This is a genomic window from Fusibacillus kribbianus (assembly GCF_030053595.1).
Lineage (GTDB): Bacteria > Bacillota > Clostridia > Lachnospirales > Lachnospiraceae > Lientehia > Lientehia kribbiana.
In genome coordinates this window covers 1-115,343 of the sequence record NZ_JASGBQ010000002.1, presented here as the reverse complement: position 1 = coordinate 115,343, position 115,343 = coordinate 1, and the positions used below count along the sequence as shown (strand labels likewise).

Sequence of the window (115,343 nt, the reverse complement as noted above, 5' to 3'; positions counted from 1 at the left end):
AGGAAAAGGAGGGAACCACCTTCCTGGTTGTTCTTTCGCGGGCCAGACAGTGACTTACGCTTCCGCAGGATAAGAAAGATTGTCCTTGCTTTTTACGGAGTTTTTTGCTACAGTGTTTATGAGTGGGCATAGCAGCCCAACAATGAAAAAAGAGAGGATTTTCGATTATGGCAAAAGAATTTGAAGACTGCAGCAGTGCCGGTTGTGCCAGCGACTGCAGCACCTGTGGCTGTGACTGCGGACAGGGCTTTTTGAATGATGGGGAAGACGGACACATGACTGTGACCCTGACTCTGGATGACGATTCTCAGATGGAGTGTATCGTTCTGACCACCTTTGAGGCAGCCGGACGGAACTATATCGCGCTGCTTCCCACCAACCCGCCGGAGGGAGAAGAAGGCGAGGTTTACCTGTATCGTTTTGTTACAGGACCAAACGGAGAGCCTGATCTTCAGAATATCGAGGATGACGAGGAGTATGAGGCTGTTGCCGATGCGTTCGAGGAAATTCTGGATGCGGCTGAGTTTGACGAGCTGGTTGAGGAAGAGCTGGACGAGGAGTAAAAGAATGAAAAGAATCTCCATCTGTTTGAAACGCGGGTGTTTATTTTAAAGCTGGCTTTATGATTCAAATAACCGCTGCCGCATTTTGAAAAACAGATTTCAAGCTGCCATAATTGGTTGGCATACCACGTTACCCTGGCAGGGAGGTTGTGGATTGGCAGTACGAAGTGACGGACTTAGAAAAGAAGCAACCCCGCGCGGATAACCACGCGGGAGAAGGAGAGGAAAGATGATGAAGAAACGATTTTTTAGTATTCTGCTGAGCCTGTGCATGGTGCTGATGCTCTTCCCGGCCACAGCCTTTGCGGAGGAGTCAGTGAACGTTACCTTTGAATTTGACTACGGAAATCTCCCTGAGGGTCGGAATTCCTCCGAGATGATCGTCAAGGAAAATGGAATTGAACTTCCCGACCTGAAAGATTGCGGCGAGCGCCAGTTTTTGGGGTGGCAGATCAAGAATTCTGATGATCTCTATGTTTATCAAGCCGGTGAGGAATACTGGCCTTCAGAGAGTATGACCTTCGTGGCCGTTTATGACGAGTATATCACCCTGACCGTGCCCTTCACCACCATGGTGAAGCTGGACGGCGACATCGCCCCCGGCGAGACGACGTTTGATCTCGCGATTGTGGCCGCCAATGCATCCGAGGAACGCTACGCGGATGTAGTGGTCTCTGGCTCTGTTACCACCATCGGCGCGGGCGATTATCAAGGTACCCTGACCTTCACCGGTCCAGAACAGCAGCTCTGGTCCATGCTCTCCGAAGGCGCGTTCGTCCAGCAGGTGAACGCGGGCGAGGAAAACTGGACCTATGACGACACAGTGTATGGCCTGCTCCTGTCGCAGATCGCTGCCTATGCCATGTCACCCGAGGAGGGCTTTGTCATGCTTATCCTTCCGGCAGCCTGCGAGGAGAAGGACGGCGTTTTGTACTATGATATCGACTGGGAGACAATCGACTTGGATAAAGATGTGCTGGACGAGATGCGTTTTACCAACACCTATACAAAAAACGTAACCGAATCGACGGAATCGACGGAACCGACGGAATCGGCGAAACCGACGGAATCGGCGAAACCGACCGAGCCGACGAAACCGACCGAGCCGACGGAAAACAATCCGGACACCGGGGCAGCGACGAGCCCGCAAACCGGCGATAACAGCAGTCTCATGCTGTGGCTTGCGCTGCTCATTGTATCCGCTGCCGGTGTGATCGGCGCAGGCGTATGCAGCAAACGCAGAAACTCCCGGGCAAAATAAACGGAACAAAACATAAGTGAAGATTGCAGACACCCTGCAGGACCATAAAATCCTGCGGGGTGTTTCTCTGTCTAAATGTATGAAATCCGGCAAGGCGTGGGGTGCAGTGGGGCAAATACGGCATGAATCCAGACCGCAGAGAGAAATCACAGTTACCTCTTGACAGCTAATGAATTTTAGCTTATCATATAGCTAAAATTCATTAGCTAAAAGGAGAGAGGGAATGGATACAAAACAGAAAATTCTTCTGGAAGCACTGAGGCTGTTTTCACAGAGAGGATATGATGCTGTCAGCGTGGAACAGATAGCGGCTGCAGTGGGAATCAAAGCTCCGTCTCTGTATAAGCACTATAAGAGTAAACAGGATATCTTTCATGCAATCTTTGACGAAACGGCGAGAAGATATGATGAATTTACGGATACGATATCTGTCCATGTTAATAATTCTGAAGAGGATGCAAAGACCTTCGAGGAGATCACGGAAGATGATCTGGTAGAAAAGGTAAAAGCCCTGATTTCCTATTCTCTGCATGATGAATATGTCAGCCGGTTCAGACGAATGATGACGATCGAACAGTACCGTTCCAAAGAGCTTTCTGATCTTTATTCCCAGAGATATGTTCATCAGATTCATAATTATCACACAGAGCTGTTTGGCAAAATGATTGCGGCCGGTGTGCTGGCAGAGGAGGATCCGTGTATTCTTGCAATGATGTACGATGCACCGATTCTTGTCCTGCTGGGAGAATGTGACAGACATCCGGAAAAAGAGGAAGAATGCAGGAAGAAGCTGGAGGCACATGTCAGACTGTTTTACAGAACCTTTAACAGCAGGCGGAAAGGATGAAATATGATTCAGGGCATTGTTTACACAAGCAATACGGGAAATACAGAAAAATATGCGAAGCATCTGGGAGAAAAGCTCAGTTTGCCGGTTTATACGCTGGAGGATGCGAAAAGGAGCATGGGAAAAGGAACTCCCATCATTTATCTTGGATGGATCATGGCGAGCGGGATCAAGGGATACAAGGATGCACAGAAGAATTTCTGCGTCCGTATGGTCTGTGCTGTGGGAATGGGACAAACCGGGACACAGCAAAAGGAGATCCGGGAAAAAAATCAGATCCCCGCCTCCATCGAAGTTTTTACGCTTCAGGGAGGTTTTGACATGCAAAGACTCCGGGGAATCAACCGGTTCATGATGAACATGGTGTCGAAAACAATGACAAAATCGATCGAAGAGAAGACAGACAGAACACCGGAAGATGAGGATATGCTGGATCTTTTGAAGAATGGCGGCAGCCGGGTTAGTCTGGAACACCTGGCGGAACCGATACGGTGGTATGAACAGAACGAGAGTCGGGAGAAATAAGAGAGATCAAATATGGTTCGCGCACAATGGCAGCCAGTCCGGAATTTTGTTTCGGGCCGGCTGTTTTTATCTGTGAAAGCTGTGCATGGCATGAAAAGCAGATGTGAGACAGAAACCTGTTTTGAAATAAAATTGAAATAAACAGCACATAACAGTTGACAACAGTTTAAAACTGTTATATACTGTTTACAGGATCGGAGGGAACGAGATGCAGATTATTTTGAATAACGCTTCCATGATACCAATATACGAGCAGATGGTCGATCAGATCAAAAATCAGATCATCGACGGAAAACTGAAGGAGACGGAATCACTGCCCTCTGTGAGAGCTCTCGCCGCTTCACTGAAGATCAGTGCTCTTACTGTGAAAAAAGCCTATGACAGGCTGGAGGAAGAAGGCTTCGTCGTGACGGTTCACGGAAAAGGAACTTATGTGGCGCCAACCAACCGTGCGCTCGCCGTGGAGGCACGGAGAAAGACCGTAGAGGAGGATTTTGCCAGAGCGCTGGAAAAAGCCAGGGCTGTTGGCATGGAACCTGAAGAAATTCGGCAGATTATTGAAATTTTATTGGAGGAGTAGCTATGGTATCGGAACGGAATCTTACAAAAAATTACAGAGATTTCTCTCTGAATGTCACACTGGATATTCCGGATGGGCAGATCACCGGCCTTGTCGGAAAAAACGGAGCCGGGAAGACCACCGTGATCAAGGCCATGCTGGGACTCATCCGCCCGGATGGAGGAAGCGTTACCGTATTTGGAAAGGACGCGTCGGCGCTGACCACGGAGGATAAACAAAAGATCGGCGTGGCACTTTCTGATTCCGGCTTCAGCAATTACCTGACACCGGCAGACTGTGCAAAGATCCTGGACAAAATGTACGATCACTTTGATAAACCGGCATTTTTGAAAGCATGCGCAAGGTACGGCCTTCCGGTGGATAAACAGATCCGGCAGTTTTCTACCGGTATGAAGGCAAAGTTACGTGTACTGGTTGCCATGAGCCATGACGCAAAGCTTCTGATCATGGATGAGCCGACAGCGGGGATGGATGTGGAGGCAAGAAATGAAGTGCTGGATATCATCCGCACCTATCTGACGGAACGGGAGGATTGCTCTGTTTTGATCACTTCCCACATTGCCACCGACCTGGAAGGCTTATGCGATGATATTTATCTGATCCATCAGGGAAAGATCCTGCTCCACGAGGATACGGATGTGATCCTTTCGGAATACGGGATCCTGAAAGTGGATGATCAGACATTTGACAAACTGGAACAGAACACGATCCTGAGTTGTAAAAAAGAAGCCTTTGGTTACCGTTGTCTCACCAATCAGAAACAGTTCTATCTGGAAAATTATCCCGGAATGGTGGTCGAAAACTGTGGGATCGATGACCTGATTCTTTTAATGACTGGAGGAAAATAATATGCGAGGATTGATACAGAAAGACATGTGTCTTATGTTACAGAGGAGCCGGATCATGCTTGTAATGATCGGAGTCGGTGTTTTGATGGTATTTTCCACTGATGGAACGTTTGTCATCGGTTATATTACAATGCTGTGCGCCATTCTTACTGTCAGTACCATATCTTACGATGAATATGACAACGGCTATCCGTTCCTGCTGACGCTGCCGATCACGAAAAGAACCTATGTGGCAGGAAAATATCTGTTCTGTCTGGCGGGTGGTCTGATCGGATGGGCAATTGCAGTTGCCATTTACCTCTGCTGCAGTCTGATAAAGGGAAATGTTTTACTGATTTCGGATCTGCTGGAGACTCTGGCTTTTATCCCGGTGTTTGGTCTGATAACAGTGATCATGATTCCGTTGCAGCTGAAATATGGTGCAGAAAAAAGTCGTATCGCCATCGCCGTTGTCGGGGGAGGCGCGTGGGCTCTGGGATACCTGTTTATGAGATATTTACCTGATATCGGAGAGATCCCGGCGTTTCTCTCCGGACTGAGTGATGTGACCATGATGGTGTTTCTTCTGGTGTTGTTTCTGGCGGTGCTTGCGATTTCTTATCGGATCAGTCTGCGGATCATGGAAAAGAAAGAATATTGATTTTTTTCTTGGGCGGAACGAAAAGGTTCCGCCTGATTTTCCTGCAGATATTTAAGGGAGTGTTGCATAATCCCCTTTTCAACAGTATTGGCAGAGGTATCCTGCGTTTCAAAATTCGGATTAACAAATTATTCACAATGCTCTTGACTTTACCTGCAAATGAAGGTATCATAGATATGATCAAAACTACATTTTGGTCGTTTGTAATTGAATCATACAGGATACAGTCTGCCGGCGGAAAGGCGATAATAGGGAATCCGGTTTCATCCCGGAGCCAAACGGGGAAACCCGACTGCGTGGAAAGCCCACACATACCTGCTGTTTTCTCTGATAGACATTGACAGGGAGGTGTCGATGTCTGGGGAAGTGCGCTACAGACTGAAAGAACGAGCTTCTCTATATCGGAGGAGTTTTTTTGCTTTATACGGGGAAATTCCTGTAGATACGGCAGTTGGAGCTGTCGGAGGCGATTTGGTTACAAACCTGCAATTACATATTCCGCCTGAATATGGCGGGCAGTGCTTGCCGCGGTCAGAGCAGAACTGCTCTGTTTAAAGGAAACGTTGCAAAGCGCCTCATCTTCCGAGCTGTGAATGGGGACAACGAGTGCATTTATGCCACTGGGACAGTCTGTTCTGGGAAGGCGCATTCCGCGGATGAACCAAAGTCAGAACACAAAACGTGGAACAAACGGGCACTGAAAACTTTGGAAATGTCTAAGGCAAGAGGACGTTTGTTTTTTGTACCCTTTTTTAGGATATGTTTCTTTAGACATTTCGCAGAAAAAGGAGGAATGAAAAAAAGATGAAACGAACAAGACGACTAATGTCACTACTCATGAGTTTGGTGATGATGGTAAGCCTTCTTCTGGCAACCCCGCTGGCTGCAGGGGCAACAGGCGAGGCGGAGTATGCGTTTACCGTAACCTCCAATTATCAGGAACTGTCAGGCAATGCTCTGGATCTGACTGCTTCGTCTGCAATGAAGTATGGAAAGCTTCCGACCACCTATACAGCAGGAGGCAAATTTGATTTTGAGTATTCATACAGTAAGCTGGCATATGATTCAGAGAAGTATGAAATAAGTAAAGCAGAACTGACGATCGGGGATAAAACCTATACTTATACATATGGTGATGCCAAAGCAACAGCTTCTGTGCTGATGCCATACTTCGGCACTTCTCTGATCACTGCGGCACCATCGTTCTATAATTATAATTTTATTGATAGTACCGAATTAAGCATGTCTGGAAAGGTATATGCCAATGTCAATTTCCACATTACCTTTGCAGAAAAATCCGGCGGAGGTGAAGAACCTGACCCGGAACCAGAACCGCCTGCGGCTCCGCTGTTAAAAGGAATTGTGTCAACTACGGCGCTCCCGGATTCTGAAGGAAATACGCAGTTTGACTTTACTGAAGCAAGCGACGGTTCCGTCTGCGGAGAAGCCACCATCGTAATGGAAACCACAAACGCATACACAAGGATTCTTCCGGTGGTGGATGGAGACACAACCGGTATTAAACTGGCCTACAGTTACACCCAAAATACCGGGGCAGCTTATTCCGCTGCGAACCAATCACAGACAACCACTGTAAGTCTGGGAAATGTGCAGAATACCGATGGAACTGTCAATGATATTACAATGACGGCAACTCTGGATTCAGATGGTGATGGAACTGTAGATATCAGTCAGGATTATGTGGTGCATGTACAGCAAATGACACGGCTCAGTGGTTTAAAGCTGACGAATCACAGTGATGGAAGTGCCCTCACATATACTCCGGTGTTCGCTGCCGGTACGACAGAATATAAAGCGTCTACTCTGGATCATGCAGTGGATGTTACCTTTACCAATTCAGATGCCGGCCAGACTGTGTATGTGAATGGTGAAGAGATCGAAGGCAGCACTTATGCATGGGAACTGTCAGAGGGAGAAAATACTCTGGTGTTCAAAGCTGTAAAAGGTGATGCGTTCCAGACGGAATATACACTGAAAGTGGCGAACGCGAAGAACTTTGATCTGCATGTTTCCACGGATCCTTCTGATGCGGTATTTACTTTATATGATGTACTTGGAAACAGAATCTGGCCGGATGAGAACGGTGCTTATCAGATCATGACCCTTACTGATTATAAATATAATGTATCAAAGTATGGATACGTGGGCCAGACCGGAACTCTGAACCTTGCAAAAGCCCAGGATCAGAGCTTCACTTTGGAAAAAGCGCCGGAAAGCAGCCCGCTGCCTCAGCTGTCTTCTGATTATCCCAGCTTCCGGGCAAGTGCGGACAACAATTCGGTGGTCAGCTCCAAAACAGTTAATAACCGGGATGCCATTGAAGTGAAATGGGAACAGCAGATTGGGGATTATGTCAGCCCCACCAGCGGCTGCATTCCCATCATTGTAGATGATAAGGCGTATGTCATGTCCGGCACTACTCTTTATATGTACAGCACAGAAACAGGTGAAATGCTGAAATCAGCAGAGATGGCCGATGAGCCTGGATTTAACCTGATGCCCGCTACCTATGCAGACGGCATGATTTTCCTGCCATTGAACGGCGTGATTCAGTGTATGAACGCAGAGACCCTTGAATCTCTGTGGGTATATCATGATCCCAAGCCCAATTATTCTCACAGCAGTCCCATTCGTTATGATGACGGATACATCTATGTGGGATTCATCGGAACTACTTCGACGCATGCAAACTTTGTCTGCCTGTCAGTGACCGATGAAGATCCTTCAAATCCGCTGGAGGAAAAAGTGCCTACCTGGATCAATGATACCATGGGAGGCTTTAAATGGAATGGAGCCTGGACCAACGACAACTATGTGTTTGTAACCAATTTCTATGGCCAGTATTTTTACTGTCTGGACAAGCAGACCGGTGAAACGGTGCAGCAGGTAAGCGTCCAGGGAAGTCAAAACAGCTGTTCTGCCAGCAGTATTGTTTATTATGGCGGAAGACTGTATTTCACCACTTCCTCTCATCTGTATTCCTTTAATCTGACGGAGGATGGAAAGCTGGATCTGGAGAATACCATTGAGCCGCTGGCTCTCGGTGCACAGTGTACCGGTACGCCTGTTATTTACAATAACCGGTTCTACATTGGATTGAGTTCCGGCAAGACCTTCGGCGTGGAAAGCTATGCGATTCTGGTTGGCGATATTGATCCGGACACCGGCGCTCTGTCTGGAGCCTATGCAGTCCCCACTGATGGTTATGTGCAGACTTCCGGCCTGCTTTCCAACGGCTATGAAGAAGAAACCGGTTACGTATACGTATATTTTGCCGCTAATTCAGGCAAGGGCAATATCTATATGATTAAGGATAAAGCCGGTATGACAGAGGCAGATCCGGAATCCGGCCTGTTCTATCATCCTGCACATCCCCAGTATACTCTGGGAAGTGTGGTGGCAGACAGCAAGGGAAATATGTACTTTAAGAACGATTCTGCATGGCAGTGGTGTCTGACCCGGAGCGACCTCTATATTGACAAAGCAGAGGCTGAAGGCGGAAATGCTGTGATTGATGGCGGATCCTTACAATCAGGAGAAAATCATACCATACAGGTGGATCCGGGAACAGAAAGCATTACCTTCCGGGTAACACCCAGCGCAGGTGCAGAGGTAATTCTGGACGGCGCGTATACGAAAGAAAAAGAAATCCAGCTGACGGACGGCGAGGCAGAATTCAAAGTTCGCCTGGAAAAAGGAGACAATACAAAGATTTATACCTTCCGTGTAGTATCTGGACCGGTACTGTCGAATCTGCAGTTCTCCACATCTGAGAATAAAAATATTGCCACATTTATAACACCGTCGCCTGAATTTACGCCGGGCGTTAAGACGTACACAGCCGGATATTCGACAACCGCTTCAAAAGCTTACCTGGTGCCCACAGCCAAGAACAGCACAGACACCGTAACCTGTACAGCCATCAGCGGAGTTGCGTCAAAGAGCGAAGGGGATGTCATTACAGGTACTTCCCACTGGAGTGGATGGACCTACTACCTGGTGGGCTTTGATGCAGCAGCCACCTCTGCCAGAGTGAATTTTACTGTTACATCTGAAGACGGAGGTCAGTCGTCTGAGTATGAAGTGATTCTTTACAGGGGAGATACCTTCCCGGTGATCACAGTGGATGATGGTGTCATCAGTGAACGGACTGCAGACAGTGCAAAACTGAACGCCACCGTCAATAAGGACGGCGAAATCTATTATCTGATCCGTTCTGCCGAAGAGGCTGCTCCCACTGCAGAAGAGATTTTGGCGGGCGATCATAAGTTTGCTGTGGCAGCAGGACTGAACACTGCTGATCTGACCGGTCTTGCAGCAGGAAAACAGAAGCTGTATATGGCACTGAAAGATGCAGCAGGAGAGACTTCCGTAGTATATCAGGTGGAAATTCCCACCAGCAGAAAGCTGGGAGACCTGAACGGTGACGGTAAAGTGACCAATGCGGATGTATCTCAGCTATTGGATAAAGTAACAGCCGGTGCAAGTGTGGAACTGGAAACAGGAGACCTGAACGGCGACGGTAAAATTACCAATGCGGATGTATCCCGTCTTCTGGATCTGGTAACAGCCGGACAAATTTAAGTGCAATTAAAGGAGGCTTGAATGGGCGGGAAAAGAAAATTGAAAAACAGATGGGCAGCAGCCGTTCTGGCATTGCTGACCGCCCTTTCAGCCTTTTACTGGCAGCCCCTTTCAGTCCGGGCTGAAGATGCGGCGGCAGTAGAATCCGCGGATGGGGCCGGAGAAGAAACCGTCCTGCTGGAGGGGATCGCATTAAACAAAACCAGCCTGATCATGAAGACAGGCGATCAGAAAACACTGACCGCATCTCTGCTTCCGGAAAACACCACAGAACAGCCCAAGATCACCTGGAGCTCCGATGATACGGATGTGGTACAGGTGGAGGAAGAGGGGGAATCCGTGTTGGTGACGGCTCCGGACGGCAGGGGAGGAACTGCAGTCATTACAGCGTCCGCCGGCGGTTTTTCTGCCACCTGCCGGGTGCTGGTGACTGTACAGGATCCCATGCTGGAAAGCATTCTTTTCATGCAGAACAGCTCTGGCAGCAACCGCTATGAGCTGACAGAGGGACTTCCAGGCAGCTGGGAGTATACCCTGAGGATTCCGGAGAGCACCAATGCACTCTATGTCAGACCCCAGCTGAGAGATGACGTATTTGACACAGCCGTCATCACCGCCCGGTTTACGGATGTAAGCAGCCAGGAGGAAGTGGCCGTCAATCTTCCTGTGGATGAGAGTACCTCTCTGTCCAGCAGTACCACAGGACGGATTATCAAGGCCTATGATACAGAGCCCAAAGAGCTGGTGATTGAAGTGACATACGGGGAACGGACGGAAACCTGGCGGATTCATATTGTCAGGGGAACCTATCTGGGAAACTTTACGGTGACAGATGATCACGGAGAGAGTTTAAGCTATACACCGGAATTTAAAAAAACGGTATATGATTATTCCCTCCATGTTCCCTCCTCCACCACACAGCTGCAGCTGCAGCTGACGCCGGCGGAGGCCACCAGCACCAGCCTGACCGTCAACGGCGAAACGGCAGAGGATGGGAAATATATATTGTCAGACCTGGAAGCAGGCAGGAATACAGTGGTTTTGCGGTCCGGGGACGGCCTTCAGTCCGCACCCTATGACTATACGCTGACAATTTATGTGGATCAGGTCTGTTATCTGACCGTCAGTCTGGATCCTGCTGACGCAGTATTTACCGTTTATGATGAAAGCAATGTGCAGATTGACCCAAAAGACGGGCGATATGAACTGCTGACCGGCAGCACATACACCTATACGGTTTCTGCATCAGGGTATCAGACCCAGAGCGGCAGCTTTACCATAGAAGGCGACGAAGAAAAAAGTTTTCAGCTGGAAAAAAGCATTTCGACGGAACTGGAAGAGCTGGATGCGGAATGGGGCGGATACTGGAAAAATGAGGACAATCAGAATGTGGTGGATGCGGCAGCGCCTGTTTCCCTAGCCAATACGGAAGTGCAGTGGAAACAGAAATACGGTTCAAACGCCGACTACAGCAACAGCGTCAGCGACGGCATTCTGGTGGAACAATATATCTGCTGCTTTCAGGGGAACCTGCTGATGTACCTGGACAAAGCCACGGGGGAGATAGTGAAAAGTGTTACAATGGCGGCCCAGGGCAACAGTTCTTTTACAAAGCCTCTGTATGCGGCGGGTATGATTTTCGTGCCATTAAACGACGGGCGGGTACAGGCATTCAATGCAGTCTCCCTGGAATCCATGTGGATCTATGTGGATACGGTGGGCGGAAATGCCGCAACAGCTCTTCGTTATGATTCCGGATACCTGTATGCGGGTTTTGCCGATGGAAATCTGGTATGTCTGTCTGTGGATGATGAAGATCCTGAAAAGACCAATGAGAAAAAATCGGCAGTCTGGAGAAAGTATGACAGCGGCGGTTATTACCGGACCGGTGTCTATACCGGTGAGACATATCTTTACGCATGCGGACGGTCAGGAGCTGTGTATTGTCTGGATAAAAGAACCGGCGAGACCATTCAGAAGCTGGCGTTGCCTGCTGAGACAGGGGCACCATCCACAGCGGTCTGTTATTCCGCAGGGCAGATTTATTTCGCAACAGAAAAGGGTTATCTCTGTTCCTGGGCTGTAGGGGAGGATGGAAAGCTGGAACCTGATAAAGCTGAGATCCTGAATCTGGGAGGCATCATTTATGGAACTCCCCTGGTATATCAGGGGAGGGTCTATGTGGGAAGCGCCACCGTAGATTCCTATGGCGTGGTATTGGCCCCCTATTACATCAATGTGGTGGAAGTCAGGGATGACGGCAGTCTGTCGCTGGCTTACCGGATGGAAATTCCGGGATGTCCCAAGGGAACGCCAACTCTGACCACGGCTTATGAAAGCCAGGAAGGATGTGTGTATGTGTATTTTACCACGGACACATCCAACGGCAGCATATACCTTGTGAAGGACGGTGCGGGATATACCGGGCCGGGAGCGGGCAGCGGCCTGCTCTACCAGCAGAATGAAGTGTCTGGGAATGGCGGCGGCAGCATACTGGTGGACAGCAGCGGATACCTGTATCTGCGTTATGAATCTGCCTGGCTGTATGCGCTGAAGCCCACGGATCTCTATCTGGAAGCCGTGGAATGTACCGGCGGGCATGTGCTGCTGGATGGAGGCGCGGCCTTTGACCGGCAGGCAGAAAACCATAAAATTCTGCTGGACGGGGGAACGGATGTGGTGACACTCACCCTGACGGCCAGTCCCGGTGCGGCAGTGTTCATTGACGGCCAGGAGGGCAGTGTCCGGGAGATTACTCTGACGGACGGAAAAGCACTGGTACAGGTGGATTTGAGCCTAAACGGACAGGTCAGAACCTATTGGTTTGCCATCCGACAGAGAAACTCAGAGGCAGTGCTGGAAAATCTTCAGGTCAGCTATTCACCGGTAGTGACCGTGATGGAGCTGGAGCTGGAGCCTGCCTTTGAGCCGGAGCGGACAGAATACAATTCCTCTATTTACGGAAACGGAAACATGGCTTCTTATTATGTATGGCCGAAGCTTCCGGAGGATTCAGTTTCTTCCATAAAGATAACAGTGGTCAAGGGCGTTTCAGGAAAGACGCCGGGCACGGAGCTTTCCGGCATGACTGTGTATCTTCCGGAAGGCCCAAGACTCCGGTATGAGGTGCCTCCGGCGGGTACGGATCCGGCAGTGGTGGATATTACTGTAACCGCAGAAGATGGCGTTACCCGGAAAACTTACCGTCTGTCCATGTTCCGGAACAATGATCTGCCGAAACTGAGCAATGCTTCTCTGGTCAGCCGCGAGGAAAAAAGTGTGACTATCAGGATCACTGCAGCCATCGACGGTTATCTCTATTATCTCCCGGATGCAAAGGAAGGCACGGCGGGAATGCCGCAGGCCAGCCAGATCCGGACAGAGGGGAAACGGATTGCCGTTTCAGCCGGAGAAAATACGGTAACATTGGAAGGCTTTTTCTCAGAAGAAAGCGTCGTATATCTGTATGAAATGAGTTATGCCCAGCGATGGAGCAGCGGTATGCAGATAGATATACCTGCCTTTACGGGAGAAGATCCAGAGCCGGCGGAGCCGGGCACAAAGGGGGATCTGAATGGGGATGGCCGCGTGACCAACGCAGATGTCAGCGCGCTTCTAGATGCGGTGACGTCAGGAAAGAGCCTGTCTCTGGAAACAGCCGATCTGAACGGAGACGGACGTGCGACCAACGCAGATGTCAGCGCCCTTTTGGATCTGGTGACCGGCGGCGGATGACTCTGAAACAAGAATCAGTGGACACCATGGCCTTCGGGCTGTGTTAATCCAAATAAAGAAAAAAAAAGGAGAATCAGTATGAAAGCAAAGAAAAAATGGCTGTCTTTGCTGGGCGCGGCAGTGATGGCCGCAGCCCTGGTAGTGGCGCCTGGGGCTAAAGAAGTAAAGGCAGCCGGCGCACCGGTGGTAACTTCATCTATTCAGGATGTTTCAGCCAGTGTGGGTGACGAGATTTCCATTCCCATTACCTTCACCAGTGAAAGCACTAACCTGAGCGCTATTCACGGAGAGCCCAGCGGAGGCTATGACACCTCTGTCCTGGAGTATCAGGGCGCTGAGTATGTAGGAATTCCCGCAGGTATGGAATCCACCGCAGGCGGCAACTTCGGTTATGTGACCAGCGGCAATTTCAGCAGCGGAACCATCAATGTAAAATTCAAAGTGCTGAAATGTTCTGCAGCTCCGGTAACCGTAAAGATCAGCAATATCTATTTCAGCAATCATGAATATCTGGACAGTGAAGCTACTGAACTGACTGCAAAGGTTACCATCAGCCATCCGGCAGATCAGTATCAGACCAATCAGACAGATCCCACCTGTACCGCTCCGGGACACAAAACAGTGACCTGCGGTGTCTGCGGCGCTACCATCGAAGACAAGGATCTGGATGCTCTGGGACATGATGACGGCGAATGGGTCGTAACAAAAGAGGCTACCTGCACAGAAAAAGGCGTAAAAGAGCTGCAGTGTACCAGAGACGGCGCAGTTCTGGATACACAAGAAATCCCCCTGGCAGAGCATACCTGGGATGAAGGAACTGTAACAAAAGAAGCCACCTGTACGGAGGAAGGCGTAAAAGTGTTCTATTGTACCGGATGCCAGGCGTCAAAGACAGAAGCGATTGAGAAGACACCTCACAGCTGGGATGAAGGTACAGTAACAAAAGAAGCTACCTGCACAGAAGAAGGAGAAAAGCTTTACACCTGTACGGAATGTGAGGAGATAAAGAAAGAGGTAATTCAGAAGACTCCTCACAAATGGATCGTAAATGACAAAACAGATAAAGACGGCTGGGAGGTAATTACAGAAGCCACCGCTGAGAAAGAAGGAAGCAAAGAAAGAGTCTGCGCTGTGTGCGGAGAGAAAGAGACGGCTGTAATTGCGAAACTGACTCCTGCTCCTGAGACAAAGCCGGTTGATACAGCGAATCAGACGTCCGGCAGCACGACATCGAATACCTCCGGAAGCAGCGCGAACGCTGTAAATACAGGAGATACTGCAATGGCTGCTGTTTATGTGGTAATCATTGCCGCAGCAGCATGTGCAGCCGGAGCTCTGGTAGTTGTAAGGCGCCGGAAAACCAGCCATTAAGTCCTGAAACAGTTCATTTTTAAAGAGGGATAAGCAGCAGGGCACGTTCCTGACTCCCTGTCGGGGAGTCACGGGACGTGCCTTGCAATGGTGAAAACGGACTGCAGTGAAAAAGGATAAAAGGAGCCAGAAGCAAAAATGAAAAAATCTAAAAGCAGAAAAAAATTGAAAAAAATCATACTGGAACTGGCAGGAATCTGTCTGGCAGTTCTGTTCTTTGTGCTGCTGGCGGGCTTTGGGCGCACGGCTCCTGAAAATCCCATGGAGGAGGGGAAAGCCGATGCTTCCCGTATGTATTTGACATCCTCCACACTTGCCATGGATGAGAAACAGCTGGCAGGTGTGGAGAATGCCAATATCAGCTCTGGCGGAACCGGTAATTCTGCAGAAACCCAGGAAGAGGAACAGGAGGAAGAACAGCCGGAGCAGACAGAGGAGCCTCTGGAAGAGGAACAGGAAGAAGAACAGACAGAGGAGCCTCAGCAGAACTCCGAGACCAACATTCAGAGCAGCTCTCCCACCAGAAACAGCCTGACGTCGCTGATTCAAAAGCATGAAAATACCAACTCTGAACAGATTTCTCAGGATCCTTCCGGGGAAGGAACCGGAGAAGAAGAAAATGGACAGGGAGGAGGCACCCCCACCGGTGGCAACGGAGAAATCCCCTCCGACGGAGGCGGGGAAACCACCCTGGATTCTGCCGCATCGTCACTGTTGTTTACCACGGATCTGGCAGATGATACAGTGACGGAGCCGGATTATTCTTTTCATGTTTCTCTGACAGAGGCAGGACAGAAGCTGACTCTGGTCAGCCAGAATGTGATCCTGAACGGCGCAGCCCGCCGGTGTGTGCTGGGAAAAAATCAGATTACGCTGCAGGAAGGGTACAATACCGTATCTGTTTCCATGATCTTCCGGGACAGTAAGTATAATCAGATCACTGCAAAAACAAAGGATTATGTGATTTATTATGTACCGGAAAGCCATTACCTGCTGCTGGTACAGAATGCCAGAACCGGCGGATATCTCACCAGCGGAGGAGAAACCGTCGTTTACGAAAACAATATCTGGATCCGTGTCATTGCCAAGAAAGGAAATACAGACATCGGCCTGGTGCAGGTTCGAATCAACGGCACCCAGAAAAATCCGGATTCTGACGGAGTATACCGGCTTTCTCTGAAAAACGGCAGCAACACACTGAAGGTAACGGCAGGAACCGGTGTCAACCAGCAGGTGTTCAATTGTACGGTCAATTATAAACGGGCTGACTTTGCCCTGACCTTTGAAAGCTCCGTCCTGACGGAGACCATCACCGGATATAATTTCGGCGGATACAGCAGGTGCGATTATAAATCAGATTCGCCTGCGTTTTCCTTCCGGGTCAGCTGTTCGGCTCCCACGGGAACGGAATACATCAGCAGCGTACTGGTGACGAAGCATTCCGGTTCCACCGATATGAAAAACATGATGGACGGGGGCGGATGGATTTCCCTGGAGCTGGATGCATCCCAGGAAACAGCCATCCAGGTCAGCTGTGTGGATTCCGACGGAACCGTGAAAAAATATACCTGGTATATCAGGTACATCCGCAACATTTCCCAGGAAGAAAATCAGAAAAAGGCGCCTCTGATTCAATGCCAGCTGGGGTCAGAAACGGTTTACTACAGTCCCTATGTGCTGCCGGTGTCGGCCTATAGCTGGGACGGGAATCTGCTTCATGCGGAGAAAAACTTTGTGGTGTATCTGAATGGGGTCAAACAGGAATATGATTCCATCAGTAGCCCTTATTATGAATATGATCTGTATCTGACAGAAGGTGAAAACTATGTGGTGATTCAGGCATGGGATAGTAATCAATATACTTCCACCCTGAATCTGACCATCACCTTCACCCCTGAAGAACAGAGTGCAAAAATACATTTCATCCTGTCTGCCGACGTGGTAGGTCTGGGAACCATGATTGATGAATATGTGACGGTTCCGGCAGGCTATACGGTGGCGCAGGTGGTGGAAGAACGGCTTGCAGCCTATGCCTATACCACCATTTATTCCGGAACCCCGTCAACGTCCGATTATTTCCTGCATCACATACAGAAGGCGGACATTCTGTCAGGCTGGAGTATTTCCGATGCAGAACGGGAATGGGTGGAAATGGAAGGATTTTCCATTGGGGATCCGGTCAGCCTGGACAGTCTGGGAGAACGGGATTTCACCGGAGGATCCGGCTGGATGATTACCCTGAATGATTATTTTATAGGAAGCAGCATGGGCAGCCGGGCCATCCGGGACGGCGACCAGATCCATATCCTCTATACCCTGGATGTGGGCAAAGACGTGGGCGTGGATCCTGACGCCGGGATTTATGAATAAACAGATAAATCTGAATAAGAAAATGACGGATAAAAACGAAGGAGAATCAGAACATGAGCACGAAAACCAGTACCATCATCAATGAAATCGAGAAAGTAATAGTAGGAAAACGAAGGGTTGTGGAACGGGTGTTAATGGCCCTCCTGTCCGAAGGCCATGTGCTTCTGGATGATGTGCCCGGCGTGGGCAAAACCACCCTGGCCCTGGCCTGTTCCAGGGTCATGGGTATGGACTATCACCGGATTCAGTTCACTCCTGATGTGGTGCCTTCCGACATTGTGGGATTTTCCATTTACAGCAAAGAAACGGGCCGTTTTGACTATAAACCAGGTGTGGTAATGACAAACCTGCTGCTGGCAGATGAGATCAACCGTACCTCCAGCAAAACCCAGTCTGCCCTCCTGGAAGTCATGGAAGAAGGGCAGGTGACGGTGGACGGCGTGACCCATATGCTGCCGAAGCCCTTTGTGGTAATTGCCACCCAGAACCCGGTGGGCTCCGCAGGAACCCAGCTTCTGCCTCAGGCCCAGCTGGATCGTTTTATGATCCGTCTGGAAATGGGATATCCGGATTATAAAAGTCAGGTGGAGATTCTGCGGGACCGCCAGATTTCAAATCCCATTGATGATGTCCGGGAAGTGGTGCATAAAGAAGAAATCCTGGCCATGCAGGAAGAAGTGCGGACCATTCATGTGGAGGATGTCATTCTGGAATATGTAACTTCCCTGGCCACCGCCACACGGGAGGAGGAAATGATCCGTCTGGGCATCAGTCCCAGGGGTGCACTGGCAGTGGTGAAAATGGCAAAGGCCCATGCGTATCTGTCGGGCAGGGATTACGTCATTCCGGAAGATGTACAGAAGGTCTTTGTGGATGTATGTGCGCATCGTCTGATTATGAATCCCAAGGCCAGAATTTCAGAACTGACGGCAAAGGACGTGCTGAAAAATATTATGAAAAAAGTGAAAAGCCCGGACAGCGGGCGTTAAGTCAAGGAGGCATACATGAAGAAATCCCGAGTGCTTTGGATTCTCTGGCTGATTGTCACAGCCCTGTTCTGCGCAGCGGCGGACGGAGCGGCGGGATGGCTGCTGGCGGCAGTATCCCTGATACTTCCCCTGTTGTCCGGACTTTTTACCAGGATGATCCGGAACCGGCTGCAGGCGGAGATGACCATGGCTGCTTACGGCCAGTCCGGAGAGGTAACCTGCGGGAAAATCCTCCTCCGGAACCGTTCCTTTCTTCCGGCTGACCGTCTGCTCTGCCTGGTGGGCTGTGAAAACCTGCTGACAGGTGAGAAGGAAAGGGTGAGTATTCATATGGCGGCGCCTGCCAGAATGCAGGTGGATCAGGAGATCCGGCTGAAAAGCCGCCACTGTGGGAGAGTGCGGCTGACCTTGCGTCAGGTGACTTTGTATGATCCCTTCGGTCTGTTCCGGTTTCGGATTCCCATGGGGCGGGAAACTCAGACACTGACGCTGTTTGCACCGGAGACTTTCCCCACAGAAGTACAGATCGCTTACGGGGAAAGCACCAATATGGACAGTGACGAATATTCTATGAAAAAAGCGGGTTATGACCCCTCTGAAACCTTTGCCATCCGGGAATACCGTCAGGGGGATCGGATCCGCCAGATCCACTGGAAACTGACAGAAAAATTCGGAGATCTGATGGTGAGAGATTATGGCCTTCCCATTCAGAATACGATATTGCTGCTGCTGGAAACCGGACGGCCGCAAGGGGCAGAAAGAGCGAATGCAGACTGCCTGAACGCTTTGGCTGGGGCGATTTTTTCTGTGTCCCAGGAGCTGGCCAGTCAGCAGATCGTCCATACCATCGGCTGGCAGAATCACGAAGAAAATACATTTACCTGTATGGAAGTGGAGTCGGATGAAGACCTGAATCAGGTGCTTCCGGGACTTCTGGGTGCCGTACCGGGAGAAGACGAACAGTCGGTGGCCGAGCATTATCTGGAAGGACGGGAACAGCTGGAATTTGCCCATGTGGTGCTCTTTACGGAGCAGCACAGGTCTTCTTTAAGTTTTCTGGCAGAGCAGTGTCTGCTGACAGAAGTTATCTGTGAAGAAAATGGATCAGGATATGATCAGAGGGATGGAATTGCTGTTTTGTCCTCTGATCCCGGGAATCTGGAAGAATCACTTGCTTATCTGGAAATATAAGGAGCGGCTGGCATCATGAAAAAATCTTTTAAACATAAAACAGATTCCTGGCAGCGATCATTTTTGCTGCAGCCATCGGGGATTCAGACGGACAGGAAGAACCGGGCGGCCTCCCGGATCACTGACGGAATCTTTCTGTGGCTTTATCTTGCAGGCATGCTCCTGTGGCTGATAAAAGCATTTTCTCTGCCGGCCAATCCAGGGCAGATTCTTTGGATGTGTCTGGCTCCGGCAGTCATTCTGTCGGCTTTTGGAAAAGAAAGCGGCCGGTTCCGTCTGCTTCGGGTGTTGATCTGGGTCGGCGGACTGACTGGAGCAGCTCTGATTTTCCACAATTTGTGGATCAGCGGCATGCACATAATTTATAACGGGATCACTGATACGGCAGGCATGAAATTTCCCTATCTCCTTCCGGTCTACGGCGTAACGGTTGGCGGAGAGCTGGAAACGGCCGCACTGTATCTGGCTTTGTTCTGGCTGGTCTGGCTGGCAGCCCTGCCGGGACTTTATCTGGTGCGGACAGGCAGCTCTCTGGTACTGGGAATACAGTTTCTCCTGGTACCGGCAGTGCGCGGAGTATTTGGAACGCCGGAATCCATTTTGTGGATGGTGGTTCCCCTGCTCTGCCTGTTGGCTGTCTGGATCCGTGGACACGGAAATCGAACGGCGGCGGGCAGGCAGCGATTGGCTTCCCTGGAAACCTTTGCCCTTGTGGCGGCCGGCACGGCGGCTCTGCTTTTTGTCGGCGTGCTTGTATTGAACCGGCTGGAAATTTCAGAGGGACAAGTTTTTGAAAGCTGGAAAACTGCCCTGAAAGAAACGGTCAGAGACCTCCGCTACAATGGAGACAGTGACGTACTGCCGGATGGGAACTTCACCGGTCTGGGGGATTTTCAGACAGAAGGAGAACCAGTGCTGGAGGTGACCATGACCCAGCCGGAATCCTATTATCTTCGGGGCTTTACCGGCAGCAGTTATACCGGCACAGGATGGGAAGCGGTCGACGGAACGCTGCTGTGGGAGAGCCGGGAACAGTTTTACTGGCTTCATCAGAACGGTTTTTACGGGCAGGAGGGATTAGCCACGGCAGCCGTTTCCCTGGATGAGGAAGCTGCGGCAGAAGAAAAAAATACAATTTCCATCCGGAATCTGGAAGGAAGCTCCAGGTACTATTATGTGCCCTACGAGCTGAAATCCACGCCCACGGGAGAACTGCGGGCAGCTCTGGACCGGCAGAAAATCGGAGACGGAGAGCTTCTGACAGAAGGACTTTTTGGAGAACGGGAGTACAGCTATCAGGCGCTTTCCAATCAGGTGACAAAATATCCGGCTCTGGACGCAAAACTATTGGATGAGGAAAACCTTACAGAGGAGGAAAAAGATTATCAGAAGCAGGAAGAATATTACAATGAATTTGTATACGATACATACCTGGAGATTCCGGGACAGCTGAACGCCACCCTGTACAGCCTGCTGGGTGTGAAAGAAATAGATCCCGGGGAGCAACATGTGGATTATGCCGAAGCCAAGGAAAATATTCTTTATGTGCTGACCACTGAGTTTACCAATACCGATGAAACGGAGGAAATCTGGGATGGAAGTGATTTCATCTTTGACTTCCTGAATTTTTCAAAGAAAGGATATTCGGTTCACTATGCCAGCGCTGCGGCCATGATGTTTCGGTACTATGGAATACCGGCACGCTATGTGGAGGGATACCTGATTACCCCGGAGGATGTGGAGCATATGAATCCAGGAGAGCCCTATGTGCTGGACGATACCCATGCCCATGCCTGGGTGGAATATTATCAGGACGGTGTGGGCTGGCTGCCCTTTGAAACCACTCCTTCCTATCTGAATGTGATGGGAAAGGCCGATGAATTCCAGGATATTTCCGGGCTGTCGCCCTCCGGTTCTGACGGAAATTCGGAGGAACAGGAAGAGCAGGAGGAAGAGCAGGAGGAAGAGCAGGAAGAAGAAAAAATTGACTGGTTTGAAATCCTGTGCATTCTGATGCTTGTTTTGATCGGTCTGCTGCTTCTGGCGCTGATTGGCTGTCTGATCTGGGTACTGGTTCAGAGAAGAAAAAGCAAAAAAGCCAAGGCTCTGTTTGGTTCTCCGGACAGCAGAACGGCAGTCCGCGCCATGTTTGCATACATGATGAATCTTTTTTCAGTGGCCGGGCTGGAAATCCGTAATACTTCCCTGTACAGGTACCGGAAGCCGCTGAAAGAATTGTTTGGCCGGGAGCTGGCTCTGGAATATGAAAGAGCGGTGACGGTTCGGCAGAAGGCGGTCTACAGTATGCATGAGATCACCGAAGATGACAGGGAATTACTGGAAAAGCTGAAAAATGAAGTCTGGAATCGGATTTACTGGAATGGAAGCCGGATTCAGCGCTTTCAGCTGAAATATATCTATTTTCTGTAACCGGAGGGAATCAGATGAATGAAAAAAGCTTATCATCAAACAGAAAATCGGCAGGAATGCGTTTCCTTTCCATTTTTCTGGCGCTTTTGCTGGCACTGGCGCCGGTCCCATTGATGACGCGTCCGGCAGAAGCGGCCGCAGTGACAGATCCCTGGGACGGAGAAAGCCTGTCAGTGCCGGACATGGATGAGGATGGAACCTATCTGATCCGAACGGGAGCGGAGCTGGCATGGCTTGCAGATCAGGTCAATGCAGGCCGGGGGGAGCTCAACGCCCGGCTGGAAAATTATATATATCTGAATGATTATAATACAGCCTACAACTGGACGATGATCGGCAGCACAGAGGAGCATCCTTACCGGGGCCATTTTGACGGGAACGGCCAGCGGGTGGTTTACCTGCGGGCGGAGATCAGTGAGAAAACACCGGAATATCGGTATGCAGGGCTGTTCGGCGTCATTGACGGCGGTACAGTGGAAAATGTCACGGTACTGGGAAAGGTGCTTCACAATTATGCCTCCTACGGCAGCGAAGGCAGCAGCAATCAGCTCTATACCGGAAGCGGCGGCATTGCCGGTTATCTGAAATCCGGACGGATCATCAACTGTGTCAACTATGCCAGAACCACCATGGAAGGAGATACCACCTACCGGAATGCAGGCGGCATCGTGGGCATCTGTTCCGGCATGGTCGTTCACTGTTTTAATGAAGGAAAGCTGTCTACATTAGTATATTTCGCCCAGAATCATATCGGCGGCATTGCCGGTCTGGTTTACGGTGTAAATGCCCAGGTGATGAACTGCACCAATCATGCCACCGTCCAGGGCTATTTCAGCGTGGGCGGCATTGCCGGTGCAGTGAAATCCGGCGGTGAAGTGGTATCCAGCTGCAATTACGGAGCAGTCAAGGGAAATTCTGTCATCGGCGGCGTGGTGGGACGGGTGTCCACCACAGGAATCTATAAAAACGGCAGTGAAAAGGAATGTCTGGTCAGCAACGTTTATAACCTGGGAACCATGAGCGCATACGGCACCGGCGGCGGCTCCGAGATGGGCGGTATTGCCGGTCGGGTGGGCTATGAAAACTCCAGCGAGGAAGCATTGCCTCCCATGCCGGTGATTCAGAATGCCTATACAGTGGTGGACTACCCCAGTAAAGCGTATGGACGGCGGGGAGCCGTTATCGGATACATGGTCAGCGGATGCTATGGTTCTATCTATGCCCTCAGTGTTGATCCGGGCCTGAGTCTGATCGGCTCCAAAAATGACCGGGCCATTCTGATTCTGGATGAGGCTCTGCTGGTGGACGATGCCAAACTGAAAAGCGTGGGTATCGTTGAAAAACTGGGAAGCGCCTTTACCATGTCCAGCGAATATGATACGGAAAATCTGGGTTATCCCAAGCTGGTATGGCAGGGACTGCCTTCAGCACTTCTTTCCAAAGTGGATGCGGCATGGGTAGAGCTGGACAGCTGGCTGACAGAAACCAATATGATCCGGTATGGAAAGAATTACAGCCAGATTGAAAGTCTGGTAAAAGAGTATAAAGACAGGCTGCTGGCCGTGTCGAAGGAGGATGAACTGGAGGCTGTTATAACAGAGGCCAGAGAAAAGCTGGGAGCAGTCCGCCCCAGTGTGGAAGCAGACAGTGAGCTTCAGGAGGCCATTGACAACGCCACTCTGGCATTGCTGGAATATCAAAGCAAGCTGGAAAGCCAGTATCCGGATCTGACAGAAAGCCAGCTGAAGCAGCTGGATGAAATTACAGAGGAATACAGGGAGAAACTGAATACAGTGGCTTCTGCAGATGAGATTACTCTGATCCTCAGGGACGGAAAGGATGCCCTGGAAAATCAGATTGCTGTTTTTGAAGCAGATAAGCGGCTGGAAGAGATCCGTTCTGATGCCATCCAGGAGCTGAATGCCTACCGGGCTGACGGCCAGTATGAGGATAAGTGGATGTTCCAGATCAGTCAGGTGAGGAAGCAGGCTTTGGAAGCCATCAGTAAGGCCCAGAGCTCTGCAGAGATCACTGTCCTGCTGGCCCAGGCCAGGCTGGATATTGACGCTGTTATTGACCAGATTCCCGAAGAGGGAGCCTGGGACGGCAAGACCCTGACAGAGCCGGCTCTGAATGAAAATGATGTCTATCAGATCACCAGCGGCAGTGAGCTGGCCTGGTTTGCCAAAGCGGTCAACACCGTGGACGGAGCTCAGGGCATTTCCGGAGAGCTGTGCAATGACATCAGCCTGGGATTTCAGCTTTGGACGCCCATCGGAAATACCAGTAACCGCGCCTTTACAGGAAGCTTTGACGGCAGAGGGTATACAGTCCGGGGACTTTTCATCGACTGGGCAGAGGATTATGCCGGCCTTTTCGGCTGTGTGGAAGGGGACGAATCCAGGGTGATCCAGAATCTTACTGTATCAGGCTTGATTTCTGTGGATGGAAGAGTCTGCTATACAGGAGGTATTGCCGGGCGCGTGTGTGGAAAAAGCAGCAGTAACCGGATGCGTCTGATCAACTGTCACAGTGCGGTAAACATCACTCAGGAACAGATGAAGATCATGGGCGGCGGTATAGGAGGTATTGCAGGATACACGGCGTATGTGGAGGTGTCCAATTGCTCCAATGACGGCCTGCTGAAGATTCCATCGGAAGGAAAAGGCGGCATTACCTATTATGCCGGCGGCATCATCGGAAATGCCAGCGCCTGCACCAGGCTGCAGACCAGCCGGAATTCCGGTTCTGTCTGGTGCCTCAATGCGGCAGGAGGACTGGTTGGAGGCGTGTCTGCCGGACAGTGTGAATTCTATTCCTGCTATAATTCCGGTGAAATATCAGCTGCCACCTATTCCGGCGGTCTGGGCGGTTATCTTTCGTCAGGAGGCAGCACTTTCAAATGGTGTTATTCCTCCGGTCCGGTGAATCTGGATCAGTCCGGACGATGTGTGGGAGCCTTATTTGGCATGCTCAGCTACGGTGTGGCAGAATATGATTCTGTTTATGCACTGAAGCGCAGCGATTCGCTGGGAAGAACGCTGGTGGGCGGATCTGCGGATTTCAGTGCTCCCGGAAAATATCTGGTGGAAAGCGAGCTGAAAAGCGACGATATCCTAAACAGCCTGAACGGCGGCGGCAGCTGCTTCATCCGGGATTATCTGGAATACCAGAGCGGTTATCCGATTTTGGCCTGGGAAATGACCCTGGATGACTTCAAGGCGGGGGCAATTTCTGAGATTCACCAGTATGTGTCCCTGGAAGATTATTCAGAAGAGAATTTGCCCCAGGTTCAGGCAATTCTGGCCGACGGGGAGGTGCGGATCCAGGCGGCAGCCACCATGGAAGCAGTGAATGCAGAACTGACCCTGATCAAGGGCGAGCTGGATCAGGTGGAAACCCTTGCAGGAGCAGCGGAGCGGCGGCTTCAGGAAATTCGGAGTGAAGCCATTGCCATTCTGGAAAACTATGTGGATCTGTCGGTATACAGGGAGGAAGAACAGGCGCTGATCCGCCAGTATGTGGCGGACGGCAAAAAATATATCCTGCAGGCGGAGGACGAGGAAGAAGTGGAACGCCATCTGCGGGAAACCAAAGAGAACATCGATGCACTGCCCGATGCCTGGCAGTATTACCACCAGCTGGATATGGTGGCAGCTGCCCAGGTGGACAGTTACATTATGAACATCGGTGAGGTGGTATTCACCGCCTACTGCAAAACGGCTATTCAGATTGCCCGGTCCGGTTATGAGAATCTGACCCCTTCCCAGAAAGCGATGGTGGAGATGTATCAAACCCTGCTGGATGCAGAGGCGGCCTGGGCAGCCCTGGAAGAGCAGTTTGAAGTGACAGAAGAAGATATGCAGCTGGCGGAGGTGGTAGACGGCTACATTGACGCCATCGGCGAAGTGACCCTGGACAGCGGTCCGGTCATTCAGGCGGCCCGGCTGGCCTATGACAGTCTGACCGAAAAACAGCAGGCTCTGGTCAGCAGACCCGGCGTGCTGACTGATGCGGAAGCCGCATATGATGCTTTGTGGGCAGCTCAGGTGGCGGCAGAGATTGCGGCCATCGGCGAAGTAACGCTGAATAAAAAAGAAGTGATTTTTCATGCGAAGGATTCTTATGATGCCCTGACGGAGAGCCAGAAAGCCCTGGTGTCAGATTATCCGGTGCTTGTGAATGCCATCAGCAGATATCAGAATCTGCTGGCAGCAGAGCCGGTGATCAGTCTGATTGATGAGATCGGAGACGTGACCCTGGACAGCGGTAATAAAATCCTGGCTGCCATCACCGCCTACAATGATCTGACAGCAGATCAGCAGGAGCTGGTTACCAATTATGTGGTGCTGGAAGCGGCAGCAGAGGTTTATGACTCTCTTCTGGCAGTACAGGAGGTGATCGGTCTGATTCAGACTATCGGACAGGTGAGCCAGGCCTCCGGTCCGGTCATTTCAGCGGCCCGGTCTGCTTATGACAGTCTGACCCCGGAGGAAAAGGGCCGGGTGACCAACCGGTCTGTATTGGAAAATGCAGAAGCGGCTTATGCAGCCCTTAAGAATCCCCAGATCAGCACTGGGGCTGAGACAGACCGGATTACCGGCAATCCCGCATCTGTCTCAGAACTGTATGGAGGCGGAGGATCTTCCGGAAACAATAATTCCATTGTATCCGGCCAGGGACAGCCGGATGGAATGCTTCCCGGTGAGACAGCACAGGCTGAACCGGAAGGATTGGAGAACAGCGGCGGATCTGCGGAAACCGGTTCAGACGAAGAAGCTGCAGGAGTGCTCCCGGACTGGCTGGTGGATGAGATAGAAAGTGCCAAAGAGATGGATGAACACGAGAAAAAGATCAGAGAAAGCAGAGAAGCCGAAGAACGGCGGACACAGCTTCTGATTCTGGGAATTATTCTGGGTACCTGTGCCCTGCTGGTGGGTGCAGTCGGATATGCCCTCCGGTCTGCGGCAGCCAAACGGAAACAGAAAAAAGTGTATTACTGAAAGGAAAAAGATCAGATATGAGAGGATACAGGACAGGCACAGGAAAGAAAAAGTTTAGAGTTTTACTGCTTTTGGTACTGATGCTGACCTTATGTGTTTCATCAGCAGTACCTGCAGCGGCAGAAAGCCTCAGTTCTGAACAGCCCCGGCAGCTTCAGGCGGACATTCTGGAGTGGAAACGTGCTGCGGAGGGAAATGATCAGATCCTCAGCGGTGCATTGCTGGATGGCGCCGGCGGCGCCAGCAGCGACTGGATTGCTTTTAATATATCCAGAATCGGCATAGAGGACAATCAGGCGGCCTACCTGAGCCGGCTGCGGGATGCAGTGGAAAAGATCTATCAGAACATGGAAGACAGTCTGAAACGGTACCGGGTGTCAGATATGCACCGGATTGCCATGACGGTGAAAGCCTGCGGCGGAGATCCCACAAACTTCGGGACAGATCCGGAAGGAAATCCCATCAATCTGATTCAGGATACCGTCTGGAACAGTTTATGGGGTGATCCGGGCAGCCAGGGAATCAATGGCTACATCTGGGCCCTTCTGACGGTGGACAGTATGCAGTATGAGGAGCCTGAAGGAGCGGAATGGACCCGAGAAGCGCTTGTTACCGCCATCCTGTCCCGTCAGCTGGCTGACGGAGGGTTCGGACTGATCAAAACCGACCCATCGGACGTGGATCTGACCTCCATGTCTCTGACAGCTCTGGCGCCCTATGGTAATTCCGATAAAGCCTATACTTATGAAAGCATTGTGACCGGTGAACAGGTGACAGCCACCGTGGATGAAGTGGCGGAAAAGGCCTTTGCATGCCTGACAGCCCTGCAGGCCGACGACGGCACCATGCTGACTTATCAGGAAAGAACTTCAGAAAGCACCGCCTGGGCCATGATGGCCCTGGCTTCCTGGGGCAGAGATCCCGAGGAGGATCAGCTGTTTATCAAGAACGGTAAAACCCTTCTGGACGGCATCGAAGCCTTCCGTCTGGAGGACGGCGGCATCGTCCACAGCCTGGATGGACAGGAAGAGGAAACAGTGGGCAACAACATGGCCGGCTATCAGGCCGTTTACGGACTGGAAGCCGTCTGTCGGCTGCGGGAAGACAAAGGAAGAGTATTTGACCTGACAGATGCCTCCACAGTTTCTGAAGAAGAAATAGAAGCAGCAAAGGCCTCTCTTCCGGAATTGACGGAAGAAGATGAAAAGACCGGGGAAGAGGTGCAGGAAGATACGGGACGGCGCATGGTTTACATGACTGCCGTCATTGCTGCAGCGGTGGTGCTGGTGGTGGCAATCTTCCTGATTCTGGTATTGAAAGACAGAACGAAGAAAAAGAACCTCTCGGACAAAGACGGCAGCAGTACCTCTGGCAGCAGTTCTGACGGATCCGGAGACTCTGACTGGGATGATGATGAAGACGATGAATGGTAAAGGCGGTGGTACCCCATGAAGAAGAATATTCTTCTGATCGCCATAGCAGCTGTGCTGGTGATATTTCTGGTGAAGGGAACAAAAATACAGTCCGTGGAGGATTATTATCTGACACATATGGAAGATATTACAGAGGATTCTGAGACTGTGACCATCAGCATCCGCTGTGATACCCTGCTGGAGCCCGGCAACTGGAAAAAGCTGGATCAGCAGCTTCGGGACGAAAAATATGTGCCGGAGGACGGCGTAATCCTTCCGGAAACCACCTATGTGCTGCGAAAAGGGGATACGGCTTTTGACATCCTGAAACGGGCCTGCCGTTATAATGAAATCCAGATGGATTATCAGGGGGCAGATGCCAATGTATACAGCACTGTATTTATCAAAGGCATCAATTTTCTCTATGAATTCTCCTGCGGGGAGCTGTCCGGCTGGATGTACCGGGTCAATGGAGAATTTCCCGGGGTGGGCTGCAGCGGTTATAAACTAAAGGACAAGGACACCATTGAATGGGTATACACCTGTGATCTGGGAAAAGATGTGGGAGATACCTATATGACGGAAGGGAAAGGAGGCTCGTCATGAACGGATTTGGAAGTTATCATCCGGCGGTGCTGTTTTCCTATTATGTGCTGGCAGTCTCTTTTTCCATGTTCAGCATGCATCCCGTCATTATTCTGGCATCAGTGGCCGGCGGATTTCTTCTGTTTGGAGCGCAGAACGGCATCCGGAAGCTTTTTAAAGAACTGGGCTTTTTCCTGGTGCTGTTTCTTCTGATGTCCCTGGTCAATCCGCTGTTTATACATAACGGGGAAACAGTTTTGTTTTTCATGAATGACAACCCCATTACCCTGGAAGCCATCATCTATGGAAGCATGGCGTCCCTGATGATCGTGGGGGTACTGCTCTGGTGCCGATGCTACGGGGCGATCTTAACCACAGAAAAATTTCTGTATCTGTTTGGGAAGCTGATCCCGAAGCTGGGTCTGATTTTGTCCATGGTTTTCCGGTTTATTCCCCTGTTTAAGGTACAGATTCGGAAAATCAATCAGTCCCAGAAAACCATGGGACTTTATGCCACAGACAGTGTGGCTGATAAAATCGGCGGCGGCGTCCGTGTGTTTGACAGTCTGGTGTCCTGGTCCATGGAAAATTCCATTGATACGGCGGATGCCATGAAAGCCAGAGGCTACGGGCTGCCGGGCCGGACGAATTTTACTTTGTTCCGTTTCCGGAAAAGAGACGGAATTCTCATGGCTGTCATGGGAGCCCTGGCGGCGGCAGTCTTCACAGGCTTTGCCTGGGGAAGCTATGGGTTTTACTATTACCCTTATGTGGCAGAAATAAGCCGGGATATCCAGTCTGCTGCAGCCTACCTGATTGTGCTGGCGTTCATGTGCATTCCGGGAATTCTGGAACTGAAGGAGAAAGTATCATGGAATTACTTAAAGTCGAAGATCTGACCTTTACCTATCCCCGTCAGAAAAAAGATATAGATGAAGCAGCCCCCGCCCTGGAGCATGTTTCCTTTGAAATACAGGAGGGAGAATTTATCGTGGTTTGTGGAGAGTCCGGCTGCGGAAAGACAACACTCCTGAAGCTGTTAAAGCGGGAGTTGGCCCCCTTTGGTGAAAAAAGTGGGAAAATCTGGTTCAGGGGCGTTGAACAAAATTCACTTACGGATCGGGAGGCAGCCTGCGAAATCGGATATGTCCTCCAGAATCCGGAAAACCAGACGGTGACGGATAAGGTCTGGCATGAACTGGCCTTTGGTCTGGAAAATATGGGGGTTCCCACGCCGGTAATCCGAAGGAGGGTAGCGGAAATGGCCTGCTTTTTCGGCATTGATGACTGGTTTCGGAAAAAGACCACTGAACTGTCAGGAGGACAGAAGCAGCTTCTGAATCTGGCTTCTATTATGGCTATGCAGCCAAAACTCCTGATTCTGGACGAACCCACCAGTCAGCTGGATCCTATTGCAGCCTCGGATTTTATCAATACACTGGTGAAAATTAATAAAGATCTTGGATTGACCATTCTTATGACAGAGCACCGGCTGGAGGAGGTGTTTCCTGTGGCGGATCGTGTCTTTGTCATGGATAAAGGGAAAATTCTTCTGATGGAACCGCCCAGGGAAGCGGGGCGTGACCTGAAACAGATCAATGCGAATCATAAAATGCTCCTGGGACTGCCCAGCGCCCTTCGGATTTATCATGGACTGGATGCCCCGGAGGCAGAATGCCCCCTGACAGTCCGGGATGGGCGGAATTTCCTGGAAGAAAATTACGAAAATAGAATTTGCCGTCTGGAACGGAAAAAAACCGAATCAGAAGGCACAAAAAAAGACCGCCCCATTGCCATGCGGATGAAGGATATCTGTTTCCGGTATGAGAAGGATCTGCCGGATGTGCTGGAGAGTGTGGCCCTGACAGTCTATGAGGGAGAAATTATCAGCCTGCTGGGAGGAAACGGAGCAGGAAAAACCACCCTTTTGAATGTGGTTTCCGGCGCCAATAAGCCCTATCGGGGAAAGCTGGAAATCTTTGGAAAGAGGATTCAGAAATATTCAGGAAAAGAGCTGTATGCGGGAAAGCTGGCATCTCTGCCCCAGAATCCCCAGACGGTTTTTATAAAAATGACAGTTCGGGAGGACTATCAGGAAATTCAGAAGGTGATGGGCTACAGCCAGGAGGAAATGGAGCAGAAGATCAGCGAAATTGCAGACCTTCTGGGTATCAGCCACCTGCTGAGCCGACATCCCTATGATTTAAGCGGCGGAGAGCAGCAAAAGGCAGCCCTGGGAAAGGTACTGCTGCTGCAGCCCAGGCTTTTGCTTCTGGATGAGCCCACCAAAGGCATAGATGCCTGGTCCAAGCATCAGCTGCAGCTGCTGCTGAAGGATCTGAAACGGCAGGGAATTGCCATACTGATGGTGACCCATGATGTGGAGTTTGCCGCCGGAGTATCTGACCGGTGTGGTCTGTTTTTTGATCATGAGATTACTTCCCTGGATACGCCGGAGGAATTTTTCTGCAACAACAATTATTATACGACGGCGGCCAACCGGATTTCCAGACAGCGGTATGAAAATGCTGTGACCTGTGAGGAAGTCATTGAACTGTGCAGGCAAAACAGAAAAATTAAATCCGGGGACCGGTCACAGCAAAGAAACGGACAGGGGGAAGCACATGAAGAAACAGAATGAAAAAATGGCCTGTCCGGAAGCAATGGATGCAGAAACCGCGCTGGAAAACACTGCACCTTATAATTTGAAAAGGCTGGTTGGCTGGATTGTGCTGGTGGTGGGAGTGATTCTGCTGATCCGGCTGGGCATCCGCCTGCTGGCAGACCGGAAATATAATCTGGTGTCGGTCATGATTGCCCTGTTGGCCTGCGTGCCCTTCTATTTTACTTATGAAAAGCGGGAGGGCAGCATCCGCCGGATGGTGATGATTGCGGTTATGACGGCCATTGCCGTGCTGGGGCGGCTGATTTTCGGCCCCATACCGGCCTTCAAGCCCATGGCAGCCATCATTATCCTGACGGGAATCTATATGGGGCCGGAATCCGGTTTCCTGGTGGGCTCCTTGGAAGCGGTGGTATCCAACATTTTTTTCGGCCAGGGTCCCTGGACACCCTTTCAGATGCTCACCCTGGGACTGACAGGCCTCCTGTCCGGGCTTCCGGGGCTTCGTGCATTGCTGAGGCGGCGGCTGCCCCTGGCAATCTGGGGTCTGCTGATGGGCATCATGTATTCGGGCATCATGGACATCTGGACGGTTTTGAGCCTGATTGACGGCTTTAACTGGCATCGGTACCTGCTGGCCCTCAGTACGGCGCTGCCTTACACGATCACTTATATGGTATCCAATGTGGTTTTTCTGATGCTTACAATTAAGCCCATCGGAGAGAAACTGAACCGGATTCAGATTAAGCATGGAATTTTTTAAGGAGAGGGGATGTTCAGATGGAAGTAACAATGGAGATAAAAGCAGAAAGCGACAGGGAAGAAAAGCAATCTCAACGGGTTCGTGTGTTTACGGCGGGAAGCCAGGAAGTAAGGATTGAAAAGGCTGCTATGAAAAACAACATCCGGATCCGGTCGGCCAACCTGGAAAATATCCGACAGATTGGTGAAGAAGCCTTTATGGGATGCACTTGCCTGCAGCAGGTCCGGCTTGAAAACCTGAGAAGGATTGAAAAGCGGGCCTTCCATGGGTGCAGTCGGCTGAAAACCGTTCAATTTCCTGCTTCCGTATATAAAATACTGCCGGGAGCCTTTCTGAACAACAGGCGTCTCCAGAGAGTGGAGTTCCGAAAAAGCTGTGGACTGAAAGAACTGGAAAATGAGGTGTTTTCCGGGTGCTCCAGCCTTCTGGATGTGCGTCTGCCCGGAAAACTGTTCCGGATCGGCCGAAGGGCTTTTTATAAATGTATCAGCCTGGAGGAAATAGAATTTCCCATCTCACTGAGAAGCATCGGGCAGGAAAGCTTTTACCAGTGCGGGTTCCGGGAGCTGGAGCTTCCGGAGGGGCTTCTGGAAATCGGTGAGAGCGCTTTTTTAAAATGTAAGAACCTGGAATACGTCTATGTGCCGGATACAGTCCGCAAGATCGGAAAATGGGCCTTCCATGGCTGCTCCAGACTGAAGGTGCTGGAAATCAATCATGATCCGGAAGAGATCGGTGAATGGATCACCAATAAAGTATGTATCATCCGCTGTCCCAAAGGAAGCAAAATGGAAGCTTATGCCCGGCATTACGGAATGTCAGTGGAGTATACGATTTCTGCTATTGACAATTCTTTTCCCTACCCACTATAATAGGGAAGAATCAAATATGTAATACCGCAAATTAAACCGCACAGGGTCTGCCCGGAAGAACGGGCATCAAAGGAATCAGGTGTGAAACCTGAGCGATCCGGTCACTGTGAGCAGGAGAAGCTGAATGCTTTCCTGCGAGCCAGGAACTTGCTCTGTGGGATGAAGATTAGGTTTCCAGGGAAAACTGATATCTCTACGGATGAAATATGCCGTACTTATGCCTGCTTTTTGCAGGCTTTTTTCTTTATGATACGGAAAGTACCCTGTGCAGAAATCCCAGACTGCCCGATTTTGGCGGAAAAGGATGATTTAAATCACATGTTCGAATGGATAAAGGTAGTGTCAAGTAAGTTATGAAAAAACAGAGCCAACAAAATAGGCTCAATTGAACCTTGATAATTGGTAAACGCTCCATAGGTTCTTTCCATAGTTAGTTGATTATATCTTAGTAAAGTAGTAAGATAAGTGTTTTGCCACAATAGTTTATGTAGTAAAAAAACATTTTCAGAAAACCATCATTTCGTGGATAGAAAAGGGAAGAAAACACGCAGACTGGAGAAAAATATTATTTACACATCGACACAGTTAAGTTCAGTCAATGCTTCAAAAGTATTAAAGACAAGCAATATAAATGTATGTAAAAGCAGTATATGTGAGTTGCTTAAAAAAATGCCATCCATTGTGGATAACTTCTCTGTGAAAAGGGTGTGTGTGGATGATTTTGCATTACGGAAGAGATTTTCTTACGGAACAGTGATGGTAGACCTGGATACACATAGAATTATAGACTTGATTCCATCGAGGGATACCGATGATGTCAGGAAACGGTTAAAAAGATTTCCGCACATTGAAGTTATTTCACGCGATGGTGCTCAGATATATGCGCATGCAGCTCAAAAAGCACATCCTGATGTTGTTCAGATAAGTGATAGATTTCATCTAATAAAAGGACTATCCGAAGCAGTAGATAAATACATAATAAGAACATTTCCTGCAAAACTTGAAATACCTGCAGTAACTGTTCAATCACCCGAAATAAAGCAATTATTAAACATAAACAACCGATCAAAACGGATACGGTTTGTACACGAACAAAAAGAGGTTGGCATGACTGTGTACGAGATCGCTGTAATATTACATTGTACCCCTAAGGCAGTAGAGAAATATTTGAATACAGATCCGGATACTGTGGCAGATAGGACGATTGCCAGGGAGAAGCAGCACCAGCTAGCACTTCAACAAAAGCAAAAAGATGTTGATGAAGCCAGAGAACTCGCAAAAAATGGTATTCCCATAGAACATATCGCAAAAATGTTGCATCACACATATCGGACGATTCAGAGATATCTTGATCCGGGTTATTCCGTTGTGAACGGGCACTATAATGTTAGGATACCAAATAAATTAGCTCCATTTGAAGAAAAAGTAATCATGTTACGGAGTCAAGGTATGACGTATCCTAAAATACATGAGATTATCTCTAAGGAGCTTCTGATTCTTAGTGCGGGAACACAGCAGCCCATAGTGCCTGATACGGACAAAACTCCTTGGTGGTACATGCATGAGGAATCACCGGACAAACTCCACACCGGAAATGGTCAGTTCCTTCCACTGCCCCTCATTACGGTAATCCTTTACTGAGAATGTAACGGTATCATCATCCATGCGGATAATACGGTGATTGCTGACAGCAATGCGGTGAGTATACTTGCCAAGGTAATTAATTACTGACCCGGCACCATTGAAAGTCTTTTTACAATGAGGGACCCAGTCCGTACCATAACAGGAATCCAGGAGTTCCTTGAATTCATAATGGTGTTAGCATCGGGTGATATTAACCATTTTTCATCGGGTTAAAATCGCCAATTGTCATCGGATTAAAATAACCAAAAAGTCATTGCTAAGTGCCTTTTTTGTCCTAAACTGATGTTACCCAACGCATCAGAAAAAGGAGGACAATGAATAAAGAAAACAAAAGCAATGACTTACAGGACATTTTAACACAAACCATCGAACAAATGAAGATGGAACTCGGTGGCAAGTTCAACATAGATAAAATAAATCTTGCTGAGCTTGAACGCCGCACTGGAATATCCCGTGCCAAACTCCGCCATTATAAGAAGGATGGCTTCATTATCAAACCTCATGGACGTACCGGTCAAAAGGCAGAAGTTACTGTATTAACCGGCTATACCGGTCTGCTTGATGATCTGCTCCGTAAAAATGTTACCAATGCTGCAGTCTGTTTTGAACAGCTACAGGAACACGGATATGCAGGCGGTCAGACACAGGTGAGGATGTACATCAAAAACCATCAGGAATTGATTCCCCCAAAACGTATGCTGGTCGATCCGCAGGGAAACCGTGGCAGACGTTACAGCACAGATGCCGGGGAAGCATACCAGATGGACTGGGGCTTTGTTGATGTGGAATGTTCGGACGGAAGCAGTTACCGCTGTGCCTGCTTTGCCATGATCTGTCATCATTGTGGTGAAAGATACATCGAATTCTTTCCGAATGCCAAGCAGGAAAATCTGTTTATTGGAATGATCCATGCTTTCTATCTTATGGGGATTCCAAAGTACATACTTACGGATAACATGAAGAGCGTTGTAATCGGACGGGATCCGGACAGACATCCGATCTGGCAGCACGATTACGAAGCTTTTATGAAAACAGTTGGTTTTGAAACAAAACTCTGCAAACCGCGTCATCCATTTACCAAAGGTTCCGTGGAAAGGCTTATTCGTTTTGTAAAGGACAACTTCATCCCAGGAAGGCTTTTCAGCAACATCACGGAGCTGAATTATCAGGCTCTGGCATGGTGCCGTGTACAAAATGGGCGATATCACCGCGCTGTAGACTGCGTCCCGGATGAAAAACATCAGAGGGAGTGCTGGCAGACAGCCAAAACCCTAGAAGCTACGCAGGAGCTCATGTTTTATCTGTGCCCGCCACGTTTGATTTCTTTTGACGGTTTTGTGCACTATGAAGGACAGCGTTTCGGCGTTCCCTACTGGTATCATAAGCGTATCTGCCGTGTACAGAGAAAGGAATTCGAACTGACCATTTATGATGAAGATCTTAACCGTATCCTTACTGTGCATAATGTAACATGGAGCAGAAAGGACAGCTTCTGCAGAGATCAGTATGTTTCTATACAACCTGAAGAATTCCCTTCTGTTCCTGTGAGATCAAAGATCCTACAGATCGAGGAGACCATACGGGACTCCGGCTTTTCCAAGTTTGATTTTGGGGAGGGTCTGTGGGATGAATGATGTATTTTCAAGGATCAGCGCAGACATCGACTCTCTTAAGATCAATGCTTATACCAATGGACTTATGGAACTTCTTGATTCAGAAGCAATGAGTCCGGAACAGCTGGAAGCAGTAGCGCTTGTGTTTGCCCACCTGCGCAATCAAAAGGAAGAGACAATCAGAAATACGCTTCTTAAGATGAGCAGGCTTCCGTTAAAAGAACCGAAGACGTTTGACAGCTTCGATTTTAGTCTTGTCCAGGGAAAGCAGATAGAAGCATTAAGAAACCTGCCCTCTCTGACAGCAGTAAATGCGGGACGAAACCTAGCATTTATCGGACCACAGGGTGTTGGAAAAACTCATCTGGCTATGGCATATGGAAGAGAGTGCTGCATACATGGATTAAAGACTTATTTTTTGAAAGCACCCGAACTGAACCAGCGTCTGACAGATGCAGTAAAATATGGCCGCGAAAGTTCTACGATCAATGCTTTGGTAAAGCCGTCCTGTCTGATCATCGATGAGATTGGCCGGTGTGTCTTCAACAAAGAATCTACGCGGATGTTTTTCGATATGGTGGACCGACGCTATAACAAAGAAGGTCCTAATACCATGATCTTCACAAGCAACATGAGTCCGAACAAATGGGGCGAATTCTTCGGTGAAGACTCCTCACTTCTTTGTGCCCTTGATCGAATCTTTGACGATGCAACTGTCTTCATGATGAAAGGGAACAGCTACAGAGGAAAACGTCTGGAAACAATAGCAATAGAAACCGGCAGACCCAAGCCGGGCGTAACACGAAAGGATTAAACTAATTGAATCTGATGCGTTGGTTATTTTAATCTGATGAGAATTGGTTAAATTAACCCGATGAAATATGGTTGATTTAGCCCGATGCTAACAATGGTTAAGGACAATGTATGGACGGAATAGTTTTCAGTTACTTAAAGCAAAAGTACTGTTGCATGAGAAATTTCGATTTAGTATCAACTAAGGTTGGAAAGAACCTATGGAGCGTTTACGGTATTAACACAGGAACAACAAGATGCTTTTGTGGAGCAGGCAAAAAATACATATATGGGCTGTAGCTATATTTTCGACCTCTGCACAGGATTACGATTAGGGGAATTGCTTGCAGTGAAATGGGAAGATATAGACTTTAAGGAAAATCAACTTCATGTTGTGCGTACTCTCCGCAAGGTAAAAGACCCAGATAATGCAGAGGAACGCTGGCACTTGGAATTTGGCACGCCTAAAACAGAAGCCAGCAGACGGACAGTTCCCCTCAACCAGACAGCAATCAAATTACTGCATGACGTTCGTAAAGACCAATTACGCAATAAGCTGAAAGCAGGTTCAGCGTATGAGGATAATGGACTTGTCTTTGCCACGCAGTTAGGCAGACCGCTTGACCCTACGAATATGCGGCGTACTTTTTATAATATTTGCGAAAAGATTGGTCTGAGCGGCTTACATCCTCATTGTCTCCGTCACACTTTCGCCACCAGAGGAGCAGAAAACGATATTGACGTAAGAGTTATGCAGCGTTTCCTTGGTCACGCCACCATTCAGGAAACTGCCGATACTTACACTCATGTTCTTACAGACTTGAAACGAAATGAAATTTTGAAACTGGATAAGGCAGTAAGTTATTGAGCAAAAAATAATCGGTAGGGGTAAGGTAGGGGTAAAACATCAAAAGGAGTTGCCAAACCACATCGGCAACTCCCATAATTTTCAAGGACTTTATGATATTACACATTAAACCGGAACAGAATCACATCTCCGTCCTTGACCACATATTCCTTGCCTTCCAGACCTACAAGGCCTTTTTCCTTGGCGGCGGCGTAGCTTCCCGCATCCAGAAGATCCTGATAATTGACGACCTCGGCACGGATGAAGCCGCGTTCAAAATCGCTGTGGATCTTTCCGGCGGCAGCGGGAGCCTTTGTCCCTTTTTTGATGGTCCAGGCCCTCGTTTCCTGTTCCCCTGCAGTCAGATAACTGATCAGTCCGAGAAGCTTGTAGCTGGCCTTAATTAACTTGTCCAGACCGGATTCGGTAAGGCCGAGATCCTCCAGAAACATTTTCTTTTCGTCTTCCTCAAGCTCTGCGATTTCCTGCTCGATCTGGGCACAGATGACGAACACCTCACTGCCTTGAGAAGCAGCAAACTCCCGCACCTGTGTGACAAAGGGATTGCTTTCCCCGTCGTCGGCAAGATCATCCTCGGATACATTGGCGGCGAAAATGACCGGTTTGGCAGTCAGAAGATTTAAGGAGTGGAGGAAGAGTTCCTCGTCCTCATCCTCCGGCTGGTATGTAATTGCCAGGTTTCCATCCTCCAGATATTTCTGAATGGATTTTAAGGAAGCAAGCTCCTTGGCAAGAGCCTTGTCATTGAAGGCGGCTCTGGAGGTTTTGGCGATTCTCCGCTCCAGGATCTCCAGATCGGAGAAGATCAGCTCCAGGTTGATGGTTTCGATATCCCGCATGGGGTCAATGCTTCCGTCAACATGGACGATATTGTCATTTTTAAAGCAGCGGACCACATGAACGATGGCATCCACCTCGCGGATGTTTGCCAGGAACTGATTGCCGAGGCCCTCGCCCTTGGAGGCACCCTTAACCAGGCCGGCAATGTCTACGAATTCAATGACGGCGGGGGTTACCTTTCTGGAGGAATACATGTCTGCCAGGAGTCCCAGGCGAAAGTCGGGAACGGCCACAACACCCACGTTGGGATCAATGGTACAAAAAGGATAGTTGGCGGATTCGGCACCCGCCTTGGTCAGTGAATTGAACAGTGTGCTTTTTCCTACATTGGGCAGGCCCACGATACCTAATTTCATATATTCTCGCATCTCCTTATTTTTCATTCGATGTTTTTATCCATTATGCGGTTTTCTTCCCCGGGAGGAGACGGCCGCACCACAGTTTTTAAATTATATCACAGTGGCTTTTTTTCCTCAAGAGCAATCTTGTTAAATTATGAGAGAAGGGTGCTGAAATCCAGGTGTCTCCGGTGCTTTTTTATGAAAACGAAGTGCGGGAGCTGGAATAAGTACGCTGGAAAAAGTGGATGGGACGGACAACAGGAAAGGTATTTGTCGAAAAATGAAGAATCCTGCGGTGCAATCCGTTTGCCTTTTGGCGAAAAATCGCTTAAAATGACTTCTAGGAGGAAAGAAATAGATACAAATCATGAAAAAAGTTGGAGGGGTACATATTTTGAAAAGAAAAATTGAAGAAACAAGACGGAAACTGAATGAAGCCATTGAAAGAAGAGAATCGTCAGAAAAGATCCTGGAAATTTCCAGAGAATTAGACCGGTACATTGAGCAGTATCTGGAACAGACAGGGCAATGAACCGGCTGAACAACGTGGAAAAATGCCGGAAGCTGCGGGAGGCGGCATATCATCCGAAACGGTTGGTATGCCGTTTTTCGTTTTCCATATGTTTTTTCGCACAAAATAAGCAGAAATATAAAAAGTGCTTGACTTCGAACGGGATAAAGATAGTATTATAAAAGAAGGAATTATTGGAATAGAAGATTTCAACAGAATCAGGAGGTTGAGAAATGAAAGCTAAGGTTTATTTTTCACGGGATATTTCTCCGGAAAAGGTATTGGAGCTCTATCAGATGGCCGGAAAGGAGCTTACCGGAAAGGTGGCTGTGAAGGTACATTCCGGTGAAGAGGGAAATCAGAATTTCCTGACGGCAGAATTCTGGAAGCCGGTGATTGATCACGTGAAGGGAACTGTGGTGGAGTGCAACACCGCTTATAACGGAGCAAGAAATACCACAGAGAAGCATATCGCTTTGATGGAGAAGCATGGCTGGAGCCGTCTCTTCCCGGTGGATATTCTGGACGGAGAGGGCCCCGATCTGGAACTGGCGATTCCCGACGGCCATAAGATCAAAAAGAATTTTGTGGGAAAGCATGTCGCCAATTATGACTCCATGCTGGTTCTTTCCCATTTCAAGGGACATCCCATGGGCGGCTACGGCGGAGCATTAAAGCAGCTTTCCATCGGCGTTGCTTCCTCCATGGGCAAGAAATATATCCATGGTGTCGGAGATCTGGATGCGTTCTGGACCTCGGATCATGATTCCTTCCTGGAATCCATGGCCGATGCAGCATCCTCCGTCATCAGATACTTTGACGGCAGCATGGTCTATGTCAATGTTATGAAGAATATGTCCGTAGACTGTGACTGCTGTGCAGTGGCCGAGGATCCCTGCATGAAGGATATCGGTGTTCTGGTTTCCCTGGATCCGGTAGCTGTGGACCAGGCCTGCCTGGATCTGGTCTATGCATCCGATGATCCAGGAAGAGATCATCTGGTGGAGAGAATCGAATCCAGAAACGGTGTTCATACCATTGAGGCGGCAGCAGCATTGGGCTGCGGCTCCAGAGAATATGAGCTTATAGAGGTATAAACAGACGACAGCAATTATTCTGCTGCTTCTTTACAGGACCCGGCCATACGCATGGCCGGGTTCGTGTCGTCCGGAATCGACAAAATGAGACCGTCTCCTGTCGATTCCGGCGGCTGTTTTTCGTTGCCATTCTCCCTTCTTCTCTCTTATAATGAGAAATACCACCGAACTGAAAAAAGGAGGAAGAAAAATGGCAAAATTACAGGTGGCAATTGCTGACGACAACGAAAGAATTTTACAGCTGCTGAACAACATCATCAGCCATGATGAGGAATTTGAAGTGGTTGGAAAAGCGAACAACGGGGAAGAGGCCTACAATCTGATAAAAGAGAAGGAGCCGGATATCATGCTCCTTGACATCATTATGCCGAAACTGGACGGACTGTCTGTCATGGAGAAGGTGGGAAAGGATCCGGCGCTCAAGAAGAAACCGGAATTTATTGTGATCACGGCCATCGGACAGGAGAGGATCACGGAGGATGCCTTCCAGCTGGGCGCTTCCTACTATATCATGAAGCCCTTTGATTCCGACATGGTGTTAAACAGGATGAAGCACATCGGAAAGGGAAAGCACAGAACAGGAGAAAACAGGAAGATCGCTCCCTATGAAAGCAAGGAACAGTATATCGAGCGGAATCTGGAGACTGACGTGACGAATCTGATCCATGAGATCGGTGTTCCGGCCCATATCAAGGGCTATGGCTATCTGCGGGATGCCATCATTCTGGCAGTATCCGATATGGAGATGTTAAATTCCATTACCAAGCTGCTTTATCCGACCATAGCCAAGATGCACCAGACCACTCCAAGCCGGGTGGAGAGAGCAATACGTCATGCCATTGAGGTGGCCTGGAGCAGAGGAAAGATGGATACCATTGACGCCTTGTTCGGTTATACCATCAATACCGGAAAGGGAAAGCCTACCAATTCGGAATTTGTGGCTCTCATTGCAGATAAGATCCGCCTGGAATATAAAAACAGATAATGAGAAAAATGTGGAAGAGACAGGAAAAATGGCTTCCCAATTCCATAAGAATTTAGTATAATAGACAAAAGATGGGTTCTTATGGAAAAGTGTATTTGGAGGTAAGCAAAGTGAAAAAAATCCTGTTTGCAACATCAGAATGTGTACCGTTCATCAAAACCGGCGGCCTTGCCGATGTGGCAGGCTCTCTGCCCAAGTATTTTGACAAGGAAAAGTATGATGTGCGGGTGATCCTTCCCTACTATCAGTGTATTCCTGCACGGTTCCGGGATCAGGCGCAGTATGTGACCAATTTTTATATGAATTACATGTGGCAGGACAGATATGTGGGACTGTTCAAGACCGAGTATGATGGAATCACCTTCTATTTTATCGACAATGAATGGTATTTCAGCGGTGCAAAGCCTTATACCGACGCATATTTTGACTTGGAAAAATTCGCATTTTTCTCCAAAGCCGTGCTTTCCGCACTTCCGGTACTGGACTTCCGCCCGGATATCATTCACTGCCATGACTGGCAGACCGGACTGATTCCCGTTCATCTGAAGGACAAGTTTGCGGACAATCCTTTTTACCGCGGCATCAAGTCCATTATGACCATTCACAACCTGAAATTCCAGGGGGTATGGAGCGTCGAGGTGATCCAGCATATTTCTGAGCTTTCCGACTATTACTTTACGCCGGACAAGCTGGAATCCTATGGAAACGGCAATATGTTAAAGGGCGGCATCGTCTATGCGGACAAGGTGACTACGGTCAGCAACACATATGCCCAGGAGATCAAGACTCCTTTCTTCGGCGAAGGGCTGGATGGTCTTATGCGGGCCCGTTCCCATGATCTGTGGGGAATTGTCAATGGTATTGATTATCAGGAATACGATCCTTCAAATGATCATTTTATCGCACAGAACTATGATGCAAGGACCTTCCGCAAGGAAAAGGTGAAGAATAAGACAGCTCTTCAGAAGGAGCTGGGACTGGAAGTTAATCCAAAGAAGTTTATGATCGGAATCGTATCCCGCCTGACCGACCAGAAGGGACTTGACCTGATTCAGTGTGTGATGGATCAGATCTGCTCCGACGATCTGCAGTTTGTCATTCTTGGAACCGGCGATGAGAAATATGAGAACATGTTCCGTCATTATGACTGGAAATACGGGGACAGTGTTTCGGCAAACATTTATTATTCTGAGGCTATGTCCCACAAGATTTATGCGGCCTGCGACGCGTTCCTGATGCCGAGTCTGTTCGAGCCCTGCGGCCTGAGCCAGATCATCAGCCTCCGCTATGGGACGGTTCCCATTGTGCGTGAGACCGGCGGTCTGAAGGACACGGTGGAGCCCTACAATGAGTATGAGAGCACCGGAACCGGATTCTCCTTTGCAAATTACAACGCTCACGAGATGCTGGGCAGTATCATGTATGCAAAGAATACGTATTATAATAAAAAGAGGGAGTGGAATAAGATCATCGACAGAGGTATGGCGAGAGATTTCTCCTGGGTAAGCTCCGCAAGAAAGTATGAGGAACTGTACAGTGTCTTGTAAGAAAAAGCTTCCCCAGTCCTTTGTTCTTCATGGTGAGATCAAGGAGCAGGCAGAGGAATGGATCCGCAGAGAGGAATGGGTCGATCGGGAGGAATACGAGAAGGATGAGGTGTACATGTCCTGTGTGCGGGATATCTTGGAGCATCCTGTATTTCAGTCCATGGATCAATTTATTCAGCATGGAAATACCACCACAAAGACTCATTGCATTCAGGTTTCTTATTTAAGCTACTGCATCTGCAGAAAGCATTCCATGGATTATCGGGCGGCGGCCCGGGCCGGGCTTCTTCATGATCTGTTTCTGTATGACTGGCATACGGAGAAGAATCACATTCACGGCTACACCCATCCAAGGGTAGCCATGAACAATGCTGTTAAATACTTTGATATCACGCCAAAGGAACAGAATATGATTCTGCGCCATATGTGGCCTCTGACCCCTGTTCCGCCGAAGAGCCGGGAGGGAATGGTCATTGTTTATGCAGATAAGTTCTGCGGGATCAATGAGGTTTACGGGCGGATCAAGCAGGCGGTGCTTCGTGCCGTTCATGCATAACGTTTGAGCAGGATTTCATTGCTGTTTTTGCAGCAGGGCGTTTAGTCTGTCGAACAAGTTGGTGCCGGAGAAAACCTCCGGCACTGTTTTTGTGTAAGCATATGTCAGCTGTCCATTGCAGATACCATAGGGGAGGGAAAAGGATGAACTATGATCCAGATCAGATGAGCAGAGAGGAAATTCAGGCTCTTGCAAACAAAATATATCCCGGCAGGCAGCCGGAAGCGCCCAAGGCGGAGCCGCTTAAGCCCCTGCGCCCGGTGGGACTTATGTATACGCCCCTGACAAAACATGCGATGGCCATTTGCTTTGATGTTCATAAAAATCAGTACGACAAAAGCGGACAGCCCTATGTGTTTCACCCTTTCCATCTGGCTGAACAGATGGAGACGGAGTATGAGGTCTGCGCTGCCCTGCTCCACGATGTGATCGAAGACTCCAGCCTTACCCTGGATGAGCTGTGCCGAGCAGGCTTTCCCAACGAGGTGGTGCGGGCTGTGCAGATTCTGACTCGAGACCCCTATATGCACTATCTCGACTATGTGACGAGAGTGCGGAGAAATCCCATTGCCCGCCGGGTGAAGCTGGCGGATCTGAAACACAACAGCGACCTTGCCCGGCTGGAAACCGTCACGGAGCAGGACAAGCGCCGGGTACTGAAATATCGTATGGCCCAGGCTGTTCTGGCGGATGATCCCTATGATCCTGTACTGGGCCACTTCCGCAAGCGGCTGCCGCTGTCCCTGGATGAGCCGGTTTATCTCTCGGTGTTTTTCAGCCGGGAGGGGCAGATACTGAAATACAGTCTGGATCTGGAATATGCCAGCGACAGTCACTATGAATTCAACGCGGCAGCAGGAGAAATGCTGCGTCGGAAGCTGTCTGTCAATCGAACGCTGCCGGAAGCTCTGGCAGATCGGATGCCCTTTTCCTGCATCGCTGTTGAGTCGCTGCTGTGTAAGAACGGGATCCCGTTCCAGGCGTATCATTACGACTGACGGAGATGACTTCCGGAAATGTTGCACAAGAAAGCTTCGGTGCGTTATTTGCAGTTTTCACAAAATTCCGGTAAAAAACGGAATTTGCTTACGAAAAAAATTTTTGAATGTTAAAATGAAAACAGAAGAAAATTTTTGGAGAAAGGGGAGACTGTCAAATGTTTCAGGTGGGGGAATATATCGTATGTGACCATAACGGAGTATGTCAGGTCCTCGCCGTAACGGAGATGCCGGAGCTTAAAAAGGATGTTCTGTACTATCAGCTGGAACCGGTCTATTCGCGTGGAAGCAGGATTTTTGTGCCGGTTGACAGTAATAAGCTGGTCATGAGGAGGGTTTTTACGGAAGAAGAGGTGGAAACGCTTTTGAAGGAAATCCCTTCCATCGAGACCATCTGGATCTCCAATGAGAAAAAGAGAGAAGAGCAGTATCGGGAAGTGGCCAGGAAGTATGACTGCCGCGAATGGGTGAAAATAATCAAGACGATTTATCTGAGGAAACGAAACCGGAGGATGGAAGGGAAGAAAACTACGTATATCGACGAGAAATATATGAAGCTGGCGGAAGAGAATCTATATGGAGAGATCAGCATTCCGCTGAAGATATCGCCGGACCGTGTGGAACGGTTCATCCGGAATCGAATAGAAAATAAAGAGAGCGAATAAGAAAAGAAAGATAAAGTGAGGACTTAAGCAGCCTGCACTTTTGTCGATTCCTTTATAATTCTTTGAAAAGACGGTAAGGTTCGATTTCCAGTGCCCTCGACAGATCAAACAGTACTTCAAGGGTAGGAGGATTATTGAAAGCCTGAGATTCGATCAGGGACAGATATTTGGAGGAAATACCTGCAATGGAAGCCAGCTCCTCCTGAGTCATGCGCATGCGATGTCTGAAATAGCGCAGATTAAGAGAGATAGTCTGATAGGTTTTGGAATTCACTTCTTTCGGGAGCTTTGGCTGTGACACAGCAGTATTCCTTTCCGACATAAATGTCAAATTCTGTCAAAGGCTACATGTATAGTTTATATAAAATAAGAACAATAATGAACTCATCGTTAGATGAGGTAATGGAATTAATGTTGGGAAAAATCGGTTGGGAATCCTGTATAGACTCTAATAATATAGAAAATTAATATAAGTTCTTAATTGCGGGGCGGAAATGGAACAGATGGGGCAGAGAGGATGCCTGTGAAGAGGGAAGAGCCGGGAAAAAAACAGACGGAATACCATATAGAAAGGAAATGATCGAAATACCGGCAGAATGTGCTGCCTGAAGAAAGAAACCACAACAGAACTGTTGGAAATGACCGGCGTGGCAGGTGCCACGCCGGAATTATGTCTGAAAAGATTATTCGCCGTATACGGTCTCTGCAAGATCCATTCTGGGAGCTTCCTGGACAGGAGATACGACTACAGCTTTGAAGGTGCAGCCCTCTGCAACAGCTACAAAATGTCCCTTACCTGCAGCGATATCCAGCTGGGTGCCTGCGGGAATGCGGACGATCTGTGCAGTATCCATGGCGGGCTTTCCGTCAACAATATCAATGAACAGCATCAAAGCAGTGCCTTCAAAGAAATAGAACTGCTCTGCATCGACATGGTACTCAATCACGCTGAAATTGGGAGTATGGTGCCAGCCCTGAAGCACACCGGACATGATCTTGTCTGTTTTGAACTGGGTGACAACGGGGAAGGCAGTCCATTCAAAGAAATCCTCCTTGTAAGCCTCACAGGTATCCGTGAAGGCTACATTGACGCCTTTGATCGTAACGTCTTTTAAATCCTGAATCTTTACTTTCATTTTTTCATCCTCCATCATAATCGGACCATTCCGCCGGTTCCTGAACAGTCAGGCGAAACGTCCATATCGCTTTTATTATATCATTGAAGGGCTGGAAAGAAAAGAGAAAAAAGGTTTTTCGTGACAGAAAATCGAAGCTATGCTATAATGGGCACAGACTGCAGAAAATGTCGGGAATGAAGCGGAACCGGCCGAAGATAGATTGATTTCAGGAGGAAGATTATGAAAAAACTGATGGACTTGATTACGGAGGTAGTAGAGCAGGGATTTGAAGCCTGCGGCTATGAGAAATCTCTCGGGAAGGCGACTTTGTCAAACCGTCCCGATTTGTGCGAATATCAGTGCAACGGAGCGATGGGAGGGGCCAGGCTTTACCATAAGGCTCCCATTATGATCGCCAATGATGTGGTGGCGAAGCTTGCAGACAGAGACTGCTTTGAGGAGGTCACTGCCGTCAATCCCGGCTTCATCAATCTGAAGGTTTCCGGCAGCTTTCTCGCCGGTTATCTGGCTGAGATGGATGCTTCCGAAAGACTTGGGATTCCGGAGCCGGAGAAAAAAGAGACCATTGTCATTGATTACGGCGGAGCGAATGTGGCAAAGCCCCTTCATGTGGGGCATCTCCGTTCTGCCATTATCGGAGAAAGCATGAAACGGCTTTCCAGATTCCTGGGTCATGAAGTCATCGGTGATGTTCATCTGGGAGACTGGGGCCTGCAGATGGGGCTTATCATTGAGGAACTGAAGGACCGCCAGCCGGAGCTTCCCTATTTTGATGAAGGCTTTACCGGGGAGTATCCGAACGAAGCGCCGTTCACCATCGGCGAGCTTGAGGAGATCTATCCGGCAGCCAGTGCCAGATCCAAGACTGACGAAGCGTTCGCAAAAAGGGCCCATGACGCTACCTTTAAGCTTCAGAACGGGGACAGGGGTTATCTGGCCATCTGGAACCATATCCTCAATGTGTCTGTTGCGGATCTTAAGAAAAATTACGGAAGACTCAATGTGACCTTCGATATCTGGAAAAAGGAAAGTGATGCCCAGCCCTATATTCCCGAAATGGTGCAGATGATGAAGGACAGGGGCTTTGCGTACGAAAGCCAGGGCGCTTTGGTGGTGGATGTGAAGGAAGAAGCCGATACGAAGGAGGTTCCGCCCTGTATTCTGCTCAAATCGGATGGGGCGACCCTTTATTCCACTACGGATCTCGCAACTTTAGTGGAGAGGGAAAAGCTCTTTAAGCCCGACCGTGTCCTTTATGTGGTGGATAAGCGTCAGGCCCTGCATTTTACCCAGGTGTTCCGCTGTGCCAAGAAAACCGGGATCGTGAGACCGGAGACGGAGCTTAATTTCCTCGGCTTCGGCACCATGAACGGAAAGGACGGGAAGCCCTTCAAGACCAGGGACGGCGGCGTCATGCGTCTGGAATATCTGATCAAGGAGATCAGCGACGCCGTATATGAGAAGATCATGGAAAACCGGTCTGTGGACGAGAGCGATGCCAGAAGAACAGCGGAGATCATCGGACTTGCCGCTCTCAAATACGGAGATCTGTCCAATCAGGCCTCCAAGGATTATGTGTTTGATGTGGATCGGTTTATTTCCTTCGAGGGAGATACCGGCCCCTATATTCTTTACACGATCGTCCGGATAAAATCCATTCAGGCAAAATATGAGGCCCTTGAGGATAAGTTTACCGGGAAGGCAGAGCTTCTTCCGGCTGCCTCTGAGAGCGAGAAGGAACTGCAGCTCATGCTGAGCCGTGTATCAGATGCAGTGCTTTCCGCCTTTGAGGAGCAGGCGCCCCATAAGATTTGTCAGTATATTTATGATCTGTCCAATGCCTTCAACCGGTTCTATCATGAAACCAGGATCCTGGCTGAGGAGGATAAGGAGAGGCAGGCTGCTTATATCCGTCTTCTGAGCCTTACCAGACGGATTCTTGAGACCTGTATTGATCTCCTTGGATTTGAGGCACCCGACAGAATGTAGGGCAGGTGAACGAATATGTCATTCTCCGGAGAAAGCATACGCCAGAAGTCAAAAAGTGCGGAAGAATTTGAAAAGGGAAAGGAACTTTTTCAGAGGGGGAAAGTCCGCTTTCTGTCCGATGAGAGCTTCTGGAAGGGAGAAGAGAAATTAAAGGTATCTGTGGAAGACGGGAAGAGAAGCTATCAGGCTTCTCTTCTCATTAAAGGCGGCTGTATTTATCAGGCGGCCTGCCAGTGTCCTGTCCACAGGGAATATAAAGGGCTGTGCTGCCATGAGGTAGCGGCAGCCTTTTATGCAATGGAAAAAAGAGAGGGGGAGAATGCTCCCCATGTGTCCACACCGGTCGAAGTACGGCGGATGCTTCAGAATTACACCAGCCGCGGGATGACAGAGCTGATGGTATCCAAAATGGAAGAAAAGGTCCGGCTGGAGCCGGTATTTCGGGTAGTGGGAGGAACGGTCCGCATGTCTCTGATGATCGGTACTTCCCGGATGTATCAGGTGAAGGATCTTGCGGCCTTTGCGGAGGCTCTGGAGGTGGAGGCCTATGTGGAATACGGAAAACAGCTGGGCTTTTATCACAGCCCGGAGGCTTTCGAGGAGGAGTCCAGACGCCTGGCTGAGGAAGTTTCCAGAGTGGCGGGAGAGTACCTGTATCTTTACGGAAAGATGAATCCTCTGCGGGCCTCCAGTCATCCGGTTTTGCGGGAGCTGGAGCTTTCACCGGCAGCCTGTGACAGCATGATGAAGCTGCTTACCGGACAGATGGTGGAATTTGAGCTGCCCGGCGGACAGCAGACCATGCTGCAGATCCGAAAGGAAAACCCAAGACTTTTTGGTGTGATCCGCGCTTTCGGAAAGGACGGTTTTCGGATTTCTCTGCTGGATGGCCTTTTAGTGTTTCAGGGAAAAAAGCGGCTTTATCTGATCCGCGGCGAGGCTCTTTACTGCTGTGACCGAGCGGCGACAGCAGTGCTCCGGGATTTTCTGGGAGCCATGGAAAAAAATGCGGCTGACGGGAGTTTGTCTGCGGAGATCGGAGAAAAGGATCTTCCTTCCTTCTGTGATTATGTGCTTCCGAAGCTTTCTCCTTATGTGAGTCTGGAGCCCATGGGGGTCAATCTGGAGCAGTACCACACGGAACCTCTCCAGGTAAAATTTTATTTTGACAGTCCGACAGAGTCAGAAATTACCCTCCAGGCGGAATTCTGGTATGGAGATGAAATGTTCACGCCATTTTCCCACGGTGAACGGTCCGGGGTGATCCGGGATCAGGTGGGGGAACTGATGGTCGGTACAGTCATCAAGAAGTATTTTACGGGACGCTATGCGGATAAGAGCCGGTTCACCATCTGGGACGATGAGGACGTCATGTTCCGGCTGCTGAACGGAGGCATGGAGGAATTTGAAAAATGCGGACAGGTATTTTTGAGTGCATCCATGCGGGAGAGGAAGGTTTTGCCGGAGAAACGGCTCTCTTTCGGAATCAGTATGGAGAACGGCTGGCTGGATCTCAAGGTGGAGGCAGGCGACCTTCCCCAGGCGGAAATCAACCGGATCCTTTCTGCATACCGGATGAAGAAGAATTATTACCGTCTGAAGTCGGGCGATTTTATCCGGCTTTCCGATTCCGGCTTCGGCACTCTTCTGGAGTTAACCAGAGGCCTTTCCCTGGACGAGCGGCAGTCCTTCCGGGAACCCTTAAGGCTTCCCGTGTACAGGAGCCTTTATGTGGATAAGGTCCTGAAGGAAGGAAGGCACGTGGAGGTGAGCCGGGACAGCGCTTTTAAGGCCCTCATCCGTGTCATGAATTCTCCTACAGAGGGGGATTTCCAGGTTCCGGACAGTCTCCGGTCAGTTCTTCGAAAGTACCAGAAGCAGGGCTTTTTCTGGATGAGAACGCTGGATTCCTGCGGTTTCGGCGGAATTCTCGCCGATGATATGGGTCTTGGGAAAACCATTCAGATCATTGCGCTTCTTGTGGATGAGGGCAGAAAAAATCCGGACATGGAGGCACTGATCGTATGTCCGGCCTCCCTCATTTATAACTGGGAAAGTGAGATCCAGCGCTTTGGAAAGGAGCTTTCCGTTATGGTTGTGGCAGGGGTCGCTTCGGAGCGGGAGGCGATCCTGAAAGGAGAACGGGGGAAAGCGCAGGTTTATATTACCTCCTATGATCTTCTCAGACGGGATATTGCCCTTTACAGAGACAGAAGCTTTCGGTTCCAGATCATCGACGAGGCTCAGTATATCAAGAACCATGCGACACAGAATGCCCGGGCGGTGAAAAAGATAAGGGCCGCCGGAAAATTTGCGCTGACCGGAACGCCCATTGAGAACCGACTCAGTGATCTTTGGAGTATTTTTGATTTCCTGATGCCGGGATTTTTATACAGCTATCCCCGATTCAAAAAGGAGTTTGAGATCCCGGTGGTACGGGACGGGGACAAGGGGGCACTGAAACGGCTTCATCGGATGATCGGTCCGTTTCTCCTGCGCCGTTATAAAAAGGATGTGCTTAAGGATCTGCCGGATAAGCTGGAGCATACGGTATATTCCGGACTGGAAGGCAGCCAGAGAAAGCTTTATACGGCCCATGTCCTCCGGCTTAAGGACCGGCTTCAGTCCTCCGGTGAGGAGGAATATCAGAAGGAGCGGATGCAGATTTTGTCGGAGCTTTTGAGACTCAGGCAGATCTGCTGCGATCCGGGACTTTGCTATGAGGATTATAAGGGAAGCTCGGCAAAGCTTGAGACCTGCATGGAGCTTATTTTAAGCGGAGCAGCGGCGAATCACAAGCTGATTGTGTTTTCTCAGTTTGCTTCGATGCTGGACATTCTGGGAGAACGTCTGACAAAGGAAGGAATTGCATATTATAAGCTGACAGGGCAGACCGGCAAGGAGGAGAGGCTCCGGCTTGTCAATGCCTTCAATCAGGATGAGGTTCCGGTGTTTTTGATCTCTCTCAAGGCCGGCGGTACAGGTCTGAATCTGACGGCGGCTGATGTGGTCATCCATTATGATCCCTGGTGGAATCTGGCGGCCCAGAACCAGGCCACAGACCGGGCTCACCGGATCGGTCAGAAAAAACGGGTTTCGGTGTTCCGGCTGATCGCAAGGGATACCATTGAAGAGGGCGTTTTAAAGCTTCAGGAGCAGAAGAGGGAGCTGAATGAGCAGGTGGTCGAAGAGGCCTCTTCCTTTGCTTCCATGAGCAGAACAGAGCTGATCCGACTTCTGGAGGAGGAGCATGAAGTATATTGATCTGCACTGCGATACGTTGATCGTATTTGCAGGCGAGGGCGGAAGCCTGTATGAAAATCAGATGAGTGTGGACCTTAAGCGTCTTCGCAAAAATGACTGTGTGGCTCAGTTTTTTGCTGTCTGGCTGCCGGATGAGGGAACAAGGACAGCCATGGAGGAAGCCGGGGAAGCTTCGTCACCGGAGGCTTCGAAAACAACGGTGGGCTGCGGCGAGGGTATCGGTCTTGCAGAGACGCTCCGGAGAAACCGGTTCGCGGGGCTTACGGAGGGCGTCTGGGATGACGCCTATATTGACCGGCTTCTCGACTCCTTTGAAAGGGAGCTTGCCCTTCATAAGGAAGAGGTCTCCCTGGCCCTTTCGGCAGAGAATATGGAGCAAAATGCCGCAAACGGGCGGCTGTCGGCTTTCCTGACTCTGGAGGACGGCAGGGCTGTCCGGGGAAGCCTTGACAGGCTGAAGCGCTTTTACGACCGGGGGATCCGGCTGATCACTCTGACCTGGAACCATGACAACTGCTTTGGCCGGGCCAATTACCGGGACGGTGTTTTCGGAAGCAGGGGAAGCGGACTGACCGCCTTTGGAAAAGAGGCAGTCCGGTTTATGAATGAACTGGGAATGCTGGTGGATGTATCGCATCTTTCCGACGAGGGCTTTTTCGATGTGGCGGCCGTATCGGAGAAACCGTTTGTGGCCTCCCATTCCAACGCGCGCGCCCTGGCCGGCTGTTCCAGAAACATGAGTGACGAAATGATAAGGCTGCTGGCCTTAAAGGGCGGCGTCATGGGGCTCAATTTTGCACCCGGTTTTCTTTCTCCGGATTTTTCCGATCCCAACAGCCGGGTCAGCCATATGGCGGCCCACGCCCGTCATATTCTTAACTGCGGCGGTGAGGAGGTCCTTGCCCTCGGAACAGATTTTGACGGAGTCTCCGGAAACCTGGAGATCGATTCGCCCGACCGGCTTTTCCTTCTGTGGGAAGCCCTTTCCAGGGCAGGCTTTACTGAGCGTCAGATTGAGCTTGCTGCCTGCAAAAATGCAGCTAGAGTCATTCGGGACGTATTGGGATGATATTTTTTCGCTTTCCGAGATTTTTTATGGAAGAGGCAGGGGAAATATGGTATACTGAAACATGGAAATGTTTGGACAGCATTTTTGTCCATGAAAAATAAAAGGAGAACAGGTATGGATAATTTTACTTTTTACAGCCCTACATATTTTGCTTTTGGCAAGGGAACTGAAAATGAAGCAGGACATTACGTGAAGAGATTTGGAGGGAGCAAGGTGCTCATCCATTACGGCGGTGGAAGTGTCGTGAGAAGCGGTCTTCTGGATCGGGTGAAAGCGTCTCTTGAAAAGGAGGGACTTGGCTGGGTCGAGCTCGGCGGTGTGAAGCCCAATCCCAGAAGCGGCCTTGTCTATGAAGGCATCGAGCTTTGCCGCAGGGAGAATGTAGACTTTATTCTGGCTGTGGGCGGCGGAAGCACCATCGATTCTTCCAAGGCCATTGCAGTCGGTACAGTATATGACGGAGATTTCTGGGATTTCTATCAGGGAAAGGCTCAGGCAGAGAAATCTCTGCCGGTGGGCTCTGTTCTGACCATTGCCGCAGCAGGCAGTGAGGGAAGCGACGGTTCCGTTATCACCAATGAAAACGGAATGTACAAGCGTGCTTACGGCTGCGAGCTGATGCGTCCTGTATTTGCCATTATGAATCCGGAGCTTACCATGACGCTGCCGCCCTATCAGACAGCCAGCGGCTGTACGGATATCATGGCTCATGTGTTTGAACGGTATTTCACCAACACGAAACATGTGGAGATCACAGACCGCCTCTGCGAGGGTGTTTTGAAGACTATTATCAAGGAACTTCCCAAGGTTTTGGATAATCCCAACGATTATGAAGCAAGAGCCAATATCATGTGGGCAGGCACCATGGCTCACAATGATGTTTGCGGAGTGGGAAGAGAGCAGGATTGGGCAAGCCACAATCTGGAGCATGAGCTTTCCGCACTTTATGACTGTGCCCACGGCGCCGGTCTGGCGGTGATGTTCCCCGCCTGGATGACCTATGTGATGCATCACGACGTGGACAGATTTGCCCAGTTTGCAGTCCGGGTATGGGGCTGTGAGATGAATTTTGAAAATCCTGAGGAGACCGCAAAGGAGGGAATTGCCAGAACGAAGGAATTCTTCCGGTCTGTGGGTATGCCCACCTCCTTTGAGGAGCTTGGAGCAAAAGGGGAGGATATTCCGACTCTGCTTTCCACTCTTCAGATCGAAGGGCGCACCGAAGGCCATTTTGTGGAGCTGGGGCCCAAGGAGTGCGAGGAGGTTTATCGTCTGGCCTGCCGTTAAGTACAACGATGGAGATAAGGGATGAAAAAACGATATTTATGTCCGGTATGTGAGCATGAACTGTCCGGAAAGCATTATTGTCCGGAATGTCATCGGTTTCGGAAGGAACCTGTCATCTATGGGGGAGGATATCTCCCCAATGAAACCGATCCGGATACGGCAGTGTTTGAGAGAACAGGCGGAACACAGACGGCGGACACCTGCGGAAGCAGTCATTCTCACGTATACGGGGTTCCCAATAAGGATCCCCACAAGGCGCCGCGAAATACATCCCGGGGAAGCTCTTCAGGGGCCTCTTATGAGCCGTCTGAGAGAAAGAAAAAAACTTCCGCGGTCCCTGCAAGACGGGCAGGGGCAGGAATCCTTATTTATATAGTTGTTTTTGTCATCGTCATATCCGCTGTGGTCGGTATTTGGGATGCTATATGGAAGTTCTTCAGAAGCTCCTACGAAGCCCGGGAGGAAACCGTAGCTGCCCTGGAGACGGAGCTTCAGGAAAACGAGGTGCAGGAACTGACGGAGGAGGAGGTTCTTGCTCTCGGAGAGCCCTGCAACGGTTATTGTCATTATGAGATGGACGGCGTGGAATATGTGTACCGGCTCGCCGGCTATGCGGGGGATTTCTGGTCCCAGGCGGAGTGTGAGGTGATCTGGGAGGAAAGCAGAAACCAGATATACACCTATGGAAACACGATCTGGAGTTATTATGAGAAGACGGCAGAGGTGACCTGTGACAATGGAGTCTATTATGATATCCTGTGTGATACGGTCACAGGTGAGGTCATGGAGATCCGGATCGGAGCGGACGAACAGGAAAGCTTCAGCCAGGCTCTATTGCTGGCGGCCTGCGCGCTGGAGCCGGACAGAGACAGAAACGAGGTCTGGACAGAAACAGAAGCATGGATGGAGGAAGCTTCCGGAGAGAGTTATCTCTTTGGAGAATGGGGGAAAAGCGAACTCTATCTGTCTGTGGACGATTACTGCTACGGGACAATGACCTGTCTTGCGGAGTACGACAAATATCAATAGATTCATGTATGGGGGAATAGAATGGAAAATTTTGATTTTTATGCGCCTACAAGGATGCTGTTTGGCAAGGGGAAGGTGACAGCTCTTCCGGAACAGATGAAGCCCTATGGAACCCGGGTGCTTCTTGTATACGGCGGCGGAAGCATCAAGATAAACGGAATTTACGATACGGTGCAAAGTGTCCTTACGGAGGCCGGGTTTGTTCTCTCCGAGCTTTCCGGTGTGACGCCCAATCCGAGAATCGACGCAGTCCGCTGCGGTGTGGCTCTGGCCTGGGAGAATCATGTGGACATGGTTCTGGCTGTGGGCGGAGGAAGCTCTGTGGACTGTGCAAAGGTCATTGCGGCAGGCGCCTGCTATGAAGGCGATCCCTGGGAGCTTGTGAAGGATCCGTCAAAGATCACGGATGCACTTCCGGTGTTTACGGTGCTGACCATGTCGGCCACCGGCTCGGAGATGAATCCGACAGCAGTGATCACCAATCCGGAGACAAAGGAAAAGCAGGGGGTCCACAGCGGCTATCTGTATCCGAAGGCATCGGTGCTGGATCCTACCTATCTGTATACTCTGCCTGCCATTCAGACGGCAGCGGGAGTGGCAGATATCATGTCCCATATTTTTGAGGGATATTTTAAGAAAACAGAAGACGCTTACGTGCAGGATAAATTTTCTGAGGGAATTTTAAAGACCTGTATCAAATGGGGGCCGGTTGCACTCACAGAGCCGGAGAATTATTCGGCCAGGGCCAATATCATGTGGGCCGCCAGCATGGCCTTAAACGGTCTGTGCGGCTGCGGCAAGGCGGGAAAATGGTCCTGTCATGCCATGGGGCATCAGCTGGGAGCCTATTATGACATAACCCACGGGATTTCCCTTGCCATTGTGACTCCGGCCTGGATGCGTTACATCCTTTCGGAGGAGACCGTGGATAAATTTGTGGACTATGCCATCAATGTCTGGGGCTTCCCCAGAGAAACGGATAAATTTGCGCTGGCGAATATGGGAATTGATGCGACGGAGCATTTTTTCATGGACTGCGGCCTTCCGTCCCACCTTTCGGAGCTGGGAATTGATGATTCCAATTTCCAGGCCATGGCTGAAGCGGCAGTTCCCTATGCAAATCTGGATACCCAGGCTTATGTACCTCTCCATGTGGAGGATGTGGTCAACATTTACCGGGCGTGTCTGTAAAGAATAACGATCAGAGGAGGAAACTATTATGAATCAGAAATACAGACCGGAAACGATCTGCATCCAGAGCGGCTGGAAACCGAAAAAGGGCGAGCCCAGGGTACTGCCTGTTTATCAGAGTACCACCTTCAAATATGACACCAGCGAGCAGATGGCACGGCTTTTCGACCTGGAGGATGAAGGCTATTTCTATACCAGACTTCAGAATCCCACCAACGACGCGGTGGCACAGAAGATCTGCGAGCTGGAGGGCGGTGTGGCTGCCATGCTGACTGCTTCCGGTCAGGCTGCAACCTTTTATTCCATCTTTAATATTGCATCTGCCGGGGATCACGTGATCAGCTCGGCGACCATTTACGGAGGCTCCTCCAATCTCTTTACCGTGACTCTAAAAAAACTGGGGATCGATTTTACTCTGGTGGATCCGGAGATTTCCCCGGAGGATCTGGAGAAGGAATTCCGTCCCAACACCAAGGCTGTGTTTGGTGAGACCATTTCCAATCCGTCACTTGTGGTACTGGATATTGAAAAGTTTGCGAAGGCAGCCCATGACCATGGCGTGCCTCTGATCGTGGACAATACCTTTGCCACTCCCATCAACTGCCGTCCCTTTGAGTTCGGTGCGGACATTGTGACCCATTCTACGACAAAATATATGGATGGTCATGCCATGTCTGTAGGCGGCTGCATTGTGGACAGCGGCAATTTTGACTGGATGGCTCACAAAGAAAAATTCCCCGGCCTGACCACTCCCGATGAATCCTATCACGGTCTGGTTTATGCGGAGGCTTTCGGAAAGAAAGCATATATTACCAAGGCGACCGCTCAGTTAATGAGAGATCTCGGTGCGATCCAGTCTCCTCAGAATGCCTTCCTTCTCAATGTGGGACTGGAGACCCTTCATCTTCGGGTGCCCCGTCACTGTGAGAATGCCCAGAAGGTGGCAGAGTATCTGGAGGCAAACGATCAGGTGGCATGGGTCAATTACCCCGGCCTTAAGAGCAGCCCCTATTATGAGAGAGCAAAGAAATACATGCCGAACGGAACCTGCGGCGTGATCGCCTTCGGCCTGAAGGGCGGCAGAGATCTTTCCATCAAATTCATGGATAATCTCAGGCTTGCCTGCATTGTGACTCATGTGGCCGATGCCAGAACTTCGGTGCTTCATCCGGCCAGCCATACCCATCGTCAGCTTTCTGATGAACAGCTCATCGAAGCAGGAGTAAAGCCGGATCTGATCCGCTTCTCTGTGGGTATTGAGAATGTGGAAGATATCATTGCCGATATCGAGCAGGCTCTGGAAACCGTAAAATAAAATAGAAGCCGGAAACGGCAGACGAGGGTGCTGCAAACATAGATTATTAATCTACGTTTGCAGCATCCCTCGTCTCTGTCTGCACCTGTACAATTCATGTAATCTAGGGAGCAACACTCCCTTCATTTCTTAACTGCAAAATACAGATGGCCGGGGAAAGAATTTCAGTATTCGGTAATGGAAAAGGTATCTTTTAATCCGGCAGAATAGTGGAGCTCGTAATCGTCTGTGATGAAAACGGCATAAATATTCTCCAGACTGTCGATGAGAGCCATACCGTCCGAAAGACCCAGGGAAAAGCAGGCAGTGCTCAGAGCGTCTCCGTCCAGAGAGTGCTCACTCAGGATCGTGACGGACAGAAGGCCGTTGTCGCAGGGGTATCCGGTGGACGGGTCAAGAATATGGTGATAGAGCGTTCCGTCTTCTTCAAAATACCGCTCGTAGATGCCAGAGGTCACCACCGACCAGTCGGACAGGGAAACGGCGATGACAGGAGTTCCCTGTTCATCAAAAGGCTTCTGGATTCCGATTTTAAAATCGCTTCCGTCCGGTTTTTCCCCTACACAGAGAATATTTCCGCCCAGGTCAATGGTGGCGGATCTGACGCCGTTTTCCAAAAGAAATTCCTTCAGACAGTCAGCAATATAGCCCTTGGCGATGGCTCCCAGATCAAGAAGGGTGCGGTCATCGGAGAAGGTGACCGAGTTTCCGTTTACGGAAACCTTTTCATAGCCCACATGGGTGAGGGCTTCGGAAAGAGCGGCCTTATCCGGAAGAACGGGGGCTTCAGCAGAAAAATCCCAGAGGGAGGAGCAGGAACCGATGGTGATATCGAAGGCTCCGTTGGAAAGACGGCTGTAGGAAAGTCCGGCCTGAATGAGAGCAGCTGTTTCATCGGATACGGTGTCCGTGAGCCGGCTGTTGAGATTATAGATTTCGCTTCCGTCAAGGGTGCGGCTTAAAAGAGCCTCGTAATCTCGGCAAAGCTCGAAGCAGCGGTCGATGAGCGTTTCCTCTTCGGTACCGTACAGGGTAATGGTAATCACTGTGTTCAGAAAAAAGGAAGTTTTGCGGACCTGTTTTTGGGAAGAGTTTCCGCAGCCGGTCAGGCCTCCCGTGACAAGAAGCAGAGCGAGAAGGGCGCAGACAGGCCGAAGAAGGTTTTTTTTGAGCACACAACTGTGAAACATGATCGAAGCCTCCGTTTTCAAACAGGTTTATGTAAAAAGCATATCCGGTCAGGTTTATGTAAAAAGCATATCCAGTATAGCATAGGAAACAGATAAAAGTAAACAGACAGGAAACTTGTGAGTGCATTATGAGAAAAAAATGGGATCTTTTGCTGATAGCAGGAATACTGATCACGGCGGCCGCCATCTGGCTGTATTTCCGTTCAGTCAGAACGGAGGGGGCTGAGGCGGTGGTTTTTGTGGATGGAGAAGAAACAGCCAGGTATTCTCTGGAAGAATCCCTGGAGACGGAAATCAGTTCTCCCTGGGGGAGCAATCTTCTGGTCATTGAGGAAGGAAGGGCAAAGATCATTGAAGCCGACTGTCCTGATAAGCTGTGCGTCAATCAGAAGGCCATCCGCTTTCAGGGGGAGAGCATCATCTGCCTGCCCCACCGGGTGACGGTGACCATTGAGGGCGGTCAGGAGAATGAGCTTGACGGAGTATCCTGACAGTCCGGGAAAAATGCTGGGAAAGGAAGAACACTTCATGAAAACAGGGAAGGTGGCCCGCTACGGGCTTTTGATTGCCCTTGCATTTATTTTCAGTTATATCGAGAGCGTCATTGTTGTACCGGTTCCGGTGCCGGGGATCAAGCTGGGGCTTGCGAACCTGGTGGTGGTGGCAGCTCTTTACCGGACAGGAGGGAAAAGCGCGGCTGTCGTTTCTGTGATCCGTGTGGTTCTCGTAGGTCTGACCTTCAACAATCCGGTTATGATGCTTTACAGTCTGGCAGGCTGCTCCCTGAGCCTTCTTCTTATGGTGCTTCTCAAAAGGACGGAACGGTTCTCCATTGTGGGAGTCAGCGTGGCGGGCGGCGCTGCTCATAATCTGGGGCAGATCGCGGTGGCGGCCTTTATGCTGGAAACCTCCGCCTTATTTTATTATCTTCCGGCCCTTCTGGTTTCCGGATGTGTGGCCGGAACCGTCATCGGTATTGCAGGAGCAGAAATCGTAAAAAGGCTTCCGCCCCTTTCCTGAGACATATCCCTTTCCCGTGTGGCATAGAATGTCCTAACCTGAAAAAGGACATGCCAGGGAGGGATAGCAAATGTGGAATAACAGTGCAGTTGTAAAGGTACCGGTGTTGAAGCTTAAGGAATATCCGTCAGAGGAAGCGGAGACGGTGGACGAGGTGCTGTATGGAATGGAGGTGCTCGTCCGGGAAAGAACGATAAAAGGCTGGGCATCGGTGGAGACATCCTACGGTTATCGTGGCTGTGTACGGACGGAAGGCCTGGAGGCCCATGAATGGAATGTGAGACGGTGGCAGAAGCTTTCCAAATATGTGGTGGTTTCACCCTCTGCCGATGTGTTTGAGGTGCCGGGCTACAAAAATCCGTATCTGTTCAGTCTGCCGAGGGGAAGCCTGGTGGCGGCATCGGATCAGGAAGGACAGGCGGGCTGGAATCAGGTGAGGCTTTCTGACGGAAGAGGGGCCTATATGCGGAAAGGGCAGCTTCGGCCGGCAGCCGCTCTCCATTGCCCGGCAGAACAGGAGGAAAAGCTCCGGGAGAGCCTGGTCAGGACGGCACTCACCTATTTGTACACGCCTTACCGGTGGGGCGGAAAGACCCCATGGGGCATTGACTGCTCCGGCCTCTGTTCCATGGTGTATCTGCTCCATGGAATTGCCATTAACCGGGATGCGAAGATCAAAAAGGGATATCCGGTAAAGGAGATTCCCGTTTGCCGGGTAAAGCCGGGAGATCTTCTGTATTTTCCCGGGCACATGGCTCTTTATATCGGCGGTCTCAACTATATCCATTCCACCGGGCGCACAGGTCAGGACGGTGTGGTAATAAACAGCCTCAATCACATGGCGGAAGACTACAGAGAGGATCTGGCGTCCACCATCACTGCAGCGGGCAGTATTTTCTGAAAAATTCCGGTTTCTTCTCAAAAAACGGGAGGAGGCCGGAGCTTTTTTTGTCAGGAATCAAATCTAAACAATCTATAAATTCCATTGACTTTCATTGGAATCAGACTATAATGTTTTTTTAATTGTTGCATCGTCAGAAACTATCTGACAACAGGAGAGACATAAAAGGAGAACAGGAGCTATGACGAAGATTTTTAAGTACCTGAAACAGTCGGCAGGCTGGGTCATGGTTGTTCTGATGCTGCTGGGACTGCAGGCCTACTGTGATCTGTCTCTTCCCCAGTACACATCGGATATTGTCGATGTGGGGATTCAGCAGGGAGGAATCAGCCATGCGGCGCCGGAGGTCATCAGACAGACAGAGATGGAGAAGATCTGTCTGTTTTTGGAGGACAGGGATAAACAGACCGTGGAGGCCTCCTATGAAATGATATCAAAAGAGAACCTTTCGGAAGAAGAGTATGAACGCTATGTGAAACAATATCCGCAGCTTCGGACGGAGTCTCTTTTGGTCAGAAAGGATCTGGACAGGAAGGCGCTTGAGGAGCTGGATGAAGTGCTTGAAAAGCCGGAAGCACTGGTGATGATGACGGAGAAACAGGGAATCGATGTTTCTGCCCTTCCGCCGGAAGCGCTTCTGGCCATGGAGCAGGAGCTTTCCGTCCAGGAGGAACTTTCCGATTCCATTCTCAGTCAGATGGGAATCTCCTATGTCAGGACAGAATATGAGGCGGTGGGGCTGGATACCGGAAGCCTTCAGACGAAATATCTGGTTTCCTCCGGCCTCAAGATGCTGGGTGTTGCCCTTCTTGCCATGGCAGCCAGCATACTGGTATGCCTGATTGCCGCGCGGGTGGCAGCTTCCACGGGTATGAGGTTAAGAGGACAGGTCTTTGCGAAGGTGATGTCCTTTTCCGGAGGAGAAATGGACCGGTTTTCCACCTCCTCTTTGATCACCAGAAGCACCAATGATATCCAGCAGGTGCAGATGGTGATCGTGCTCCTTTTACGAATGGTGTTCTATGCGCCCATCATCGGGATCGGAGGTCTTGTGAGAGTCATCCGTTCCGGTGTTTCCATGGCCTGGATCATCGGAGTGGCTGTGGCGGCCGTCAGCTGTCTTGTGGCGATCCTGATGGTGGTTGCCATGCCGAAATTCAAGAAAATGCAGAAGCTGGTGGACCGGCTGAATCTGGTGGCCAGGGAGATCCTGACAGGTCTTCCGGTGATCCGGGCCTTCAGCCGGGAAAAATACGAGGAGAAACGGTTTGACGGGGCCAATCGGGATCTGACAAAAACCATGCTGTTTACCAACCGATGTATGGCACTCATGATGCCGGCTATGATGTTTATCATGAACGGGATCACCGTTCTCATCATATGGACGGGAGCCCATGGGATCGATAACGGAAACCTCCAGGTGGGCGATATGATGGCATTTATCACCTACACCATGCAGATCGTCATGGCATTCCTCATGATCACCATGGTTTCCATCATGCTGCCAAGGGCAGCTGTGGCGGCAAAACGGATCGACGAGGTTCTGACGACAGAGGTTTCCATCACGGAGAAAAAAACTCCTGTCCGTCTGCCGCAGGATGCCAAAGGGGTTGTGGCTTTCGAGCATGTTTCTTTCCGGTATCCGGGAGCGGAAAATGATGTGCTCCATGATCTGAGCTTTACTGCAAAACCGGGGGAGACTACCGCTTTCATCGGAAGTACAGGAAGCGGAAAGTCCACGCTGGTGAATCTGCTTCCCCGCCTTTACGATGTGACCGAAGGCTCCATCACGGTGGATGGGGTGGATATCCGGGATCTGTCTTTAAAAGAACTGCGGGAGCAGATCGGCTTTGTCCCCCAGAAGGGGATCCTGTTTTCCGGGACCATTGCTTCCAATCTGCGGTTCGGCAGACGAGATGCCACCGATGAGGAGATCAGGAAGGCGGCTTCTATCGCACAGGCAGCAGATTTTGTCGAGGAGAAGCCGGATAAATACGAAAGCCACATTGCACAGGGCGGCGCCAACGTATCCGGCGGACAGAAGCAGCGGCTCTCTATTGCCCGTGCCGTGGCGAAAAAGCCGAAGATCTATGTGTTTGACGACAGCTTTTCTGCCCTTGATTTCAAAACGGACTCTGCACTCCGCAGGGCGCTCAATGTACATGTGGCTGACAGCACCAGACTGATCGTAGCCCAACGGGTCAGCACCATTCTCCATGCAGAGCAGATCATTGTTCTGGATGAAGGGCGGATCGCAGGCATGGGAACCCATGAGGAGCTTTTAAGAACCTGTGAGGTTTACAGGCAGATTGCAGAATCGCAGCTCTCGGCGGAGGAGTTGTCCGGAGCGGGAAAGGAGGCCCTGTGATATGAGCGGCGGAAGAAATATGAGAAGACATGGAATGGGCGGACCTGCAGGAGGCTCCGGAGAAAAAGCCAAGGATTTCGGAAAGACCATGAAGAAGCTGATCTCCTATATGGGACGGTACAAATGGGGAATCCTGACGGTTCTTATTTTCGCGGTGGGAAGCACTGTGTTTCATGTGATCGGGCCGAAGGTTCTGGGAAAGGCCACTACAAAGATCTTCAACGGCCTGACCGGAAAGCTTTCCGGGGGCCCCGGCATTGATTTTGCGGGAATCGGAAAAATCCTGATCCTGCTTTTGACCCTTTACGGGGTCAGTGCCCTGTTCAGCTTCGTTCAGGGACTAGTGATGACCTCCATATCCCAGAAGGTCAGCTTCCGGATGCGAAAGGAAATGTCGGAAAAGATCAACCGGCTTCCCATGAATTATTATGACACAAAGACCCACGGCGAGGTACTTTCCAGAATCACCAACGATGTGGATACTTTGGGACAGAGTCTGAACCAGAGCATTACCCAGATGATCACTTCCGTCACAACGATCGTCGGCGTGTTTATCATGATGCTTTCCATCAGCCCGCTTATGACAGTTCTGGCGGTTCTGATCCTGCCGGTTTCCATGACCATGATCTCCTTTATTATAAAGAGGTCTCAGAAGTTTTTCCGTCAGCAGCAGGAATATCTGGGACACATCAACGGTCAGGTGGAGGAAAACTACAGCGGACATACGGTCATTAAGGTATTCAACAGGGAGGAAGAGGTCCTCAGGGAATTTAATGAAACAAACGGCATGCTCTATCAGTCAGCCTGGAAATCCCAGTTTTTCTCCGGAATGATGCAGCCGGTCATGCAGTTTGTGGGAAATCTGGGGTATGTGGCGGTGGCCATTGTGGGAGGCTTTCTGACGATTCGGGGAACCATTGAGGTGGGGGATATCCAGTCCTTTATCCAGTATGTGAAAAACTTTACCCAGCCTATCACCCAGATGGCTCAGGTCTCCAACATGCTTCAGTCCACAGCTGCTGCAGCGGAGCGGGTATTTGAGTTCCTGGAGGAGCCGGAGGAGGACCAGATGGTGGAGAATCCCTCTTCCATTGCGGATATCCAGGGCAATGTGACTTTTGATCACGTGAAATTCGGTTATCGTCCGGATAAGATCATCATCAATGATTTCAGCGCTGAGATATCAGCGGGCAAAAAGATCGCCATCGTCGGACCCACCGGTGCCGGAAAGACCACACTGGTGAAGCTTCTGATGCGGTTTTACGATGTGAACGGCGGTTCCATTAAGATTGACGGAAAGGACATCCGCTCCTTCAACAGAAGTGAGCTTCGGGAGCTATTCGGAATGGTACTTCAGGATACCTGGCTGTTCAAGGGATCCATTATGGAAAATATCCGTTACGGCAAGCTTGACGCCACCGATGAAGAGGTGATCGCAGCGGCAAAAGCGGCTCATGCTCATCATTTCATTTCCACCCTGCCCGACGGCTATGAAATGGAACTCAATGAGGAGGCGGGAAATGTTTCCCAGGGCCAGAAGCAGCTTCTGACCATCGCGAGGGCCATTCTGGCGGATAATAAGATCCTGATCCTGGATGAGGCAACCAGCTCGGTGGATACAAGAACCGAGGAACGGATCCAGAAGGCTATGGACAATCTGATGAAGGGCCGGACCAGCTTTATTATTGCTCACCGGTTATCAACCATCCGGGACGCAGATCTGATCCTTGTCATGAAGGATGGCGATATCATCGAGCAGGGAACCCATGAGGAGCTTCTGGAAAAGAAGGGCTTCTACGCGGAGCTTTACAACAGTCAGTTTGAGAAAACGGCCTGAGACCGGTAAAAGCCCTCTTCCAGGAACCTTTTGAACTTGTTTGTCAGCGTGGCTCCGGAACCGGTACGCCAGCATCATAATCCAGAATCACCACATCCAGAGCTTCCGGGCTCCAGGTACTGTTGATCACGCACATGGTGTACATGGTTCCTGCTTCCACGTCGGCCAGGACCGATAGAAGCGGATTATCCTCCTCCTGTCCCGGAGTCAGGTAAAAGCCGTATTCGCCGGGACTAAAGGGCTTGAAGGGGGTAACCTCCTTGAAGGTCACATCTGCAAAGACCAGCTTGCTTCCGTAGAGAAAGAAATCAATGGGGCCGGTCCCGTAAGCAAGATTTGCGGCGCGGACACAGCCGAAGGCGGCGGGAAACAGAGGACAGAGATAATCAAAGATCTGTTTTAAATCCAGTCCGTTATCTGTCTGAATGATGGCAACGGTGTATTTGATGGGCAGGAAGAACGGCAGGGTTTTCTGGAGATAGACTCGTCTGGTGCGTGTGCCGGACAGGGTAATGGTCACGAAACCTTCCTTTACGTGGCCGTAACCGGTGACTGTACGATAGGGGAGGTCAGGCACAAAGAGGGTGTCGTCTACAGAAACCTGAAGAGCTTCGGTCTCGGAGGCGGCATGGAAAAAGCGGACATAAAAAGAGTCGTTGTTCAAAATAGCACCCTTATAGAATAGGCTGTTGGTTTATGATATGACGATTCGTATTTGTTGGTGCTGAGGGAGCATTGACAGTTTTTTACAAAATAAATAGAAAAACAGTAAGAATTTTGCGCATTTTTTAGGCTAAAAAAGAACTGTTAAAAAATGGAGTTTATGATATAATAAGGACAAAGCGTGCAAACGCAAAGAACCTACAGAAAGGAAGAGAAAACAATGCCCTTAGTTACAACAACTGAAATGTTTAAGAAAGCATATGAAGGCGGCTATGCCATCGGTGCATTCAATGTAAACAACATGGAGATCGTACAGGCCATCACCGAGGCTGCTGCTGAGGAGAAGTCCCCTGTTATCCTCCAGGCTTCCGCCGGCGCAAGAAAGTATGCGAACGGTGCTTACCTGAAGCGTCTCGTTGAGGCTGCTCTGGATATCTATCCGGATCTTCCCGTTGCTCTGCATCTGGACCACGGCGCAGATTTTGAGATCTGCAAGTCCTGCATCGACGGCGGCTTCACTTCCGTTATGATCGACGGTTCCTCCAAGCCCTTCGAAGAGAACATTGCTCTGGCAAAGAAGGTTGCAGACTATGCTCATGAGAGAGGCGTAGTAGTTGAGGCAGAGCTTGGTACTCTGGCCGGCATCGAAGATGATGTTAAGGTTTCTGCAGAGAATTCCTCCTATACAAGACCTGAAGAGGTTGAGGAATTTGTAGACCGTACCGGCGTTGATTCCCTGGCTATCGCCATCGGTACAAGCCACGGCGCATACAAGTTCAAACCCGGCACCAAGCCTCAGCTGAGATTTGACATTCTGGAAGATGTGGCAAAGAGACTGCCCGGCTTCCCCATCGTTCTTCACGGTGCATCTTCTGTTCCTCAGGAATATGTTAAGATCATCAATGCAAACGGCGGTGCTCTGAAGGATGCTATCGGTGTTCCCGAGGATCAGCTTCGTCAGGCAGCAAGAATGGCTGTATGCAAGATCAACATTGACTCTGACCTTCGTCTGGCTCTTACTGCAGGCATCAGAGAGCATATGGTAGCAAATCCGGATCATTTCGATCCCAGACAGTACCTGTCTCCTGCAAGAGCTTATGTGAAGGAAGTTGTTAAGCATAAGATCACAGAGGTTCTTGGTTCTGCCGGAAAAGCTCTGTAAGAGTTTGTTTTAAGTACGCATCAAAGTGCTGTTGTACCGAAAGGTGCAGCAGCACTTTTTATGTTGTGCGCATGACGTAAAATGGCGCTTTCATTGACAAAGCCGGCTCATTTTGTTAAAATATCTACGGAAGAAAATTCAGTATGGGGGACCAGGGCTGCTGAGGATTCAGCGGTCTTTTCTTTCGTACAGGCAGGATTTTTGACACCGCCAAAAGGGAGGATTTCAGGAGACAGCTATGTTGGACGAGTACGTGATCAAACAGAATAAAAAACTGCGGTGCGGCTACACGACAGGCTCCTGTGCGGCAGCTGCGGCAAAAGCGGCAGCTTTGATGCTCCTGTGCGGAGAACAGGTGGAAAAGGTGGAGCTCATGACGCCGAAGGGGATCCTTTTAAAGCTTCCTGTCCGGGATGCTTCTTACGGAAAAGATTATGCCTGCTGTGCGGTGGAGAAGGATGGGGGAGACGATCCGGATGCGACCCACGGCCTTCTCATTTATGCCCGTGTGGAATATGGAGAGGCAGGCGAAGAACGAATCCTCATCGACGGCGGCGTCGGTATAGGGCGGGTGACTCTTCCCGGGCTGGAGCAGCCGGTGGGAGCAGCTGCCATCAACCAGGTGCCCAGGCGTATGATACGGGATGCAGTTTTGGAAATCTGCGAGGCCTTCGGGTATCAGGGCAATCTGAAAATCACCGTTTTTGTGCCGGGAGGCGAGGAAGTCGGAAAGAAAACCTTCAATCCTAGGCTGGGGATCACCGGAGGCATCTCGATTCTGGGGACAACGGGGATCGTGGAGCCTATGAGCGAGACTGCTCTGATAAATTCAATAAAAGTGGAAATGAAAGTTCAACTAAAACGGGGAAATGGGTATCTGGTGGTGATTCCCGGAAATTATGGAACGGTGTTTTCGAAAAATGAACTGGGGATCGATACAGAACGCACGTTAAAGTGCAGCAATTATATCGGAGAAACCATTGATTTTGCGGTGGAGCTGGGGGCAAAGGGGATTCTTTTTATCGGCCATATAGGCAAATTTATCAAGCTGGCCGGCGGTATTATGAATACCCACTCCCGCAATGCGGACAGCCGCATGGAGCTTCTGGCAGCAGCAGCCCTCAGGGCTGGAGCGCCCCTTTTGGTATTGCAGAAGCTTCTGGGGGCCACGGTCACCGATGAGGGGCTGAGGATCCTTAAAGAGGAGGGGTATCTGGAAAAGACTATGGATCAGGTGACAGAGCGGGCTGCTTTTTATCTTAACCATCGCTGTCAGGGAGCCATCGAGACGGAAATTATGATTTTTTCCAATGTTTACGGGCTATTGGGCCAGTCGAAGGGGGCCGCTGACATGCTGCTTCGGGCATGAGTCCCGAAAGACGGTGGGAAGCCGTCGGATACAAATATCAGGATGAAGAGGATAATGCAATGAAAAACGGAAAGCTGTATGGAATCGGTGTGGGACCCGGAGATCCGGAGCTTATGACCTTAAAGGCAGTGCGGATGATAAAAGAGGCGGATGTGGTGGCCCTTCCTGCAAAGACAAAAGAAGAGTGTGTGGCCTATCGGATCACAAAGGGGGCGGTGGAGGAACTCGATCAAAAAGAGTTTCTTTTTATCAGTATGCCCATGACGAAGGACAGAGCTGTCCTTGAAATAAGCCATGATGAGGGAGCTTTGCAGGTAATCAGTCTCCTGAAGGAAGGAAAGAATGTAGCTTTTCTGACCCTGGGGGATGTGGCTGTTTATTCCACATATCTATATATTCACAGAAGAGTGGAGGCTGCCGGCTATGAGACAGAGCTGGTAAGCGGGATTCCTTCCTTCTGCGCAGCAGCGGCAAGGCTGGGAATCGGACTCGTGGAGACGAAGGAAGCACTCCATGTGATCCCGGCCACCTACGGGGTGGAGGAGGCTCTTTCCCTATCCGGAACGAAAATACTTATGAAATCCGGAAAGAAAATGAGCCGGGTGAAAAAAGCGCTCCTGGAAAAAGGCTGTGAGGCTTATATGGTGGAAAACTGCGGAATGGAAAATGAGAAGGTTTACCGTTCTGCAGAGGAGATAGATGAAAATGCTGGGTATTATTCCCTGCTGATTGTAAAGGAGGCAAATCATGGTTGATTTTGTAGGTGCAGGCTCCGGTGCCGCAGATCTGATCACGCTGCGGGGAAAGAAGCTTCTTGAGGAAGCTGATGTGATTATTTACGCCGGTTCTCTGGTGAATCCGGCCCTTCTTGACTATAAAAAAGAGGGCTGTCAGGTATATAACAGTGCCTATATGACGCTGGAAGAGGTCATTGAGGTGATGAAGGAGGCGGAGGCGGCCGGCAAACGAACCGTACGTCTCCATACGGGCGATCCCTGCCTCTATGGAGCCATCCGGGAGCAGATGGATGAGCTTGACCGTCTGGGGATCTCCTATGCAGTATGTCCCGGTGTCAGCTCCTTCTGTGGTGCGGCGGCAGCTCTTCATGCAGAATACACGCTGCCCGATGTTTCCCAGTCGGTGATCATAACCAGGATGGCCGGGAGGACGCCGGTTCCGGAGAAGGAGGAGATCGCCGGTCTGGCAGCTCATCAGGCAACCATGGTGATCTTTCTGAGCACGGGAATGCTGGCGGCTCTTGAGGAACGGCTCATGGCCGGCGGCTATGCGCCCGACACTCCGGCGGCTATCGTTTATAAGGCGACCTGGCCTGACGAAAAGGTGTTCCGCTGTACGGTGTCGACCCTGGCAAAAACGGCGGAGGAAAATCAGGTGACGAAAACGGCTCTCATTGTGGTGGGACGTGTGCTGGACGGTGATTACAGCCGTTCTGAGCTCTATAATCCGTCCTTCACTACCGAGTTCAGACAGGCTACGAAATAAAACAGGAGGCATCATGAGGCTTGCGGTCATCAGCTTTACCGGGAGGGGCGGTCAGTTGAACCGGTTCCTCTGTGAAAAACTGAACATTCACGGCCACAGGACCGACGGCTTTGAAAAGCGGGCTGGAAAGGCGGAAGCACCTTTGCAGCCGGTGGAGGGGAGCCTTCGGGAATGGACCGGCAGGGCTTTTTCGGAATATGACGGACTGATCTTTGTGGGAGCCTGCGGGATTGCCGTTCGTTCCATTGCACCCTTCGTAAAGGATAAGTTTCAGGATCCGGCCGTGGTGGTCATTGATGAGGGAGCCAAGTTCTGCATTTCCCTGCTTTCCGGCCATGTGGGCTGCGCCAATGAGCTCTGCAGTCTGGTCGCTGGGCTTGCAGGGGCTGTGCCGGTCATCTCCACAGCCACCGACGTCAACGGATGCTTTGCCGTCGATGTCTTTGCACGGAAAAATGGACTGGAGATTTTGAGCCGGTGCCTCGCCAAGGAACTGTCAGCGGCAGTGCTGGAAGGAAAACAGATTCCGTTTTTCAGTACCCAGCCTGTGGAGGGAGAACTTCCGAAGGAACTGATTTTATGTGAAACAGAGGAGGAGCTTCGGAAGCATCCGGGACTTAAGCTGGCAGTGTCGGAGAGACGGATTTCCGTAAATTCCGGGGGACAGGAGGATATCCTGTATCTCATTCCCAGAACCGTGACGGCGGGGATGGGCTGTCGGCGGGGAACCGAAGAGGCGGTCCTTCTTAGAAAGCTGAAAAACGCGTTTTCTGATGCCGGGATTTTTTTACAGGCGTTGGAGCAGGTGACGACCATAGAGCTCAAACAGGATGAAAAAGGACTTCATGATCTGGCAGAGGGTCTTGGTGTTCCCTTTGTATGGTATACGAGGGAACAGCTTCTGGCACTTCCCGGAGAATTTTCCGGCTCTGCCTTTGTGAAGGAAACGGTTGGGATAGATTGTGTATGTGAGAGGGCGGCTCTCAAAGGAAGTATGGAACGGGCAGAAAAGGGAGAAGCGGACGCCCGGGAGGAAGGCCGCCTGATCTTAAATAAGCAGGCGGGGGACGGCGTTACCGTGGCAGCTGCCGTCCGAAAGACAAAACTGTATTTTAACAGGAAGGAGAACGAGCGTTGAATACTCTTTATGTAATCGGTATCGGTCCGGGAGCTTATGAAAAGATGACCATTGAAGCGGCGGAGGCTTTGAAGAGCAGCGATGTGATCGTGGGATATACCGTATATGTGGATCTTGTGAGGAAGCATTTCCCGGGAAAGGAATTTCTGACGACCCCCATGAAGCGGGAGGTGGAACGATGTGAGCTGGCCTTTGCCGAGGCGGCAAAGGGGAAGACCGTGGCCATGATATGCAGCGGAGATGCCGGCGTTTATGGTATGACCGGACTGATGTATGAGATCGGTGTCCGTTATCCCCAGGTGGAGCTTAAGCTAATAGGCGGTCTGACGGCGGCTACCAGCGGGGCGGCAGTTCTCGGCGCACCTTTGATCCATGATTTTGCGGTGGTCAGCTTAAGCGATCTTCTGACCCCCTGGGAGAAGATCGAAAAGCGGGTGGAGCTTGCGGCTGCAGCAGATTTTGTCATCTGCCTGTATAACCCTTCCAGCAAAAAGAGAAAGGATTATCTGCAGAGAGCCTGCGACCTGGTGTTAAAGCATCAGAGTCCGGAAACGGTCTGCGGCTATGTGAAGAATATCGGGCGCGAAGGGGAGGAGGGTCATGTACTGACCTTAAGAGAGCTTCGCGACACGCAGGTGGATATGTTTACCACCGTGTGGATCGGCAATTCCCAGACAAAGAACATTGGCGGAAAGATGGTGACGCCGAGAGGCTACCGGGTTCCGGAAACAGAGGAATAAGAGTAAAAACTTCTTGAGGAGGTTTTTTCATGAAACAGGTACTGATTTTTGCAGGAACCACAGAAGGACGCAGGCTGGCGGAGTGCCTGGCAGCGGCCCGGATCCCTGCATCGGTCTGTGTGGCAACAGAATACGGGGAGACGCTTTTGCCGAGAGCAGAGGGAATCACCCATCTGATGGGACGGCTTGACGAAGGGCAGATGGAGTCTCTGATGAAAAAGGAGGATTTCTCCTGTGTCGTGGATGCAACCCATCCCTATGCGGTCGCCGTCTCCGAAAATATCCGAAAGGCGGCCGAAAAAGCCGGCCTTGCTTATCTGCGCCTTCTCAGGGAAAATACAGGTTCGCAGCTCGAAGATGAGGTCGAGTTTGCAGAAAGCGTCAGGGATGCAGTTTCCATGCTGAAGAGGCGTACAGGGAATATTCTTGCTTCCACCGGAAGCAAGGAGCTTTCGGAATATACGGCCCTGGAGGATTACAAAACAAGAGTGTATGCCCGGGTGCTTTCCACGGAAGAATCGGTTTTGGCAGCCTCCCGTCTGGGATTTGCAGGCAGAAATCTCATCTGTATGCAGGGGCCGTTTTCTGAGGATATGAATTATGCCACCATGAAGCAGTACGGGATCTCCTGGCTGGTGACCAAGGCCTCTGGAAAGGCCGGAGGCTATGAGGAAAAACTGCGGGCGGCAAAAAGGGCCGGAGCTGGTGTCATTGTTGTGGGACGGCCCAGGGAAGAAGACGGCCTGACCTTTGAGGAGGTCAAGGGGCGAATCTTTGAAATGGCGGGAAAAATGCCTGCGCTGCATAGAAAGATCGCGCTTGTATCCATGGGAACCGGCGATTTGTCTCTTTTGACGAAGGAAGCATGGGATGTTTTGGCAGAATGCGATGTGATTTTGGGAGCAAAACGGATGGTGGAAGGGCTGTCCGCCTTTGGAAAGCCCTCGTTTATTTCCTATAAAAATGAGGAGCTGCTGGAATGGCTGGAGGTACATCCGGAGTATGTGAGGCCTGCGGTGGCCTTTTCCGGAGATATCGGCTTTTACAGCGGAGCCAAAAAGCTGCTTCCGCTTCTTTACGGGAGGGGCTATACGGTTCGGCTGATTCCCGGAGTCTCTTCTCTCGTTTATTTTGCGGACCGGCTGGGGGTTTCCTGGGATGACGGGATATTCATGAGTATTCACGGGCGAACGGAGAATCTTCTGCAGGCAGTGCGGACAAACAGAAAGGTGTTTACGCTGCTGGGAGGAAAAGACTGTGTGAGGGAGCTTTGCGATACCCTTCTGTTTTACGGTTTTTCCGGGGTGACGCTGACGGTCGGTGAGGAGCTTTCCTACGAGGGAGAGAAGATTCGTACCGGAAGTCCGGAAGAGCTCAGAGAAGAGGCCTTTGAGAGCCTTGCGGTGGCGCTCATTGAAAATCCGGAGGCGGGGGATCATGTTGTCACCCACGGGATCCCGGATGAGGAATTTCTCCGGGGAAAGGTACCCATGACGAAGCTGGAGGTCCGTGCGGTCTCTTTGTCCCGGATGAAGCTTAAAAGGGATTCGGTGATTTATGATATCGGTGCGGGGACCGGTTCCGTTTCTGTAGAGGCGGCCCTCCAGGCCTGTGACGGAACGGTTTATGCCATAGAAAAAAATGAGGAAGCAGTTTCTCTTCTTCGTGAGAATAAACAAAAATTTGCCGTGCCCAACATGGAGATTGTGGAAGGACTGGCGCCGGAGGCCATGGAAGAGCTTCCGGCTCCTACCCATGCGTTCATCGGCGGCTCCTCCGGGAATATGCGGGACATCGTCCGCTTGATTCTGAAGAAAAATGAGAAAGCCCGGATCGTGATCAACGCCATTGCGCTGGAGACTGTGGCGGAGGCCATGGAAGTTCTGAAGGAATTTCCGGTGGAGGATGTGGAGGTCTCCCAGGTCACTGCTTCCAGGGGAAAACGCCTCGGAAGATACGAGATGATGATGGGAATGAACCCGGTTTACATCATCAGCTTTTCCGGAAGCGGCGGAAAAACAGAATCAGAAAGGAAGGCGGAGCCATGAGCGGGAAGACACCGAGGCTGCTTTTGGCAGCACCGGGAAGTGGAAGCGGCAAGACTCTGATCACCTGCGGTCTTCTGGCGGCCTGGAAAAAGAAAGGGCTTAAGCTGGCTTCCTTCAAATGCGGTCCGGACTATATAGATACCATGTTTCACAGAAGCGTCCTTTCTCTGGAATCGAGGAATCTGGACAGCTTCTTTACAGACAGAGAGACCCTGAGATATCTTCTGGAACGGGGGGCAAAGGATGCAGAGCTTTCCGTGATCGAGGGTGTCATGGGGTATTTTGACGGGCTGGGAGGCATCACGGGAAAGGCCAGCACCAGCGAGGTGGCGGCTTTGACAGACACTCCTGCCGTTCTTATCGTCAACTGTAGGGGGGTTAGCCGTTCGGCAGTGCCTCTCATCAAGGGCTTTCTGGACTACGAGGAACAGAAGCAGCTTCGCGGAGTCATCTTGAATCAGGTTTCTCCCATGCTTTATCCCCGGATGAAGGAACTGATTGAATCGGAGCTTCCTATCAGGGTATACGGGTATGTGCCGAAGCTTACTGACTGCCTTCTGGAAAGCCGTCATCTGGGCCTGAAAAGGCCGGAAGAGATCGCGGATCTGAAGGAACGGCTGGAGAAGCTGGCCCAGGTCCTTTCGGAAACGGTGGATCTGGACGGACTGTTTGCCCTGGCAAAAACGGCGCCGGAGCTCAATGCGATCCCTTTGAAAGCCGGTTCCGGAAATCCTTCCAAAGAGTATCCGGTGAAGGTGGCTGTGGCCAGGGATGAGGCCTTTGATTTTTACTATGCGGACAATCTCTGTCTCCTTGAGGAAATAGGGGCGGAGCTTTTGTATTTCAGTCCTCTGAGGGAGGAGCGGATCCCGGAGGCGGCTGACGGCCTGCTTCTCGGAGGAGGGTATCCGGAGCTTTACGCAAAGGAGCTGTCGGAGAATCAGAATATGAAAAAATCGGTGAAGGAGGCCATAGCAGGAGGAATGCCCTGTCTGGCGGAATGCGGCGGTTTTTTATATCTTCACAAAACTCTCGAGGATGAGGACGGTATCGCATGGCCCATGGTTGGGATGATCGAAGGCGATGCTTTCCGGACACCGAAGCTGAACCGGTTCGGCTATGTGACTCTGACGGCCGGTGAGGATACCATGATCGGAAGGAAGGGAGAACAGTTTCCGGCCCACGAATTCCATTACTGGGACAGCACGGAAAACGGGGATGCCTTTCTGGCCCAAAAGCCGTCAGGAAGCAGAAGCTGGCGGTGCATTGTGAATAAGGGAAATCTTTTGGCAGGCTTTCCGCACTTTTATTACTACGGAAATAAAAAAGCGGCGGAGGGTTTTCTCAGAGCCTGCCTTGCCTATAAAATGTTAAGAGATAACGAACAAAAGTAATTTCAGTGAGAAGAGGAAGAAACCATGGATGAGAAAATGATGAGAAAACTGGAGGATCACCTGGGTGAACATCTGATGCTTGTAAAGGGTCTTGACAAGGAGATCGTTGAGAAAGCGGAAACACGGTGGGATACCATTGCAAAGCCCCTTAGAAGCCTCGGCCTTCTGGAAAAGAATCTGACAAAAATTGCCGGAATCACCGGTACTTTGAGACCTCAGATCAGGAAGAGGGCACTTATTGCCATGTGTGCGGACAACGGGGTCATTGAAGAAGGTGTGACTCAGACCGGAAATGAAGTGACGGCCATTGTTGCACGAAATATGGCGGAGGGAAGCACAGCGGTGACCGTTATGGCTCAGGCAGCAGGTGTTGACATCTTTCCTGTAGACATCGGTATAGTGACGGAAGGTGACTGTATTGAGGGAATCCCGGAGGAGACAGAGGAAATCAAGCCGAGAACCCTTCTCAACCGGAAGATCAGAAGAGGAACCAGAAATTTCGCCAAGGAACCGGCCATGGACCGGGTCGAGGCACTGAGAGCCATTCTGGTCGGCGTAAAGCTTGTGGGACAGCTGAAGGCCCAGGGCTATGACATCATTGCAACCGGAGAAATGGGAATCGGAAATACCACTACCAGCAGTGCCATGGCGGCAGCTCTTCTTCATCAGCCGGTAGAAAAAATGACCGGAAAGGGCGCCGGACTTTCCAATGAGGGTCTTGACCGGAAGATCCGTGTGATCAAAACGGCGCTCGTTGAACGGGATGTGATGCCGGGCGATCCCATGGATGTACTCTGTAAGGTGGGCGGTTATGACATTGCAGGACTGGCTGGCGTATTTTTGGGCGGCGCGATCTATCGCATTCCGGTGGTCATCGACGGATTTATTTCCAGCGTGGCAGCTTTGCTTGCCGAGAAGCTCCTGCCCCATACCACCGATTTCATGATCGCTTCTCATGTGTCCAAGGAGCCTGCCGGAGCTCTGGTCCTTGAAGCTCTGGGACTGAAGCCCATGCTGTGCTGCGAAATGTGCCTCGGTGAGGGAACGGGAGCCATGGCGGCTATGCCTGTTCTCGATATGGCATTTACAGTATACGACACCATGGCAACCTTTGATGATATGCAGGTGGAGCAGTATAAGCCCCTCTAAAGGAGAATGAAATGTTTGTGACTGTGACGGGCGGCAGCGGAAGCGGGAAATCGGAATACAGTGAAGATCTGCTGCTTCGTCTGGATGGAGAAAATCCCGTAAACAGAATTTACATAGCCACCATGTTTCCCTTTGATGAGGAGAGCCACAGACGGATCCTTCGCCACAGGAATATGAGAAAGGATAAGGGCTTTGAGACGGTGGAATGCTATACCGGCCTTAAAAACCTGAAGCTTCCCGTAAAAAACGGAAAAAAGCCGTCAGTTCTCCTGGAATGTATGTCCAATCTGACAGCCAACGAGTTTTACCGGGAGGACGGTGCAGGGGACAGGACACCGAAGGAAATCCTTCTGGGGATCGATTGTCTTCTGGCACAGACAGAGCATCTGATCGTGGTGACCAATGAGGTCTTTTCCGACGGAATCCTCTATGATGACTCTACCGAACAATATAAAAAAATGCTGGGAGAGATCAACGCCGGACTGGCTGTCCGGTCAGACGCCTTCGTGGAGGTGGTCTGTTCGATTCCCGTGATTCTGAAGGGAGGCCCCTTATGCTGAATTCCTTTTTGCTGGCATTTTCCATGTATTCAAAGATACCGGTGCCGAAGCCGGACTGGTCAAAGGAGAAAATGAAATATGTCATGTGTTTCTTTCCTCTGATCGGCCTGGTGGTCGGCGGCCTGATATTTGGCTTTGCCTGGCTTTGCGGGCAGCTTTCCCTGCCGCCTCTTTTCCGGGCTGCAGGCCTTACTCTGATTCCGATCCTTGTGACGGGAGGCATCCACATGGACGGCTTTCTGGATACGACAGATGCCCTTTCCTCCTATCAGACCAGGGAGAGAAAGCTGGAGATTTTAAAGGATTCCCATACGGGGGCCTTTGCCATCATCTTCGGCGGCGTTTATCTAGTGGCAACCCTCGGTATGTGGAGCGCCGTGCCTGACAGCCTTATGCCGGTTATGGCCGTATCCTTTGTATTCTCAAGAGGGCTTGCGGGAATGTCCGTTGTGACCTTTAAAAACGCCAGGAAGGAGGGCCTTTTGGCCACCTTCTCCACCAATGCAGAAAAGTATGCTACCCGTGCGGTGCTGGCTCTCTATCTCCTTGTCAGCGGGGCGGGCATGGTCCTGTTATCACCTGTGGCGGGGGGCCTGGCTGTTTTGGGAAGCGGGCTTCTGTTTCTTTATTACAGGCGGATGTCCTACCGGGAGTTCGGAGGCATCACCGGAGATCTGGCCGGCTGGTTCATGGAGCTTTGCGAGCTTTCCATGGGGATTTTTGTAGTAATCGCAGCCTGTCTGTGATAGAATGGAGGAAGCAGCAGATGATATTGATGATCGGAGGCGCTTATCAGGGAAAAAAGGATCTGGCTCTTCAGATGGCAGACGGTCGTGAGGAACTGGTTTTCCCTGACGTGCAGGAATATATCCGGGAAAAGCTTTCGGAGGGACAGTCTCCGGACAAGATCGAAGAAACTCTGACTGCAGAGGCTTTTCGGCTTCCCGGCCGGATTCTGACGGCAGATGAGATAGGAAACGGAATTGTGCCCATGGAGGCCTTTGACCGGGAATACAGGGAGCTGACAGGAAGGCTCCTATGCAGGCTGGCAAAGGAAGCCGAAACCGTGTACCGGGTCATCGCCGGGATCCCCATTAAAATAAAAGGATAAGAGCCATGAAAATCTATCTGATCCGCCACGGAAAGACCGTGGGCAATTTGCAGAGGCGGTATATCGGGTCCACCGATGAGCCGTTAAGTCCGAAGGGAATCGGGGAGCTTATGGAAATAGCCGGGAGGAATGGGCTTTTTCTGCCGGGGCCGGAGGTCTCCGGAGCTGTTTATGTGAGCGGTCTTTTGAGAACAAAAGAGACGGCAGAGCTTTTATTTCCCGGTCGGAAGCTCAGAGTCCGGACGGACTTCAACGAATGTGATTTCGGTGAGTTTGAAAATAAAAATTATGAGGAACTGAAAGATGATCCTGCTTATCAGAGCTGGATCGACAGCGGCGGTCTGGCGGCTCCGCCAGACGGTGAGGCAAAGGCTGATTTTTCTGCGCGGACATGCCGCGGCTTTCTTCTTTCCGTGGAGGAGCTTTTGAAGGAGGGAGGATCCTTCGGGGCCTTTGTGGTACATGGAGGGAGCATCATGGCCATTCTGGAGCAGTTTGCGTTCCCGAAAAAGGAATTCTATGACTGGCAGGCGAAGAATGGCTGCGGATTTATGGCCGACCTTAAGGAAGACCTGTGGAAAACAGGGAATCAAATACTTACGAATATCAGGAGCATTCCATGAAATATATTGCTGTATCCCTTGGGATCGGATTTTTGCTGGATCTTTTGTTTGGTGATCCGTACTGGCTGCCCCATCCGATCCGTTTCATCGGGAATATGATTTCTTTTCTTGAAAGGAAGATCCGGAATTTTTTCCCGGACACTCCAGGAGATGAGATCGCCGGCGGAGCAGTGCTGGTGATACTTGTGCTGGTCGTATCAACAGGGATCCCCTTCGGCCTTCTTTATCTGGCCGGCCGTCTGCATCCCTATGCGCGGGTGGCGCTGGAAAGTCTTATGTGTTATCAGCTCATTGCGGCGAAATCCCTTCGGACCGAGAGCATGAGAGTCTATGCTCCGTTGAAAAAGGGAGACCTGGAGGGAGCCAGAAAAGCCGTTTCCATGATCGTCGGCCGTGACACCGAAAACCTGACGGAGGAGGGAGTCACGAAAGCGGCAGTGGAGACCGTGGCGGAGAACACCTCGGACGGTGTCATTGCCCCCATGCTGTATATGGCTCTTGGCGGCGCGGTTCTGGGCTTCTTTTATAAGGCAGTCAATACCATGGATTCCATGATCGCCTATAAAAATGAAAAATATCTTTATTTTGGCCGGGTGGCAGCCTGGCTCGATGATATCTGCAATTATATTCCTGCCAGGATCTCTGCGGTGCTTATGATTCTGGCCAGCGGCATCCTGCGGATGGATATGGCAGGTGCCTGGGAAATTTACTGGAGAGACAGGTACAACCATGCCAGCCCCAATTCCGCTCAGACCGAATCGGTGTGTGCAGGGGCTCTCGGCGTCCAGCTGGCCGGCGATGCCTGGTATTTTGGTGTCCTGCACAGGAAGAAAACCATAGGAGATGCCAAGAGACCTGTGGAATTTGAGGATATCCGGAGGGCAAACCGTCTGATGTATGGGACGGCGGTTCTCGGTCTTCTTCTTTTCCTGGGCCTGTCGATTCTTCTCTACCGGGTTCTTTTCCGGTTTTGAGATACTGGTTCAGCGTGCAGCGCTGTCAAGAACAGAGAAAAGGATAAGAAACAGACATGAAGAAGCATGTACATGGCGGCAACGTGTATCAGCATAAAAACGTGACGGATTTTTCTGCAAACCTGAATCCCCTGGGGATGCCGGAGTCTGTAAGGGATGCGGCCATCGGGGGAGTCTGCCGGTCAGAGCGCTATCCGGATCCGGATTCTCTGGAACTCAGGGAGGCGATCGCGGCCGCAGCCGGCACGGAAGCATCGAAGGTCATCTGCGGCAACGGCGCGGCAGAGCTTATTTTTCTTCTGGCTGCAGCAAAAAAGCCGAAGAAGGCACTTCTCCCTGCACCGACCTTTGCGGAATATGAAACTGCGCTGTCAGCCTGCGGCTGCGAGTGTGTCTTTTACCGGCTGAAGGAGGAGACAGGTTTTTGCCTGAAGGAGGATTTTATTGAGGCAATCACGGAAGGGACAGAGCTTGTCTATCTCTGTAACCCCAACAATCCCACGGGAGTTCTCACGGAAAAGACGACCCTTTTGCGGATCCTTGACCGGTGCAGGTCGGTTGGGGCTCTTCTTGTTATTGATGAGTGTTTTCTGGAACTGACCGGTAAAAAAGAGCTTTACACCATGGAGGACCAGCTTTCCGGAGGCAGTCTCTTTCTTTTAAAGGCCTTTACAAAGACGTATGCCATGGCCGGACTTCGGCTGGGATACGGTCTGACAGAGGAGCAGGAGCTCCTCGATCAGATGAACGGCCTCAGGCAGCCCTGGAGTGTATCCCTGCCGGCGGCCTGTGCCGGTCTGGCGGCGCTTAAAGAGACGGCCTATGTGAAACGATCTGTGGATTATATAAGCAGGGAGCGGAAGTGGCTCTCAGAAAGACTCAGAAGCTTTCCGATGAAGCTTTATGAGGGAAGCGCCAATTATCTGTTTTTTTATTGTGACAGAAAGGGACTGTGGGAAGCGCTTCTTTCCAGGGGAATCCTTATTCGTGACTGCTCCAATTACCGGGGCCTCTCAAAGGGGTATTACCGGATCGCGGTGAGGACCCATGAGGAAAATGAAGCGCTGATCAGAGTTTTGAAACTGTGTTTTTCATGAACAGGAGGAATCAGGCCATGGCAAAGGCACTTATGATACAGGGAACCATGTCCAATGCGGGAAAAAGCCTGCTGACCGGAGGAATTCTGCGGGTCCTTCGTCAGGATGGTTGGAGGGTGGCGCCCTTCAAATCCCAGAATATGGCTCTTAATTCATTTATCACGGAGGAAGACCTGGAGATGGGCCGTGCCCAGGTCATGCAGGCGGAGGCGGCCGGCATAAAGCCCTCGGTGCGGATGAATCCGATCTTATTGAAGCCTACCAATGATACCGGTTCTCAGGTCATTGTGAACGGAGAGGTCCGGGGAAATATGTCGGCCAGAGATTATTTCCGGTATAAAAAAGCTCTGATTCCGGATATTATGAAGGCATACGATTCTCTGGCTTCGGAATATGATATCATCGTTCTGGAGGGAGCCGGGAGTCCGGCAGAGATCAATTTAAAGAAAGACGATATTGTCAATATGGGAATGGCAAAGCTTGCCAAGGCTCCGGTGCTTCTTGCCGGTGACGTTGACCGCGGCGGGGTCTTTGCCCAGCTCATCGGCACGGTCATGCTCCTTGCGGAGGATGAAAAGGCCATGGTGAAGGGCACGGTCATCAATAAATTCCGCGGGGACAAGACGATCCTTGATCCCGGGATCCAGATGCTGGAGGAGCGGATCGGGATCCCGACAGTGGGAGTCATTCCTTATCTTCATGTGGATATTGACGATGAGGACAGTCTGACGGAGCGGTTTGAGCGAAAGGAAACCGGGGGACTGATCGATATTGCGGTGATCCGGGTTCCGAGAATTTCCAATTTCACTGATTTTAAGCCTCTGGAGGCCATGGACGGTGTGAATCTCCGGTATGTGGCATCGGCGGGACAGCTGGGAGTTCCGGATCTGATCCTGCTTCCCGGCACGAAAAATACCATGGAGGATCTTCTGTGGATGAGGCAGAACGGCCTGGAGGCGGCAGTCCTTAAGGCGGCGGCATCCGGAACGGCGGTAATGGGAATCTGCGGTGGATATCAGATGCTGGGTGATACCCTTTCCGACCCGGAAGGCGTGGAGGCCGGCGGCTCCATCCGGGGCATGGGGCTTCTTCCCATGGACACAGTTTTTGCCGGACAGAAAACAAGAACCCAGACAGAAGGGGTGTTCCGGCAGCCTACGGGACTGTTTGCCGGTCTTTCCGGTGTATCCTTCAGGGGCTATGAGATCCATATGGGAGTCAGCACACTGAAGGAGGGAGCGGAGCCCCTTACCGTATTACAGCCTTCCGGAAAGGCTGATGGTGCTTTCAAGGATAATGTATGCGGTACGTATGTCCACGGCGTATTTGATGATGAGGCGGTGGCAAAGGCACTTGTGGGAAGCCTCTATGAGAGAAAGGGACTTTCCTCCGATGCCATAAAGGCCTTTGATATGGAGGCATATAAGGAGAGACAGTACGATATCCTGGCAGATGCCGTGAGAAAGCATATGGACATGGAGGCTGTCTACCGGATCATCGAAGAAGGAATTTAAAGGAATTTGTGAAGGAGGAAGCAGGATGGTTGGACTCATTCAGATCTACTGTGGGGAAGGCAAGGGAAAGACCTCGGCGGCCATCGGTCAGGCGGTGCGGAGTGCCGGAGCCGGACTTTCCGTAGTATTTGTCCGATTTTTAAAGACGGAGGGCTCCGGGGAACTGAAAAGCCTGGCCTGTATTCCCGGTATTACCATGGTACCCTGCTGTAGGTCCTTTGGATTTTACTGGAATATGACAGACGAGCAGAAGGCGGAGGCCGGTAAGGTCTATGACAGCCTTTTGTGGGAAGCAGTCCATACGGCAGAACAGAAGGCGGCGTCAGGGGATGCGGTCCTTGTGATGGACGAGATCATTGCCACCTTCCGTCACGGCTTTGTTGACAGGGAACGGTTTCTTCAGTGGCTCCGGACAAAACCTGAAAATCTGGAGGTGGTCATGACAGGCAGAGATCCGGAGGAGGAGCTTCTTTCACTGGCAGATTATGTTTCGGAGATAAAAAAGGTAAAGCATCCTTTTGACAGAGGCATTTCTGCCCGAAAGGGAATTGAATATTAGGAGGCAGGCGATATGAAGGTTACACTGGAAAATGTTCTGCCCGGCGACATTGAAAAACGCAGCTTTGAGATCATTACTGCGGAGCTGGGCGACAGGAAGTTGCCGGAGGATAAGGCAGCACTGATCAAGAGGGTCATTCACACCTCAGCAGATTTTGAATATGCGGACACCCTCTGCTTTTCCGACGGAGTCATGGAGAAGGCATTGGATGCCATAAAAAACGGGGCGTCCATCGTGACAGACACCCAGATGGGACGATCCGGCATCAACAAGCGTTCTCTGGCAAAATACGGAGGACAGGTTTACTGCTTTATGAGTGACGAGGATGTGGCGGAGGCAGCCCGAAAAAACGGAACGACAAGAGCCGTTGCCAGCATTGAGAAAGCGGTATCCATGGAAGGACCGTTGATTTTTGCCATCGGCAATGCGCCTACGGCACTGGTCCGTCTTTATGAGCTCATTGAGGAGGGAAGGATTTCCCCGGCACTGGTGATCGGGGTTCCCGTCGGCTTTGTAAATGTGGTTCAGTCCAAAGAACTCATCATGGAAACTGATGTGCCCTATATCGTGGCAAGAGGAAGAAAGGGCGGAAGCAATGTGGCGGCAGCCATCTGCAATGCACTTCTTTATATGCTGGACAAAACGAGGGGCAGATAGTATACTGAAAAAAAAGGGAGGAGACAATGAGAATGAAAAAACAGTGTGCAGTTTTTCTTACCGTTCTTCTTGCGTTTACGTCGGTGCTTTTCGCCGGCTGCGGCAAAAAGGTGACGGCGGAGGAGCTTATGAAGGAAGTAAAGGCCAATATGGAAAAGGTCACTTCCATGTCCATGGACATCGATGCCGATATTTCCATGGGCATCAAACAGAGCGGCGTCGGCCTTGATCTGGACGTCACCATGAGCATGAAGACAGAGCAGACGAAGGATCCGGAGGCTGCCCATATGACCGGAACGGTCTCCATGAGCCTGCTTGGCATGAATGTGGACATGGAAAGCTATTCGGTGGTGGAGAATGGAAAATATGCAGTCTACACCAATACTGCCGGAGAGTGGACCAGAACCGAGACAGAGAAGCCTGATGAAAACAGCTTAAACGAAATTTCGGAGATGTTTTCTCAGAACGAGGAATACAAGCTTCAGGACAAGACTGAGAAGCTTGACGGCAAAGAGGTCTATGTTCTGAATACCACCATTTCCGGAGAATATATGGAAAGCATCATGGGTCAGATGAACAGTGCTGCAAATTTAGGAGTAGGCGGAGCAGATTGGTCCGGCGTCAAAATCGATTCTGTGATCAAGATCGATGCGGAGAAAAAGCTGCCCGTGGAAATGATCCTGGACTGCGGTGATTCCATGTCGGAGCTTATGAAGAATGCCATGGGAGCTTCCGGCTCCTCTGATGCAGAGATCTCCGTCAATGAATTTGTTATGACCATAACCTTCGGCCGGTTTAATGAAATCGATGAGATCAAGGTGCCTGAGGCGGCAAAGGCGGCAGATGTGACGGATGGCGGTGAGGAAGACGGCGGTCTTGAAAGCTTCTTAAACGGAAGCATCTCTGAAAATGATGGGGAAAGGGAAACTGATTCTGCAGTAAGAATTCCTCAGGGAACTGATTCCGGAGAGGAAGATGAAGATACCATATATATCAATCCCGACGGAAGCTATCAGCTGGAGAACTTCTGGGATGAAGGAACCAGAGTGAATATCCGCACTCCGGAGGGCTTTGCATTCAACGAGTATTCTGATAACACCTATTTCATGTTTGATTATCTTGGAAATCAGGATTTCGAATCAGTCGTGGCGAGCTATATGCTTGATTCCGATTATACGGAAGAAGAGATGGAAGAGTACTACATGGATGATGTGAAATACTATCAGGAGGATGAGGATTATTCCAACGTGGAGGTTCAGACGAAGCAGCTTTATGGGGGCGGCAACCATATTTGGAGCTTCATAAAGGTTTCTTACACCTATGATGAAACCAGCAATTATATCGAGTATTTTGCGTGGACCATTCTGGAGGATGGACGTGTGGTACAGTGTGAGATCGAAGATTATGCCTACGAACAGGAATGCAGCCTGATCGATGATTCTATCTTAGAGACGGTTTTGGGAGCTCTGGCGGAATAGAATAAACGGATCAAGCGAAAGCGGCTTCTAAATAACAGAAGCCGCTTTTGCATGTTCTATAAACAGTTTTCGGATGGAGGCATATTCCCCAAGGCCCTTCAAAACACAGGACACCTGGTAACCTTCCCGTTCAAATTCACTTTTCCAGGAATCTTCCTCATCTCCGGCCATATCGTTGGAGGCGTGATCGCCTGCAACCACCATAAGGGGAGCCAGGAGGATTTTCTTCGGTGCTTCTTTCCGGACAAGCTCCTTCACAAGCGTAAGATCCGGATATCCTTCTACTGTGCCGATATAGATATTTTTGTATCCGGCGGCCTTCAGCATGTAATCGAGAGCCGGATAAACGGCATTGGCGTGATGCTCGGTACCGTGGCCCATGAACACAAGAAACTCGTCAGATTTCAGGTCCGGGAATTCCTCAGTGATGCTGTCGATCAGGGCGTGATAATCCTCCGTGGAAGAAAGAAGGGGAGCGCCGACCCGAATGGAATGGAAGCGATCCCGGAAGGAGGAGAGGACAGCCAGCATGTTATCATTTTCAATGCCGTTGATGATATGGGTGGGCTGGACGATCAGATCCGTGATGCCGTCCCTTGCGAAGGATTCCAGAGCCTCCTCCACTGTGTAGACGGAAAGGCCGTCCCGATTTTTCAGCTTGCGGATGATCATACCACTGGTAAAGGCACGTCGAAGCTCACAGCCGGGAAAGGCATTGCCGAGATCGGTTTCGATGGCTTCGATGTTTTTTGTCAGCGCGTCACGGTAGCTGGTGCCGAAGCTGACTGCCAGGATTCCTGTTTTCTGCATATTAAAACTCCTTTATGGAATGCCGTCAGGCATTTTTTTCTTTGCGGTGGCGTTCTCTCAGCACGCCGAAACAGTAAAAGAAGATTCCGGATCCGACAGCAGCCTGCAGGCAGAACAGAAGAGATTCCGTTTCTCCTCCCGGAGGCTCCAGAACGGGAGAGGCCCATGCCTCATATTCCGGATCGATCTGGGTGATAGCTTCTTCAGCAGCGCCGTCAGCTCCACCGAATTCCGAATCCTTTAGAAAGGCCAGTGGAAAAATCGCGATGATCACACAGATCAGAAGGAGGATCACAACCGTTTTCCATCTCCCGGAAGGGGCCTTTTTTTCTTCCATCAGACGGCTCCTTTCTTGAAATAACCAAGCTCGGTGAGTTCACTTTTTGCATAGGTTTCCAGTCCCATGATCACGACGGCAGTCAGAATGCCTTCGATGATCGCCAGCGGAATCTGGGTCACAGCGAAGATTCCGAGAAATTCCAAGGTTGCGGCAGCGACTCCGGCTTCACCGGGGTGAGCCACACCGAGCTGTACCGAGGTCACGCAGTAGGTGAAAAGACTGCCCAGGCAGGAAGCCAGAAATACAGCGGCAGGTTTTGGACAGCGGAATCTGGAAACCAGTTTAAATACACCCCAGGCCACGAAGGGACCGGCGATGGCCATGGAAAAGGTATTGGCTCCCAGTGTGGTGAGGCCTCCATGGGCCAGCAGAACCGCCTGGAATAAAAGGACAATGATACCAAGCACACTCATGGCACAGGGACCGAAAAGGATAGCTCCGAGGCCGGTTCCTGTGGGATGGGAGCTGCTGCCCGTGACAGACGGAATTTTTAAGGATGAGAGCACAAACGCATAAGCTCCGACCATAGCCAGAATCATCAGAGTCTTTCTGTGCTCCGATACCGTTTTTTTGATAGAAAAAAGACCGGCAAGAAGAAAAGGGACACAGACCACACCCCAGCCGATGGCATAGGATAAGGGAAGATAGCCTTCCATAATGTGCATGGCATTTGCTGTAGGAATGATTCCAAAGCCCAGGGCAAAGGCACATGAAACAATAATCAGTTTTCTTTGTCCTTTTGTCATAAGATACCTCCAAAATAAAATAAACCTTTCAGGCATGACCGGAAAGGTATAACAGCAGGAATTATGAACAGATAAGATTCCCTTTGTATTACACCGAAACCATCGCCGCAGCTCCTGTGCAAAATATTGCCTCCAGGCAGGTCTCCTGGCTTGGGCATAAAGGCTTTGCCTTCCCATCCGCAGACAGTGGCGTTCATAAGCCTCATCCAGCCCTTACAGTGGCGGGACCGCGCAAGAATCTCACTTGCTTCCCTATTCTCCGGAGCAAAACTCCAGCACCTGAAGGCATACTTATTCAAGCAAAGTATATCATTGAGGGAATGGATTGTCAACATGAATGAAGGCAGAACCCCGGCATAGAATGAAGGGAGGGAAGTGTCCCGGGGAGATCTCATGGCTGAAAGAAAAACAGTACGATTTATAATAGGAATCCTGTCATTAATCTTTTGTGCTTTTTTGTTAAATCAGTGGACAGGAGCTGCTTTGGCGGCAGAGGAGGAGGCCGTTTCAGAAGCAGATCCGGGACCGGGAGAGCTTCATGCAGTCTGTGCTGTACTGATGGATGGGGATTCGGGCCGGATCCTTTACGGGAAAAACAGCCGTGAGATACGCCCAATGGCCAGTACCACAAAGATCATGACCTGTATCCTTGCACTGGAGAACCTGAAGGAGGATACCATGATCACCGTTTCTGCCTGTGCAGCCTCTCAGCCAAAGGTACATCTGGGGATGCAGGAAGGAGAGCAGTATCTGCTTAAGGATCTTCTGTATTCCCTGATGCTGGAATCCCACAACGATTCCGCAGTGGCCATTGCGGAGGCGGTATCCGGCAGTCAGGAGGCATTTTCCGTTCTGATGAATCAGAAAGCGCGGGAGATCGGCTGTACAGACACCTGTTTTCTGACCCCGAACGGTCTGGACCTTACCAAAGAGGTGGACGGGACCATGAAGACTCATTCCACAACAGCGGAAGACCTGGCAAGGATCATGCGCTACTGTACAATGGAATCGCCGAAAAAGGAGAGGTTCCGGGAGATCACCGGTACGGAAAGCTATCAGTTTCAGGCAGCGGGCAGAAACTTTTCCTGCCAGAATCACAATGCCTTTCTTCATATGATGGAAGGGGCTTTTTCCGGGAAAACGGGCTTTACCGGGGAGGCGGGCTATTGCTATGTGGGTGCTTTGGAGCGGGATGGAAAAACCTTCATCGTGGCGCTGTTAGCCTGCGGCTGGCCCAACAACAAAACCTATAAATGGAGCGATACGAGAAAGCTCATGGAATACGGGCTTTCCACCTATGATTATAAAGAGATTTATGAAAGGCCACAGTTATCGGATATTCCGGTGGAAAACGGGATCTCCGATGACGGAGAGCCGGACGGGAGCTCCTCGGTTTCTCTCGCAGAGGTGAAGGGGGATGGGAGCAGGTGGAGGCTTCTTTTGCGGGAGGGAGAGCAGGTGGAGATCTTGAGAGAGCAGAAGACCAGTCTCACGGCCCCTGTTGAGAGAGGACAGCTCGTCGGAAAAATCCTTTACCGCATCGACGGAATGACGGTGGCATTCAGTGAGATCCGTACAGCTGAAGCGGTAGGGGAGAGGGATCTCAACTGGTGTATTTCTAAAATAATGGAAAATTTCCTGATAAATTTCTAAAGATCCTTCCGATTTTTTCAGGTTATGGTATGATTAGGAAAAGAAAAGTACAGGAAGGGGATAACATGTTCGGTTACGTGACGATCAACAAACCTGAGCTTAAAATACGGGAATTTGAACGGTATCAGGGGTATTACTGCGGAATCTGCAGGAGCCTTAGAAAACGGTACGGCATTTCCGGTCAGATAACCCTCAGCTATGATATGGTATTTCTGGCGGCCCTGCTTACCGGATTATATGAGGGTAAGGAGCTTCGCGCCATGCGGCGGTGTGTGCTGCATCCGGCGGGAAAGCATCTGTCGATCCAGAATCCGTATATTGATTATGCGGCAGACATGACGGTGCTTCTTGCTTACCATAACCTGATGGATGACTGGCAGGACGATAAGAAGGTGACGAGTCTGGCGGCGGCAGAGCTGATGAAAAAGAAATGCCTTTCGTTAAAGGAGCGTTATCCCCGCCAGTGGAATGAGGTGGAGCAGTGCCTTTCCAGGCTTCATGCCTGTGAAAAGAACGGGGAGGAGAATCTGGATGCGGTCTCCGGACTTACGGGGAAAATGCTGGCGGAGATCCTTGTATATAAGGAAGATCAATGGGAAGGCCGCCTCCGGGCTATGGGCTTTTATCTGGGGAAATTCATATATCTGATGGATGCCTATGAGGATCTTTCGCAGGATGAGAAAAAGCACCGATATAATCCGCTTCTTTTTGTGAAGGACAGACCGGATTTTGAGGAGTGGTTCCGGCAGGTGCTTACCATGATGATGGCGGGCTGCGCAGGGAAGTTTGAGACGCTGCCTGTTTTAAAGGATATTGAAATTTTGAGAAATATATTGTATGCTGGAGTATGGACAAAATACGATATGATCAAAAAGAAACGGGAAGAGAGAACGGAGAACATAAATGAATCCATATGATGTGCTGGGTGTAGATCCTTCAGCCTCTGATGAAGAGATAAAAAAAGCCTATCGAAATCTGAGCCGGAAATATCATCCGGACTCCAATATGAACAGCGAGCATCCGGAGATTGCGGAGGCCAAGTTCAAGGAAGTTCAGCAGGCTTACGATATTATAATGAAGAAACGACAGGGCGGCGGCTCCTATGACAATCCTTACGGCGGTTCCTACGGAAGCAGTGGTGAGGATCCTTTTGGAGGCTTCGGTGGATTTGGCGGTTTCGGAGGCTTTGGCGGCGCCGGTTACGGCGGTCAGAGACAGAATGCCTACCAGAGTGAAACGGACAGCCATCTTCGCGCTGCGGCCAATTATATCAATTCCGGCCATTATAAGGAAGCTCTCAATGTGCTGGATGGGATCAGGGACCGGCAGGGGACCTGGTATTTTTACCATGCTGCAGCCAATGCCGGTATGGGGAATAATATTCAGGCCATGGAATCCGCCAAGCGGGCGGTCGAGTTTGAACCGGACAATCCCCAGTTCAGAAGCCTGTTAAACCGTCTGGAATCCGGCGGAGGCTGGTATGAGTCCATGGGCGAGGGATATGGACGGAGCATGGGAAATATGAACAGCTGGTGCTGCCAGATCCTTGCTCTGAATGCAATTCTGAATTTGTGCTGCTGCAGGCCTTTTTAGACCGGCGCTGCAGGCGATGTCTTAACAAAAGAAATTCGAGGAAAAGGGGAACAGATCCATGAATCCACTGATAAAAGGAATTCATCATGCAGGATTAAAGCCTTCACCGGCAAAGTATGATGCTGCCGTTGCATTTTATACAGAGCTTTTAAAATTTGATCTGGTGAGAAGCTGGGTTAAGGAAGGCGTCCGCGGTTCCATGATCGACACGGGATGCGGACTGATGGAAATCATTGAAACGGCAGGGGAGGCTCCCTCCGGTACGGACTGCCTGGAGCATCTTGCTTTCGGGGTAACGGATGTGGATGCTTTAGTGGAAACGGTCCGCGCTGCCGGATATGAGATTCTGGTGGAGCCGAAGGATCTGGTCCTTCCCTCCGAACCGCCTTATCCCATCCGGGTGGCTTTCTGCCGGGGTGCGGCAGGAGAGAAGCTGGAATTTTTCTGTGTGCGGTAGACAGGATATAATATAAGAAACTCCCTTCTGCTAGGATAATAGTATCTGGCAGGAGGGACTTTTTCTTTAAATCTGACACAAACAGATGAAAAAATGGTCTGGCTGACAGCGGCGGAATCCTGTACAATGGGAGCAGAAGGGGGAAAGTGTTATGAGCGAATATCTGGAATACAGCAAGCTTCAGACCTGATGTCTGTTGGTTGTCCTTTATCTTGCATTTCTTTATGTGAAGGAGCGGAGACGCTTTCATTTGAACGGAAAGATAACGATCTACGATGGATTGCTCGGAGAAGGGATCGTCTGTCTGCTGCTGGACGGGATCACGGCCTTTACGGTCAATCCCATCGCGGATGTGTTTGATGCCCTTTCGGAGGATCGGTGTTACCGGGCGGCCCTTCCGCTTGAGACCTGCTTTGAGATCATTCAGGAGGGAAGCGGTCAGGACTTTGATCCGATTCTGGTGGAGATCTTCATGGATCTGAAACAGGAGGTGCAGAGGATCAAGGAAGGCTGAGCGCAAAGATAAAAGAAAACAGTGTAGTGAATTGCACAAGCATGTTAAATCCCGGCCTAGATATCTGCAAAGGATATCTGAGCCGGGATTTCTGACATAAAAACGAAGAAGCGCTGCTCCTGACCAAAAATCAATTTGATTTCAGGCCATTGTGCAGCACTCCCTAAATAATCATCTTTAACTCATAAGACCGTCTAAATTCAGACGGAATGGAAGAGCAGTTGTGAAACCTTCTTCCTGCATTCTTCAATAAAAACCAATTAAGCTCTCTCTACCAGACCGGACTTCAGGCAGGATGTACAAACATACATCTTTCTTGTGCCGCCGTTTACTTTTACTCTGACAGATTTAACGTTGGAACTCCACATCTTGCTGGATTTTCTATTGGAATGACTAACCTTATTTCCAAAGTGAGCGCCTTTCTCACAGATTGCACATTTGGCCATGATAGCACCTCCTTATACAGATTTGGCTGGCTTACGTCCATGCCAGACCCATAACATTAAACATAATATCAGATATTGGTGAAAAATGCAAGAGAATTTCTCTGGAAATTTTAAAAAATTTTTATTCCTTTTTCGGGAGAAAAAGGGTATAATACTTTAAGATAGGTGCATTGTGGAAATTTTTTATGCACGGAACAAGAAAAGCGGAGGTCAGCTTATGAAATGTCGAATAAATAACATGATGGGCGAAATCTTGATTGATACAGACGTGATTGCAAAATATGCAGGCAGCGTTGCTGTTGAATGCTTCGGTATCGTCGGTATGGCGGCAGTCAGCATGAAGGACGGTCTGGTAAAGCTTCTTAAGAGAGACAGTCTGACTCACGGAATCAATGTGGAGGTGGAGGAGAATAAGCTTCATCTGAGCTTTCATGTGATCGTGTCCTACGGAGTTTCGATTTCGGCTGTGGCAGACAATCTCATCGAGAATGTGAAATACAAGGTTGAAAAATTTACGGGCATCGAAGTGGAAAAGATCAATGTCTTCGTTGAGGGTGTCCGGGTAATAGACTGTTAATCAAGGAGGAACGCTGTCGTGGCAGTAAATGTAATTGATGCGGCTCTTTTAAAGACCATGTTTCTTGCAGGAGCGCAGGGCCTGGAGAGTAAGAAGGAATGGATTAATGAACTCAACGTATTTCCCGTACCCGACGGAGATACAGGAACAAATATGACACTGACGATTATGTCTGCGGCAAAGGAAGTACAGGCTTTGACGGATCCGACCATGGAGACGCTGGCCAAGGCCATTTCCTCCGGTTCTCTGCGTGGCGCCCGCGGAAACTCCGGCGTTATCCTGTCCCAGCTTTTCAGAGGCCTTACAAAGGAAATCAAAACGGTGGACGTGATCGACACAAGGATTTTGGCGAAGGCCTTCCAGAGGGCGACGGAGACAGCCTACAAGGCAGTTATGAAGCCGAAGGAGGGAACTATCCTTACGGTAGCCAAGGGGATGGCGGATAAGGCAGCAGAGCTTTCCGAGGAAACCGAGGATATGGAGGCCTTTCTCAGGGCAGTCATTGAGTACGGTGATCTGATTCTTTCCCAGACTCCGGAGATGCTTCCTGTTCTCAAACAGGCCGGTGTGGTCGACTCCGGCGGTCAGGGTCTGATGCAGGTTATGAAGGGAGCCTTTGACGGATTCCTCGGCAAGGAAATCTCCCTGGATGCAGGAGCTCCTGCCGCATTTGCAGGTGCAGTGAAGGCAGAGGCAGACGACTTTGATATTAAGTTCGGCTACTGTACAGAATTTATCATCAATCTGGAAAAAGAATATAATGAAAAGACGGAGCAGGATTTCAAGGCGTTTCTGGAATCCATCGGCGACTCCATTGTGCTGGTATCGGACGATGATCTGGTAAAGGTCCACGTACATACCAATGATCCCGGTCTGGCGATCCAGCGGGCTCTGACGTATGGTTCCCTTTCCAGGATGAAGATCGATAACATGAGAGAAGAGCATCAGGAGAAGCTCATCAAGGATGCGGCAAAGCTGGCAGCAGAGCAGGCGAAGAAAAAGACAGAGCCCAGAAAGGCTGTGGGATTCATTGCAGTGTCCATCGGTGAAGGCCTTGGCGAGATCTTCAAGGGCCTCAATGTGGATTACCTCATTGAAGGCGGACAGACCATGAACCCCAGTACCGAGGATATGCTGAATGCCATCGACCAGGTGAATGCAGATACCATTTATATCTTCCCGAACAATAAGAACATCATCCTGGCGGCGGAACAGGCCGTTCATCTGTGCGAGGACAAGGAGATCGTTGTGATCCCTTCCAAAACAGTGCCCCAGGGAATCACCGCCATCATCAATTTTATTCCGGAGCTTTCACCGGAGGAAAACAAGGCGGCTATGATCGAGGAAATGTCCCGGGTAAAGACCGGACAGGTGACCTATGCAGTGCGGGATACTTCCATGGACGGCTTCGAGATCAAGGAAGGTGACATCATGGGAATCGGTGACAAGGCGATCCTGGCTGAGGGCAAGGAGATCGGGGAAACCTCTCTTCAGCTTCTGGAAGCTATGGTGGATGAGGATACCGAGCTTGTCACGATCTATTACGGAAGTGATGTGGCGGAGGAAGACGCAGAGGCATTGCTTGCCAAAGCGGAGGAGCAGCATCCCGATGTGGATATCGAGCTTCATTTCGGCGGTCAGCCTATTTATTACTATATTATATCGGCAGAATAACCGGAGCTGTCCGGTGATTTGAGAAAAGGTCCGCTGGACCTTTTCTTTATATCGGGACTTGTGCGGCAAAAGGAGGGACAGGCAGTGCGGCTCACGGATTCGGTGACTGAAATAAAGGGAATCGGAGAAAAAACGGCAAAGCTGATGGAAAAGGTGAATATCCGGACTGTCGGGGACCTGATCTTATCCTATCCCAGAGATTATGACAGGTATGAGCCTCCGGCAGACGTCGGAACCATAAAAACACCGGGGATCTACGCGGTGGCGGCAGTGATTCCGGGGCGCCCGGAGGTGAAGCTCACTGCAAGGGTGAAGGTGATCACTGCCAATTTGAAGGATGACAGCGGAATCCTTCGGGCGGTCTGGTTTAATATGCCCTATCTTGCCAATGTGCTGAAGCCAGGGGGACGATATATCTTCCGCGGAAGGGTCGTGAGGAACCGGTACGGCCTTGTAATGGAACAGCCGGCAGTCCTTGGTTTTGACGAATACGACAGGCTTCTCCATACAAGGCAGCCGGTTTACAATCTGACGGCGGGACTCACCAATAAGACCATGAGGAAGGCCGTGTACAGTGCCTTGGAGGCTCTTCCGGTCCAGAAGGATTATCTGCCGGAATGGATACGGAAGAAGGAGGAGCTTTCAGAATATAATTATGCAGTCCGGACGATCCATTTCCCGAAAAACGAGGAGGAGCTTCTGTTTGCCAGAAAAAGACTGGTGTTTGATGAGTTTTTCCTTTTTATTCTCTGTCTGCGTCTTCTGCGGGGAAGTAACGAGAAAAAGAAAAACGGCTTTCCGGTGAAGCCGGGGAGGGAGGCCCTCAAGCTTCAAAATGAACTTCCCTATGATCTTACCGGCGCTCAGAAGGAAACGCTTCAGGATATTTTGAAGGATATGGGAAGCGACAGCCTGATGAGCCGGCTGGTGCAGGGGGATGTGGGCTCAGGAAAGACGATCGTGGCAGTTCTGGCGCTTCTTTCGGTGGTGGAAAGCGGATATCAGGGAGCCATGATGGCTCCCACCGAGGTATTGGCAAGACAGCATTACGAATCGGTGACAAAGCTGTTTTCGGACCATAAGATTCCTTGCCGTACGGTTCTTTTGACCGGTTCCATGACGGCGAAGGAAAAGCGCCTTGTATATGAACAGATCGCAGCCCATGAGGCGGATATCATCATTGGTACCCATGCTCTGATCCAGGATAAGGTGGTTTACGACAGTCTGGGACTGGTGATCACAGATGAGCAGCATCGGTTCGGCGTTCGTCAGCGGGAACTGTTTTCCAAAAAGGGAGGCGAACCTCATGTGCTGGTCATGAGTGCAACGCCCATTCCGCGGACACTTGCCATTATTCTGTACGGAGACCTGGATATTTCGGTTATGGATGAGCTTCCTGCGAAACGGCTTCCCATCAAAAACTGCGTGGTAGGTATCGAATTCCGGCCAAACGCTTATAAGTTTATTGCCAAAGAGGTGGCTTCGGGCAGACAGGCTTATGTGATCTGCCCCATGGTGGAGGAGAGCGAGCTCATGGAGGGGGAAAATGTGGTCGATTATGCGAAAAAGCTGAGAAGCCAGCTTCCGCCATCGATCCGTGTGGAATACCTCCATGGCAGGATGAGCGCTCAGCAGAAGGATGCGGTCATGGGCGAATTTGCAGAAAACAGGATTCAGGTGCTGGTGTCCACAACGGTCATTGAGGTCGGAGTAGATGTGCCCAATGCCACGGTCATGATGATCGAAAATGCAGAGCGGTTCGGACTGGCACAGCTTCATCAGCTGCGGGGGCGTGTGGGACGCGGAGGCTTTCAGTCCTACTGCATTTTTATCAATGCTTCCGAGGATTCGGAAAAAAACAAGAGACTGGAGATCCTGAATAAGTCCAACGATGGCTTCTATATCGCTTTGGAGGACCTGAAGCTGCGGGGGCCGGGGGATATTTTCGGGCTGCGCCAGAGCGGACTGATGGAGTTTGCCATCGGTGATGTGTTCACTGATGCGGATATCCTGAAGGAGGCTTCGGAAGCAGCGGATGCTGTTTTAAAGGAGGATGGCGGCCTGACCTCAGAAAAATACCGGGTGCTTCGGGAACGGATCGACCTGGAGCTTTTCAGGAGGGTGGACAGCGCGCTGGCACTATAGGAGGTATTGTATGTTCGTATCTGCTGATATTTTAGGAATTACCTGAGTTTGGCTCAGAACTTCTTGTATTTTTGCACATAATGTATATTTTTGTTGCGTTTGGACTAGATAATACAGCAACTTTATGCTATACTTACCTTAGTATTATCTGTGAAAAGATGAATGACAGCGCAGATAATAAGGATTTGCAAACTATTTTGTAAGGAAGGTGAGCAATTGGAAAACTATACCAAGTATAAGTTGAAGAGTAATGATGAACTGGTATCATTATTGGCCGGCAAGGATAACCTGTTCATTGTTGCTTGTAACAAATGCTTCAAGGAATTTGAATCGGTTGATGAGCCGGAGTGCGGCGAGCTGGAGAAGCTTGCTGCTGAGCAGGGAAAGACGATCACAGGCAGTGCGAAGGTTGATTTCCTGTGCAACAAGATCCAGACCGAAAAGAAACTTAAAGATTTGCTTCCGGAAGGAACGGAGAATGTTCTGGTGGCGGCCTGTGGTCTGGGTATTCAGACAGTTGCGGATCTGGCAGGAATGCCTGTCTTTGCGGCCAGCAATTCCCTGAATTACAGGGGATATCACGGTATGGCACTGACTAAAAAGGGCTGTGATGCCTGTGCTCAGTGTTATCTGAATGTTACCGGCGGTATCTGCCCCATCGTTGACTGCTCCAAGAGTCTGGTCAACGGACAGTGTGGTGGTGCCAAGAACGGAAAGTGTGAAGTGGACGGCAATAAGGACTGTGCATGGGAGAAGATTTACCGGAGACTGGAAAAGCAGGGCCGTCTGGAAGAGTTCCTGAACCAGCCCGTACAGATGCGCGATTATTCCAAGGTGAATTTCAAGGCTGTCAATGATTATGTGAAGTCCGTTCGTGAGACGAGACTTGACGGCTATTACGGCGGTGTTCATCCTTCAGAGCGGAAGGAATACACTGAGCACATCGCTCTGGAGCGGTTCCCGGATCCTGAGGTTGTGGTGATTCCTCTGTCCATGCATGCAGGCGCTCCCGCAAATCCTGTTGTACAGGTGGGAGATACTGTTAAGGTTGGTCAGAAGATCGGTGAGGCGGCAGCCTTTATCAGCAGTCCGATCCATTCCAGCGTCAGCGGTACTGTGATCGCCATCGAGAATCATGGACATGCAACGAGGGGTGAGTGCCTGTCTGTTGTGATCAAGTCTGACGGAAAGAATACCCTTGACGAGTCTGTAAAACCTCATAAAGACCTGGACAGCCTTACCCCGGATGAGATCGTTGAGATCGTCCGCGAGGCCGGAATCGTAGGTATGGGAGGCGCAGGCTTCCCGACTGCAGTGAAATTAAAACCTGCCAAACCGGTGGATACCATTCTGCTCAACGGTTGTGAGTGTGAGCCTCTCCTGACTGCAGACCACAGGGTACTGCTGGAGTTCGCTGATGATGTGATCTTTGGCCTCAAGGCCATCCTCAAGGCGGTAGGTGCTGAAAAGGGCGTTATCGTGATCGAGGATAATAAGCCGGATGCCATTGCACTTCTGGAGGAAAAGACTGCAGAGTGCAGCAATATTGAAGTTGTAGTTGCCAAAACAAAATACCCTCAGGGCGCTGAGAAGATGCTGATCAAGCGCGTGACAGGAAGAAAGGTTCCCAGTGGCGGTCTTCCGGCAGATGTGGGCTGCGTCGTGAGCAACATCAGTACCACAAAAGCCATTGCTGATGCAATTAAGACCGGCATGCCTCTTGTTGAGCGTGTTGTGACTGTGACCGGTGAAAGACTGAAAAAACCGGGCAATTATATCGTAAAAATCGGTACCAATACAAAGGATCTGATCGATTACTGCGGCGGTACGATCGGCGATGACATCACCATCAAGGCGGGCGGTCCTATGATGGGATTCGTTCTTTCCGATACGAACGTTCCGATCATGAAGGGATCCAACGGAATCATTGCTGTGGATACCGATCATACCGTGGAACAGCCCTGCATCAAATGCGGACGCTGTGCGGATGTATGTCCTATGGAGCTGTCTCCTCTGTATTATGCAAAATATGCGGATGAGGAGAACTGGCAGGGTATGAAGGATAAAAATGTTATGGATTGTATCGAGTGCAGGTGCTGTGAGTACATCTGTTCCTCCAAGATCCCGTTAGTCAGCAAGATCAAAACCGGAAAAGGTGTAGTAAGGGGGATGAAGTGATATGTTAATTACCCAGTTAAAAGCAAAGGAAACTATCGTATCACTGGTGGACGGAAAGAAAGCGTTTATCATCAACTGCCAGGGATGCAAGGAAGTCCATTTTCCGGAAAAGGAAGCTGCAGAGCTTGAAAAGGAGCTGGCTGCCAACGGGCAGGTGACCGGAGTCATCACTACCGATTACATATGCAATCCGGATAATATGAAGCTGCGTCTTCAGAAACATATGGATGAGATCGAGGCTGCTGATGTGGTGCTCGTATTATCCTGCGGTATCGGCGTGCAGACCGTTGCCGAGTATCTGGAGGAGAAAAAGGTGTGTGCAGCATGTGACACCTTCCCGCTTCCGGGCTTCCAGGGAGTGACACCGTTAGAGTATAAGTGCGATCAGTGCGGTGAGTGCTACCTGAACTTAACCGGAGGAATCTGCCCGATCACTGCCTGCTCCAAGAGCCTGGTCAACGGACAGTGCGGCGGAAGCAAGAACGGCAAATGTGAAGTGGACGGCGAAATGGAATGCGGCTGGGAACGCATTTACAGACGGCTTGCACAGCTTGGACGCCTGGATGCCTTAAAATGTCCGACTCAGATACGTAATTTCGCAACAGATGAAGAAGTATCTAAATAAGGAAACCGTTAAAATATATAATGATTAGGAGTAATGGATAATGAAGATTACGGAAGCATTTGAACGTGGCGAATTTGTAGTTACTGCGGAAGTAGGACCGCCGAAAGGATTCCATATTGAGCATATGCTGGAGGAAGCAAAGACATATCTGAGCGGAGTGACAGCAGTCAATGTAACAGATAATCAGTCATCCGTTATGCGCCTTGGTTCTCTGGCAACCTGTAAGGCTTTGAAAGATGAGGGACTGACCCCGATTTTCCAGCTGACCTGTCGTGACAGAAACCGTATCGCACTGCAGTCTGACCTTTTGAGTGCTGCAATGTTCGGAATCGAAAACCTGCTTCTTCTGACGGGCGACCATACCAAGCTGGGTGATCATCCTCAGGCAAAACCTGTTTTTGATCTGGACTCTGTATCTTTGATTCACACAGTAAAACAGCTGGAATCAGGCGTGGATCTGGGTGGAAATGAACTGGTTGGCGAGCCGCCGAAATTTGCAAAGGGTGCAGTGGTATCTCCCTGCAGTGATTCTGTGGATGTTCAGCTTGCAAAAATGGAAAGAAAGGTCGCAGCCGGCTGTGATTATTTCCAGACACAGGCAGTTTATGAGCCTGAGAAGTTTATCCAGTTCATGGAGAAGGCAAAACAGTTCGGTAAGCCTGTTCAGCTGGGAATCGTAATTCCCAAGTCTGTGGGCATGTGCAGATACATGAACGCAAACGTTGCTGGTATTCACATTCCGGAAGAGATGATCGACGAACTGAAGGCGGACAAAGAGAAGACGAAGGCCGGCATCACCGGTGTGGAGATCGCTGCCCGCATTATCAGAGAATGTAAGCCTTATTGCCAGGGCGTACATATTATGGCTCTTGGATGGGAGTCCAAGGTACCGGAGCTTCTTAAGCAGGCCGGAATCTAATTTCATATTGTAAAAAATTACAGAGCGTTACGAATCGGATGGATCATCCGGGAAGTAACGCTCCGTTTGCTTGAAGGCGGCTTTGAGCTTCTAGGAGGCTTTGAAAACAGGAACGGGGAACCTGCAGCTTTCCCTTACCGGTTCCGATGGAAATGGAAGGCTTTGCCGCTCCGTGAAAATCAGAGCCTCCTGTCAGGAATAGATCGTATTTTTTGGCGATTCGTTTGATTTGTGCTTCGTCTGAGGCACTGTAACCGGAATAATAGCCCTCGATTCCCATAAGTCCGAAAGCTTTCAGATAACCGGTAAATTCATCCAGCTGTATTTCGCACATACGGCTGAGGATCGGATGAGCGAAAACCGGGATACCGCCATGGTCCAGAAGGAACCGGATCGCTTCTTCCGGGGCTACCGGTTTTCGCGGCACATGGCAGGGACAGCCCTTTCCGATCAGGTTGGAAAAGACCCAGTTTTTATCGGGAACCTGTTTTGTTTCGGCAAGAAAGACTGCAATGCTTGCCCGAGTGAGCACTGCATCCGGAAAACGAAGATGCAGCAGTTCCATGGACAGGTCATATCCGCGCTTTTGCAGCCGTTCTATGATCTGGCTGTTTCTGGTTTCCCTGTCAGACTGCCACTCTTTAAGCTTTTGCCGAAAACTGTCCCTTTGCCAATCCATTCCGTAGCCCAGGATATGAATACTTTTTCCGTTCCAGGTACAGGAAAGCTCGATCCCCGGAATCGTCTGAAGATTCAGATCCTTACAGGCCTTCAGAAGGCGGGGGATACCATCTGCCGTATCATGATCTGTCAGAGCAATGGCAGCCAGCCTTTGTTTTACTGCCAGATCGGCCAGCTCCTCCGGAGTGCAGGTACCGTCCGAGAAAACAGAATGGATATGAAGGTCAACGAAAGAATCGATATCAGAGTTCATAATACGGAGTCTCCTTTTATAATATCGGATTTGGTATGCATGACTCGTTCGGAATGCTCAATCTGTTCGATACACATGCCATGCTCCGTGCAATCGGCGCGATCAGAACGTTCAGTCCGTTCATAGTATACCATGAATTGGGTACAGCAACAATTCATTTTCCTATTGCCATAAACTGTTTATTGATAGTATAATGGAGAATAGATCATTATTATAAAATTTGTATAAGGATGGTAGAAATAATGGCGTTATTAGAACAGTGGAGAAAAATGGCTTACGAGACCCAGATGAGTGAGCAGCAGAGTAATTATTTCTGGGGAAATTATTTTAATCTGGAAAAGGGTATTTATGAAAAGCTCCTGGCAAATCCGGACGAAACGGTAACCGGTACCGTCAGGGAATTGTCTGAAAAATACGATGTGGATCTGATGATCATGGTTGGTTTTCTGGACGGAATCAACGACAGTCTGAAGGAGCAGAACCCCATTGATACTATGGAAGAGGATACTCCCGTAAATCTTGGCTTTGACAAAGAGCTTTTATATAAAAACATGGTTGCGGCAAAAGCGGACTGGCTGTATGGTCTTCCCCAGTGGAATGATATTTTCACCGAGGAGCGTCAGAAGGAGCTTTATAAGGAACAGAAATCCTCGACAACGATCGTTAAGGGAAAGAAAGTCGGACGGAATGATCCCTGTCCCTGCGGCAGCGGCAAGAAGTACAAGCACTGCTGCGGAAGATAAAACCGGGTACAAGATGTAGGTGTCAAGAATCTTTGTACTTTTTTGTGAACATTGTCAAAAATTCTCCAAAAAAAAAGAAATGTCCTTGATTAATATTACTTAACAGGGTATAATGATATAGATATAATTAAAAATTTAACATAATTTTTCTTTTTCAAAATCGCAGAAAGGAGAATGTGGAATGCACGTAGTGACAGATGAAAATGGTGCTGTCGTTCATTGCCATCATACGCATGCGCACACCCACACAATTGAACATTCCCACGAACATGTTCATGAAGAGGGACATGAGGGTGAGCATACACATACCCATGATCATGCAGACGGACACAGCCATGGGGATGAATGCGGACACAGCCACGGATGCGCCGGAAGCTGTAACAGCTGCGTCAGTGCAGAGGATGAGACCGTTGCTCTGGTAGGCTATATGGTACAGCACAACAAGCATCATGCGGCGGAACTGGCAGACATGGCAAAAAAACTTCGGTCCATGGGCAAGGATGAGGCAGCAGAGCAGATCGAAAAAGGTGTTTCCGATTTTGAAAGCGGCAATGTTCGTCTCAGTGTGGCACTTTCCTTACTGAAAGCAGACAAATAGGAGGCGGTAATCATGTGTCTTGCAGCAGTTTATGGAAAAAGAGCGGAAGAAGATGAAACGCTTCTTCTCAGAAATGTCAGCAAAATTCTGATTGACGGCGATACAATTACTTTGATCGATATTATTGGTCAGGAAAAACAGCTGAAGGGAGCTCTGACAGAGGTTGATTTGGCAGGCAGCGTTGTTAAGGTTCGCTGTACAGATTAAAAAGCAGTGTTCTCACAGCATGTATACCAATAAAATCTGATGTAAGGAGGGCTTGTAGGTGGCCTATACGATTGCAGTTGCAGGCAAGGGCGGTGTCGGAAAGACAACCCTTTGCGGCCTGCTGATTCAATATTTGTGTAAAAAAGAAAAGGGACCGATTCTGGCGGTGGATGCGGATGCCAACTCCAATCTGAATGAAGTTCTTGGAGTGAAGGTGGAAGCGACCCTCGGAGAGATCCGTGAGGAGATAGCCCGTGCAGAAATGATGAATCCCAGTCCGATTCCGGCGGGTATGTCCAAACAGGAGTATGCAGCATTTCGGTTTAATTCCGCACTGATCGAGGAAGATGACTATGATATGTTGGTGATGGGCAGAACTCAGGGGTCAGGCTGCTATTGTTATGTAAATGGGCTTCTTACAACCCAGGTGGCCAGACTTTCCGGCAGCTATCAGTATGTAGTCGTGGACAACGAGGCCGGAATGGAGCATATCAGCCGCGGAATCCTTCCTCATGTGGATGCAGTGCTTCTGGTGAGCGATTGCTCCAGAAGAGGCGTTCAGGCCGTTGGAAGGATCGCAGAGCTGGTAAAGGAATGCAATCTCAATCCCAAGGTGATGGGTCTTATCGTAAACCGCGCGCCGGAGGGCAAGCTGAACGAGGGCACTCGGGAAGAGATAGAGAAACAGGGGCTGAATCTGGTCGGCGTGGTCCCTCACAGCGAGGATGTCTATGAAATGGACTGTGAAGGGAAAGCCACCGCGATCAATCTTCCGGAGGATTCGCCGGTGAGAGAGGCTCTGATTCAGGCAGTAGAAAAGCTGTTACATTCTAAATAATTAATGCCCGTCCGTAGTGGGTGGGCCGAAATTAAAGGAGGTTTATAATGGGAGACTTTAAGTTGACAAGCGTTGAGGAGTTTGAAGCCGCTACAGCCAGACTCCTGGAAACAGGCGCAAAAGTGGGTGCTGATTCCTGGCAGATGAGAGTGAAGAATCAGACGCCTCACTGTAAGTTCGGTGAGCAGGGTATCTGCTGCCGTATCTGTGCGATGGGACCTTGCCGTATTACCCCCAAGGCGCCCAGAGGCATCTGCGGATGTGACGTTCACGGTATCGTAGGACGTAACTACCTGAAATTCACTGCAGGCGGTGCCGCAACTCACTCCGATCATGGTCGTGAGATCTGCCATACCCTTCATTGTGCAGAAGAGGGTGGAAATTACCAGGTCAAAGATCCTGCAAAGCTGCTTAAACTGGCAAAGGAATTTGGCGTTGAGACTGAGGGCAGAGATATTTACGATGTAGCTCATGAGGTTGCTGAAGCAGGTCTGATGGAATATGGTAAACCTTTCGGATTCCAGAAATTCCTTGACAGAATGCCTGAATCTCAGAAAGAGCTTCTGATCAAAAATGAACTGGCTCCCCGTGCAATTGATCGTGAAGTTGCTTCCTCCATGCATATGACTCATATGGGATGCTCTTCCAAGCCGGAAGCACTGATCAAACAGTCTATCCGCTGCGGTATGGGTGATGGATGGGGCGGCTCCATGATGGGAACCGAGTTCTCCGATGTACTGTTCGGAACTCCCAAGCCCATTGATACTGAGGCAAATCTTGGCGTTATGAACGCAGACAATGTAAACATCGTTGTTCATGGCCATGATCCGAGCCTCTCTGAGATGATCTGTGAATATGCAGATGATCCCGAGATGATCGCATATGCGAAGGAAATGGGAGCAAAGGGAATCACCGTATCCGGTGTCTGCTGTACCTCCAACGAAGTGGCTATGCGCCGCGGCGTTCCGATGGCAGGAAACTTCCTGCAGCAGGAGAATGTGGTTCTGACCGGTGCCTGCGAGGCAATCGTAGTTGACGTTCAGTGTATCTTCCCTGCCCTTGGGCCGTTAAGCAAATGCTTCCATACAAAATTCATCACAACCTCTCCGATCGCACAGATGCCTGATTCTGATTTTATCCGTTTCAGCCCTGAAAATGCAGGAGAAAATGCAAAAGCTATTGTAAAGATGGCAATTGAGAACTTTAAGAATAGAAAACCCGAGCTGGTACATATTCCTGATATGAAACAGAAGGCTACTGTTGGTTATTCTCTGGAGGCAATCGTTAAAACTCTGGATGGAGTTACCAACTCTCAGGTAGATGTGACCGGAACCACCAAGCCGCTCCTTGAGTGTGTGACCTCCGGTGTTCTTCGTGGCGCAGTTGCCATGGTTGGCTGCAACAACCCGAAGGTTCGCCCTGATACCGCTCACATTGAACTGATGAAGAAGCTGATCGCTAACGACATTATTATCGTTGCATCCGGATGTTCTGCACAGGCTGCTGCAAGGGCAGGCCTTATGGACAAGAGAGCAAAGGATCTGTGCGGTGCAGGTTTAAAGAGAGTCTGCGAGCTGGCAGATATCCCTCCTGTATTGCATATGGGTTCTTGCGTGGATATTTCCCGTATGATGAATCTGGTTGCAGAACTTGCTAAAGATTCCGGACTCAAGATTTCTCAGCTTCCTGTTGTCGGCTGTGCACCTGAGTGGATGTCTGAGAAGGCTGTATCCATCGGCAACTATGTAGTTGGTACTGGTATTGATACCTTCCTCGGCGTAGAACCTTATGTATCCGGTTCTACCGAGGTTGAACAGCTTCTGACAGATGGTGTTCGTGAGTGGACCGGCGCTGCTTACACAGTAGAGAAGGATATTGATAAACTGGGTGATGCCATGATCCAGAGAATCGAAGAGAAGAGAGCTGCAATCGGTATCTAATGCCGGCAGCCGTGTGATTAGACCAGAGGTGAATGAGACATGAAAATTGCTGTAACAGGAAAGGGCGGTGTGGGAAAAACCACATTTGCCGCCACCCTTGCAAGGCTTTATGCGGAGGAAGGAAAGAATGTGCTGGCAGCCGATGTGGATCCGGATGCCAATCTGGGACTTGCCCTTGGATTTTCCGAGGAAGAGCTTGACAGTATCGTTCCGATTTCCAAGATGCGCAAGCTGATTCAGGAGAGGACGGGAGCGGATGCAACCAACACCTTCTTCAAAATGAATCCCAAGGTGGATGATATTCCTGACCTGTATGCAAAGAGCTGCAACGGCGTGAAGCTGCTGACACTGGGAACCGTGGAGACCGGCGGAAGCGGCTGTGTGTGCCCGGAGCATGTGATGTTGAAGCGCATCATCAATCATCTGGTACTTCGGAGCAATGATGTTGTCATTCTGGATATGGAAGCCGGCCTGGAGCATCTGGGCAGAGGCACAACGGAAGGAATGGATCAGTTCATTGTGGTAATCGAGCCTGGTGCAAGAAGCGTGCAGACATATAAAAATGTGAAACGCCTGGCCGATGACCTTGGAGTAAAACAGGTGAGAGTCGTGGCGAACAAGGTTCGCGGCGAAGAGGATGAGGCGTTTATAAGGAGCAAGATTCCTGCCTGTGACCTCTTAGGCTTCATTCACTACAATTCTGAGGTGATCGATGCAGACAGACAGGGGAAATCACCTTTTGATTTCAGCCCGTCTGCCAAAGCGGAAATTCAGAAAATAAAAGAAAAAATCGACCATGAGTCAGATTATTAGGAGGTAGAACAGTGACACTATTTGATGTAGTATTTAGCGGTGCGGATACTGTATATGGCTTAGCGGAAGGTGCCATCGACGCTGCTATCGCACAGCATGGTGCAGATAAAGCAGTTGCTTTCCCTAAGACAGCTTATTTCCTTCCCTGCTACTATGCAGTAACAGGTACAAAGGTAACCAACCTGGGTGAATTGAAAGAAGCCCTGGGCGTAGTTAAGAGCATTGAGACGAAGAATGCAAAACTGAACGATGTATTCATGAACGGTGTTGGTACCGCTCTTTGTGCAGAGTTCATCGAAGCACTGAAATATCTGGATGGTGCAGATCCCTACGAGGGAACCGGATGCTCCGGTCATCTCGGTGATGCCACGATCCGTGAGCTGGGTGTACCGCTGGTAACCGGCGATATCCCCGGCGTAGCTGTAATCCTTGGCAAGGCTCCCACTGCTGATGAAGCAGCAGCACTTGTAAAGAGCTATCAGGCACAGGGTATCCTTGTTACACTGGTTGGCGATGTGATCGATCAGTGTGTGGAGAAGGGCGTAAACATGGGCGCTAATGTTCGTGTGATCCCTCTGGGCAAGGATGTAACCTCTGTTCTTCATGTAGTATCCGTTGCAGTCAGAGCGGCCCTGATCTTCGGTAATGTTGAGCCCGGAGATGCTGCCGGACTTATGAAGTATACCTTTGAGCGTGTGCCTGCATTCGTAAATGCTCTCGGCGCTCTGAATCCTGTAGTTGTAGCATGCGGTGCCGGTGCAATTGCCCTTGGCTTCCCCGTAGTTACCGATGATGTTGCTACTTCTGAAGCTGTTAACATCAAGGTTCCTAAGAGCCTGATCGTACAGCCCGATATTTCCAAATTCAACGCAACCTCCCTTGAGGCCCGCGACATCAAGATCAAGATTACAAACATTGATATCCCTGTTGCCTTCGCATCTGCATTTGAAGGCGAGATCGTACGTAAGAAACAGATGCAGGTTGAGTTTGACGGCTCCAGAGTTGACTGCTTCGAGCTGGTACAGACCAAGGAAGCTTCCGAGATCGAGGATCACAAGATCGAGCTGATCGGACCTGACTTCGATAGCTTTGAGAAGGGCAGCAAGCAGAGCATTGCTTACATCGTAGAGGTGGCAGGCAAGGGCATGCAGTCCGACTTTGAATCCGTATTCGAGCGTAAGTTCCACAGCTATCTGAACTGCATCGAGGGCGTTATGCATACCGGTCAGCGTGATATGATCCGTGTTCGTATCAGTGACGCTGCTTATGACGCCGGCTTCCGTGCAAAACACATCGGCGAAGTTCTTTATGCAAAGATCAAGAATGATTTCGACGCAGTAGTAGATAAGTGCCAGGTTAAGGTTATCACCGATCCTGAGTTGGTTACAAAACTTCGTCATGAGCTGGCTATCCCCGCATTTGACAAGCGTGATGACAGACTGAAATCCCTGACTGATGAGTCTGTAGATGTATACTACAGCTGCATCATGTGCCAGGCATTCTCTCCCAGCCACGTATGCGTGGTTACTCCCGAGCGTCTGGGTCTCTGCGGTGCTGTTTCATGGCTGGATGCAAAGGCTACCAATGAGCTGGAGCCTACCGGTCCCTGCCAGGTAATCACCAAAGAGCGTCCCATCGATGAGAGAATCGGTGAGTACGAGGATGTTAACGAAGCAGTTAAGAAGTTCTCCAACGGTGCACTTGAGGATGTATCCCTGTACTCCATCATGGAGAAGCCGATGACCTCCTGCGGATGCTTCGAATGTATCTGCGGTATTGAGCCTTTCTCCAACGGCGTTATCATTGCCAACCGTGAGTACGCAGGCATGACTCCTCTGGGCATGACCTTTGCAGATCTGGCTTCCATGACAGGCGGCGGCGTTCAGACCCCCGGCTTTATGGGACACGGCAAGCACTTCATCGCTTCCAAGAAGTTTATGAAGGCTGAGGGCGGCATCGAGAGAATCGTATGGATGCCCAAGGATCTGAAAGAATCTGTTGCTGAGAGACTGAATGCAACTGCAAAAGAACTGTATGGTATCGACAACTTCACCGATATGATCGGCGATGAGACCATCGCAGAAGATCCTGAAACCTTACTGGAATTCCTGACCGAGAAGGGACATCCCGCTCTTGGCATGGAACCCATGATGTAAGCTTCCGCAAGCGGGAATCAAGCGCCTGCTTTGCAGGCATTTGATTCCTGCGGAAGCTTAGCGAAAGAAATTCACAATCCGCGAAGCGGATGCGGATGCGTAAGCAGACGCAGAAGTGAATTTCGTGAGCTTTTCCCGCGCAGGCTTTAACGAGAAGAATTCACGAACCGCGGATGCGTAAGCAGACGCAGAAGTGAATTTCGTGAGCATATCATTTACAAAACAAAAACCACCATCATAAATCACGGCAGCAGAAGCACCCTGATAGGGAGGGGGCTTCTGCTTCCGTTGAAATATTATTACACAAAGAAATAATTCAAGGAGGCGAGTAGGAAATGCCGTTAAACAAGAAATTACAGAAATTCAGCGCTACCGTACGCAGCGTTGAGCTCGGCACCGGCGACAAAACTACAACTTTAGGAGGGGGCAATACATACCCTTTCTATACATTCGATAATCCGACTGCTAATCCTGCTAAGATTGGTATTGAGATTTCCGATCTGGGTCTGGCTGATGAGCCTGACTGCATCAAGGAATTCTATGCCGGATGTGAGACTGTTGTAGATATGGCAAAGAAAGCTGTTACAGTAGAGGGAGCAGATTTCCTGGTTCTGAAGCTGATCGGCGGTGATCCCAATGGCGAGAACAAGTCCATTGAGGAGCTGGTTGAGGTTGCAAAGGCAGTTGCTGATGCTGTTGATTTCCCTCTTGTAGTAGAAGGCTGCAAGAATGTTGAGAAGGACGCACAGCTCCTTGCCAAGGTAGCTGAAGCTCTTCAGGGAAAGAATGTACTCCTGATGTCCGCAAAAGAAGAAAACTACAAGAATGTAGGTGCTGCAGCAGGTCTTGCATATGACCAGCTTCTCGGCGCTGAGTCTGCAGTAGATATCAACCTTGCAAAGCAGCTGAACGTTCTGATCAAGCAGCTGGGCGTTGATCCCGGAAAGGTTGTTATGAACGTTGGTTCTGCAGCAGCAGGTTATGGTTTTGATTACTGCATCTCTACTCTGGATCGTGTTAAGGGTGCAGCTCTTGGCCAGAGTGATGATTCTCTGCTGATGCCCATCATTACCCCTGTAGCAGATGAAACCTGGTCCGTAAAGGAAGCTTCCGCATCTGAGGAAGACGTTCCCGAATGGGGCTCCGTAGTAGAGCGTGCAATCGACATGGAGATCACCACTGCAGTTGCATGTCTGTCCTGCGGTTCTGATGCTGTTATCCTTAAGCATCCCACATCAATTGCTACAGTATCCGCAATGATTAAAGCTTTGGTTTAGTACGGACAGGAGGAAAAGAAAATGGCATTAACTGGTATCCAGATTTTTAAATTAACGCCCAAGAAGAACTGCAAGGAGTGCGGTTCCCCTACCTGTATGGCATTTGCTATGAAGGTAGCTCAGGGTGCAGTCGGCATTGACAAGTGTCCTCATATGAGCGAAGATGCAGTTGCTCAGCTTTCCGAAGCATCTGCACCGCCTATGAAAACCATTGAGATCGGCAAGAAGCCTTTTGCTGACAACAAGAATGACAAGGATGCAGCCTTCAAGCTTGGCGGCGAGACTGTTCTTTTCAGACATGAGAAGACCTTTGTAAACAAGACAAGATATGCTTCCACAGTTTCCACAGCTATGGATGATGCAAAGGTTGATCAGGTCCTTGCTGATATGGCAAAGATCGATTACGATCGTATCGGTGATCGTATGTATGTGGAATTCATCGCTGTTGATTATACAGACGGTGCTTCCGCTGAAGCTTATGCAGCTCTGGCAGCAAAGGCTGCTGCAACCAACAGAGCACTTGTCCTGAATGTTAAGGATGAGGCAGCTGCAGCTGCAGCTCTGGCAGCAGTAAAGGATACAAAGCCTGTACTTAATGCAGCGGATGCTTCCAACTATGAAGCTATGAGCAAGCTGGCAGCAGATGCCGGTGTTGTTCTCGGTGTTACCGGTGCAAATGTAGACGAGATCTACGATACCGTTGCAGCTCTTGAAAAACTGGGCAACAAGAATCTGATCATTGATCTTGGCACTGCTTCTGTAAAAGATGCTTTTGCAAACGGCGTACTGCTTCGTCGTGCCTGCCTGGACAAGAACCCTGACAGAACCGCAGGCTATCCTACCATCGTAAACGTTGCAAAGCTGGCTCCTGGCGATGCTCATCAGCAGACCGCACTTGCAACTCTGTTTACCATGAAGTATGGTTCCATCGTTATCCTTGAGGAGATGAGCTATGCACAGGCACTTCCTCTCTATGGATTAAGACAGAATCTGTTTACTGATCCTCAGAAGGCTCCCAGAATTGAGCCCGGTATCTATCCGATCAACGGTGCAGATGAGAATTCTGTATGCCTGACCACTGTAGACTTTGCCCTTACCTACTTCCTGGTATCCGGCGAGCTGGAGCGTTCCGGTGTACCCTGCAATCTGCTGATCTCCGATGCAGGCGGACTTTCCGTACTGACCTCCTGGGCTGCCGGTAAATTCTCTTCCGGCTCCATTGCAAAATATATTCAGGAGTTCGATATCGAGAATAAGATCAAGAACCGCACCCTGATTCTCCCTGGTAAGGTTGCCGTACTGAAGGGCGATCTGGAAGCGAAGCTTCCCGGCTGGAATATCGTGGTAGGACCTACTGAGGCTGTTCAGCTCGTTAAGTTCCTGAAGGATATGCAGGCAAACGGCCAGGCATAATCCCCTATATTTCAATAAGAAAAGGAGAACATAATCATGGAAAAATTCATTACCATCGGTGAGAGACTCTCTACCACAGCCCCTATCGTAAATAAGGCATTTCTGGAAAGAGACCCTGAGCCCATCCTGAAGAGAGCAAAAGCTCAGCTGGATGCCGGCGCTACTTACCTGGATGTAAATATCGGACCTGCAGAAGGCTACGGCGAAGATCTGATGAAGTGGGCAGTTCAGCTGCTTCAGAGCAACTTCGATAATGTTCCCCTTGCTCTGGATACTTCCAACAAGGCAGCCATCGAGGCTGGTATCTCCGTATACAATCGTTCCAAAGGCAAACCCATCGTAAACTCCGCTGATGCTGCCGGCAGAATCGAGAATATCGATCTTGCTGCTGCAAACGATGCAATCGTTATCGCTCTCTGCAACGGCGAAGGCATCGCTGCTGACAATGATGAGCGTATGGGCTACTGCACCATGCTTCTGGAAAGAGGTCTTTCCCTTGGTCTGACTGAGGATGATATGTGGTTTGATCCGCTCTTCGTAGTTATCAAGGGTATGCAGGACAAGCAGATGGACGTTCTCAACTTCATCGGCGACCTGACTGATATGGGCCTTAAGACCACCGGCGGACTTTCCAACAACTCCAACGGTATGCCCAAGCATATCCGTCCCATCATGGACTCCGCTATGGTAGCTATGGCTATGATGAAGGGTATGACTTCTGCAATCGTGAACCCTAATGACCTGAGACTGATGGAGACCATCAAGTCCTGCGATATTATCAGAAACGCTACCCTGTATGCAGATTCTTATCTTGAAGTTTAATTGACTTTTAAGGTGAGATGTTATGTTTAAAGTAACATTTAAGTTTGAAAGCGGCGAAGGCGTGGAAGCCTTCGCTGCTTCCGGTGAAAACCTTCTCGAGGTAGCGAGAAAAACAAACGTAGCTATCGATGCCCCCTGTTCCGGCAATGCTGCCTGCGGCAAATGCCGGGTAAAGCTGCTTTCCGGTGCCCTTGATTCTCAGAAGACCCGCCATATTTCCGACGAAGAATATGCGTCCGGCTGGCGTCTGGCCTGTGTGAGCAAGATCACAGAGGACGTGGAGATCATGGTCCCCGATATTGCTTCTGCTTATAAGAGCAGGATGAAAGCAGCGGACCTGAGCTCCCCTCAGGAAATCAAGATTTTTGAGGATGCAAAGAGAGATCTGCAGGAAGCGGGATTGGAACTGAAAAACAGTCTGTCTCTGATTCCTGTGGAAATGACGGCGCCTACTCTGGATGATACCATGCCCGATGTAGAACGGCTGGAAAGAGCTGTTGCTGCGGCGACCGGTATCAAGCGTGTGAGGATTCCCTACAGTGTTTTGAAGGAGCTTCCGGATAAGCTGCGTCAGTACGAATTTCAGGTACAGTGTGTTGTGCGTTGTACCAGCCGTGACGTTTTTGTATATGACATTTACGGAAAAGAGGAAACGGTTCGTGCCGGCGGCCTGGTAGTGGATATCGGTACCACTACTGTTTCTGCGCTGATCATTGACATGCTCAACGGTGATATTCTGGCCAAAGCGACTACCGGAAACGGACAGATCCGTTACGGCGCCGATGTCATCAACCGGATCATTGAATCCAGAAAACCCGGGGGACAGAAGAAGCTGCAGGATGCAGTTATTAAAGAGACCATCAATCCTCTGATCCATACCATGTGCAGGACAAGCGGATTGAAGACAAGCCAGATTTACAGGATGAGCGTAGGTGCCAATACCACCATGAATCATCTGTTTACCGGTATCAATGCGGAGCCTCTTCGGACGGAACCGTATATTCCTGCCTTTTTCAAGACAAATGCGGTGTTTGCCAATGACCTTGGAATTGACATTAATCCGGATGCCCATATTATCATTGCACCCAATGTGGGAAGCTATGTGGGCGGGGATATCACTGCAGGAACCTTAACCAGTATGATCTGGAATAAGCCGGAGCTTTCCGTCTTTATTGATCTCGGAACAAACGGGGAGATCGTTTTTGGAAATCAGGATTTTCTCATGAGCTGTGCCTGTTCTGCAGGTCCTGCCTTTGAGGGCGGTGACATCAGCTGCGGTATGCGTGCCACTGACGGCGCCATTGAGGCCTGTACCATTGATCCTGTGACCATGGAGCCTACCTTCCACGTGATTGGAGAAGAGGGACAGAAGCCGGTCGGCCTCTGCGGTTCCGGTATCATTGATGTGATCAGTGAATTGTTCCGCTGCAATATGATCAGCCCCAAAGGAAAATTTATCCGGGAAGGAAAGCGCATTCGTCACGATAAGTACGGCATGGGAAGCTACGTGCTTGCATTTCAGGAAGATGCCGGTTCGGTCAAGGATGTGGAGATCAATGAAGTGGACATCGATAACTTTATCCGTGCCAAGGGTGCCATTTTCTCCGGTATCCAGACGCTGATCTCATCCTTGGATTTTGATGTTTCCATGGTGGATAATGTTTATGTGGCAGGCGGAATCGGAAGCGGTATTAATATGAAGAATGCGGTTGGCATTGGCATGCTTCCCGATATTCCTCTAGAGAAATTCCACTATATCGGTAATTCCTCCCTGTCCGGTTCCTATGCAATGCTTCTTTCGGCGGAAGCAGAGAGAAAGGTATATGAGCTGGCCAGAAGCATTACCTATGTGGAGCTCTCTACAACCCCTGGATATATGGATGAGTTTGTGGCGGCCTGCTTCATTCCCCACACGAATACAGCTCTGTTTCCGTCCGTGACCCAGGTGGAAATCAGTGGATAAAGGATTTTAGTTTTTATGAACATTCCTTATGAAAAGAATCAAAAGGACAGAGTTCCCTTTGAAATTTATAAAAAGCAGTTCGCCGAAGCAGATCCGGTGCTGCTGTCTGCAGTGAGCGGTGTCCCTTATGATGAAGAGACAGGAGTTTTCACTGTGACTCTGATGAATAAACAGTATGCCATTCATCATCCTGATTATGAAGTGAACTGTCTGGATGAAAACGGCGGATATGCACCTCTGGTTACGGATATCGAGACGAAAATTCTTGTTATCCGGTATCTTCTGGAGGGAAAAAAAGCTGCATTTAAAGGGGATTTTTATGCTTACGCAGATATGCCCTGGGGAAGGCATTATAACGATGTGTTTCAGGGACGGTGCGTAAAAAGGCTGGCCTTCACTTTTGGCTTCAAGCTGGATGTATTTGCAAAGGTCATGGAGTCGATAGGGGGCGAAAAGCTTTCCGTAGGAGATGCAGGCTATGAGTTTGCATTCCTGGATAATTTTAAGCTTCAATTTATCATCTGGGAGGGGGATGAGGAGTTTCCTCCTTCAGCCCAGATTTTATTCTCCGGCAATTTTGCTTCTGCCTTTATGGGAGAGGACATGGCGGCGGTGGGGGATATCTCCATCGGCACGCTGAAAACTTTGGCCAAGGATTTATAAAAAACCTGGTATGAAGTAGAGTAGGTATTGTGCGTCAAGTGTCACCGGATGGAATGTTGATGGTGAACGAAAGATACGTTCCCTGCTATGGAAATGTCATCTGCGTTACAATGCTGCGTTCGCTACTGTATATATTATTTTACAAAAACATATGTACAGGCGGGGGTATGACCCGGCGAGAAAGGAGAGGTTTATTATGGGATTCAAAAGCGACATTGAAATTGCTCAGGAATGCACAATGGCTCCGATCACTGAGATCGCTGAAAAGGCAGGTATCGATGACAAATACCTGGAGCAGTACGGAAAGTACAAAGCAAAGATTGACTACAACTTATTAAAGGAAACAGATAAAGAGAACGGCAAGCTGATCCTGGTGACGGCCATCAACCCCACCCCCGCAGGTGAGGGCAAGACGACCACCAGCGTAGGTCTGGCAGACGGACTTTCCAAGATCGGCAAAAACGTAATGGTAGCTCTCCGTGAGCCCTCCCTCGGACCGGTATTCGGCGTAAAGGGCGGCGCAGCAGGCGGCGGTTATGCCCAGGTTGTTCCCATGGAGGACATCAACCTTCACTTCACCGGCGATTTCCATGCCATCGGCGCAGCAAACAACCTGCTGGCAGCCATGATCGACAACCATATCTTCCAGGGCAATGAGCTGAACATCGACCCCAGAAAGATCACCTGGAGACGCTGCGTGGATATGAACGACAGACAGCTGCGTAACGTAGTAGACGGCCTTGGCGGAAAGACCAACGGTATGCCCCGTGAGGACGGCTATGACATCACCGTGGCTTCCGAGATCATGGCAGTTCTGTGTCTGGCAAGCGACATCAACGACCTGAAGGCAAGACTCGGCCGCATCATCATCGGCTACACCTACGGCAAGGTTGCAGAACAGAAGCCTGTTACCGCTCATGACCTTCATGCAGAGGGCGCAATGACGGCACTCCTTAAGGATGCTCTGAAGCCCAACCTGGTACAGACTCTGGAGCATACACCTGCCATCGTACACGGCGGCCCCTTCGCAAACATCGCTCACGGCTGCAACTCCGTAACTGCGACCAAGATGGCTCTGAAGCTGGCAGACTACACCGTAACCGAGGCAGGCTTCGGTGCTGACCTGGGTGCTGAGAAGTTCCTGGATATCAAGTGCCGTATGGCAGGTCTTAAGCCCAACGCAGTTGTGATCGTAGCAACGGTAAGAGCTCTCAAGTACAACGGCGGCGTAGCAAAGGCGGACCTGAACAATGAGAACCTGGAAGCTCTGGAGAAGGGCCTTCCCAACCTG

At 50.1% G+C, this 115,343-nt stretch carries 98 protein-coding genes, 2 pseudogenes and 4 riboswitches (1 of these 104 running past the window's edge); of the genes and pseudogenes, 89 read left to right on the top strand and 11 right to left on the bottom strand.

All coding sequences use genetic code 11. The annotated features are described in order from the left end of the window. The 23 genes and pseudogenes from QJ036_RS02225 to QJ036_RS02115 all read left to right on the top strand — a co-directional run. Positions 1-53, top strand: the 3' portion of a protein-coding gene (locus QJ036_RS02225; protein ID WP_283229807.1) for a sensor histidine kinase. 1,195 nt of this gene lie to the left of the window's left edge; only the last 53 of its 1,248 coding nucleotides appear in the window; the start codon falls outside the window, past its left edge; its stop codon occupies positions 51-53. A 222-nt stretch (positions 54-275) separates the two neighbouring features. Further along, positions 276-563: a DUF1292 domain-containing protein gene (locus QJ036_RS02220; protein WP_283229956.1), complete on the top strand. Its 288-nt coding sequence runs from the start codon at positions 276-278 to the stop codon at positions 561-563. Between the two features lie 229 nt (positions 564-792). Beyond that, positions 793-1,824: an LPXTG cell wall anchor domain-containing protein gene (locus tag QJ036_RS02215; protein ID WP_283229806.1), complete on the top strand. Its 1,032-nt coding sequence runs from the start codon at positions 793-795 to the stop codon at positions 1,822-1,824. Between the two features lie 223 nt (positions 1,825-2,047). After that, a complete protein-coding gene (locus QJ036_RS02210; protein WP_283229805.1) occupies positions 2,048-2,671 on the top strand; it encodes a TetR/AcrR family transcriptional regulator in 624 nt (207 codons plus the stop codon). A 3-nt stretch (positions 2,672-2,674) separates the two neighbouring features. Beyond that, positions 2,675-3,196, top strand: coding sequence for a flavodoxin domain-containing protein (locus QJ036_RS02205; RefSeq protein WP_283229804.1), 522 nt, complete (start codon positions 2,675-2,677; stop codon positions 3,194-3,196). 208 nt (positions 3,197-3,404) lie between these two features. Beyond that, positions 3,405-3,776 carry a GntR family transcriptional regulator gene (locus tag QJ036_RS02200; RefSeq protein WP_283229803.1) on the top strand — a complete coding sequence of 124 codons (372 nt, stop codon included), beginning with the start codon at positions 3,405-3,407 and terminating at the stop codon, positions 3,774-3,776. A gap of 2 nt (positions 3,777-3,778) precedes the next feature. Next, a complete protein-coding gene (locus tag QJ036_RS02195) occupies positions 3,779-4,624 on the top strand; it encodes an ABC transporter ATP-binding protein (protein ID WP_283229802.1) in 846 nt (281 codons plus the stop codon). Positions 4,625-4,679: 55 nt separating this feature from the next. Further along, positions 4,680-5,264, top strand: a complete 585-nt coding sequence (locus QJ036_RS02190; RefSeq protein WP_416388535.1) for an ABC-2 transporter permease — start codon at positions 4,680-4,682, stop codon at positions 5,262-5,264. 511 nt (positions 5,265-5,775) lie between these two features. Beyond that, a riboswitch (cobalamin riboswitch) is annotated at positions 5,776-5,962 on the top strand. Positions 5,963-6,068: 106 nt separating this feature from the next. Further along, positions 6,069-9,869, top strand: a complete 3,801-nt coding sequence (locus QJ036_RS02185; RefSeq protein ID WP_283229800.1) for a cadherin-like beta sandwich domain-containing protein — start codon at positions 6,069-6,071, stop codon at positions 9,867-9,869. A gap of 21 nt (positions 9,870-9,890) precedes the next feature. Continuing rightward, positions 9,891-13,604 (top strand): cadherin-like beta sandwich domain-containing protein, encoded by a 3,714-nt coding sequence (locus tag QJ036_RS02180; protein WP_283229799.1) that lies wholly within the window; start codon positions 9,891-9,893, stop codon positions 13,602-13,604. A gap of 78 nt (positions 13,605-13,682) precedes the next feature. Beyond that, positions 13,683-14,975, top strand: a complete 1,293-nt coding sequence (locus QJ036_RS02175; protein ID WP_283229798.1) for a hypothetical protein — start codon at positions 13,683-13,685, stop codon at positions 14,973-14,975. A gap of 165 nt (positions 14,976-15,140) precedes the next feature. After that, entirely contained in the window at positions 15,141-17,345 is a 2,205-nt protein-coding gene (locus tag QJ036_RS02170) for a hypothetical protein (protein WP_283229797.1), read from the top strand. A 53-nt stretch (positions 17,346-17,398) separates the two neighbouring features. Next, positions 17,399-18,334 (top strand): AAA family ATPase, encoded by a 936-nt coding sequence (locus QJ036_RS02165; protein WP_283229796.1) that lies wholly within the window; start codon positions 17,399-17,401, stop codon positions 18,332-18,334. A gap of 15 nt (positions 18,335-18,349) precedes the next feature. Next, the gene (locus tag QJ036_RS02160) at positions 18,350-19,525 is read left to right on the top strand and encodes a DUF58 domain-containing protein (protein ID WP_283229795.1); all 1,176 of its coding nucleotides are present in this window, start codon (positions 18,350-18,352) and stop codon (positions 19,523-19,525) included. A 15-nt stretch (positions 19,526-19,540) separates the two neighbouring features. Next, positions 19,541-21,955 (top strand): transglutaminase TgpA family protein, encoded by a 2,415-nt coding sequence (locus QJ036_RS02155; protein ID WP_283229794.1) that lies wholly within the window; start codon positions 19,541-19,543, stop codon positions 21,953-21,955. Between the two features lie 14 nt (positions 21,956-21,969). After that, positions 21,970-26,958, top strand: coding sequence for a hypothetical protein (locus QJ036_RS02150; protein WP_283229793.1), 4,989 nt, complete (start codon positions 21,970-21,972; stop codon positions 26,956-26,958). A gap of 17 nt (positions 26,959-26,975) precedes the next feature. Beyond that, a complete protein-coding gene (locus QJ036_RS02145; protein WP_283229792.1) occupies positions 26,976-28,391 on the top strand; it encodes a prenyltransferase/squalene oxidase repeat-containing protein in 1,416 nt (471 codons plus the stop codon). Between the two features lie 15 nt (positions 28,392-28,406). Continuing rightward, positions 28,407-28,976, top strand: a complete 570-nt coding sequence (locus tag QJ036_RS02140) for a DUF4430 domain-containing protein (protein WP_283229791.1) — start codon at positions 28,407-28,409, stop codon at positions 28,974-28,976. Next, positions 28,973-29,854, top strand: a complete 882-nt coding sequence (locus QJ036_RS02135; RefSeq protein WP_283229790.1) for an energy-coupling factor transporter transmembrane component T — start codon at positions 28,973-28,975, stop codon at positions 29,852-29,854. The genes QJ036_RS02140 and QJ036_RS02135 overlap by 4 nt, the downstream gene beginning before the upstream one ends. Continuing rightward, positions 29,827-31,596 carry an ABC transporter ATP-binding protein gene (locus QJ036_RS02130; protein WP_283229788.1) on the top strand — a complete coding sequence of 590 codons (1,770 nt, stop codon included), beginning with the start codon at positions 29,827-29,829 and terminating at the stop codon, positions 31,594-31,596. The genes QJ036_RS02135 and QJ036_RS02130 overlap by 28 nt, the downstream gene beginning before the upstream one ends. Beyond that, the gene (locus tag QJ036_RS02125) at positions 31,580-32,341 is read left to right on the top strand and encodes an ECF transporter S component (RefSeq protein WP_283229787.1); all 762 of its coding nucleotides are present in this window, start codon (positions 31,580-31,582) and stop codon (positions 32,339-32,341) included. The genes QJ036_RS02130 and QJ036_RS02125 overlap by 17 nt, the downstream gene beginning before the upstream one ends. 17 nt (positions 32,342-32,358) lie before the next feature. Further along, on the top strand, positions 32,359-33,213 hold the full coding sequence (locus QJ036_RS02120; protein ID WP_283229786.1) for a leucine-rich repeat domain-containing protein: 855 nt from the start codon (positions 32,359-32,361) through the stop codon (positions 33,211-33,213). Between the two features lie 26 nt (positions 33,214-33,239). Next, positions 33,240-33,382, top strand: a riboswitch (cobalamin riboswitch). A 500-nt stretch (positions 33,383-33,882) separates the two neighbouring features. Continuing rightward, positions 33,883-34,191 (top strand): annotated as a pseudogene (locus tag QJ036_RS02115) (ISL3 family transposase); the annotation flags it as partial. 507 nt (positions 34,192-34,698) lie between these two features. Here the strand turns inward: QJ036_RS02115 and QJ036_RS02110 are convergent. After that, positions 34,699-35,031, bottom strand: a pseudogene (locus QJ036_RS02110) (IS91 family transposase); the annotation flags it as partial. 140 nt (positions 35,032-35,171) lie between these two features. Between QJ036_RS02110 and istA the strand changes: the two are divergent. The 3 genes from istA (at position 35,172) to QJ036_RS02095 (ending at position 38,130) form a co-directional block, all read left to right on the top strand. Beyond that, a complete protein-coding gene (istA, locus tag QJ036_RS02105; protein ID WP_283229785.1) occupies positions 35,172-36,491 on the top strand; it encodes an IS21 family transposase in 1,320 nt (439 codons plus the stop codon). After that, positions 36,484-37,284: an ATP-binding protein gene (locus QJ036_RS02100; protein WP_283229784.1), complete on the top strand. Its 801-nt coding sequence runs from the start codon at positions 36,484-36,486 to the stop codon at positions 37,282-37,284. The genes istA and QJ036_RS02100 overlap by 8 nt, the downstream gene beginning before the upstream one ends. Positions 37,285-37,470: 186 nt before the next feature. Next, positions 37,471-38,130, top strand: a complete 660-nt coding sequence (locus tag QJ036_RS02095; RefSeq protein WP_283229783.1) for a site-specific integrase — start codon at positions 37,471-37,473, stop codon at positions 38,128-38,130. A 98-nt stretch (positions 38,131-38,228) separates the two neighbouring features. Here the strand turns inward: QJ036_RS02095 and ychF are convergent, their stop codons facing one another. After that, positions 38,229-39,326 carry a redox-regulated ATPase YchF gene (ychF, locus tag QJ036_RS02090; protein ID WP_283229782.1) on the bottom strand — a complete coding sequence of 366 codons (1,098 nt, stop codon included), beginning with the start codon at positions 39,324-39,326 and terminating at the stop codon, positions 38,229-38,231. Between the two features lie 183 nt (positions 39,327-39,509). Here ychF and QJ036_RS02085 point away from each other — a divergent pair, with 183 nt between their 5' ends. The 8 genes from QJ036_RS02085 (at position 39,510) to QJ036_RS02050 (ending at position 45,670) form a co-directional block, all read left to right on the top strand. Beyond that, positions 39,510-39,722 carry a hypothetical protein gene (locus QJ036_RS02085; protein WP_283229781.1) on the top strand — a complete coding sequence of 71 codons (213 nt, stop codon included), beginning with the start codon at positions 39,510-39,512 and terminating at the stop codon, positions 39,720-39,722. Further along, a complete protein-coding gene (locus QJ036_RS02080) occupies positions 39,706-39,843 on the top strand; it encodes an aspartyl-phosphate phosphatase Spo0E family protein (RefSeq protein WP_283229780.1) in 138 nt (45 codons plus the stop codon). The genes QJ036_RS02085 and QJ036_RS02080 overlap by 17 nt, the downstream gene beginning before the upstream one ends. 212 nt (positions 39,844-40,055) lie before the next feature. Continuing rightward, positions 40,056-40,919, top strand: a complete 864-nt coding sequence (locus QJ036_RS02075; RefSeq protein ID WP_283229779.1) for a DUF362 domain-containing protein — start codon at positions 40,056-40,058, stop codon at positions 40,917-40,919. 190 nt (positions 40,920-41,109) lie between these two features. Continuing rightward, positions 41,110-41,904 (top strand): sporulation transcription factor Spo0A, encoded by a 795-nt coding sequence (spo0A, locus tag QJ036_RS02070; protein WP_283229778.1) that lies wholly within the window; start codon positions 41,110-41,112, stop codon positions 41,902-41,904. 110 nt (positions 41,905-42,014) lie between these two features. Then, positions 42,015-43,451, top strand: a complete 1,437-nt coding sequence (glgA, locus tag QJ036_RS02065; protein WP_283229777.1) for a glycogen synthase GlgA — start codon at positions 42,015-42,017, stop codon at positions 43,449-43,451. Between the two features lie 115 nt (positions 43,452-43,566). Beyond that, positions 43,567-44,007, top strand: coding sequence for an HD domain-containing protein (locus QJ036_RS02060; RefSeq protein ID WP_283229955.1), 441 nt, complete (start codon positions 43,567-43,569; stop codon positions 44,005-44,007). 143 nt (positions 44,008-44,150) lie between these two features. Beyond that, entirely contained in the window at positions 44,151-45,005 is an 855-nt protein-coding gene (locus QJ036_RS02055; protein ID WP_283229776.1) for a hypothetical protein, read from the top strand. 158 nt (positions 45,006-45,163) lie between these two features. Continuing rightward, entirely contained in the window at positions 45,164-45,670 is a 507-nt protein-coding gene (locus tag QJ036_RS02050; protein ID WP_283229775.1) for a CarD family transcriptional regulator, read from the top strand. Positions 45,671-45,722: 52 nt separating this feature from the next. Here QJ036_RS02050 and QJ036_RS02045 read toward each other — a convergent pair whose 3' ends face one another. Both QJ036_RS02045 and QJ036_RS02040 read right to left on the bottom strand, forming a co-directional pair. Continuing rightward, entirely contained in the window at positions 45,723-45,971 is a 249-nt protein-coding gene (locus QJ036_RS02045; RefSeq protein ID WP_283229774.1) for a helix-turn-helix domain-containing protein, read from the bottom strand. A 382-nt stretch (positions 45,972-46,353) separates the two neighbouring features. Continuing rightward, on the bottom strand, positions 46,354-46,806 hold the full coding sequence (locus tag QJ036_RS02040) for a hypothetical protein (RefSeq protein ID WP_283229773.1): 453 nt from the start codon (positions 46,804-46,806) through the stop codon (positions 46,354-46,356). A gap of 222 nt (positions 46,807-47,028) precedes the next feature. On the opposite strand from QJ036_RS02040, the gene argS reads away from it, so the two are divergent. The 7 genes from argS to QJ036_RS02005 all read left to right on the top strand — a co-directional run bounded on the left by argS (position 47,029) and on the right by QJ036_RS02005 (position 57,953). Further along, the gene (gene argS / locus QJ036_RS02035; protein ID WP_283229772.1) at positions 47,029-48,798 is read left to right on the top strand and encodes an arginine--tRNA ligase; all 1,770 of its coding nucleotides are present in this window, start codon (positions 47,029-47,031) and stop codon (positions 48,796-48,798) included. A gap of 15 nt (positions 48,799-48,813) precedes the next feature. Continuing rightward, the gene (locus QJ036_RS02030; RefSeq protein WP_283229771.1) at positions 48,814-52,062 is read left to right on the top strand and encodes a DEAD/DEAH box helicase; all 3,249 of its coding nucleotides are present in this window, start codon (positions 48,814-48,816) and stop codon (positions 52,060-52,062) included. Next, on the top strand, positions 52,049-53,131 hold the full coding sequence (locus QJ036_RS02025; protein ID WP_283229770.1) for a dipeptidase: 1,083 nt from the start codon (positions 52,049-52,051) through the stop codon (positions 53,129-53,131). Before QJ036_RS02030 ends, QJ036_RS02025 begins: the two co-directional genes overlap by 14 nt. A gap of 114 nt (positions 53,132-53,245) precedes the next feature. Next, positions 53,246-54,418, top strand: coding sequence for an iron-containing alcohol dehydrogenase (locus tag QJ036_RS02020; RefSeq protein ID WP_283229769.1), 1,173 nt, complete (start codon positions 53,246-53,248; stop codon positions 54,416-54,418). A gap of 21 nt (positions 54,419-54,439) precedes the next feature. After that, positions 54,440-55,447, top strand: a complete 1,008-nt coding sequence (locus QJ036_RS02015; RefSeq protein ID WP_283229768.1) for a hypothetical protein — start codon at positions 54,440-54,442, stop codon at positions 55,445-55,447. A gap of 21 nt (positions 55,448-55,468) precedes the next feature. Next, complete coding sequence (locus QJ036_RS02010; protein ID WP_283229767.1) at positions 55,469-56,638, top strand: iron-containing alcohol dehydrogenase; 1,170 nt, start codon at positions 55,469-55,471, stop codon at positions 56,636-56,638. 28 nt (positions 56,639-56,666) lie between these two features. Continuing rightward, entirely contained in the window at positions 56,667-57,953 is a 1,287-nt protein-coding gene (locus QJ036_RS02005) for an O-acetylhomoserine aminocarboxypropyltransferase/cysteine synthase family protein (protein ID WP_283229766.1), read from the top strand. Between the two features lie 164 nt (positions 57,954-58,117). Here QJ036_RS02005 and QJ036_RS02000 read toward each other — a convergent pair whose 3' ends face one another. After that, the gene (locus QJ036_RS02000) at positions 58,118-59,143 is read right to left on the bottom strand and encodes an FAD:protein FMN transferase (RefSeq protein ID WP_283229765.1); all 1,026 of its coding nucleotides are present in this window, start codon (positions 59,141-59,143) and stop codon (positions 58,118-58,120) included. 128 nt (positions 59,144-59,271) lie between these two features. On the opposite strand from QJ036_RS02000, the gene QJ036_RS01995 reads away from it, so the two are divergent. From QJ036_RS01995 to QJ036_RS01975, 5 genes are all read left to right on the top strand, one after another. Then, on the top strand, positions 59,272-59,634 hold the full coding sequence (locus QJ036_RS01995) for a NusG domain II-containing protein (RefSeq protein ID WP_283229764.1): 363 nt from the start codon (positions 59,272-59,274) through the stop codon (positions 59,632-59,634). Next, complete coding sequence (locus QJ036_RS01990; RefSeq protein ID WP_283229763.1) at positions 59,612-60,163, top strand: Gx transporter family protein; 552 nt, start codon at positions 59,612-59,614, stop codon at positions 60,161-60,163. Before QJ036_RS01995 ends, QJ036_RS01990 begins: the two co-directional genes overlap by 23 nt. Positions 60,164-60,233: 70 nt before the next feature. Then, positions 60,234-61,064 (top strand): C40 family peptidase, encoded by an 831-nt coding sequence (locus QJ036_RS01985; protein ID WP_283229762.1) that lies wholly within the window; start codon positions 60,234-60,236, stop codon positions 61,062-61,064. A 181-nt stretch (positions 61,065-61,245) separates the two neighbouring features. Further along, complete coding sequence (locus QJ036_RS01980) at positions 61,246-63,432, top strand: ABC transporter ATP-binding protein (RefSeq protein ID WP_283229761.1); 2,187 nt, start codon at positions 61,246-61,248, stop codon at positions 63,430-63,432. A gap of 19 nt (positions 63,433-63,451) precedes the next feature. After that, complete coding sequence (locus tag QJ036_RS01975) at positions 63,452-65,269, top strand: ABC transporter ATP-binding protein (RefSeq protein WP_416388536.1); 1,818 nt, start codon at positions 63,452-63,454, stop codon at positions 65,267-65,269. Between the two features lie 43 nt (positions 65,270-65,312). Here the strand turns inward: QJ036_RS01975 and QJ036_RS01970 are convergent, their stop codons facing one another. Then, positions 65,313-65,933, bottom strand: a complete 621-nt coding sequence (locus QJ036_RS01970) for a DUF4397 domain-containing protein (protein WP_283229759.1) — start codon at positions 65,931-65,933, stop codon at positions 65,313-65,315. 219 nt (positions 65,934-66,152) lie between these two features. Here QJ036_RS01970 and fba point away from each other — a divergent pair, with 219 nt between their 5' ends. From fba to QJ036_RS01875, 19 genes are all read left to right on the top strand, one after another. Beyond that, positions 66,153-67,094 (top strand): class II fructose-1,6-bisphosphate aldolase, encoded by a 942-nt coding sequence (gene fba / locus QJ036_RS01965; RefSeq protein ID WP_283229758.1) that lies wholly within the window; start codon positions 66,153-66,155, stop codon positions 67,092-67,094. A 238-nt stretch (positions 67,095-67,332) separates the two neighbouring features. After that, positions 67,333-68,463, top strand: a complete 1,131-nt coding sequence (gene cbiD / locus QJ036_RS01960; RefSeq protein WP_283229757.1) for a cobalt-precorrin-5B (C(1))-methyltransferase CbiD — start codon at positions 67,333-67,335, stop codon at positions 68,461-68,463. 59 nt (positions 68,464-68,522) lie between these two features. Next, entirely contained in the window at positions 68,523-69,218 is a 696-nt protein-coding gene (gene cobI / locus QJ036_RS01955) for a precorrin-2 C(20)-methyltransferase (protein WP_283229756.1), read from the top strand. Beyond that, a complete protein-coding gene (gene cobM / locus QJ036_RS01950) occupies positions 69,211-69,966 on the top strand; it encodes a precorrin-4 C(11)-methyltransferase (RefSeq protein WP_283229755.1) in 756 nt (251 codons plus the stop codon). The genes cobI and cobM overlap by 8 nt, the downstream gene beginning before the upstream one ends. Before the next feature lie 13 nt (positions 69,967-69,979). Then, positions 69,980-71,104 (top strand): cobalt-precorrin 5A hydrolase, encoded by a 1,125-nt coding sequence (locus QJ036_RS01945; RefSeq protein ID WP_283229754.1) that lies wholly within the window; start codon positions 69,980-69,982, stop codon positions 71,102-71,104. Next, a complete protein-coding gene (gene cobJ, locus QJ036_RS01940) occupies positions 71,101-71,844 on the top strand; it encodes a precorrin-3B C(17)-methyltransferase (protein ID WP_283229753.1) in 744 nt (247 codons plus the stop codon). Before QJ036_RS01945 ends, cobJ begins: the two co-directional genes overlap by 4 nt. Positions 71,845-71,873: 29 nt before the next feature. Then, on the top strand, positions 71,874-73,892 hold the full coding sequence (gene cobK, locus QJ036_RS01935) for a precorrin-6A reductase (protein ID WP_283229752.1): 2,019 nt from the start codon (positions 71,874-71,876) through the stop codon (positions 73,890-73,892). Further along, positions 73,889-75,286, top strand: coding sequence for a cobyrinate a,c-diamide synthase (locus tag QJ036_RS01930; protein ID WP_283229751.1), 1,398 nt, complete (start codon positions 73,889-73,891; stop codon positions 75,284-75,286). The genes cobK and QJ036_RS01930 overlap by 4 nt, the downstream gene beginning before the upstream one ends. 24 nt (positions 75,287-75,310) lie before the next feature. Continuing rightward, positions 75,311-76,435, top strand: coding sequence for a nicotinate-nucleotide--dimethylbenzimidazole phosphoribosyltransferase (gene cobT / locus QJ036_RS01925; protein ID WP_331487460.1), 1,125 nt, complete (start codon positions 75,311-75,313; stop codon positions 76,433-76,435). An 11-nt stretch (positions 76,436-76,446) separates the two neighbouring features. Then, entirely contained in the window at positions 76,447-76,995 is a 549-nt protein-coding gene (locus QJ036_RS01920; protein WP_283229750.1) for a bifunctional adenosylcobinamide kinase/adenosylcobinamide-phosphate guanylyltransferase, read from the top strand. After that, positions 76,989-77,741 carry an adenosylcobinamide-GDP ribazoletransferase gene (locus tag QJ036_RS01915; RefSeq protein WP_283229749.1) on the top strand — a complete coding sequence of 251 codons (753 nt, stop codon included), beginning with the start codon at positions 76,989-76,991 and terminating at the stop codon, positions 77,739-77,741. Before QJ036_RS01920 ends, QJ036_RS01915 begins: the two co-directional genes overlap by 7 nt. Before the next feature lie 20 nt (positions 77,742-77,761). Beyond that, positions 77,762-78,106: a bifunctional adenosylcobinamide kinase/adenosylcobinamide-phosphate guanylyltransferase gene (locus QJ036_RS01910; protein WP_283229748.1), complete on the top strand. Its 345-nt coding sequence runs from the start codon at positions 77,762-77,764 to the stop codon at positions 78,104-78,106. 5 nt (positions 78,107-78,111) lie between these two features. Beyond that, complete coding sequence (locus tag QJ036_RS01905; RefSeq protein WP_283229747.1) at positions 78,112-78,729, top strand: histidine phosphatase family protein; 618 nt, start codon at positions 78,112-78,114, stop codon at positions 78,727-78,729. Then, on the top strand, positions 78,726-79,703 hold the full coding sequence (gene cbiB, locus QJ036_RS01900; protein WP_283229746.1) for an adenosylcobinamide-phosphate synthase CbiB: 978 nt from the start codon (positions 78,726-78,728) through the stop codon (positions 79,701-79,703). Before QJ036_RS01905 ends, cbiB begins: the two co-directional genes overlap by 4 nt. A 56-nt stretch (positions 79,704-79,759) precedes the next feature. Then, positions 79,760-80,800 carry a threonine-phosphate decarboxylase CobD gene (cobD, locus tag QJ036_RS01895; RefSeq protein WP_283229745.1) on the top strand — a complete coding sequence of 347 codons (1,041 nt, stop codon included), beginning with the start codon at positions 79,760-79,762 and terminating at the stop codon, positions 80,798-80,800. 17 nt (positions 80,801-80,817) lie between these two features. Continuing rightward, complete coding sequence (locus tag QJ036_RS01890; RefSeq protein ID WP_283229744.1) at positions 80,818-82,314, top strand: cobyric acid synthase; 1,497 nt, start codon at positions 80,818-80,820, stop codon at positions 82,312-82,314. A 25-nt stretch (positions 82,315-82,339) separates the two neighbouring features. Next, positions 82,340-82,873: a cob(I)yrinic acid a,c-diamide adenosyltransferase gene (locus QJ036_RS01885; RefSeq protein WP_283229743.1), complete on the top strand. Its 534-nt coding sequence runs from the start codon at positions 82,340-82,342 to the stop codon at positions 82,871-82,873. Positions 82,874-82,885: 12 nt separating this feature from the next. Continuing rightward, positions 82,886-83,530 carry a precorrin-8X methylmutase gene (locus tag QJ036_RS01880; protein ID WP_283229742.1) on the top strand — a complete coding sequence of 215 codons (645 nt, stop codon included), beginning with the start codon at positions 82,886-82,888 and terminating at the stop codon, positions 83,528-83,530. A 26-nt stretch (positions 83,531-83,556) separates the two neighbouring features. Then, the gene (locus tag QJ036_RS01875) at positions 83,557-85,008 is read left to right on the top strand and encodes a DUF6612 family protein (RefSeq protein ID WP_283229741.1); all 1,452 of its coding nucleotides are present in this window, start codon (positions 83,557-83,559) and stop codon (positions 85,006-85,008) included. A 27-nt stretch (positions 85,009-85,035) separates the two neighbouring features. On the opposite strand, the gene QJ036_RS01870 is transcribed toward QJ036_RS01875, so the two are convergent. From QJ036_RS01870 to QJ036_RS01860, 3 genes are read right to left on the bottom strand one after another with little or no spacing between them, the layout of a single operon-like run. Then, positions 85,036-85,818 carry a sirohydrochlorin cobaltochelatase gene (locus QJ036_RS01870; RefSeq protein WP_283229740.1) on the bottom strand — a complete coding sequence of 261 codons (783 nt, stop codon included), beginning with the start codon at positions 85,816-85,818 and terminating at the stop codon, positions 85,036-85,038. A gap of 25 nt (positions 85,819-85,843) precedes the next feature. Continuing rightward, the gene (locus tag QJ036_RS01865; protein WP_283229739.1) at positions 85,844-86,155 is read right to left on the bottom strand and encodes an energy-coupling factor ABC transporter substrate-binding protein; all 312 of its coding nucleotides are present in this window, start codon (positions 86,153-86,155) and stop codon (positions 85,844-85,846) included. Further along, positions 86,155-86,904, bottom strand: a complete 750-nt coding sequence (locus QJ036_RS01860; RefSeq protein ID WP_283229738.1) for an energy-coupling factor ABC transporter permease — start codon at positions 86,902-86,904, stop codon at positions 86,155-86,157. Before QJ036_RS01860 ends, QJ036_RS01865 begins: the two co-directional genes overlap by 1 nt. A gap of 118 nt (positions 86,905-87,022) precedes the next feature. Then, positions 87,023-87,202: riboswitch (cobalamin riboswitch) on the bottom strand. Positions 87,203-87,297: 95 nt separating this feature from the next. On the opposite strand from QJ036_RS01860, the gene QJ036_RS01855 reads away from it, so the two are divergent. The 5 genes from QJ036_RS01855 to QJ036_RS01835 all read left to right on the top strand — a co-directional run bounded on the left by QJ036_RS01855 (position 87,298) and on the right by QJ036_RS01835 (position 91,121). After that, complete coding sequence (locus QJ036_RS01855; RefSeq protein WP_283229737.1) at positions 87,298-88,557, top strand: D-alanyl-D-alanine carboxypeptidase family protein; 1,260 nt, start codon at positions 87,298-87,300, stop codon at positions 88,555-88,557. Positions 88,558-88,622: 65 nt separating this feature from the next. Beyond that, complete coding sequence (locus tag QJ036_RS01850) at positions 88,623-89,474, top strand: DUF5685 family protein (RefSeq protein ID WP_283229736.1); 852 nt, start codon at positions 88,623-88,625, stop codon at positions 89,472-89,474. After that, entirely contained in the window at positions 89,461-90,150 is a 690-nt protein-coding gene (locus QJ036_RS01845; protein ID WP_283229735.1) for a J domain-containing protein, read from the top strand. Before QJ036_RS01850 ends, QJ036_RS01845 begins: the two co-directional genes overlap by 14 nt. Before the next feature lie 58 nt (positions 90,151-90,208). Next, positions 90,209-90,607, top strand: coding sequence for a VOC family protein (locus QJ036_RS01840; RefSeq protein ID WP_283229734.1), 399 nt, complete (start codon positions 90,209-90,211; stop codon positions 90,605-90,607). Between the two features lie 250 nt (positions 90,608-90,857). Beyond that, entirely contained in the window at positions 90,858-91,121 is a 264-nt protein-coding gene (locus QJ036_RS01835; RefSeq protein ID WP_283229733.1) for a hypothetical protein, read from the top strand. A gap of 260 nt (positions 91,122-91,381) precedes the next feature. Here QJ036_RS01835 and rpmB read toward each other — a convergent pair whose 3' ends face one another. Continuing rightward, positions 91,382-91,567, bottom strand: a complete 186-nt coding sequence (gene rpmB / locus QJ036_RS01830) for a 50S ribosomal protein L28 (RefSeq protein WP_191447220.1) — start codon at positions 91,565-91,567, stop codon at positions 91,382-91,384. Between the two features lie 217 nt (positions 91,568-91,784). Here rpmB and QJ036_RS01825 point away from each other — a divergent pair, with 217 nt between their 5' ends. From QJ036_RS01825 to QJ036_RS01800, 6 genes are all read left to right on the top strand, one after another. Next, a complete protein-coding gene (locus QJ036_RS01825; protein ID WP_283229732.1) occupies positions 91,785-92,144 on the top strand; it encodes an Asp23/Gls24 family envelope stress response protein in 360 nt (119 codons plus the stop codon). Positions 92,145-92,162: 18 nt separating this feature from the next. After that, the gene (locus QJ036_RS01820) at positions 92,163-93,818 is read left to right on the top strand and encodes a DAK2 domain-containing protein (RefSeq protein WP_283229731.1); all 1,656 of its coding nucleotides are present in this window, start codon (positions 92,163-92,165) and stop codon (positions 93,816-93,818) included. Between the two features lie 84 nt (positions 93,819-93,902). Beyond that, complete coding sequence (gene recG, locus QJ036_RS01815) at positions 93,903-95,963, top strand: ATP-dependent DNA helicase RecG (protein ID WP_283229730.1); 2,061 nt, start codon at positions 93,903-93,905, stop codon at positions 95,961-95,963. 216 nt (positions 95,964-96,179) lie between these two features. After that, positions 96,180-98,141, top strand: a complete 1,962-nt coding sequence (gene rsxC / locus QJ036_RS01810) for an electron transport complex subunit RsxC (protein ID WP_283229729.1) — start codon at positions 96,180-96,182, stop codon at positions 98,139-98,141. Position 98,142: 1 nt separating this feature from the next. Continuing rightward, a complete protein-coding gene (locus tag QJ036_RS01805; RefSeq protein WP_283229728.1) occupies positions 98,143-98,766 on the top strand; it encodes a methylenetetrahydrofolate reductase C-terminal domain-containing protein in 624 nt (207 codons plus the stop codon). Positions 98,767-98,806: 40 nt separating this feature from the next. Then, entirely contained in the window at positions 98,807-99,685 is an 879-nt protein-coding gene (locus tag QJ036_RS01800) for a methylenetetrahydrofolate reductase (protein WP_283229727.1), read from the top strand. A gap of 43 nt (positions 99,686-99,728) precedes the next feature. On the opposite strand, the gene QJ036_RS01795 is transcribed toward QJ036_RS01800, so the two are convergent. Beyond that, positions 99,729-100,619 carry a PHP domain-containing protein gene (locus QJ036_RS01795; RefSeq protein WP_283229726.1) on the bottom strand — a complete coding sequence of 297 codons (891 nt, stop codon included), beginning with the start codon at positions 100,617-100,619 and terminating at the stop codon, positions 99,729-99,731. 242 nt (positions 100,620-100,861) lie between these two features. Here QJ036_RS01795 and QJ036_RS01790 point away from each other — a divergent pair, with 242 nt between their 5' ends. The 13 genes from QJ036_RS01790 to QJ036_RS01730 all read left to right on the top strand — a co-directional run. Beyond that, positions 100,862-101,362: an SEC-C metal-binding domain-containing protein gene (locus QJ036_RS01790; protein WP_283229725.1), complete on the top strand. Its 501-nt coding sequence runs from the start codon at positions 100,862-100,864 to the stop codon at positions 101,360-101,362. A 181-nt stretch (positions 101,363-101,543) separates the two neighbouring features. Then, positions 101,544-101,960 carry a DUF8180 domain-containing protein gene (locus QJ036_RS01785; protein WP_283229724.1) on the top strand — a complete coding sequence of 139 codons (417 nt, stop codon included), beginning with the start codon at positions 101,544-101,546 and terminating at the stop codon, positions 101,958-101,960. Between the two features lie 12 nt (positions 101,961-101,972). After that, positions 101,973-102,167, top strand: a complete 195-nt coding sequence (locus QJ036_RS01780; protein WP_283229723.1) for a CooT family nickel-binding protein — start codon at positions 101,973-101,975, stop codon at positions 102,165-102,167. A 58-nt stretch (positions 102,168-102,225) separates the two neighbouring features. Continuing rightward, on the top strand, positions 102,226-103,005 hold the full coding sequence (locus tag QJ036_RS01775; protein WP_283229722.1) for an ATP-binding protein: 780 nt from the start codon (positions 102,226-102,228) through the stop codon (positions 103,003-103,005). A 47-nt stretch (positions 103,006-103,052) separates the two neighbouring features. Beyond that, a complete protein-coding gene (gene cooS / locus QJ036_RS01770) occupies positions 103,053-104,945 on the top strand; it encodes an anaerobic carbon-monoxide dehydrogenase catalytic subunit (RefSeq protein ID WP_283229721.1) in 1,893 nt (630 codons plus the stop codon). A 39-nt stretch (positions 104,946-104,984) separates the two neighbouring features. Then, entirely contained in the window at positions 104,985-105,758 is a 774-nt protein-coding gene (locus QJ036_RS01765; protein ID WP_283229720.1) for an ATP-binding protein, read from the top strand. 11 nt (positions 105,759-105,769) lie between these two features. After that, positions 105,770-107,914, top strand: a complete 2,145-nt coding sequence (gene acsB, locus QJ036_RS01760) for an acetyl-CoA decarbonylase/synthase complex subunit alpha/beta (RefSeq protein ID WP_283229719.1) — start codon at positions 105,770-105,772, stop codon at positions 107,912-107,914. Positions 107,915-108,249: 335 nt separating this feature from the next. Next, complete coding sequence (gene acsD, locus QJ036_RS01755; protein WP_283229718.1) at positions 108,250-109,191, top strand: acetyl-CoA decarbonylase/synthase complex subunit delta; 942 nt, start codon at positions 108,250-108,252, stop codon at positions 109,189-109,191. Positions 109,192-109,212: 21 nt separating this feature from the next. Further along, the gene (gene acsC, locus QJ036_RS01750) at positions 109,213-110,604 is read left to right on the top strand and encodes an acetyl-CoA decarbonylase/synthase complex subunit gamma (RefSeq protein WP_283229717.1); all 1,392 of its coding nucleotides are present in this window, start codon (positions 109,213-109,215) and stop codon (positions 110,602-110,604) included. 36 nt (positions 110,605-110,640) lie between these two features. After that, positions 110,641-111,426, top strand: a complete 786-nt coding sequence (acsE, locus tag QJ036_RS01745) for a carbon monoxide dehydrogenase/acetyl-CoA synthase methytransferase subunit (protein WP_283229716.1) — start codon at positions 110,641-110,643, stop codon at positions 111,424-111,426. A 22-nt stretch (positions 111,427-111,448) separates the two neighbouring features. After that, the gene (gene acsV, locus QJ036_RS01740; RefSeq protein WP_283229715.1) at positions 111,449-113,389 is read left to right on the top strand and encodes a corrinoid activation/regeneration protein AcsV; all 1,941 of its coding nucleotides are present in this window, start codon (positions 111,449-111,451) and stop codon (positions 113,387-113,389) included. A 15-nt stretch (positions 113,390-113,404) separates the two neighbouring features. Continuing rightward, entirely contained in the window at positions 113,405-114,052 is a 648-nt protein-coding gene (locus QJ036_RS01735; RefSeq protein ID WP_283229714.1) for a DUF3786 domain-containing protein, read from the top strand. A gap of 14 nt (positions 114,053-114,066) precedes the next feature. Then, a riboswitch (THF riboswitch) is annotated at positions 114,067-114,179 on the top strand. Between the two features lie 69 nt (positions 114,180-114,248). Beyond that, positions 114,249-115,343, top strand: a 1,095-nt coding sequence (locus QJ036_RS01730; RefSeq protein ID WP_283229713.1) for a formate--tetrahydrofolate ligase, incomplete at its 3' end; no start/stop codon positions are given.

Coding starts and splice junctions, on each gene's coding strand:
- QJ036_RS01735 (WP_283229714.1), top strand. CDS start 113,405: ATGAACATTCCTTATGAAAAGAATCAAAAGGACAGAGTTCCCTTTGAA.
- QJ036_RS02000 (WP_283229765.1), bottom strand. CDS start 59,143: ATGTTTCACAGTTGTGTGCTCAAAAAAAACCTTCTTCGGCCTGTCTGC.
- QJ036_RS02185 (WP_283229800.1), top strand. CDS start 6,069: ATGAAACGAACAAGACGACTAATGTCACTACTCATGAGTTTGGTGATG.
- QJ036_RS01990 (WP_283229763.1), top strand. CDS start 59,612: ATGAGCTTGACGGAGTATCCTGACAGTCCGGGAAAAATGCTGGGAAAG.
- QJ036_RS02145 (WP_283229792.1), top strand. CDS start 26,976: ATGAGAGGATACAGGACAGGCACAGGAAAGAAAAAGTTTAGAGTTTTA.
- QJ036_RS02030 (WP_283229771.1), top strand. CDS start 48,814: ATGTCATTCTCCGGAGAAAGCATACGCCAGAAGTCAAAAAGTGCGGAA.
- acsV (WP_283229715.1), top strand. CDS start 111,449: ATGTTTAAAGTAACATTTAAGTTTGAAAGCGGCGAAGGCGTGGAAGCC.
- QJ036_RS01800 (WP_283229727.1), top strand. CDS start 98,807: ATGAAGATTACGGAAGCATTTGAACGTGGCGAATTTGTAGTTACTGCG.
- QJ036_RS01780 (WP_283229723.1), top strand. CDS start 101,973: ATGTGTCTTGCAGCAGTTTATGGAAAAAGAGCGGAAGAAGATGAAACG.
- QJ036_RS02165 (WP_283229796.1), top strand. CDS start 17,399: ATGAGCACGAAAACCAGTACCATCATCAATGAAATCGAGAAAGTAATA.
- QJ036_RS01905 (WP_283229747.1), top strand. CDS start 78,112: ATGAAAATCTATCTGATCCGCCACGGAAAGACCGTGGGCAATTTGCAG.
- QJ036_RS01790 (WP_283229725.1), top strand. CDS start 100,862: ATGGCGTTATTAGAACAGTGGAGAAAAATGGCTTACGAGACCCAGATG.
- acsD (WP_283229718.1), top strand. CDS start 108,250: ATGCCGTTAAACAAGAAATTACAGAAATTCAGCGCTACCGTACGCAGC.
- QJ036_RS01945 (WP_283229754.1), top strand. CDS start 69,980: ATGAGGCTTGCGGTCATCAGCTTTACCGGGAGGGGCGGTCAGTTGAAC.
- QJ036_RS02055 (WP_283229776.1), top strand. CDS start 44,151: ATGAACTATGATCCAGATCAGATGAGCAGAGAGGAAATTCAGGCTCTT.
- QJ036_RS02085 (WP_283229781.1), top strand. CDS start 39,510: ATGAAAACGAAGTGCGGGAGCTGGAATAAGTACGCTGGAAAAAGTGGA.
- QJ036_RS01890 (WP_283229744.1), top strand. CDS start 80,818: ATGGCAAAGGCACTTATGATACAGGGAACCATGTCCAATGCGGGAAAA.
- QJ036_RS02015 (WP_283229768.1), top strand. CDS start 54,440: ATGAAAAAACGATATTTATGTCCGGTATGTGAGCATGAACTGTCCGGA.
- QJ036_RS01880 (WP_283229742.1), top strand. CDS start 82,886: ATGAAGGTTACACTGGAAAATGTTCTGCCCGGCGACATTGAAAAACGC.
- QJ036_RS01825 (WP_283229732.1), top strand. CDS start 91,785: ATGAAATGTCGAATAAATAACATGATGGGCGAAATCTTGATTGATACA.
- QJ036_RS02220 (WP_283229956.1), top strand. CDS start 276: ATGACTGTGACCCTGACTCTGGATGACGATTCTCAGATGGAGTGTATC.
- rpmB (WP_191447220.1), bottom strand. CDS start 91,567: ATGGCCAAATGTGCAATCTGTGAGAAAGGCGCTCACTTTGGAAATAAG.
- QJ036_RS02190 (WP_416388535.1), top strand. CDS start 4,680: ATGCTTGTAATGATCGGAGTCGGTGTTTTGATGGTATTTTCCACTGAT.
- QJ036_RS02040 (WP_283229773.1), bottom strand. CDS start 46,806: ATGAAAGTAAAGATTCAGGATTTAAAAGACGTTACGATCAAAGGCGTC.
- QJ036_RS02215 (WP_283229806.1), top strand. CDS start 793: ATGATGAAGAAACGATTTTTTAGTATTCTGCTGAGCCTGTGCATGGTG.
- QJ036_RS02180 (WP_283229799.1), top strand. CDS start 9,891: ATGGGCGGGAAAAGAAAATTGAAAAACAGATGGGCAGCAGCCGTTCTG.
- QJ036_RS02025 (WP_283229770.1), top strand. CDS start 52,049: ATGAAGTATATTGATCTGCACTGCGATACGTTGATCGTATTTGCAGGC.
- QJ036_RS01840 (WP_283229734.1), top strand. CDS start 90,209: ATGAATCCACTGATAAAAGGAATTCATCATGCAGGATTAAAGCCTTCA.
- QJ036_RS01910 (WP_283229748.1), top strand. CDS start 77,762: ATGATATTGATGATCGGAGGCGCTTATCAGGGAAAAAAGGATCTGGCT.
- QJ036_RS02020 (WP_283229769.1), top strand. CDS start 53,246: ATGGATAATTTTACTTTTTACAGCCCTACATATTTTGCTTTTGGCAAG.
- QJ036_RS01860 (WP_283229738.1), bottom strand. CDS start 86,904: ATGACAAAAGGACAAAGAAAACTGATTATTGTTTCATGTGCCTTTGCC.
- QJ036_RS01765 (WP_283229720.1), top strand. CDS start 104,985: ATGAAAATTGCTGTAACAGGAAAGGGCGGTGTGGGAAAAACCACATTT.
- QJ036_RS01995 (WP_283229764.1), top strand. CDS start 59,272: ATGAGAAAAAAATGGGATCTTTTGCTGATAGCAGGAATACTGATCACG.
- cooS (WP_283229721.1), top strand. CDS start 103,053: ATGGGAGACTTTAAGTTGACAAGCGTTGAGGAGTTTGAAGCCGCTACA.
- QJ036_RS02140 (WP_283229791.1), top strand. CDS start 28,407: ATGAAGAAGAATATTCTTCTGATCGCCATAGCAGCTGTGCTGGTGATA.
- QJ036_RS01855 (WP_283229737.1), top strand. CDS start 87,298: ATGGCTGAAAGAAAAACAGTACGATTTATAATAGGAATCCTGTCATTA.
- QJ036_RS01980 (WP_283229761.1), top strand. CDS start 61,246: ATGACGAAGATTTTTAAGTACCTGAAACAGTCGGCAGGCTGGGTCATG.
- acsC (WP_283229717.1), top strand. CDS start 109,213: ATGGCATTAACTGGTATCCAGATTTTTAAATTAACGCCCAAGAAGAAC.
- QJ036_RS01865 (WP_283229739.1), bottom strand. CDS start 86,155: ATGGAAGAAAAAAAGGCCCCTTCCGGGAGATGGAAAACGGTTGTGATC.
- argS (WP_283229772.1), top strand. CDS start 47,029: ATGAAAAAACTGATGGACTTGATTACGGAGGTAGTAGAGCAGGGATTT.
- cobT (WP_331487460.1), top strand. CDS start 75,311: ATGGATGAGAAAATGATGAGAAAACTGGAGGATCACCTGGGTGAACAT.
- cbiB (WP_283229746.1), top strand. CDS start 78,726: ATGAAATATATTGCTGTATCCCTTGGGATCGGATTTTTGCTGGATCTT.
- cobI (WP_283229756.1), top strand. CDS start 68,523: ATGAAAAACGGAAAGCTGTATGGAATCGGTGTGGGACCCGGAGATCCG.
- QJ036_RS02125 (WP_283229787.1), top strand. CDS start 31,580: ATGAAGAAACAGAATGAAAAAATGGCCTGTCCGGAAGCAATGGATGCA.
- QJ036_RS02155 (WP_283229794.1), top strand. CDS start 19,541: ATGAAAAAATCTTTTAAACATAAAACAGATTCCTGGCAGCGATCATTT.
- QJ036_RS02010 (WP_283229767.1), top strand. CDS start 55,469: ATGGAAAATTTTGATTTTTATGCGCCTACAAGGATGCTGTTTGGCAAG.
- cbiD (WP_283229757.1), top strand. CDS start 67,333: ATGTTGGACGAGTACGTGATCAAACAGAATAAAAAACTGCGGTGCGGC.
- QJ036_RS01845 (WP_283229735.1), top strand. CDS start 89,461: ATGAATCCATATGATGTGCTGGGTGTAGATCCTTCAGCCTCTGATGAA.
- QJ036_RS02200 (WP_283229803.1), top strand. CDS start 3,405: ATGCAGATTATTTTGAATAACGCTTCCATGATACCAATATACGAGCAG.
- QJ036_RS02050 (WP_283229775.1), top strand. CDS start 45,164: ATGTTTCAGGTGGGGGAATATATCGTATGTGACCATAACGGAGTATGT.
- QJ036_RS01975 (WP_416388536.1), top strand. CDS start 63,452: ATGAGAAGACATGGAATGGGCGGACCTGCAGGAGGCTCCGGAGAAAAA.
- cobK (WP_283229752.1), top strand. CDS start 71,874: ATGAAACAGGTACTGATTTTTGCAGGAACCACAGAAGGACGCAGGCTG.
- QJ036_RS02135 (WP_283229790.1), top strand. CDS start 28,973: ATGAACGGATTTGGAAGTTATCATCCGGCGGTGCTGTTTTCCTATTAT.
- QJ036_RS02075 (WP_283229779.1), top strand. CDS start 40,056: ATGAAAGCTAAGGTTTATTTTTCACGGGATATTTCTCCGGAAAAGGTA.
- QJ036_RS02175 (WP_283229798.1), top strand. CDS start 13,683: ATGAAAGCAAAGAAAAAATGGCTGTCTTTGCTGGGCGCGGCAGTGATG.
- QJ036_RS02100 (WP_283229784.1), top strand. CDS start 36,484: ATGAATGATGTATTTTCAAGGATCAGCGCAGACATCGACTCTCTTAAG.
- QJ036_RS01870 (WP_283229740.1), bottom strand. CDS start 85,818: ATGCAGAAAACAGGAATCCTGGCAGTCAGCTTCGGCACCAGCTACCGT.
- ychF (WP_283229782.1), bottom strand. CDS start 39,326: ATGAAATTAGGTATCGTGGGCCTGCCCAATGTAGGAAAAAGCACACTG.
- QJ036_RS02120 (WP_283229786.1), top strand. CDS start 32,359: ATGGAAGTAACAATGGAGATAAAAGCAGAAAGCGACAGGGAAGAAAAG.
- QJ036_RS01915 (WP_283229749.1), top strand. CDS start 76,989: ATGCTGAATTCCTTTTTGCTGGCATTTTCCATGTATTCAAAGATACCG.
- QJ036_RS01875 (WP_283229741.1), top strand. CDS start 83,557: ATGAGAATGAAAAAACAGTGTGCAGTTTTTCTTACCGTTCTTCTTGCG.
- spo0A (WP_283229778.1), top strand. CDS start 41,110: ATGGCAAAATTACAGGTGGCAATTGCTGACGACAACGAAAGAATTTTA.
- QJ036_RS01785 (WP_283229724.1), top strand. CDS start 101,544: ATGCACGTAGTGACAGATGAAAATGGTGCTGTCGTTCATTGCCATCAT.
- QJ036_RS02205 (WP_283229804.1), top strand. CDS start 2,675: ATGATTCAGGGCATTGTTTACACAAGCAATACGGGAAATACAGAAAAA.
- fba (WP_283229758.1), top strand. CDS start 66,153: ATGCCCTTAGTTACAACAACTGAAATGTTTAAGAAAGCATATGAAGGC.
- QJ036_RS01795 (WP_283229726.1), bottom strand. CDS start 100,619: ATGAACTCTGATATCGATTCTTTCGTTGACCTTCATATCCATTCTGTT.
- cobD (WP_283229745.1), top strand. CDS start 79,760: ATGAAGAAGCATGTACATGGCGGCAACGTGTATCAGCATAAAAACGTG.
- istA (WP_283229785.1), top strand. CDS start 35,172: ATGAATAAAGAAAACAAAAGCAATGACTTACAGGACATTTTAACACAA.
- QJ036_RS01930 (WP_283229751.1), top strand. CDS start 73,889: ATGAGCGGGAAGACACCGAGGCTGCTTTTGGCAGCACCGGGAAGTGGA.
- QJ036_RS02195 (WP_283229802.1), top strand. CDS start 3,779: ATGGTATCGGAACGGAATCTTACAAAAAATTACAGAGATTTCTCTCTG.
- QJ036_RS01920 (WP_283229750.1), top strand. CDS start 76,447: ATGTTTGTGACTGTGACGGGCGGCAGCGGAAGCGGGAAATCGGAATAC.
- QJ036_RS01985 (WP_283229762.1), top strand. CDS start 60,234: ATGTGGAATAACAGTGCAGTTGTAAAGGTACCGGTGTTGAAGCTTAAG.
- QJ036_RS02005 (WP_283229766.1), top strand. CDS start 56,667: ATGAATCAGAAATACAGACCGGAAACGATCTGCATCCAGAGCGGCTGG.
- QJ036_RS01805 (WP_283229728.1), top strand. CDS start 98,143: ATGTTAATTACCCAGTTAAAAGCAAAGGAAACTATCGTATCACTGGTG.
- QJ036_RS02060 (WP_283229955.1), top strand. CDS start 43,567: ATGTCCTGTGTGCGGGATATCTTGGAGCATCCTGTATTTCAGTCCATG.
- QJ036_RS02130 (WP_283229788.1), top strand. CDS start 29,827: ATGGAATTACTTAAAGTCGAAGATCTGACCTTTACCTATCCCCGTCAG.
- cobM (WP_283229755.1), top strand. CDS start 69,211: ATGGTTGATTTTGTAGGTGCAGGCTCCGGTGCCGCAGATCTGATCACG.
- QJ036_RS02150 (WP_283229793.1), top strand. CDS start 21,970: ATGAATGAAAAAAGCTTATCATCAAACAGAAAATCGGCAGGAATGCGT.
- QJ036_RS01850 (WP_283229736.1), top strand. CDS start 88,623: ATGTTCGGTTACGTGACGATCAACAAACCTGAGCTTAAAATACGGGAA.
- QJ036_RS01885 (WP_283229743.1), top strand. CDS start 82,340: ATGGTTGGACTCATTCAGATCTACTGTGGGGAAGGCAAGGGAAAGACC.
- acsE (WP_283229716.1), top strand. CDS start 110,641: ATGGAAAAATTCATTACCATCGGTGAGAGACTCTCTACCACAGCCCCT.
- QJ036_RS02210 (WP_283229805.1), top strand. CDS start 2,048: ATGGATACAAAACAGAAAATTCTTCTGGAAGCACTGAGGCTGTTTTCA.
- QJ036_RS02160 (WP_283229795.1), top strand. CDS start 18,350: ATGAAGAAATCCCGAGTGCTTTGGATTCTCTGGCTGATTGTCACAGCC.